Origin of the sequence: Duodenibacillus massiliensis, from assembly GCF_928721995.1 — a bacterium.
In the GTDB taxonomy this organism is placed as follows: Bacteria; Pseudomonadota; Gammaproteobacteria; order Burkholderiales; family Burkholderiaceae_F; genus Duodenibacillus; species Duodenibacillus massiliensis.
Genome location: NZ_OV788642.1, coordinates 1,089,377 through 1,201,413, shown reverse-complemented (window position 1 = coordinate 1,201,413; position 112,037 = coordinate 1,089,377). Strand labels below are relative to the sequence as shown.

Below are 112,037 nucleotides of genomic sequence, written 5' to 3'. Positions count from 1 at the left end.
GTCGTTGCAGATAAAGGCGACGGTATCCCCGGGCTTGATGATTTCGTTGATGGGCTTACAGCCGATCGGGTGGTAGATCGCGTCAAGGATGCCCTGCTTGACGTCGGTCATCGGCGGGAATTCTTCGGTGCGCACTTCTTTGAGAATGTGCGCGTCATCAATGGAAAACTGCTTGCGGCCGTGGCCGTAGGCGAAGTCAAAGGTCTTGACGGTCATGAAAACTCCCTCTCGATTGGTTTAAGGGCCCGGTTGGTTTCGGACGGGCTCCTTTGTGTTTTTTGTCCGGCGCGTTACGCAAAATCACGCATACCGGCTGCGGCGGAAATTATAGGGAGACGCGCTGGCGGCGCTCAGAAAAAACGCCTGCTGCCTGATGCAGGGCAGAGGCGTTGAGGGTGCTTTGCAAAAGGCAGAAACGTCAGGCGGCAGTAAAAGGATCAAAAAGCGGGAGGAGCTTGGTGGACTCTTCGGCGCTTAGCTGACCGGGCGCGGAGGCCTCGGTCCCCGCGACAAACGTTGCGTCGGCGCCGAAAAGGCGCCCTGCGGCGCGGGTAACCGCCCCCATCGGGCCCATGGCGATCGAAATGATGGGGAGCCCGTGCTTTTTGCGCGCGGCAAGTATCTCCTGCATTAAAAGAAGCACGTCTTCGGGCTTTTTGGGTATCACGGCGATTTTGAGGATATCCGCGCCCGCGGCCGCCATCTCGGCAAAAAGCTCACGGATTTCTTTCGCAGGGGGCGTTTTTTCAAAGTTGTGAAAACTCATGATGACGGGCATGCCCGCGTCGTGCGCAGCCTTAGCGGCAGCCTGGGCTTCCCCGCGGCGGATTTCGTAGTCCATGGCGTCCAAAAACTTGGTGCCCGCAAAAAAGACCGCAAGATCCCGGTAGTTTTCGTCCGAAATCTCGCAGGCGCCGCCTTCGTTTATCGTGCGCAGGGTCCCCAGAATCGGCTTATTGGCGTGCGCTCTCAGGGACATCGCCGCCGAAATAAGCGACTGCTTGGTGATCTGCTCGAAATGATCGAGCCGCCACTCGAGAATGTCGACGGGCAGTTCCCCGAGGGTGTGCTGCTCTTCAAGTAACCCGCTTTCAGTCGATGAGGTCAGACTCGCAAGGGTTCGCACCGGCCCGTTTCCCACGGTAACGTCGCCGATGACGGCGGGTTTGACCGGATACGGAGTAAATGTAGAGTCGCTCATGAGTGAAAGTGTTTCCGAAAAAAGGATGTGAGGCATTGTAGCGGGTTGCCGGTAACGGTCCGCGGTAATACCGGAAAGACGGGCTGAGTTTTTTGCAGATCAGTGCCGGAAGGACGCTGCCCGCGTTTTGCCTTAGTATCGCGTTCTGAAACGGTTTTTGAACGGAACGTGCGGCATGGCAGCAGAGTTGGAAAGTATTCGTATCGACAAATGGCTTTGGGCGGCGCGCTTTTTTAAAACACGGTCGATTGCGCAGGAAGCCGTGGAGCTCGGGCGCGTCAGGCTCAATGACCAGCGCTTGAAACCCTCCCGGGAAGTCAAACCCGGTGACCGTCTGACGGTGGAAAGAGGGGACGAGCGGTTCGACATCTTTGTGGAAAAGATTTCGGCTGTGCGGGGGCCTGCGCCGGTGGCACAGACCCTGTACCGCGAGACGGATGAGTCCAAAGAAAAACGCCTGCGGGTTAGCGAAATGCGAAAGATTGCGATGGAACCGGCGTCCACCATCGCCAAGGGCCGTCCCACCAAGCGCGATGCGCGTCTGATCCGGCGCGTAAAGGCAAGCTGGGGCTAAACCTGCGGACAACAAAATCCCGGCACGCAGCCGGGATTTTTGTGAGCGTCTGTGAGGCTTACTTTTCTTCAGCCGCGGCTTTGAGCTGCGCAAGCGCCGTCTTCACCGCGTCAACCGTTGCGCCTTCTGCGTAAGACGCCGTTTCAAGCACCGAGAGGTCGCCCTTTTTGAGGGCCCCGATTGCCATCCCGGCGCTCTTGCCGTCGTCAATCGCGGCGGAGGTGACAAGAAGCGTCCCGTCAGCTGCAGTGAGCTTAAAGTAGAACTTCCCGTCCTTTTCACGGTACTGCTTAAAGACCGGGAGCTGCGCCTTTTTGGCAGCCGCCTTCTTTTCCACCGGTTTAACGGCATGAAAGCGTCTGAGACCCACGGCTTCCCGTAAGTTTTCCATAAAGGGCGTTGAAATCCTGCGGGCCTTCGCAGCCCCCGCCTGCAGGATCTCCTCGAGGATATCGGGGTGGCTTGTGTAGTAGGCGTACTTCTCGCGCATCGGGCCGATTTCAGACTCAATGCGGTCGGCAACGTAATTTTTCGCGTCGCCCCAGCCCATGCCGGAGGTAAGAAGGTTGCGGAAGACTTCGCGCTCACCGGCGTCGGCAAAAGCGTCATAGATTTGGGTAAGCGCCGTGCCTGCCGGGTCCTTGGGTTCTCCGGGCATCTTGCTGTCGGTGACAACACGGCTTAACGCTTCACGCAACGCTTTTTCGCCGCCTTCAAAAAGCGGGATCACGTTGTTGTAGCTCTTACTCATCTTGCGGCCGTCAAGACCGGGCAGAACCGGAATGTCTTTTTCAACCTGCTCAAACGGCATCACAAAGAAGTCGTGCCCGAGCCCATAGAGGTTGTTAAAGCGTGTGGCGATATCGCGCGCCATCTCCAGGTGCTGAATCTGGTCTTTGCCGACGGGGACGCGGTTGGCGTTAAACATCAGGATGTCTGCGGCCATTAAAACGGGATAGCAGAAAAGGCCCATCGAGACACCGACGTCCGGGTCTTCCTGCTGGGCGCCATTAGCCTCCACCACGGCCTTATAGGCGTGCGCGCGGTTCATGAGACCCTTGGGGCAGACGCAGTTAAACATCCAGTTTAAAAGCGGAATTTCCGGGATATCGCTCTGGCGGTAGAAGGTGACCTTTTCGGGATCAAGACCCGCGGCAAGCCAGCTTGCCGCAATCTGCATGCGGCTTGTTTCGATACGGGAGGGATCCTGGCACTTGATGAGTGCGTGGAGGTCCGCCATAAAGAAAAAGCTCTCAACGCCCTCGGTGTGAGAAGCGCGGATACAGGGGCGGATGGCGCCGCAGTAGTTGCCGAGATGAAGCGTACCGGTCGTGTTGATGCCGGTTAAGACGCGGATGGTCATATATCCCGAACCTTTCTTTGTGAAGATAAAACGGAAAGGAAACACTCTAGCAAAGTTTTCGCGGCCTGCACGGTTGTTTGCCGGCCGCAGAAGTACTTAACCGAAGTGGCCGTTCACGTAGTCGCGGGTCTTTTCAAGTTTCGGGTGGTTAAAGATCGTATCGGTGGCGTCAAATTCAATCAACTGTCCCATAAAGAAGAACGCGGTCTTATCCGACACACGCGCCGCCTGCTGCATGTTGTGCGTCACGATGATGATAGAGAGCGACTCCTTGAGTTCAAGGATGCTTTCCTCAAGGCGCTGCGTTGCAATCGGATCCAGAGCACTGCAGGGCTCATCCATCAGAAGCACTTCGGGTTCAACCGCCAACGCACGTGCAATGCAGAGGCGCTGCTGCTGGCCGCCGGAAAGCCCCAGGGCACTGTCGTTAAGACGGTCTTTGACTTCTTCAAAAAGCGCGGCGCGCTTCAGACTTTCCTCCACCTTGTCGCGGATGAGGGTTTTGTTGGTGATGCCGGCAACTCTCAGACCATAAGCGACGTTTTCAAAAATGGATTTGGGAAAGGGCGTGGGCCTCTGAAAGACCATGCCGACACGCTGTCTGAGCGCCACCACGTCAAAGTCAGGCGCGTAGATGTCATCGCCGTCCAACGTGATTTTCCCTGTGATGTGGGTGTTGGGGATGAGTTCGTTCATGCGCGAAAGCGTTCTTAAAAACGTACTTTTGCCGCAGCCTGAAGGGCCGATCAGAGCCGTCACCTCGCGGTCACGGAAGTCAAGGTTGATGTCAAAAAGGGTCTGCTTTTTGCCGTAAAAGAAGTCCACGTGTTCGGCGTGGATCTTGATGTCGTTTTTTTCGTTTGTCTGAAAGTCGTTCATGAGTGTTTTGTCCGGTCGGCCGGGGGTTTGGCCGGCAATTTTTTTGTAAAGCGTCTTTTACGTGTGATCTGCGATCGTATGCCGCGTTTTTGTCGAAACTGTGCCGTTTTGGTGACAAAACGATGACAAAGAAAACGTCATCAACCCGTCACGAAAAAAGGGTTGATCCGTCACAAACGGCGCTCAAGATGCGCAATCGAAAAAAGAAAAAACGATGTGCCCGGAGAAATGGGGTTTCCGGGATTTCGGTTAACCGGTGCCGGACGGACAAACAGCAAAATCTGACGTGTCCGGTGCCATTGATGTCAGTAAGGACAAAACGAAATGATGATGAAGAAAGTGGTTGCGGTGCTCGCGGCCGGTCTGATCGGTACAACGGCTTTTGGTGCCGAACTCGTGATTAACGGCTCCACCACCGTGCTTCCCATTGTGCAGAAGGCGGCGGAAAGCTATTCGCATGAAGTCGGTGCCGCGGCGATTTCCCTTTCGGGGGGCGGGTCCGGCAACGGAATCAAGGCGCTGATTGACGGTCTTACGACGATCGCCATGAGCTCGCGTGACATTAAGGCAAGTGAAGTGAAGCTCGCCCAAGCCCGAGGCGTCAAACCGGTACGCACCGCTGTTGCCGTTGACGCCATCGTTCCGGTCGTCAACAACGCCAATCCTGTGAAGGACATTACGCTTGCCACGCTCAAGGCCATTTATGAAGGCAAGATCAGGAACTGGAAGGATGTGGGCGGCAAGGACGCTCCGATTGTTGTTGTGAGCCGCGACTCGAGCTCGGGTACCTTTGAAACCTGGGAAGAGCTCGTCATGAAAAAGGCCCGCGTGACGCCGAGAGCGCTGCTGCAGACTTCTAACGGCACGGTTGTCCAGACGGTTGCAAAGAACGTGAACGCCATCGGCTATATCGGCCTCGGATATGTTGACGGGCAGACAAAGAGCCTCACGATCGCGGGCACCAAGGCTACGGCTCAGAACGCCAAAACCAAGACCTGGCCTCTTTCCCGTGAACTCTATTTCTTCACCAACGGCACTCCTTCCGGTGCCGCCAAGAGTTTCACCGACTTTGTGCTTGATCCCGCCAAGGGCCAGAAGCTTGTGAAGGAAACCGGTTTCGTGCCGCTTCACGAGTAAATGAAACGCGGGGCGCTGCGGCTCTTGTGCATTGCCGTAAGCCCCCGTTTTTACAAGTAATTTACGAGTAAAACACCAGTAAAAAGGCCGGTCAGTGAGTACCGGCCATTCATGCAGACAGAGACGCGACAATGATCAATAAAAACCGACGGGAACGGATGGTCGAAATCGGGCTCACCGTCCTCGCGCTCACGTCGCTTGCGACACTTGCGGGCATCGTCTTTTATCTCTTTCGGGAGGGGCTGCCGGTCTTTTCCCAGGTCACTCCGCTCAAATTCATTTTCGGCACCGACTGGTATCCGGTGGGAGATGCCCCGGACTTTGAGATCGGCTCCCTGATTGCGGGGTCGCTTGCCGTTACGGTGCTCTCAAGCCTTATTGCGGTACCGCTGGGCCTGGTGACCGCAGCGTATCTTTCTGAAGTGGCGTCGGATAAAACCCGCCGAATCGTCAAACCCTTTATTGAACTTTTGGCGGCGCTTCCTTCGGTTGTGATCGGCTTTATCGGGATGGTGCTTGTGGCGCCGTGGCTGCAGAATGCCCTGGGGATCGCCACGGGACTCAATCTCTTTAACGCCTCACTGATGCTTGCCTTCATGGCCGTGCCCACGATCTGCTCGATTTCAGAAGATGCCCTGCATGCGGTACCGCAGGCTTTAAAGGACGCTTCGCTTGCCTTGGGCGCCACGCCCTGGGAGACTCTGAAACTTGTCACCTTCCCGTATGCGCTCTCGGGCGTCGGAACCGCCGTCATGCTCGGCATGAGCCGTGCTTTGGGTGAAACGATGGTGGTACTGATGGTCGCGGGCGGTGCCGCGATCGTGCCGGAATCCATTTTCGATCCCATCCGACCGATGCCCGCAAGCATCGCCGCGGAAATGGCCGAAGCGCCGTTTGGCAGTCCCCACTACCACGCGCTTTTTGCCACCGGCATCGCGCTTTTTCTCATGACCTTCATCTTTAATGCGGTCGCCTACAAGATGGCGCAGCGCTACAAGACGCCGGCTGTTTAAGGAGAACAAAATGGTGCAGAAAAGTCTTTGTGCCCGCGCGCAGGAAAAGTCCCGCCCGAAGCGGTTTGCCGAGCAGCTGATTGCCTTCGGGGGCTTGCGGATTGCGGCCTTTATTAACTGCGCGGCGCTTGTCACCGCCTGCGTCTTTCTTCTCATTAACGGGGCAGGGGCCCTTAACTGGGAGTTTGTGTTTGATGCGCCCCGCAAGATGATGACGGAGGGCGGTGTGTGGCCCTGCCTTGTGGGGACGTTTCTTCTTGCGGCGGGCGCCATCGCCATTGCGTTGCCCTTTGGTGTCGCGTGCGCCGTGTGGTTGAACGAATACAGTAAAGACGGCGCTTTTAAAAGCATCGTGCGTCTGTCGGTCGCAAACCTTGCGGGCGTTCCGTCGATTGTCTTCGGGCTTTTCGGGCTCGCGTTTTTCGTCACAGCCCTGGGCTTTAACGTGAGTCTTCTCTCGGGCATTCTGACGCTTGCGGTTTTGACGCTTCCTGTGATCATCAACACCACGGAAGAAGCGCTTAAGCAGGTGCCGGGCGCCTGGCGTGAGGCGAGTCTCGCTCTGGGGGCCACAAAGTCTCAGACCATCGGGCGCGTGGTGCTTCCCGCGGCGCTTCCCGGGATTTTGACGGGGGCGATTCTTGCCGTGGCGCGCGCCGCAGGCGAAACGAGTGCCGTGATGTTTACGGCGGCGGTGTTTTATACGCCGAAACTCCCCGAATCCGTCTTTAACAGCGTGATGGCGCTGCCCTACCACATGTACGTGCTCGCGACCGCGGGGACCGAAATCGAAAAGACACGGCCCCTGCAGTACAGCACGGGGCTTCTATTGGTTCTTTTGGTCTTTGCCATGAACCTTGCGGCTATTTTGATCCGCGACAGGATGCAGAAAAAACGTGTGGCGTAAGAAAGCCTCGGCCGCCATATCCTGGTATTTCCTTCGCACCTTCGTGGGCCTGCGGGAAGGAACGCTCGTTTCGGCGGTCTGTGTCGGGCTCTTTGTCAAAGCCATCGGGCGGCTCGTGCCCGAAAAAGCGGCGCAAGAACCGCACGAAATCGCGTTTAAGGAAAAGAGTAAAAACTAAGCGTAAACAATCCCCCGTCTGAAGACGGGGGCTTTATTGTAACCGCATCACACGGCCCAACATAAGGCTGGTTTACATCAGCCCCTGTGCTGACAGCTGTCGGCACAGACCCTGCAGGTTGCGGCTCGCATTCAAGTCGCTGTGCGCAAGGTGACCACATTGGCTGCATCGGAACCCGTGCTTATGGCGTTTGCCCGGTGCCCCGCACTGTGAGCATGTCTGGCTTGTATAGCGCGGATCCAGGAAAACACACCGGATTCCAGCGGCTGCCGCTTTGTAAACAATCATCTCCTGCAACTCACGGAAAGACCAGCGGTGCAGTCGGCTTCTGATGCGTTTCCCGGCCTTGATGTGATCCCGGATATGCGTCAGGTCTTCCAGGGCGATTAACTTGATCCCCCGCTTTGCGGCTTCCTGCACAATCTCTTTGCTTACAACGTTATTGACATGCGTCACATGGCGTCTTTCTCGGCCTGAGGCTTTTTTCAGGTGCTGTCTGGCACTCTGAGAGCCGTTGCGCTGAAGACGCTTTCTCTGACTCATATATCGGTCTCTTTTATCCTTTAATGCTCCTGCTTTCCAAATACGGCCCGTGCTGACGGCCGCAATATTGTTCTCGCCGACATCAATACCCATGATCTCGTCGGCTTTCAGATTCTTTAAATTCTCTTCGCCCGAACAACCTTGGGACTCCACAGCGATGTGAAGCTCCCAAAACGCTTCTTTCCGGCCTCTCCGGGGATGCAGAACAAGGTTGCACTCCTTACGCTTTCCCGAAGCCAGCAACTCTTTTTGAAAAGGGCCGGGGCACAGACGTGCCCGAATCCGACCGCTGATGGTTGAAATTGAAACAGTGCCGTCAGGGAAAAATGTCAGCGTGTTCTTGTCGACGTGAACCGAGGGGTGCCTGAACACCAGCGTCTTGAGCTTCTTGTCCTCACTTTTGAGCTGTGCCGGATGATTGGCAAGCTCCGTCTTGTAGGCTGCCGACACCGAGCGGATGACGTTACAGGCATACTGGCTGCCGAGATCCGGAAATTTTGCCTTGATCTTGTCATAAACTGCGTGATGCAGCGTGAAACGCTGCCAGAGCCTCTTCGTGCGGTCCGCCGCTACTGTCGGAACTACAAAGTTACACACCTGCGCATAGAGTCTCTGCGTCGCTGCGAGCTTTTCGTGTGCTGCCGGATCGAGTAGTTCCAGCCGAACGCAGGCTGTGCGGACACACTTGCCGCTCCCCTCAACGCGTCTAACGCCGTCCGCGGATGTGTTCAGTCCTTTCGATGTAGCTTTTGATCGTTTCTGCACTGACACTGCCTGCTGTTCCGACGTAGTAAGAAAGCGACCAAAGATGGCCTGCCCAAAGTTCATTTTTGAGTTCCGGATGCCGCATCAGCAGCATCCTTGCACTGGCACCCTTCAATACTCTCACCGCGTCGGCAATGCTGACGGACGGCGGAAAACTGACCAACAGGTGCAGGTGATCCGGCTGAATCTCCAAAGAAAGTATCTCATACTTTCTTTCAGCGCATATGCTTTCAAGCAACTCACGCAGAGACAGCGCAACACCACCCCTGAGAACGGATTTCCTGTACTGGGGGCACCATACCACATGGTAAGCTGTCTGATAGACGCAGTTTCTGCTGTAAACGACGTTTAGCATAGTGCGTATGGTACCAATTTTTTAAAATAAAAACAGCCGCGATTCCTCCCGCGTCTGAAGACGCGGGTTTCCTCGCGGAATTTCTATGAAAAAGGCCCGAAAGAAACGGAGTTCCTGCGGGCCTTTGGACCTTAAGCCGGAAGTTGCCTTCCGGCTAGGGATTTAAGCGCGGTCAGAGACCGGCGGCTTCCTTCAAAAGCATCGCCTTGTCGGTCTTTTCCCACGTAAATTCCGGCTCTTCGCGGCCGAAGTGACCGTAGGCGGCGGTCTTGGAGTAAATCGGACGGCGCAGATCGAGCATCTGAATGATGCCGCCCGGACGCAGATCGAAGAACTTACGCACGAGTTCCGCAATCTTTTCGTCGGCAATGACACCCGTGCCGTTGGTGAGCACCGTGATGTTCATGGGTTCCGCGACGCCGATCGCGTAGGAGACCTGAATCTGGCACTGACGCGCGAGGCCCGCGGCAACAATGTTCTTTGCCACATAGCGGCAGGCGTAGGCAGCGGAGCGGTCCACCTTCGTGGGATCCTTGCCGGAGAAGGCGCCGCCCCCGTGCGGGCAGGCGCCGCCGTAGGTGTCGACGATGATCTTGCGGCCCGTAAGCCCGCAGTCGCCCTGGGGACCGCCCACCACAAAGCGGCCGGTGGGGTTCACAAGGAACCGAGTGTTTTTAAGCCATTCCGCAGGCATCACCGGACGGATGATGTTTTCGACCACCGCTTCCACGAATTCGGGCTTCATATGGTCGCCCACAGACCATTCCGGGGAGTGCTGGGTCGAGAGAACAATCGTGTCCGCGGCAACGGGCTTACCGTCCACGTAGCGCAGCGTCACCTGGCTCTTGGCGTCCGGCCTCAGATAGGGCATCACGCCGTTACGGCGCACGATGGACTGCTGCTGCACGAGGCGGTGCGCGTAGTAAATCGCGGCGGGCATCAGTGTCGGGGTTTCGTCACAGGCAAAACCAAACATCAGGCCCTGGTCGCCTGCGCCCTGGGTGAGGGGATCGTGGTTTTTCTCGTCCACGCCCTGCTTGATGTCCTCGGACTGCTTGTCATAGCCCACGAGAACCGAGCAGCCCTTGTGGTCGATGCCGTATTCGGAATTGTCGTAGCCGATGCGCTTTAAGACGTCACGGGTGAGGTCAATGTAGTTGACCTGAGCGTCCGTGGTGATTTCACCGGCCAAAACAACGAGACCGGTCGAGCACATCGTTTCCGCGGCCACACGGCTCATCGGATCCTGCGCGAGGCAGGCGTCGAGTACGGCGTCGGAAATCTGGTCGGCCACCTTATCGGGATGACCTTCACTGACGGACTCGGAGGTAAAAAGAAAATCGCTGGCCATTGCCATGCTCCAATGGTACGTTGAAAACGTTGCAAACCAAGCGTCCAACGCAGTGAGCTGAGCAATGAAAACCAGCGACGTCGCGGCAGACGCTTTAGCGGTATTTGTTGATTCGCCCCGCAAGTTGTCTTTGTTAACTCGGCGAATTGTCGCGCATGATACTCGGTATTGCTTAAAAATGGATGACGGGCAAATCCGAAAAATAGTCCGGCTGCCGTACACAAAAAGACAGGCCTTTGCGCTGGTGTAGCATCCCGTTAACTGCAACTGCACCAGGACAACATACATGCCCGAACTTCCCGAGGTTGAGGTCTGCCGCAAGGCACTCGCGCCCGCTCTTACCGGTAAACGGGTGAGCGCCGTGCACGCGTATTGCACGAACTTAAGAAGTCCGGTGCCGCCGCTCATGAAACTGATCGGGGGCCTCAGACTCACAAGCCTCACGCGGCGCTCCAAGTACCTTATATGGCGCTTTGAAAATGAATCGACGGGGCAGGTGACGTGGCTTACGACGCACCTCGGAATGAGCGGCGCCTGGCGGCTCTGGAGGGCGGATGCCGCACCCGCGGCGGGCCCGCACGACCGTCTTGACATCATTTTTGATGATGAAACGCTTCTGCGCCTCACCGACCCCCGGAAGTTTTCCGACATTAAAGTCACGGACACCGATCCGAGGGAACTCGCGCCCCTAAACACCATCGGCGCCGAACCCTTTGACAAGACACTGACCCCCGAGGTCTTTTACAAAGCGCTTCGCGGCAAAACGTCCGCCATCAAGCAGGTATTGCTCTCAGGCAAGATCGTCTGCGGCTGCGGCAATATCTACGCCTGCGAAAGCCTTTTTGAGGCCCGTATCCGCCCCACGCGCAAAGCTTCTAAGGTCACGAAAAAGGAAGCCGAAAGGCTCCTCACTGCAATCCGCGATGTTTTGACGCGCTCCATTGCCGCGGGCGGCACGACGCTCAGAGACTTTCACGGCACCGACGGCGAAAGCGGCTGGTTTGCGCTCGAGTGCTCTGTTTACGGGCGTGAGGCTGAGCCCTGTCCCGTCTGCGGGAGTCTTATTAAACGCATTGTCCAGAACGGCCGCAGCTCTTTCTTTTGCCCGACATGTCAGAAGTAAAAGACGCACTCACAGAACCCGAAGTCTTTGCCGGGGCACTGGTCGCCTGGCAGAAGCGATGCGGGCGGCACGGTTTGCCGTGGATGGTTGCAGACGCCTACCGCCGCTGGGTCTCGGAGATCATGCTGCAGCAGACGCAGGTTGCGGTGGTAAAGGACTACTTTGCGCGCTTTATGGCGGCCTTTCCGACGGTTCAGATTCTTGCGGCCGCTGACGACGAAGCCGTGATGAAACTTTGGGCGGGCTTGGGGTACTACTCGCGGGCCCGCAATCTTTTGGCCTGCGCCCGGGTTGTCGTGCGTGACTTCGGGGGCGTTTTCCCTAAGGACGTTGAAACACTGGCAACGCTTCCGGGAATAGGCAAAAGCACCGCAAGCGCGGTGGCAAGTTTTTCTTACGGCACGGTCGCTCCTGTCGTTGACGGCAACGTCAAACGGGTGCTCACACGCCTTTTTACGGTAACGTCTCCCGTGGGGACGGCGGCCTGCGATCAGTTTCTCTGGGAGGCGGCTGAGAAACTCGTTTCAAAAACCCATCCCGGCGTTTTTAATCAGGCGATGATGGATATCGGCGCCACGGTCTGCACGCGCACGAAACCGGCCTGCATGATCTGCCCCTTATCCGCCTGGTGCAGGGCGTTTCATGAGGGCAGCCAGGAAAGTTTCCCTGTGCGTAAACCCAAAAAGGAGCGCCCGGTAAAGGACGCGGTCTTTACGGTGTACCTCTCTGACGGGTGTGTGTGGCTTATCGAACAAAACGAAAAAGGCGTATGGCGGGGGCTCTGGACACTGCCCGCCGCTTCCGAAGCGGGAGAAGACATCGGGTGTTTTACGCACGACTTTTCGCACTACCGGCTCAATGCCCGCGTGGAACTTGTGCTTCATAAGCCCTCAACTGAAAACGCCCGGGGCTTTACCCGCAAAGACGCTGAAGAAGGGGCCTTGCCTGCTCCCGTCAAGAAGTTTTTGCTTGCCTCTGAGGTTTTAGCCGGCCGCTTCTGACAGGCAAAAAACCGTCCTTCGCAAAGGTATTACCGGTTTTTCGCGGCAATACCGCAGAGGACGCTCAAAGTCCGAAAAAGCCGTGGTTTTGCTTCTGCACAACGTCCGCATCCGAGAGCGCTGCCTCTCACCGATTTTTTCCAATAAGGACCGGGCAAAACCATGACCTCACGTTTTTCCCGCATTGCGGGTTCTCTTATTTCCGCCGGCGTTCTCGCCTTTTCCGTGCTTTCAACAGCGGCAACGGCAGCGGATGTGCGGACCTTCATTGAAAAGACCTACAAGGGCGGCGTGATCCCGACCTTTTAATCAGGCGGTTTGGGCGGAGAGAGCGGATTGGGCCGCCTGCGCCGCCCGGATCTTGGCGACCTGCCGGTGCCGCACCACGGTGCCGGGAAAGTCCGCAAAGCGCTTGGCAAGGGTCTCCGCCACATAGACGCTTCGGTGCTGGCCGCCCGTGCAGCCCACCGCAATTGTTAGGTAATGACGGTTCTGGGCTTCGTAGGACGGCAGCCACCGGCGGATAAAGTGTTCGATATCGGCGATCATGTCGTTGACGTCCGCAATGCCTGACAGATAGTCTGCGACCGGCTTATCAAGGCCCGTCAGAGGCCGCAGTTTCGGATCGTAATAGGGGTTGGGGAGGTTGCGGACGTCAAAAACGAGGTCGGCTGCCACCGGGATCCCCCGCTTAAAGGCAAAGCTTTCAAAGGCAAGCGTCATCGTGGACTTCGGGGCCCCGGCAAACTGCCGCACCCAGTCTCTCAAGGTATTGGGCAGAAGCTTTGAGGTGTCGATCTCGTAGGAGTAGGGGGCAATGGGCGCCAAAAGCTCGCGCTCTTTTTCCACAGCTTCAGAAAGCGTGAGCCCCGTGCCGGACTCTTCTGCGGAAATCGTGAGCGGATGCCGCCTGCGGGTTTCGGAAAAGCGCGCAATGAGCGCAGGCGTTGAGGCCGTGAGAAAGAGGGGCCGCACGTCGCAGCCCGCGCGTTTGAGGGCGTTTACCTGCTCCTCAGCGCTCGCAAGATTTAAGCGGCTTCGGGCGTCAATCGCCATCGCGACCTTCTTGTGGCCGTGGTCTTTAAGGCCCAGGGCCACTTCCTTTAAAAAGTCCACGGGGAGGTTGTCCACGCAGTAGTAGCCGCAGTCTTCGAGTACCCGGATTGCAATCGACTTTCCCGAGCCCGAAAGGCCGGTGACGATAATAAGCTGCATGGTTTTGGTGTCCTCTGCCGTGTCCGTCATTGCATGTTCCTTTTGAAATCACTGTCCGGCCAACGCCTTCATCCGCCTTCGCACCGATTTGGCGCCAATGCCTTCCGCCTCACGGTATTTTGCAACCGTGCGGCGTGCCGCCACAATACCTTCATGAGCTAACAGTTGCGAAAGCGTGTCATCAGACAAGGGCTTGGCCGGGTCCTCTGCGTCAATCAGTTCACGGATGCGGTGCCGCACGCGGGCGCTGCTGACGCTTTCGCCGGATTCACCTGTCACGGCCGACGTGAAAAAGGCCTTAAGTTCAAGTGTACCGCGGGGCGTGAGAAGGTATTTCCCGGACACGGCGCGGCTCACCGTCGATTCGGCAATGCCTAAGTGTTCCGCGACGTCCCTGAGAACCATGGGTTTAAGGGCGGCCTTGCCGGCCTCAAAAAAGCCCGGCTGTCTGTCGACAATACACTGCGCCACGGAAACGATGGTGGAGGTGCGCTCCTCGACTGCATGGATAAACGCACGGGCTTCGTGCGCACGATCCCGCCAGGCGGTTTTGTCTTTCCCCTCAAGCTTGGCGGCGGTGAGCATTTCAAAGAGCGCATGGTTAAAGGTGAGCGCCGGCAAGAGAGCGTCGTTTATGCGCACGCGCCAGCCCGCTGCCGTTTTGACGGCAATCACGTCGGGGACGACCGCAGCGGCCGCAGTGCCCCCTGAAAACCCGGCCGCAGGCCGCGGATTCATCCCGGCAATCGCGCGCACGGCCGCGTGAAAGGTTTCCGGTGTGACGGCAAGCTTTTTGGCGGCCGCATCAGGCGTGAGTTTCCCGAGAAAAAGCGCGGTGTGGGAAAGAATCCTGCGGGCAAGCGTCAGTGTCGCCCGTTCTTCGGGATCCTCGGCTTCAAAAAGTGCCCGATCGGTCTGCAGAATAAGCGCTTCCGTACAGTTTCTGGCGCCGACCCCTGCGGGCTCGAGGCTTTGAAGGCGCTTTAGGGCGGTTGCCCAGACTTCAGGCTCAGCCGAAAACGGGGCGTTCGCGGTGAGCTCGGTGAGGGGGTCGGAGAGAAACCCGTTTTCGTCGAGATTTCCGATAAGCCAGAGGACGCACTCACGTTCCGTGTCGGTGAGGTTGAGACACCCCACCTCGCGCGTAAGCTCTTCGGTTAAGGTCACTTCTGCCGCAAGGTTTCCGAGGGGATCAGTGTCGTTTTCGTCCGTGCGGGCATGCACGGGCATGAGGTTTGACACTTCAAAGTCCGTGCCGGTCTCCGGCGTGTCGGCAGCGGATTCCTGCGTGCCTGCGTCATCTGTGCGCTCTACAAGCGGATTTTTGGCGAGCATCTCCTCAACGGCTGCCGCGGCTTCGAGACCGGGCATCTGCAGGAGGTTGAGCGCCTGCTTCAGGGCCGGCGTCACCGCCAGGCGCTGCGACTGGGTGAGTAAAACCGAAGCCGACAGTGACGCCATGATGGTTGTCTGGCTACATGCGGAAGTCTTTGCCGAGGTAGATGCGCCGCACGCTTTCGTCGACGATGATCTCCTCGGGTGAGCCGCTGGCGAGCACTTCGCCTTCGTTGATGATGTAGGCGTGGTCGCAGATGCCGAGCGTTTCGCGCACGTTATGGTCGGTGATTAAAACGCCGATGCCGCGGTCCTTTAAAAACCGCACGATGCGCTGAATTTCAATGACGGCAATGGGATCAACGCCCGCAAAGGGTTCATCGAGCAGAATAAAGCGCGGGTCGTTTGCAAGCGCCCGGGCAATTTCCGTGCGGCGCCTTTCGCCCCCGGAAAGCGACACCGCCATATTCGTGCGGATGTGCTCGATCTGAAGTTCTTCCAAAAGGGCGTTGAGCCGCTTTTCCACCTCGGCCTTCGTAAGGGGTTTGCCCTTTTCATCGGTCTGAAGTTCAAGGACTGAGCGGATGTTGTCTTCCACGGAAAGCCGCCTGAAGACGCTGGCTTCCTGGGGAAGGTAACTGACGCCTAAGCGCGCCCGGCGGAAAATCGGCAGGTGCGTGATGTCCATGCCGTTTAGGTGAATCGAGCCGCCGTTTGGAGGAACCAGGCCTACCACCATGTAAAAGGTCGTGGTCTTACCGGCACCGTTGGGGCCCAAAAGGCCCACGACCTCGCCGCTTTTGACGGAGAGCGACACGTTTCTCACCACCTTGCGGGTGCCGTAGCGCTTCATGAGCGCCGTCGCGGTGAGGGTCTGAACCTTGCCTTCGGCGGCAGTGCTTGTTTCGGGCGTCGTCAGTTCTGTCACTTGGCGTTACTCCGCAAGACGGCTTGAGCCCTGCATACGGGGCGCTTCAGAGGAACGGCGCTGTGTGGTCTTTGCGGCGTCCTTCTGGTTTCTCGGCGCAAGAACCGTCGTCACGCGGCTCTTTTTGCCGCTGACGACTTCCCCTTCCACGCGCGAGCGGGCGGTGAGGAGGTCATAGGTGATTTTGTTGCCGGCCGTGGAGTCCTTCACCAGGCCGTTTTCGCTGCGGGCCAGTTTGGCGTTATCCGTGAAGATAATGCGGTCGTGCCGCTCGTCGTAGACCGCGGTAAGCGCACTCGCATGCACCCACTCGTCGATCCCCTTTTTGTTGTCGCGCTTTTCGCGCATTTTCACGGGAGCCCCCGTGACCGTAATCGTGCGGTAGCCTTCAGGCGACACTTTAAGCGTGAGTTTGTCGCCCAGAATCTCAAGCGTTCCCTGATGCACTTCAACGGCCCCGGAATAGACCGCTGTCTGCGCCACTTCGTCGCCCGCAAAGTTCTGGGCGTTGATTTCGATGGGCTTGGTGCGGTCGGCCGATTCCGCCCACGCGGTCTGCGCGGCGAAAAGCGTGCTGCAAAGCAGGGTTGAAAGTGCAAGAGTTTTACCGAAAATCATGATTCTTTTTTCACAATTGGGTGTTTTTACGGCGCGATTTCCTGCGTTTCGGCAGCCTTCGGAAGCACAATCGTGCGCACGTCACTGAGAATATCAACGGTTCTTTCCACGTTGTCAAATGTCATGCCGCGCCCGGAGGTGACGTCCGTGCCGCTTTCAAGCCGCACAAAGGCATCGGTTTCCATGCGCTGCTCATCCGGGTAGACCGTAAGGTGGCTTGTGGTAAAGCGTAGCGGTGCGTTGTCGATGTCGCCCGCTCGCGTCACTTCCACGCGGCCCGAAAAGACCGCGGTCTTGCCGGCGTCAAGACTGATTCCGGTATCTGCGGACGCCTTCACCTGCGGGCGGTCTGCGTAAAGCGTTGCCATGCGCGGCTTGCGGGTCATCATGCGGCCGTCAGGAAAGTGCTCGGCATATTCGGCGTAGATGCGCCGCTCGGCCGTGCCGTCGCCGTCAAATTCGGTGAGCGCAATGTCGCGGGCAATAAAGTCGGGGACGTCCGAAGGCGCTTTCGTCTTGAGGTTTCCGATCTGGCCCATGAGGGCATAGTAGTAACTCACGAGCACGAGGACTGCGAGCACCACGGCGCCGGCCAAGGCCGCTAATTTATCCCGGAAGTGAAGCTTCATTGGCCTTTCTCCCGGACGTAGTGATCAAAAATGAGCGCGTCCCACTTGCCCTGGGCTTTGAGAATGAGTTCTGCAAGGCTTCGGACGGCGCCGTTGCCGCCAGTAAAGTCCGACACAAAGTGCGCAAGGGGACGCACTTCGGCTGAAGCGTCCGCCGGAATGGCCGAGAGCCCCGCGGCACGCAAAACCGGAATGTCAGGGACGTCGTCACCCATATAAGCCGTTTCTTCGGCGCTCACATTGTGTTTGGATAAAAGCGCCCGGAAGGCGTCGGTTTTAAAGCGTTTGCCCTGTGCTACCGACGTGATGCCGAGCTCCCTGCAGCGTGCGGCGGTTTGAGCGCTTACGCGCCCTGTGAGAATTGCCACGGGGATGCCTGCGGCCTGCAGCATTTTGATGCCGAGGCCGTCACGCGTGAAAAAGCGCTTCACGAGTTCCCCGTTTTCGCCCGTCCAAATCGAGCCGTCGGTGAGAACACCGTCCACGTCAAGAATCACAAGCCGGACGTTTCGGGCGCGTTGCGTGAGAGTGCGGTACGTCATCAGATTACCTTTGCCGTCATCAGGTCATGCAGGTGCAGGGCGCCTACGAGGTGCCCGGCCTTGTCCACCACGAGGAGCTGATTGACAAGCGTCTCTTCGAGGATTCTGGCAGCGGCCGCAGCCATTGCGTCCGCCTCAATCGTGCGCGGGGTTTTTGTCATGACTTCAGCAATCGGAATGGCACGGATGTCGCCGCGCTTTTCAATGAGGCGTCGGAGATCGCCTTCGGTGAAGATCCCGGTAACGACGTTATCAGCGTTCACAACCGCCGTCATGCCGATGTGTTTCTTCGTGATTTCTCGCACGGCATCCAAAACGCTGATATCTTCCTTGACGCAGGGGACCGCGTCGCCCGTACGCATGACGTCGCGCACATGCGTGAGAAGCCTTCTGCCTAAAGCGCCGCCCGGGTGGCTGCGGGCAAAATCTTCTTTGGTAAAGCCTTTGGCGTGCATGCAGGCGACGGCCAGGGCGTCGCCCATGGCAAGCGTTGCGGTTGTAGAGGACGTGGGCGCCAAGTTAAGAGGGCAGGCCTCTGCCGTCACGTGCACGTTTAAGTTCACGTCGGCGTTTTTGGCCAGCGAACTCTTGGGGTTCCCGGTAATAGTGATGAGGGCCGTGCCTTCGCGTTTTAACACCGGGATGACGGTTAAAAGCTCCCCGGTTTCCCCCGAGTAGGAGATGCCGATCACGACGTCATCCTTTGTGATCATTCCGAGATCACCGTGGGCAGCTTCGGCGGCATGCACGAAAAAGGCGGGTGTGCCGGTTGAGGCCAGAGTTGCCGCGAGTTTGCGGCCGATGTGACCGGACTTGCCCACGCCGCCTACAACAACGCGTCCTTTGCAGTTTAAAAGGAGCTCAACGGCCCGGGCGAAGTGCCCGGTGTCAAGCGTGTCCGCCAGATCAGTGACGGCCTTGGCTTCACGCAGAAGGACTTCGCGGCCCAGTTCAATGGCGCCTGCGGCATCAAAAGTTCGGATCATCGTCAAAACGCGCTTAAGTGTGCTGTAAACGTCTTATTTTAGCGGGCGCAGAGAGCGGAATTTCCTGCTTGTTGCAAAAAGAAAAGAGAAGGGGGACAAGTGTTTGTGAGTCGACTTTTTCTGATACGTAAGCAGCAACAGTTGCTTTAGCGAAAAGGAGATATACTTCCTTTTCGCTAAAGCTATTCGGAGTTATATTTCCTTTTCGCTAACTTTTGGTGGTTGCCGTATGCTGATCCAGCGTGAACTTTTGAACATTCTTCGCAAGCATGACTATTCCGATGGTAAAGCTGTAGTCATTTTTGGGGCCCGACGTGTCGGAAAGACCACAATATTGAGAAACATTGTCGGTGATGAAGACTGCACCTGGATTGACGGAGATGCTGAAGGTGAGGCGGCAATGTTCAGGTTTTCAACGACAGCCGACGCGCGGACTTTTTTACACAGAACTCCGAATATCGTCATTGATGAAGCTCAGCACATTCCTGACTTTGGACGAATGCTCAAGATTCTCGTCGATACCAATGAAATGTCAGACACTCCGGTGCGTATCTTTGTGACAGGTTCATCGGCGCTTGATTTGGCCGGCGGGGTGAATGAGTCAGCGGTGGGGCGATTTGAGGCTTTTCATCTTTGGCCCATTTCGCTTGCTGAACTGGGTGAGACCAAAGGAACTGTGAACGCCTTGAAAAATATTCCCCAGCATCTTGTCTTTGGAATGCTTCCGAACATAATCACAAAACCGGAAACCGCAGTAAAGACATTGAAGGGGTTTACTAATTCGATCCTTTTTAAAGATATTTTTTCATTAGTGGGAATCCGCAAACCGCAGTCTTTTATGCGGCTTGTAAAGTGCCTGGCAGACCGCATCGGATCGGAAGTTTCTTATGATGGATTGGCACGGGAAACAGGACTTTCCAAGCATACGGTCAGCGATTACATTGATCTGCTCGAGCAATGTTTCGTCATACGGCAGTGCACTTCTTTTTCCCGAAATGTTGTTAATGAAATCAAAAAAGGGAAGAAGATCTATTTCTGCGATCTGGGAATTCGAAACGCCATCCTGGACCGGTTCGCACCGCTTGATATGAGACCTGATGTTGGCGCTCTGTGGGAAAACTATTTCTACATGGAACGCGTTAAATGGCTTGAGGAACGGCGCCCGGGATCCAATCTATGGTTTTGGAGAACAAAACAACCCCAGGGGCAAGAAATTGATTTTGTGGAAGAGTATATGGGGGAGCGGACAACCTTTGAGTGCAAGTTCAAGGATGGGACAAAAGCAAAAATGCCTGCAGCTTTTGCTGAAGCATACGGAACATGTCCGTTTCATGTTGTGACCCCTGGGACAGTGTGGCCGTTTGTTTCAGGTGAAGGAAAAGGTGGAATGGTTTGGCGAAAAGGAAATGAATCTCCTTTTCGCTAACTTTTTGAGGCTGCAGACGAACAGCAAAAAGGCCCCGTTTCTCAGCGGAAACAGAGTCTTTCGCAACAGCAGAGACGTCAGGAATTAAACGTTAAAGAGGAATTCCATTACGTCGCCGTCCTTGACGACGTAGTCCTTGCCTTCAGCGCGCATCTTGCCCGCTTCCTGAGCACCCTTTTCACCCTTAAAGGCGATGTAGTCCTCGTAGGCAATGGTCTGCGCACGGATAAAGCCGCGTTCAAAGTCGGTGTGAATGACGCCTGCGGCCTTCGGAGCGGTATCGCCCTTGTGAATTGTCCAGGCGCGCACTTCCTTGACGCCGGCGGTGAAGTAGGTCTGAAGCCCCAACAGGTCGTAGCCCGCGCGGATCACGCGGTCAAGGCCGGGTTCTTTCATCCCCATGTCTTCAAGGAACATTTCCTTGTCGGCGTCGTCCAAATCCGCAATATCGGCTTCGGTCTTGGCGCACACCGCGACAACGGGGGCGTTTTCCGTGGCGGCACGGGCCTTGACGGCTTCCAGAAGCGGATTATTTTCAAAACCGTGATCGTCAACGTTGGCGACGTACATCACCGGCTTCATCGTGAGAAGGAAAAGGGGCTTGATGACTTCTTTTTCTTCGTCGGTGAGCTTGACGGAACGGGCGGGCTTGCCTTCGTTTAAGACGGGCTGGAGCTTTTCGAGCACCATCGTGATCTTTAAGGCTTCCTTGTCGCCGCCCTGACGGCCCTGCTTGGCGTAGCGGGCGATGCCTTTTTCAACGGACGCAAGGTCCGCAAGCGCGAGTTCCGTATTGATGACGTCAATGTCTTCCACGGGGTTGATGTGGCCGGCAACGTGCACGATGTTGTCGTCCTTGAAGCAGCGCACGATATGCGCAATGGCGTCGCACTCACGGATGTTGGCAAGGAACTGGTTGCCGAGGCCTTCGCCTTTACTGGCGCCGGCAACAAGCCCTGCGATATCCACGAACTCCACCACCGCGGGCACGATGCGCTCGGGCTTAACAATGTCGGCCAGAGCCTTTAAGCGCGGGTCGGGCACTTCCACGATGCCGACGTTGGGTTCAATCGTGCAGAAGGGATAGTTTTCCGCCGCAATGCCGGCTTTGGTAAGAGCGTTGAAGATGGTCGACTTGCCGACGTTGGGAAGGCCGACGATGCCGCATTTAAGACCCATTGCTTGGTTTCCTTATGAGTTCGGGGGAGCTGTGTGATGTGTCTGAAAAACAGGAGACACCGCAGCTCGAAAAGACAATCCTTTAATTATAGAAAGGTCATGTGGCCGAAGAGCTCTGAAGCAAGCTTTTTCTATGCTCCCGGGACATCCGGAAGCGCCATAACGACGGCGCGCAGTTCGCGGTAAAACCGAAGGTAAGATTCTTCGGTCATCGTGCCTTCGGTGGTGAGCACCACCAATGGATGCGCTTTGAATTCAGGGCGGTAAGGCGGATGGCGGTGTTCGTACGGGTTTTCGGTAAGCCCACAGTGCTTATAAAACCTCAGGTGCGCCGCGGAGACATAGTCCGTGACCGGATCGATTTCAAGCAGCACGCGCTTGGCGCTTGCCGCTGCGGGGCTGTCTGCAGCTCAAATGCCGGAAAGCTTTCCGCATACAGCGCGGCAAAGGGCGCAAAGTACGGGTGGTCAGAGGTTCGGATGCGGAGGGTTTCCATGGCGGACGAAAAGCAGAGCAAAAGAAGTGCCTCAATTCTGCCTAACCCGGCGTGCGGCAATGTCTCCTTTTTGCGCTCGGTGTTTACCCGCAGAAAAAACGGGTTTTTGCCGCATGATGGAACGGTCCGGACTTCGAAAAAACGAAAACCGCCTGAAAACAACTCAAACGTTTTACCTGAAAAGAATAATGAAAGTCCTGCGCAATCAAAGGACTTTTTGCTGTCTCGATACAATGAAAAGCTATCAGGGCCTTGCAAAACGGCCCGGTTGTCTTTTCTTGCAGGAATTTCTATGAAGATCCGACATCTTTTCGCGGCGGCCCTTTCCGCCGCTCTGCTTCAGCCCGCAATGGCCGCACCCATGTGGCTTAATCTGACGGTCCCGGTCAACGGCACGACCGCAGGTGACTACCTGGGCAAGGTCACGGTGGCAACGCCCGTCGAGGTTTTGCAGAAGAAAGGCTCTCAGGCCTTGATCCGCGTTTCGGGTTGGTCGCTCAAAGAATATCCGGCGCAGATCTTTAAGGAACCGGGTGTTCGCATTGAAAACGCCTCGTTTGATGAAGAAAAGGCCGTAAAACTTAATCCCAAGGCCGGCGAAAAGACGGTGCAGGGGAACGTTTGGGTCAAGTCTTCCGCTCAGGGTTGGGTGCCCGCCAAAGCGCTTACCGGTAACCTGCAGGGGCTTTGGGCCAAAGCCAAGGCCCGTAACGCGGAAGCCTGCGCCACCTGCCACGCCGCACAGCCCGCCAACCACTTTACGGCGAACCAGTGGGCAACGCTTCTGCCGGTACGAGGCGGCCGCGCCGGGCACACCCGTAAGGGCGCCAACGAACTGATGTTTAAGTGGCTTCAGGAACACGCCAAACACTAATGTCTGAGACACTGAGGAGAAATGTGAAATGACGAATCGCCGCGATTTATTTAAGGCCGCGGGCCTTGCCGGTGCCGCAGCCCTGGTGTCCGGACAGACGCTTGCCGCGCCCAAAAAAGGCGCAGCCCGTGTGTTAAAGGGTGGGGTGGAATACGGAGAACCTTTGTCGGGCGTTCCCGAAATGGGGCTTTCCAAAACCTTTGCCACGGGTAAGTCCGTTTTAAACGACGGCGTTGTGATGAACGCCTCGCACTGGGGTGTTTACAAGGTGCATGTCAAAGGCGGCAAGATCGAGCGGCTTGAGCCCTTTGCTAAAGACAAGGCTCCTTCCATGCAGCTTCAGGGGATTGCCCAGCAGCCCTACAACAACGCGCGTATCCGCTATCCGATGGTGCGCGAGTCCTATCTCAAAAAGGGCTGGAAAGCGGGCGGCAGAGGCCGCGGCTCCGAACCCTTCGTGCGCGTGACATGGGACGAAGTTTTTGACATTATCGCGAAGGAACTCAACCGCGTCCGCGACACTTACGGGCCTGCAGCCATTTACGGCGGCTCCTACGGCTGGATGAGCCCGGGGGCGCTGGGTTCAGCGCGCAACCTCATGCAGCGCGCCTTAAATCTCAACGGCGGTTTCACCGGCCACTACGGCGACTATTCGACCGGGTGCGCGCAGGTGATCCTGCCGTATGTAATTGGTTCAAACGGCGTCTATGAACAGGTCACCGGCTGGGACCTCATCTGCGACAAGACCGAACTTATCGTGCTTTGGGGCGCTGATCCCGCGGTTACAAACGATATCGACTGGTCCGCGACCTTCCACGAAAACGCCGAAGGTCTGCGGCGGGTGAAGGCCGCAGGAATTCCGGTGATTGCCGTGAACCCCTTAAAGCCTGATACCGCAGAATACTTTGGCGATAAGTGCGAATGGATTGCACCGAAACCCAACACCGACGTCGCGGTGATGCTTGCGATGATGTATGAACTCGAGACCACCAACCGTGTGGACCGTGAGTTCATCCGCAAGTACACAAAGGGCTACGACAAGTTTCTGCCGTATCTCTTGGGCAAAACGGACGGAACACCCAAGACCGCAGAATGGGCCGAGAAAATTTCGGGCGTTCCCGCGGCAACGATCCGGCGTCTGGCGCGCCTGATGCGCGAAAAGCGTTCGATGCTGATGGGCGGCTGGGGTATTCAGCGCGCGCAGTACGGCGAACAGGTGCACTGGGCGATGGTGGTGCTTGCCGCCATGTGCGGGCACATCGGTCTGCCCGGCGGAGGTTTCGGCTTTACGTACCATTATTCGAACGGCGGCGCCGCCACTTCGGAAGCACCGGCTCTGCCCGGCATTTCCGCCAACCCCAAGGGCAAAAATACCGGAATGGCCTGGGAAGGTCATTCGGTGGCAACCATTCCGCTCGCGCGCTTTACGGACTGCTTCTTAAATCCCGGCAAGACGATCGACTACAACGGCAAGAAAATCACCTATCCGGACATTCGTTTGGTCTTCTGGTCGGGCGGCAACCCCTTTGCCCAGCAGGAAGACACAAACCGCATCGTGAAGGCTTGGAAAAAGCCCGAAACGACGATCGTGTGCGACACGGTGTGGACGGCTTCGGCGCGGATGGCCGATATTGTTCTTCCGGCCTGCACGTCGTTGGAGCGCAACGACATCACTTCGATCGGCTCCTACTCCAACCTCGGGTACGTTGCCATGCAGCAGGCAATTGAACCGCAGTACGAGTCGCATTCGGATTACTGGATCTACTCGCACCTTGCGGAAAAACTCGGCCACGGCGCAGAGTTTACTGAGGGGCTCGATGAGATGGGGTGGATCAAGCGCTTCTACGAGCAGGCTGCGGGTGAAGCCAAGGCCGCGGGCCTGGCGATGCCCACGTTTGATGAGTTCTGGAAAGGCGGTTACGTTTTGTTCCCCGTGACCGGTGAAAGCCGCCGCTACAACTATATGGGCGACTTCCGCAAGAACCCGGTGGTGAATCCTCTGGGCACTGAGTCCGGTCTTATTGAGATCTACTCTGAAAAGATCGCCTCCTACCACTACGACGACTGCCCGGCGCATCCGACGTGGCTTGAGCCTACGGAATGGCTTGGCGCCGAAATGGCGAAGGACTATCCGTTTGCGCTTCTGACCTCTAAGAGCCGCTACCGTCTGCATTCGCAGCTTGACAGCACGGCTTCGAACCTCTTTGCTAACGTCGAAGAGCGTGAACCCTTGTGGATTCACCCGCAGGCCGCGGAAAAGCTGGGGCTTAAAAACGGCGACATCGCTCTTGTGGAAAGCCGCCGCGGTAAGGTCCTGGCGGGCGTGACGGTCACCGACCGCGTGCGTCCGGATACGGTCGTGGTGCACCACGGAGCTTGGTACTGCCCGGAAGAACCCGGGGAGGAAGGAAGCCTCGATGTGCACGGCTGCGACAACGTGCTGACAATTGACATTCCTTCGTCGAAACTTGCCTGCGGCAACGTGGCCAATACATCACTTGTGCGCATTGAAAAGTACGATGAGGAGGAACTGCCGCCCGTCTACGTGCATCATCAGCCCAAGACCGCTAAGCGCGATTAATCCCGCTTAACAGGGCCTGACAAACCGCCGGTACTTTTGTGTGAGTGCCGGCGGTTTGTTTTTGCAGGCACTTCGTCTTGAGCCGCAGCAGCCGTTAACGGAGATCAACGAATTAATGACCGGTACTTGGTCAGTCGTCCTGTACCAATCTTCTCGACCTTGCCGTCCCTGAGCAAAGCGTTGACGGCAGAGTTGGCCGATGTTCTTGAAATGTTCAATTTCTTCGCGACGTCAGCCATTGAAAGTACGTCGTGGCTTACGAATAAAGCAAAGCAACGCTCCTGAAGCGTCAGGGGCTCTTCGTCACGGATTCTGGGTAAAACAATGCGAAATATTCTGCGAGTTGCCTCCAGCTTGGGTTCCACGCCGGAGTTGGCGTATTCTTGCCAAATCATCGGAAAACCAGAGCCATAGTTTTCCATCCATCCCAAGCGCCTGAGAATGTCGGCTAAATGTTCATTACGACATTTGCTGACGCCCCGGATCGCAATATCGTCAACGCTGAGTCGGCCGGGGATGCATCCGTAGGACAAAAATTCGAATCGATTCGGAAAGATTGAAACTTTCGTGGGTTCGGGCTGAGAGTAATCGCGATGAACCGTGCAGTTGACAAGTGCCTCGCGCAGCGCTTTGGGAGGCCAGGCAAACTGCCGTTTGTTTGAGAGTTTCTCGGTTTTTTGTATCAGTTCAGGATTCATTGCGGCAAAGAGGTCGAAACCTTGATCAATTTGCCGCAGAAGCGATCCTGAGAATTCCCGGACGGAAAGCGATGCCTCGTCTTGGGAAAAAGTTCCGATTACGAGCTTTCTCTGGTTTTGGTCCGAAAGCAATTCTCCCAGTTGAGTGTAGTGACCGGCATCGTCAACCAGGCCCAGCCGAAGGTAGTGTGCAGGCGAAAAAGCGACGTGATATTTTCTGAAAATATCGGATGTTTCTCCGAATGTCAGATCTGCCTCACGGCTTAATCTGGATTCCCACGGCTCGGGGGCACTGTCGCGGATCATGTCGCGTATTTCTTCTTCATTCGCGGTGACTGACATAGAGCCGTCGCGGACATAAGCGCCGCCCGTATAACGTTTTCCTTTGAGTGCATAAGGGCGGTCTTCACCAGGTTCTACGGATACCCGCAACAGGTAGCTGCCGGTACCTGTGGTGATGACTTCTGTTGACACCAGGTCTGTCATGACCGGTTCTGTACCGGTTCGGCAAAATTGAAGGACCGAGCGGGAAATCATATCGACTTCTTTTTTGCTGAGTCCCTTTGCCGTTGCATCATCGGTCACACCGAAATACAGGTTTCCGCCAAGCGTGTTTGCAAACGCTATCAGCGTCTTTTTTGCTGTTTCGCTCCAGGTTTCCTTAAATTCGACCCGGACATCTTCTTGTTCCGGCAGCCTTTCTATCATTTTCTCTCCAAAAAACGATAAGTTTCTATCATACTATCAACTTTGGTGAGAGTATGACAGAAAGATGGACAGCGAGCGATATCGAAAGCAAACGGGCAAGACCGCCAAGAAGCGGATTTGCGTTGCAGGGCAACTGATGCGCTCTTCTGCGATGTCACCGGATTGCAGGACAGAGCGTTTTTCCCCGGAAAAGCCGGTTCTTCCGTTGTGTCAGTGCTTGGCGACCATAAGGCCCGCAAGCGCCTCAAGAAGCACCATGACGTCAAGGTACGGGTCGTCCTTGCGGGCTTCGGCGCGCACGGCCTTTACGACCGCCGGGATAAAGGCGGCCGGGTGCTTGGCAAAGAAGTCCCGCACTTTCTCGGTTTTATCTTTCAAAAGAAGGACAATCGAGAAACCGAGCATCGCGCCGAGGTGGTCTTCCGGGATGTTGTTGTCACCGGTGATCGAAAGCCCTTCGGCTTCGTAGAGCGTGCGGCATTCGTCCTGCGGCTTTTGACACAGAAGCGGCGTGTCGCCCGAAGTCCAGGCGCTCTCGCACAATGGAATCGTCACTTCGCCTGTTCCCAGAAACAGCCGCGCATAGGCTTTCTGCAGTTCAACGGGTTCAACGGTCGGTTTTTCCGCAATGGATGTGAGCGCTTCCTGCGAATCTTGCGGCAGCGTGTCTTTTCCGAGGATGAGAAGAGCTTCGGCGGCAAAGGGAATAGCCTGCACGGCGTTTTCAGCCTCGGGCTGCAGAAGAAGCATCGCGAGGCAGTCAAGCGCCCCCTGAAGTTCCGGCGTGTTGAGGTTTGTCATCGAAAAAATCCTTCTTTGTGGTCAGTGTTCCGGACGGCTTTTCTCGTCCGGGACATACGGTCTTTGGCGTTTGAGAAACGCTTCAACGCGCTTTTGTCCGGGGGTGCCGGTTACGCGCTTCTTGAGCGGAAAATCTTGGTCGTAGGCCAGCGCCTCAGCCTCTGTCACGGCATACACGCTGTCCTCGACGTAGCGTCCGGTGAGGCCCTTTAACGCATCGGGGAAAAGGGGAAAGACCTGCAGCGGTTCAAACCAGGTGTTTTCAGCTGTGCGGATTCCGAAGGTTTCGGCCGGCAAAAACCCAAGCCGGCGGTAAAAGAGGGGATCGCCGCATAGAAAAACCGCGCGAAAGCCGAGATTTCCGGCGTGCGTAAGGGCCTCACGGATAAGGCGGCTTGCGATGCCCCTTTTCTGATAAGCGGGCAAAACGCCCACGGGGCCGAGGGAGAGAACTTCTACCTTATGGCCGTCATCGCAAACGATGCTGGCTTTTTGAAACGCGACGGACGCCACAATCAGTCCCCCTGTCTCCGCAACGAGGTCAAGTTTCGGCACAAAGCCCGCAGACGCGCGCATGCGGTGGAGGATGAGGTGCTCGGAGGCGCCCGGCGCATAGCAGTTCCAAAACGCCTCCCGCAGAACATTTTCGGCTGCGGCGTAATCGGCCGGGGTTGCACGGCGGATGGTGACGTTGGCGGAAAAGAGTCTTTCTGAGAGCGTGTGAAGAGCGTTTTCGCTGTAAACCGCGACGCCGTTGCGGGTGAGAAGTTCGGCGGTGACGCCTTTGCCGGGTTTAAGTCGCCGGGTAAAGGTCCCGTCATAGACTTCAGCGCTTCCGCAGGAAGGACTTTTGGCTTTCAGAAGTGCCGTCTCAGCGCGGGTTTCAAGGGCCGCTTTGAGTGCGGCGTGAGCGCCCGTCACGTAAGCCGCTGTGACATCATCTACGGCTGCCGTGCGCACGCGCCCCATGCCGTCAAGAACGTCTGCCGCACTTTTTCCCGGCTCAATTTCAGCCGGAGGGCGGGGCGTGGGAAGCCCCCCGGCGCACTCCGGACACACGGGGATCAGTGCAATGTCTGCCTGCCTGCAGCGCGCAAAAAAGGTTTTCAGCGCTTCGGGTGCTGCCGGGCATTTTGCGTCGTAGCGGCAGCACTCACCCAAAAGGCAGGCGCTTACCAAAAGCGCATTACGCGGAGGCTTTGGCATCCGTTTTCGAGTCCGTTTCGGCAGCAGGCTTTTTCGGGGGATTGGCGTACTTTCTGAGCATCCGCTCCACGCGTGCTTCATCGCCCGCGGCCCAGAGTTCCACGGTTTTGAGAGCCGCTTCAAGGCACTCATGGATGGCTGCCTTGTGCTCCGGCGACGGCGTCCCCAAAACCCAGTCGTAGACCTGCTGCTGCGGGCAGAAAACACGGGGGTGCCCGATGCCGATCCTCAGGCGCCAGAAGTTGGGGGTGCCGAGTTTGGCGGTAATGTCCTTGAGACCGTTGTGGCCGGCGTTGCCGCCCCCGATCTTTTCCTTCATGCAGCCCGGCGGGATGTCGAGTTCATCGTGCACGACGAGGATCTCTTCGGGCTTAATCTTGAAGTAGGCCGCCAGGGGCTGCACCGCGGAGCCGGAACTGTTCATGTAGGTTGTGGGCTTTAAAAGCCACAGGTCACCGGCGTCGGTTGTGATGCGGGACGTGTCGCCGTTAAAGCGCGCTTCGGCGCTGAAACGCGCGCCGTACTTGGAGGCAAGTGCATCCAAAAACATAAAACCCATGTTGTGACGCGTCGTTTTGTATTCGTCACCGGGGTTACCCAGACCGACGATGAGCCGGATGGGATTATTTGCTGTCTGTGCCATAAAAACTACCCAATGTCATCGAAACGGGACTTTAAGGGTTCACGCTTTTCGCGCTTGTGCCGGGGATTGGGCTCTCTGTAGCCCGAAGCCCGTTTGGGTTGGTCCTTGCGCACCGTCACCGTGCGGCCTTTGATGGTGGTGCCTTTGAGTGCCGCAATCACGGCCTGCGCCACGGGGGCGTCGACTTCCACCAGGCAGAAGCGGTCGGAGATGTCGATCGCGCCGATGCGGCGGCTTGCAATGCCCGCTTCATTGGCAATCGCGCCCACGATGTCAGAGGGCCTCAGGCCCGCTTCGCGTCCTGCACCGATAAATAGCCGCGTCATGCCCTCTTCGGGCTTACGGTCGGAAAGCCGCTCGCGGCGGGAAGCGCCCTCAAACCCGCGTTCACCTCTGTCGCCGCGCTCACGCCGTCCCTTCTTTTCAAAGGGCGTGACCTCCGGAATTTCATCTTCGTCGTCGGGGCCGCCCGCGAGTTTATCGGCGTAGGCAATGGCGGCTGCCGCCACCTCAAAGGGATCGGCTTCTTCGCAGAGCTGCTCGGCAATCACGCGGTACTTTTCAAAGGCGCCCGAAAGGAGTTCTTCCTTCACTGCGCCGCGCGTGAGTTCCATGCGTTTGGCGCGCACGTCCGTGACCGAGGGCACGGAAAGGAGTTCAATCTTGGCCTTGGTGATGCTTTCAAGCGCGCGTAAGCGGCGGTGTTCACGGGGCTCAAGCACCGTGATCGCAAGGCCTGTGCGGCCGGCTCTGCCCGTGCGGCCGATGCGGTGCACGTAGGTTTCAAGCGAGGCAGGAATCCCGTAGTTAATGACGTGCGTGACGTTTTCGAGGTCAATGCCGCGTGCGGCAACGTCCGTGGCGACGATCACTTCAATCGCTCCCGCCTTGGCGCGCTTCATCACGCGGTCGCGGGAGTCCTGATCGAGCCCCCCGTGGAGCGCCTCAACGGCAAAGCCGCGGTTTCGCAAAGATTCCGTCACCTCATCGACTTCGTTGCGGGTGCGGGCAAAGACGATCGCCAATTCCGGGCTTTCAACGTCCAAAATGCGCCCGAGAGCCGCAAGTCTGTGGGCGCGTCCCACCATATAGGCTTTCTGCGGCACGCGCGGCGTCTCACCCTCGGCCGTTTTTTCGCGGGCAATGACGATGTGTTCGGGGTCGTTTAAGTGCGACTCGGCAATGCGGCGGATTCTCTCCGGGAGCGTTGCTGAAAAAAGCGCTGTCTGATGCTCCGGGGGCAATTCCTCAAGAATGGCTTCAAGCTCATCGGCAAAGCCCATGTCAAGCATCTCATCGGCTTCGTCAAGCACGAGGGCCTTGATCCCCGAGAGGTCAAGCGTGCCTTTGCGGATGTGATCCAACGCTCGGCCCGGCGTCGCAACAACCGCATGTACACCGCGGTTTAAAAGCCGGATCTGCCGCCCGTATTCCTGACCGCCGTAAATGGGGGCGACGGCAATACCGGCGTTTTTCCCGAACGCAAGAAAGCTCTCCGCAACCTGCAGGCACAGTTCCCGCGTGGGTGTCAGCACAAGAATTGCGGGGCACCCGGGCTTTTTGTTAAGAACAAAGCGCTCGATTAACGGCAGCCCGAAGGCAGCGGTCTTACCCGTGCCGGTTGCGGCCTGGCCGAGCACGTCGCGCCCGGAAATGAGCACCGGGATCGCGGCGGTCTGAATGGGGGTGGGTTCTTCAAACCCCATTTCACTTAAAGCGCTCACAAGGGCGTCGGAAAGGCCGAGTGCACTGAAGGCGTTGTCCATAAGAAAAAGTCCGGAAAAAAATCAGTCATAAAAAAACGCCGCGGGCCGTACAGAATGGCAAAGCACTCTGTCTGACGGCTGTCGCGGCGTATTTTGCCCGGGCACGTACCGCAGGGGTGCCGTGCCGCGGGCACGCGGCAGGTAAAGAATTACTTCTTTTCTGCTTCGCCGGCGGCGGGAGCAGCAGCCGGGGCGGCAGCCGCAGCGGGCGTAGCACCGTCGGCAGCCGGAGTCGCAGCCGCAGCAGCCGTGTCTTCGGTAATAACCGTAACCGTGGCGATCGGCAGATCCGGGGTGATGGCACGCACGCCTTCGGGGAGCTTGACGTCGGAAATACGAAGCGTCGTCTGGCTCGTCATGCCGGAGAGATCCACATCGATGAATTCCGGCAGGTTCTGAGGCATGGAGGCAACTTCCACAGCGCCCGCGAGGTGGCTGATGAAGCCCTTGTCGATCTTGACGGCCGGGCTGTTTTCGCCGCCGAAGAAGTGCAGCGGCACGCGCATCGTCACTTCGCTGTTCGGGTCAATGCGCTGGAAGTCGCAGTGCAGAACCTGGGGCTTGTAGGGGTGCATCTGGAAAGCACGCAGAACAACGAGCTCATCCTTACCGTCGAGCTGCATCGTGAGGATGGAAGCGTGGAACTTTTCCTTCTGCAGGTCGTAATAGATTTCGTTGTGATCGAGCGCGATAAGCGTAGCGTCAACGTTGTTGCCGTAGACAATGCCCGGCACTTTGTTTTCGCGACGCAGGCGGCGGCTCGCACTCGTTCCCTGCTCTTTACGCAAGACAGCGGTGAAATTCATTTGAGTTAACTCCGTTTGTAGGGGTTGAATAAAAGTGAAAAAAAAAGTCTGCCGCCGCGACCAGCGGCAGACACTCGGTCATTCCGAAACGTCTTACTCGTTAAAAAGTGCGCTTACGGAATCTTCCCGTGCAATACGGGAAATGGTTTCGCCCACCAGAGGCGCGCAGCTTAACTGGCGGATCTTGGGGCACTGTTCGGCTTCGGGGCGCAAAGGAATGGTGTCGGTGACGACCACTTCGTCAAGCGCGGAATTGGTGATGCGTTCAACGGCATTGCCGGAGAAGACGGGGTGAGCGGCGTAGGCAAGCACGCGCTTGGCACCGCGCTCCTTCAGGGCCCCCGCGGCGTTGCACAGCGTCCCCGCTGTATCAACGATGTCGTCGGTGATGACGCAGGTGCGGCCCTTGACTTCGCCGATGATGTTCATGATTTCGGCGACGTTGGCGCGCGGACGGCGCTTGTCGATGATCGCGAGATCAACGCCCAGTTCCTTAGCCATTGCGCGGGCACGCACGACGCCCCCGACGTCAGGCGAGACAACCATCAGATCCGGGTACTGGTGCGAGAGGATGTCGTTCAAAAGCACCGGGGTGGAGTAGATGTTGTCCACGGGCACGTCAAAAAAGCCCTGAATCTGGTCGGCGTGCAGGTCCATCGTGAGGACGCGGTCAACGCCCACGCTCTGAAGCATGTTCGCGACAACCTTCGCGGAAATTGCAACGCGTGCGGAACGCGGACGTCTGTCCTGGCGGGCGTAGCCGTAGTAGGGCATCACGGCCGTGATGCGGCGTGCGGAGGCGCGGCGCAGCGCGTCCACCATGATCATGAGTTCCATGAGGTTGTCGTTGGTGGGGGCGCAGGTACTCTGCAGCACGAAAACGTCGCTGCCGCGGACGTTTTCATTGATTTCCACCATCACTTCCCCGTCGGAGAAGCGGTTGACGGTCGCACGGCCGAGCGGAATGTTGAGGTACTGGGTTACCGCATGTGCCAGCTTGGGGTTGGCATTGCCTGAGAAAACCTTCAGGCTGTCAGGAACGACAGGAACCATGATCGTGAGCTCTTTTGGTTGATTTACCCGTCCGACGGATATGACGCGTCAGGCTTGCAAAGCGTTGTTATGGAAAAAAATCGGCCGGAAAGCAGCGGTGCCGTTCTCCGGAAAACGCAAGATTTTAACACCGAAGGCGTTTTGAATCAACGCTCAACACGCCGCAAAAAAACGGGAACAGCCGGTTTCGGAGGCGCAGAAAATCAAAAAACCCGCCAGGCGTCAATCGGCCTGCGGGTTTCACTCGCTTGCGCCCGCGTTAACGAATCGGGGCATCACCGCCTGCGTATGGGTTGTTATCCCGTCTGCGCAGGAACTCTCTTTCGATGACTTCAGCGACGACGCGAATGGTACGGAAATTTTCCGGCTTGTCAAGTCTTTTTGGAAAATTTCGAATTTGGCAGGGGGGATAGGATTCGAACCTACGATACACGGAATCAAAATCCGTTGCCTTACCACTTGGCTACCCCCCTGTCAGGAGTCGGCATTTTACAGGTTTTTTGCGGGAAACCTCAAAGCCAGTCATAAAGCGGGTGGCGCGCGAGAACCGAGGCGGTCCATCCGGCGTCGCCCGCTGTGAGGTTTTTGAGGTGCTTGAGAGCGGATTCTTCCGACACTTCCACGGCAAAAACAGCCGACCCCGATCCCGTCATGCGGGCTCCCGCACCCATGGCAGCGATGAGACGCCTGACGTCGGGGTTGCGCTTTACGACAACCGCGTCAAGGTCATTGTGCCCGAAAAGGCGGGGCCAGTGGGCTTGGATGTCGGAAGTGAGCGCCTCAACGGACACAGAGGGCGTATCGCGCTTGAGTTCCGGGTCACCGAAAATCCCGGCCGTGGCCGTGGGAACCGAAGGCATCGCAAGCGCAACACGCGCCGCGGGCGTCGTAACGGGCGTGAGAATTTCACCGATACCCCGGGCAAAGGCGGTTTGTCCGAACACAAAGAAGGGGACGTCAGCGCCGAGCGTTACGGCAATGGTTATGAGTTCATCGCGCGTGAGCCCCAGGGCAAAGAGGCGGTTAAGCGTGATAAGCGTTGAGGCCGCATCACTTGACCCCCCGCCCATTCCGGCGCCTGAGGGAATGCGCTTTGTGACGTGTATTTCAACGTCAAGGTTTTTTCCGGTCTTTTTTTCGAGGGCCCGGGCCGCACGCACACAGAGGTCGGCTTCCCCGGCTTCGGCCATGTCGCCGGTGCGCACCACACCGGAGGCGGCAGCAAGCCGCGTGAAACGCAGGGTGTCCGCAAGCGTTACAAGGCAGAAAAGGGATTCAAGCAGGTGATAGCCGTCAGCGCGCCTGCCGGTGACATGTAAAAAAAGATTGAGTTTGGCAGGCGCCGGAACCGTCACGGTTTCAACGTTGCCGGCCGGAAGAGGTACGGCCGCGAGGGTTTCCGGGCAGACGACAGGGGTGACGACCATGACTTAATTCTCTTTTTCAACGGTAAGCGCAATGAGAATCGCGCGGCCCGGATCGCTGCGGCGCATTCTTAAAACAGAGACCGCACTGCTTTCGCCCGCCGCAACGTACTGCAGGGTCCAGCCTGCCTGCGTAAAGCGCCCGAGCGTTTCTTTTTCGTGGGGCATACGGGGGCTCGCTTTCCCTTCAAGCCAGTCGGCAAGCACCGCAACCGGGAGCGAAAACCCGAAGGCTTCGCGCATGAGGATCTCTTCATTCGGGGCGGTGAGATCCTCCTGACCGTTACGTTCCACGCGGGCAGAAGTGGGCGTCACGTAAACGCGGCCCAAAACACCGGACAGAGGCGTCATGAGGTCAAGCTCATACGCATCGCCGGACTTCACGAGGCGGTATTTGCCCGCGGCCGTTTCGGTTTTTTTCTGTGTGGTGAGCTTTAAGGAAAAGCGCCCGGAATAAACGCGCGAGCCCGGCATCACAAGGCCCGCGCAGCCGGAAATCAAAAGCGGTGCCGCCGCGGCAGCGGCAATCACGGTGCGGCGGGAGTAAGTAACGGCGCTCATTGACGTTCTCCCTTTGCTTTGAGGGTCTGCATCAGGCGCTGCGCCGTGACGTTTTGAGGCGAGGCTTTTAAAACCGCCTCAAGATACTTTACGGCCTCCGTGTGGTTTCCGAGGCGCGCTAAGACTTCCGCAAGGTGCAACGCCACGTCCACGTCCGGATTCATCGAGAGGGCCTGCCTCAAGTACTGTTCGGCTTCCTTGAGTTTGCCCTGGCGGTACCTCAACCACCCCATGGAGTCGACGATGTAGCTGTCTTTGCCTTTGGATAATTCCATGGCTTTTTCAATAAGAGGCGCGGCATCCTTGGTTTTCACGCCGCGCTCAAGCCACATGTAGCCGAGGGCGTTGTAGCCGTTGGCGTCGCCCGGGGCGATTTCGATGTAGTGGGTTAAAAGCGCTTCGGCGCGGGCGCCCTCACCCGCGGCTTCCGCAAGCATCGCGGTGCGGTAGATGACATTGGGTTCGTGCGGCGCCGTTTTAAGGGCCTCATCCGCCGCCTGATAGGCGTCCTTGGTGCGGCCCGCCTTCATGTAAAGGTCGGAGCAGGCGAGGCGAAACTGTGCTTTCTTCCCGTTATCGGCCCGGATTTCCCGCAGCACCCGGCAGGCCTCGTCGGTGCGGTTCATGTCGGCAAGAATTTCGGCCTGCTTCATTTTAGAGGGCAGATATTTGTCGCCTTTTTCGACCTTGGCAAACCACTCGACGGCCTTCATTTTGTCGCCCTGCTGGAGTTTCACCATCGCCAGGCGCGTGTACGCGGCGTCCGGCAGATACCGCTCACCGTTTTCGGCCTTGGCAACCGCCACCAGGTACTTGTTGTAATAGAGCTCGGCGTCGGTGAAAAGCCCCGCTTCCTCGGCAATCGTGCCCAGCGCAAACATGGTCTGCGGGCTCGTGCCGTCCTTACGGTTGATGATGTCCAATTCGCGCTTGACGTCCTCAACCGTCCCCGTGCGGATGAGGGACTTCGCAAGCGCCGTTCTTACCGTAATGTCGTCGGGGTGGCGCTTTAAGAACTCCGTGAGGCGCCGCGTCGTGGCCGACGGATTGACGCGGTACTCAAAGTCCGCGCCGCTCATCAGAATCTGACTGTCGTCGGGAGCGTAGTCACTCGCCTTGACGGCGTGCTGCGCGGCCCTGCGCTTGTAGCCTGCGGCGTCCGCAGCAGCGGCGAGAAGCAGCTCAATGCGGGCGTTTTTCTTTACGTTGGCGGCAAGCCGCTCAAGGGTGGTGTAAAGCGTTTGGCGGTCAGCCTCGGGCCCCGCGGCATCGTAGATGCGCGCAAGCATCATCGTGGGCTGCTTTGTCTTTTTGAGTTCTGCCGTAAGGCGCTTTTCGGCCGCAGCACGCACGTCCGACTCTGTGCTTGCAAGGTCCTTGGAGGCAGTGAGAACCACCACGCGGCTGTTTTTGGGATCAAGCGTGTGCCAGAGTTCGAGCGCAATCTGCGCGTTTTCGGTGTTCCCGGCAGCACTCGCGGCGTCATAGGCGCGCCCGGCAAGTTCCGCGTTTTTGAGGCTTTGCGCCGCATTCATAAACTGCCGCCAGGCCTGGGGATAAAGCCCCCGCTGCAGCGCGATTTCAGCAGTGAGAACCGAGCGCAGGGCATCAGCCTCAATGTCGCCCGGTTTGTCCGCGGCCCAGGCGGCCGATGCCGCGGCAAGGGCGGTGCTCATTAGGACGGCGGCCACCCTTTTGCGCAGCCTGCGGGCTGCACGGCCGGAAAAGTAAGTAAGAGAAGAAGACATTGTGGACTCGGCGCTTTCCGGTATCGGTTGTCGGACTCGTGTCTTTTGAGTCCGGGCGCATGAGCGCCTCAGACTGTGTGAGGCGCTAACTATACCGCGCAGAGCCTGCGCGCCACCGCGTCTGTTGCAAAACCAAACGATCTCAGCGGCTAAAATGACGGGATTCCTTAGCCACTTTTGCGGAGTCTTCGTTTTGTCGATCACCGATCTGGCGGCCCGGTTCTGGATCGGTGCCGTCAAAAGCCTTGCTCATGTGCCGCTCGGGGCCCGAAAGGTCCTGGCGCGCGTCGTGGCGGCCGTGCTTTGGGTCGGTATTCCCAAACGGCGTCACGTGGCGATGACCAATCTCAGGGTCTGCTTTCCGGATAAGACGGAAGGGGAGCTTCGCGCCATTGCCAAAGCCAATTATGTGCATCTGGCGCGCGCAGCGCTTGACCACGGGGTGCTCTGGAACGGGTCGGCGCAAGCGGTCGGTAAGCTCGTCACCTTTGAAGGGCTTGAGCGGGTGACGGACAAAACCAACCGGCCGCTTATTATCGTGGCACCGCATTTTGTGGGGCTTGATGCCGTGGGCATTGCCTTTAACCTGCATGTGAGAGGCGTGTCGCTTTACCAAAAGCAGCGTAATGCCGCCTGGGATGAGGCGGCGCTCGCAGGCCGCCGGCGCTTTTCCGATCCGGTTTTAATTGCCAAGGGTGAGCACCGCAGGGGGGATCTTTTGGCTGTTGTGCGCGCCATGCGCCAGGGGCTTCCCTTTTACTATCTTCCGGACATGGATTTCGGCGCCCGCGATGCGGTCTTTGTGCCCTTTTTTGGGGAGCCGGCGGCAACGCTTGCGATGTGCGGAAGGCTCGCGCACGCCACAAAAGCCAAAGTCCTTTTCTGCGTGGCGGAGATGACGGAAACGGGCTACACGGCACACATCAGTGAGCCCTGGGAAAACTACCCCACCGGGGACGACGTGACCGACACGCGCCGCATCAACGCCGAACTCGAGCGCTGGATTCTCAAGCTCCCGGATCAGTACCTCTGGACGCACCGGCGCTTTAAAACGCGGCCCGAGGGCGCAAAGCCCCTCTATTAAATATTTTTCGAGACACACGCATGCGTCTTTCCTTTACCAAAATGCAGGGTGCGGGCAACGATTTCATCATGATCAATGCCTGGGATAAGCCCTTTCACGCTACGCCCGCACTCGTGCGCGCGCTCTGTGACCGCCACTTCGGCATCGGCTGCGACCAGATGCTGGTGGTTGAAAAGCCCGAGACAGCTCAGGCGGACTTTAAGTACCGGATCTTTAACTGTGACGGCGGCGAAGTCGAGATGTGCGGTAACGGCGCGCGCTGCTTTGCCGTGTACGTCCGGCATCTGGGTTTGACGGATAAAACCGAAATTGCCTGTGAAACCATGAAGGGCATCATCCGGCCGCGCGTTGAGGCCGACGGCCGCGTGACGGTTGATATGGGTGAGCCCGCGTTTGGGCCCGAGGCCGTGCACTTTAAGTCTGAGGGTCACTCGCACCTCACGCGCGATAAAGACACGCTCTGGCAGGTGAAAACCCCTGAAGGCGACGTCTGGCTTTCGCTCGTTTCGATGGGTAACCCCCACGCCGTGATGGTCTGCGGGGACACTGAAACCGCCTGCTTGGAAACGATCGGAGAAGCGCTTCAGAAGGACGAGGACTTCACGCAGAAAGTCAACGTCGGTTTTTTACAGGCCCTGTCGCGCTCTAAGGCGCGGTTGAGGGTCTACGAGCGCGGCGCCGGAGAAACCCTTGCCTGCGGCACCGGGGCGTGTGCGGCGGCTGTGACGGGGATGCGCCGCGGCATGTTTGATGAGGCCGTGGAAATCACGATGCACGGAGGAAAACTCCGGATTTCCTGGGCCGGTCCCGGGGATCACGTGTATCTCACGGGCCCGGCGGAAGTCGTTTTTGAAGGTACCGTGGAAACGGACAACCTGCCGGTGATGCCGGCCTGATTTTGCGTTGCGGAAAAAAAGAAAATGCTGGAAGTCTTTCTGAAAAAAGGGAAGGAAAAAAGCCTTCTGAGACGTCACCCCTGGGTCTACGACACAGCGGTGGGACGCGTGGCCGGCAAACCCGGCGTCGGCGAAACGGTGCGGGTGTTGGCCTCTGACGGCCGATTTCTGGGTTTTGGCGCCTATTCGCCGAGTTCAACCCTGCGCGTGCGCATGTGGGCGTTTGACGAAAAGGCCCCGGTTGAGTCGCCCGCCTTTTTTAAGGACAAACTCGCGGCGGCCGTCAGGGCCCGTGAGCCGCTTCTTGCGCGTACCACCGCGCGGCGCCTTGTTTTCGGTGAGGCCGACGGCATTCCGGGCCTTATCGTCGATCAGTACGGCGACTGGGTGGTGACGCAGTTTCAGAGCGCCGGGGCTGAGCTGCACTTAAGGGAAATCGCTGACGACCTGATGGACATCACGGGCGCCAAGGGGGTCTTTGACCGCTCGGACGCCGCCACCCGCAGGCGCGAGGGGCTCACGGTGAGAACCGGGGTTTTGGCAGGAGACGACCCCCCCGAAGTCATTGAAGTCGTTGAAGACGGCGTGAAGTACGGCGTGGACGTGAGAGTCGGGCACAAGACCGGGTTTTACGTCGATCAGCGCGAAAGCCGGCTTGCAGCACAAAAGCTTGCGGCCGCGTTTTTAAAGGAAACAGGCCGCCCGATGCGGGCCCTTAACTGCTTTTGCTACACCGGGGGCTTTTCGCTGGCGCTTGTCAAAGGCGGGGCCGCGCACGTTGTCAGTGTTGACAGCTCCGCCGAGGCCCTGGCCCAGGCCAAACGCAACGCCGAAATGAACGGGTTTAGCGACGACAGGTTAAGCTGGGTCGAAGACGACGTCTTTGAGGCGCTCCGGAAAATGCGCGACGCCGGTGAAACGTTTGATCTTGTGATTCTTGATCCCCCGAAATTTGCCTCAAGCCACTTTCACGTGGAGCGGGCGGCCCGCGCCTATAAGGACATCAACCTTAACGGCCTGAAGCTTTTAAACGCCGGGGGCCACCTCTTTACCTTCTCCTGCTCGGGCGCGATTGACCCGGATCTCTTTCAGAAGATTATTGCCGGAGCCGTCATTGATTCCGGCAAGGACGTCTGGGCGCTGGAGCGCTTTGCGGCCGGAGCCGATCACCCGCTTCTGATGACCTATCCCGAAGGGGAGTACTTAAAGGGGCTGCATCTTCTCGTGAGATAGCGGTTACAAAAAGGGCGTGCCGCGGCGCTTTACCCGCGGCATAATCCCAGGCAACTTTTTTTGGGGGAGAAGTTTTTCCCCGACGATTTTGACGAAGGACGCCAGCGGGTCATCGCGGCGTCTTTCGCGTCATGAGGACACAGTCATGCAGGAAGATAACCTCGGGCTCGCACCTGAACCTGAAATTCCGGTCACCATTCTGACGGGCTTTCTCGGGGCCGGTAAAACCACGCTTTTAAACCGGATTCTGAGTGAGGATCACAAGTACAAGATCGCCGTCATCGAAAATGAATTCGGTGAAGAGGGGATCGATAACGAGCTTCTCGTGCATAACGGCAAGGAGCAGATCGTTCAGATGAACAACGGCTGCATCTGCTGCACGATCCGCGGAGACCTCTCCCGGATTCTCACGGATCTGAGAATCCGCCGCGACAAGGGCGAAATTGACTTTAATTACGTTGTGATTGAAACAACGGGGGTCGCTAATCCCGGCCCTGTGTGCCAGACATTCTTTATGGACGATGCGGTCGCGTGCTTTTACCGCCTCGACGGCGTCGTGACGATCGTTGATGCCAAGCACGGCATGCAGACCTTGGACGAGCAGCCCGAAGCCAAGGATCAGGTGGGTTTTGCCGACCGCATCTTCATCAGCAAAACCGATCTGGTAAAGCCCGAAGACGTGGAAAAACTCAAGGAGCGCCTGATTGCGATCAATCCGCGCTGCCCCATTGAGCCGGTCAATATGGGAAACCTCCCGGTGGAGAAGGTTCTCAACATCTGCGGCTTTAACATGAATGACGTTTTGGATATTGATCCGACGTTTTTAACGGGCGTACATCACCATCACCACGATGACGTCTCCGCCTTTGTGTTTGAGTCCGACCGCCCCTTTGATGCACCGCGCTTTGATCAGTACATCCAGAGTCTGGTGGCCGTTTACGGGCAGAATATGCTCCGCTACAAGGGCGTGCTCTACTTCAAGCAGACCGACCGCCGCTGCGTGCTGCAGGGCGTTCATATGGTGTGCTCGGCGGACGTTTTGGGCACCTGGGGCGATAAAAAGCCCGCCAACAAGATCGTCATCATCGGCAAAAACCTGCCGCAGAAGGCGATTTTGGAGGGCTTTGCAACGTGTTTATCAGAGGAATAGATTAGTTTCTCTTTGATTTTTCGCTGAAAACGGCTGAAGTGTGCTATTGTCTGCACCCTTAAAGAAACGGGGAGTTTGGGTCGATCCACGAAAAGCCCTTGCGGGTACCGCGTTTCGAACCTGAAAAGGCTGTTTTCCGGCAGCCTGCAGTTCCCTTGTTTTTACTGAATGCGTCCCGTAGCCGCCGGCTGTGGGTTCCATTGTTTTTTCAAAGATACCGTCATGGCAACGAAGAAACTTTTGACCGAGCAGGAAGTCCTGGCAATGTCCGATAAGGACTACATGAACGACAAGATGCTGGAATTTTTCAAGCATCGGTTAAGCGTCATGGAAAAGGAACTTCAGCACAATGCCGACAAGACGACGGAAAACCTGCGTGCGACGACCGTTGTGCCCGATCCTGCCGACCGTGCCACGATCGAAGAGGAGCACGCGCTGGAACTCAGAACGCGTGACCGTGAACGGAAGCTGCTGAAAAAGGTACAGGCTGCCCTTAAGCGCATCGAAGACGGCGAATACGGCTGGTGCGAAGAAACCGGCGAACCCATCGGTGCGGCGCGGCTTTTGGCGCGTCCGACGGCCACTCTCTCGCTTGAAGCGCAGCAGCGGCGCGAAATCAAGCAGAAGATGTTCGGGGATTAATTGCCTGTTCGAACCGAATTCTGAGGCGCCCGTGCGGGTGCTAAGTTGCAAGGGAAGGTTGCGAGACCTTCCCTTTTTCTTTGAAGTTTCTTAATCTGCGGTGTTTAAAGCGGGCCGCACACTTTTTGACGGTGTCCGCTTCTGATTCACTGCGAACGAAAAAATAATGGAACAGTTTCACGGAACCACAATTCTGTGCGTGCGCCGCAACGGCGTCGCCGCGATGGCGGGCGACGGCCAGGTCACGCTCGGCAACATCGTCTTTAAGGGAACGGCCCGCAAGGTGCGCCGCGTCTATCATGACCGCATCATGGTGGGGTTTGCGGGCGCCACGGCCGACGCCTTTACGCTGGTGGAGCGCTTTGAGGGAAAACTTGAGAAGCACTCCGGGATTCTGATGCGCGCCGCGGTGGAACTGGCCAAGGAATGGCGCACCGACCGGGCCTTAAGGCACCTTGAAGCCATGATGATTGTCGCGGACAAGGACACGACCCTGATTTTGTCGGGTAACGGCGACGTGATTGAACCCGAGCACGGCATTGCCGCGATCGGCTCGGGCGGCGCCTACGCGCAGTCTGCGGCGCGGGCCCTTATGGAACACACCGAGATGAGCGCGGAAGCCATTGCGCGCGCGTCGCTTACGATTGCGGGCGACCTCTGTATCTACACCAATCACAACCTCACGGTGGAAACCGTAGGTGAGGCGCCTGAGGCCAAAAAGGCCTGAGTAAGACCATCCTCTGACGAACGAACAAAAAAACGAAAGATCTATGACCAATGCAATGATGACGCCGCGCGAAATCGTGAGCGAACTCGATAAGTACATCGTCGGACAAAATGATGCCAAGCGCGCTGTGGCGGTGGCCCTGAGAAACCGCTGGCGGCGTTCGCGTGTGGCCGAACCCCTGCACTCGGAAATCACGCCCAAAAACATTCTTATGATCGGGCCCACCGGTGTGGGTAAAACCGAGATTGCCCGGCGCCTTGCCAAACTCACCGATGCCCCGTTTGTAAAGACCGAAGCCACGAAATTTACGGAAGTGGGCTACGTCGGCCGCAACGTCGAATCCATCATCAAGGATCTGATGGAAGCGGGCATGAAACTCATGCGTGAGACGCAGAAGAAAAAAGTGCAGGTGCAGGCAAGAGAAGCGGCGGTTGAGCGGGTGCTTGATCTTCTCGTGCCGCCCGCAACGGCCGTGACCGATGAAAACGGCGCACCTGTGAAGCCCGCCGAGAGCGTGGCCCGCCGGCGTTTCCGCGAGCAGATCCGAAACGGTGAATTGGACGACAAGACCGTGGAAGCCGAGGTGCCTGCCGAGGGTCCCGTCTTTAACGTGCTTGCACCCGACGGAATGGACGACATGGAAAATCAGCTGCAGGGCTTTTTTGAAAAGATGCAGCAGCAAAACCGTGAAAAGCGCCGCATGAGCGTAAAGGAAGTGCTCGACATCTACACCGATGAAGAGTCGGCAAAACTGATTGACAAGGGCGAGACCACCCGCGACGCGATTGCCAATGTGGAAAATAACGGCATTGTCTTTATCGACGAAATCGACAAGATCGCCAAGGGCGCGGAAAACGTATCAGGCGCCGACGTCTCGCGCGAAGGCGTGCAGCGCGACCTCCTGCCTTTGATTGAAGGCACGACCGTGCGCACGAAGTACGGCTGGGTAAAGACTGACCATATTCTCTTTATTGCTTCGGGGGCCTTTCACCTCTCCAAGCCTTCGGATCTCGTGCCGGAACTTCAGGGGCGTCTTCCCGTCCGCGTGGAATTAAAGAGCCTGACGGCCGAAGACTTTGAAAAGATTCTCACGTCGACGGACTGCTCGCTTGTGAAGCAGTACCAGGCGCTTTTAAAGGCCGACGGCGCCGAAGTCACCTTTACCCCGGAAGCGATCCGCTCCATTGCGCGTTACGCCTATGAAGTGAACGAGCGCACCGAAAACATCGGTGCCCGCCGGCTTCACACGGTGATGGAAAAGCTTTTGGAAGACGTAAGCTACGAGGCAGGCAACACCGCCACGGTGACGCTAGAAGTCACCGAAGCCTACGTGGTGGAAAAACTCGGGGAACTCGCGGGCAACGAAGATTTGTCGCGCTACGTGCTTTAAGTTTTATTCGAAGCAGAAAAAGCGGCCGGTTGAGAAGACTCAGGTTTTCCCGGCCGCTTTTTTGTTGTCCGGACAAATCGGCAGACAATGGTCCAAAGCGGCAAAAGCTGAAATCCTTGTTTAAGGTGATTTTGCAGAATTTCTGCAAAATCAGGGGAATTTGTCATGTTGCTTTATTTTTCTGCCGCAAACGACAAGTCTTTCCGGGAGCCGTTTGTGTTTTCCATGGAACCCGCACCCAAACAGAAAGGACTTGACTACAGTGTGTTTTCGGAAAAAGCGGGAAAGGAAACGGTCCGCGGCCTGTGCTCGTCCGTGATTTACGGACCCAACGCCTCAGGTAAGACCAATATCATCGGGGCGCTTGACATTCACAGAATTTCCCGCAGGAAGCCCGGGGCTTGAGCCCCGGGAGGAATGCGGGCTTTCGAAATTTTTTAATCTTGTCCCAAACGCAGCCAAACCATGCACATAGTTTTCGCTTAAGGTATATTCAGCTGCTATGAAATCGCGCACACCGTCCTTTGTCATCGAGCTGGGCCTGAAAATCGGAGAGGATCAAGAAAGTGCACTGGAGACCTACTTCTCCGATGCACGCCAGCTCTTCAATGCTGTTCTTGGAACGGCAAAGAAACGCGTGCGTGCCATGAAAAGCACTGAAGCATGGAAGCTGACGGCCGCGATGCCCAAGGGCAAAGACCGTAACAAGCGGTTTAAGGAAATACAGAAGTCCGCTCGCCTTTCCGAGTATGCCCTGCATGATGTCGTGAAAGAGTACCGTGCCAAGGGCGGCTTTACAAAGCGCATCGGCATCAACGAAGCGCAGAAAATTGCCACACGTGTCTGGCAGGGCATTGAGCGCTGGCTGCTTCATCAGGGAGGTCAGCCGCGGTTTAAGAGTGCTAAACGGGGCTTGCACAGCGTTGAGGGAAAATCAAACAAAACAGGGTTGCGTTGGAAGGCTAAGACGTGGACGCTCGAGGTTCTGGATCTGGTGATAAAGGCTGAAGCGCCGGATGCCTGGCAGAAAGAAGCTCTTCTTTCAGCAACAGATCCGTCCGGCTTTAAGCGTGTCAAATACTGCCGTCTTGTCCGGCGGATGATCCGCGGCCGTATGCGCTACTTTGTTCAGCTCATTGTCGAAGGCGTACCGCCCGTCAAGCACGTTTATGCTCCCAAGGATCTCAAGGTGGCTGTTGACCCGGGCCCGAGGACCATGACGTTTTACAGCCCCGAGTGGCAGCAAAAGATTTTGGTGAGCGCGGGTACTGTCTCTCAGGAAAAGGAGATTGCGCGTCTTTTACGTGCCATGGACCGCTCCCGCAGAGACACGAATCGGGAGTGCTACAACGCGGACGGCACCGTTAAAGCCGCCGGAAAAAAGATTGTCTGGAAGGAATCCAAGACCTATAAGGCAACAAAGGCAAAACTTGCGGATCTGTACCGCCGCCAGGCGGAAACCCGCCGTTGCCTGCACGGCGAAGTGATTAACCAGGTGTTCGGCAGGGCCGGCACCGTCATTGTGGAGAAGAACTCATACAAAGCATTTCAGAGAGCCGGATACGGCAAGAGTTTAGGCAAAAGCGGTATTGCAGGATTGATAACCCGGATGACAAGTAAGGCTGAAAGCGCCGGCTGTTGTGTGGTGGAAGTCAGTCCCCGGAAACTGCGCCCGAGTCAGCACGATCCCGAAACGGGAACGTACCGTAAGAAGGCTCTTTGGGAGAGAAGTCATCAGTTGGGAGACACGGACTGGTACATGGACCGCGACCTTGCGGCCGCCATGAACCTGTATTTTGCGGATCCCGCCACTGACAGCTACGATCTGAAGGCTGAGCAATCAGCGCTTGCGAGGCTCAAACAAGTCTCAGGGAACGCCGGATCAGTAGTGCAGTACAAACCAGCGAATCGGCAAGACGAAGCAGTCCTTCGCCGGAACCGACGGATCGAGCTGATGAAGCCCGTACCCGTAGAGCGGTTGCGTTTTAAATGTTCCTGTGGTGCAGGGGACGCCCGGGCAGACAAGGCCTCAAAAACCTTGGCTGTTACGGGAAAGCCTGCACCGTGTCAGGAAACCCCGCGCTTTCAAGCGCGGGTTGTTTAGCGCAAGAAACTTTCGCTTCTTGAGAAGCGAAAGATGTTTTTAACTGAACTGAGAAAGGAGGGCCGCGATTCCTCCCGCGTCTGAAGACGCGGGTTTCCTCGCGGAATTTCTATGAAAGGGCGTTACGACGCTCTGCCCGGAGCTGACTTGAGCCAGGTGCTTCAGAAAGCAGTCGCAGAAGAACCGTAATACGGTGTGATGCCGGCATTTTTGTACGCAATGTTTGCACGGGCGCGGCGGCGCTCTGCTATACAATGCGGGCAATGCAGAAGACAGAGGATTTCGAATCTCGCGCGACCTGCAGTGTCAGTTTTTCCGATCCACCTGTTTTGTGGACACATCTGCGACATGATCCCGGTTGACGCATCTGCTCCGAATACTCAGCTTGTGCCTGCCTTTTTAAAGGCTGAGGTGCTTTCCGAAGCGCTTCCTTATATTCAGCGCTTTCACGGTAAAACCATCGTCATCAAGTACGGCGGCAACGCCATGACGGATCCCAAACTGCAGAAGGCTTTTGCCCGTGACGTGGTTCTTTTGAAGCTTGTCGGCATGAATCCCGTGATCGTGCACGGCGGCGGGCCCCAGATCAACAACGCCTTAAACCGCGTGGGTAAGGTGAGTCAGTTCGTGCAGGGTATGCGCGTTACCGACCCCGAAACGATGGAAGTCGTTGAGTGGGTGCTCTGCGGTCAGGTGCAGGGCGACCTCGTTCAGATGATCAACAGTTACGGCGGTCACGCCGTGGGCTTAAACGGCAAGGACGGGGGCATGATCACCGCGCGGCGTCTGAAGCTTCAGGACACCAACGACCCCAACGTCTACCACGACATCGGTCAGGTCGGGGAAATTCAGTCTGTGAACCCGTCCGTGGTGCAGGCGCTTGAACAGGATCACTTCATTCCCGTGATCAGCCCGATCGGCATGGGTGAGGACGGTCTTGCCTACAACATCAACGCCGACGTGGTGGCAGGGCGCATTGCCGAGACCCTTAAAGCCGAAAAGCTTGTGATGCTCACCAATACCCCGGGTGTCCTGGATCGCGACGGCAATCTTCTTTCCGGCCTTACCGCCTCCGGCATTGATGCGCTCTTTAAGGACGGCACGATCTCGGGCGGGATGCTTCCGAAACTTGCCTCAGCCCTTCAGGCCGCCAAAAACGGCGTGAGAAGCGTGCACATCATCGACGGGCGGGTGAATCACTGTCTGCTTCTTGAAATTCTCACGCCGCAGGGGGTGGGTACCATGATTAACGCGGACAAGTGATGACACCGGATCTGCTGCATTTTGAGGCCCGGCCCCTACCGCGCACGCCCAAGGTTTGGCTTTTTGACATGGACGACACGCTTTACTGCGCATCAGCCGGCATGTTTGACGCCATTCACTATGAGATGCGGCACTGGATTGCCAAAGCCCTCAGTATCCCGGTACCCGAAGCGCAGGCAAAGCAGGAAGCCTATTGGGCACAGTACGGTGCGACCTTTATCGGGCTGGCCCGTCACGAAGGCATTGATGCTGAAGCCTTTTTAAACGCCGTGCATCACTTTGACGTGGAGGCGCTTGCGAGAACCCGGGTGCCGGCGGCTTATCTGCGGCGCGTTCTTGTGCGCTTGCCCGGCAAAAAGTTTCTGCTCACCAACGGCCCGCGCGACTACGCGCACCGGGTGCTGCGGCACCTTGCGGTTGAGGATGTGTTTTCAGGCGAAATGACTTCAAGCGACATGCATGTGCTCGGACGCTGGCGCTGTAAGCCCGATAAGACATTGCTGGTGAGAGCGGCAGCCATGGCCGGGGTCAAGCCCCGCGACTGTGTGCTTGTTGAAGACAGTCTGAGAAACCTCAGGGCTGCCAAAAGCCTCGGGATGCTCACGGTCTGGTGCACGGGTAACGCCGGACGCAGCAGGGCGGTTCAAAAGCCGGTGTGGGTTGACAGCGTGATTTCGACTGCCAAGGACCTGCCGCGCCTGTGTCTGCATAAGCCTGTTGCTGAAGCGCATTTTCCCGTCATCGACGGGCGGTATCATTAATTATTCCGCAACAGCCTGCGTTTTCCGGAGTCTCTGGTCAACTACCCCTGACTGAAGTCAGAGACTTGGCAACAAGTCTTGGTTGACTAGCCTCAGTCCGTTTTCGGACGGACTCCGTTGGTTGGGAATCCGTTCCGTCGCAAGACGGGACGCAAACAGGCACCGCGGGATGTCGATCCTAGCCCCGCACTCTGCGGTCTGCGGTTAAAAGCTCTGAGAGGTAGGAGCGGTGCTTCAGACAACAAACCCCTTCCAACATTGGCGAAGGATCACCACCGACCGCAAGGTCGAGCAGACGGAGCCCGTGAGGTATCCGTCAATGGAGAACACTTTGAAAGTTTTTGTGTTGAATATGCGCGGGCAACCGCTCATGCCGTGCTCCCCGCCCAAGGCGCGTAAGCTGCTTCGGGCCGGGAAGGCCGTGCCTGTGCGCCGAACGCCCTTTGTGATTCAACTGACGGTGCCGACGGGCGAAACCAAGCAGCCGATCACCTTGGGTGTGGATGCGGGCTACAAGCACGTCGGCCTGAGCGCAACGACCGCCAAGGAAGAGTTGTTGGCTTCCGAGGTCGAACTGCGGCAGGACGTGACGGGCTTGCTCTCGGATCGCTTGGCACTTCGCCGCGCCCGACGCAACCGCAAGATGCGCTGCCGTGCGCCGCGTTTTGACAATCGCGTTCGATCAAAGCACAAGGATTGGCTTGTGCCGTCCGTTGAAAACCGCATCCGTGCCCATCTTTCGCGCATCGAGGCTGTTTTGCGTCTTCTGTCCGTCACCTCCGTTACCGTAGAAACGGCGGTGTTCGATATGCAGAAGATCAAAAACCCGGAGATTGAAGGCGAAGGCTATCAGCAGGGCGAGCAGCTTGGCTTTTGGAACGTGCGCGAGTACGTTCTTTTCCGCGACGGTCACGTTTGCCAAGCCTGCAAAGGCAGATCGAAAGATCTGATTCTCAACGTGCATCACATTGAGAGTCGGAAAACGGGAGGCGACGCGCCGGGCAACCTCATTACGCTCTGCGAGGCGTGCCACAAGGCGTATCACGCAGGCAAGTTGAAGCAGTTCAGTCCCCGGCGCGGCGCTTCTTTCAGGGCAGAGACTTTCATGGGCATCATGCGTTGGACGGTGCTCAACCGCCTGCGCGAGCGCCATCCCGAATTGCCTGTCACGAATACCTACGGGTATCTGACAAAACACAAGCGCATCGTCGCGGGCTTGCCGAAGACGCATTGCGCGGATGCTTTCTGCATTGCTGGCGTCCTCGACGCAAAACGTCGGGGCGAATACCTGTTTCAGAAACAGACGCGCCGCCACAATCGCCAGATCCACAAGCTGACGATTCTCAAAGGCGGTGTGCGCAAGAGCCATCAGGCTCCGTACCTAGTGCACGGCTTCAGGCTCTTTGACAAGGTGCTGTGCAAAGGGGAAGTCGGCTTTATTTTTGGCAGACGCTCCTCGGGTGCATTCGATGTGCGCCGTCTGGACGGTACAAAGATTTCTGCCGGTATTTCCTACAAGAAACTTTCGCTTCTTGAGAAGCGAAAGATGTTTTTAACTGAACTGAGAAAGGAGGGCCGCGATTCCTCCCGCGTCTGAAGACGCGGGTTTCCTCGCGGAATTTCTATGATCAGTATTCTCAAAGGCATCCTTCACGGGTGCTGGACGCTTCTGGACTTTACACGCCGGGCGTTCATGAACCTTATTTTCCTCATTGTTCTGGGCGTCGTGCTCGGCTGGATTGTGCTTGCGCTGCAGACGGAAAAAGCCGCACCCGGCACGGTACTGGTGATTCCGGTTGAGGGGGCGGTAGTGGATTCGCGTCAGTCGGCTTCGCGCGAGAGCCTTCTTGCGCGCCTGACTTCCGAGAGCCCCCGCGAGACGCTGCTGCGTGACGTGGTGGAGGCGCTCGATCTCGCGGCCGCGGACCCCGCTATTTCCGGCGTTTTGATGCGGCTCGATGATCTTTCCCGCATCGGCATGGCGTCGATTCACGAAATCGGCAACGCCATGGACCGCTTTAAGGGAACCGGCAAGCGCATCACCGTCTGGTCCGGCGGCTTTTCCCAGCGCCAGTACGCCATTGCCGCGCACGCAAGCGACGTCTATCTGCACCCGATGGGGCAGGTGATGCTCACCGGCGTGGCAAGCTCGCGCCTTTACTGGGGCGAGCTTCTTAAAAAAGCGGGCGTCACGGTACATGTCTTTAAGGCCGGGGCTTATAAGACGTTTCCGGAACCCTATGTGCTCTCGGCGCCTTCCAAAGAGTCTCTGGAAGCCGACCGCTACTGGATGACGGACGCATGGGCGCAGCTCGCTGACTCCATGCAGCGGGCAAGGGGTTTTATGCCCGGAACCATTTCCGAAATGATTGATACGCTTCCTGCGACGCTTAAGGAACTTGCGGGCGACATGAGCGCCGTGGCGCTTAAGGCCAATCTCGTTGACGGTCTGAAGACCCGCGATGAGGTGAACGACCTGCTGGTCGAGCGCCAGGGCGGCAAAAAGGGAAAAGACAGCTTAAGAACCATCGACTACCGCGATTATCTGGCAGGCAGCCCCGCCTCTGCCGCCAAGGGTAAATTCATCGCGGTTGTGACGCTTGAAGGTGAGATCCGCGACGGCAATTCCGGCTTCGGGGGCGTGGGCGACAGAACGGTTGCCGATCAGATCCGCGCCGTGCGCCTTGAACCGGATGCCGTAGCACTGGTGCTGCGGGTTGACAGCCCCGGGGGGAGTGCCGTGGCAAGCGAAATGATCCGCCGCGAGCTGGAGCTTGTCCGCAAAGACGGCAAACCCGTCGTTGTGAGCATGGGGGATACGGCCGCAAGCGGCGGCTACTGGGTGTCCCTGGCCTCTGACGTGATTGTTGCCGATCCCATGACGATTACCGGCAGCATCGGCGTTTTTGGCATGATGCCCACGTTTGAAAAGACCCTGGAAAAACTATTCGTCGGTACGGGCGGCGTCTCCACGACGTGGCTTGCGGACGCGCGGGATCTCTCGCAGGCGATGGATCCGCGGTTTGAAGCGGTGATGGGCCTGACGGTTGAAAGAACCTACCGGGACTTCATTTCTTTGGTTGCCAAGGCAAGAAAATTGCCGGTTGCCAAGGTCTCGGACCTTGCGCAGGGCCGTGTCTACACGGGGCGCCAGGCCGCTCAGCTCGGGCTTGTGGATAAGCTCGGGGGGCTTGAGACTGCCTTTGATGAAGCTAGACGCCTTGCTAAGCTTGATGCCGCTGTAAAGCCCCTGTGGGTGGAGCCGGAGACGTCCTTTATTGACTTCTGGATTGACAGGCTCACCGCGCAGGCCGCAGGTGTCTTTGATATCCGCGGCGCCGTGCGTGAGGCGGTCGGTATCGATCCCTCGGTCATCAAGCCCGTTGTGACGGATTTTTCAGGCCTCGTGCGCCTGCCACAGGAGCCTCTGGCGCACTGCATGTGCCAACCGAATCTGTAAGTTTTGGGAGAAAAAAGTGAAGAAGGTTCTTTTCGTTGTCGGCTCTCTGAGAAAAGATTCCTTTAACCGACAGCTCGCTCAGGAAGCCGCGGCGCATCTGGCAGGAAAAGCCCAAACCGCTTTTCTTGATATTGCGTCCGTGCCGCTTGTGAATCAGGACTGTGAAAACCCGGTACTGCCGGCAGTGGCTGAGCTGCGCCGCAAAGTGACCGAGGCCGATGCGCTCTGGATCATGACGCCCGAATACAACCACAGTTATCCCGGGTTGCTTAAAAACGCAGTTGACTGGCTCTCGCGCCCGAGCGATCCCTCCGACCCCGAACGCAAAACGGCGCTTGCCGGCAAGATTGTGGCAGTAAGCGGCGCCGCAGGCGGCAGCGCGGCCTCTTTTGTGCTTGCCAAACTGACGGAGCTTCTCATGTTTGTGCGCGCTGACGTCGTTGAACCGCAGTGCGGTGTAACGCTTGACCGTGAGGCCTTTACGACCAATAAGCTCACGCTCAAAGACAGCGAAAAGGCGACGCTTCAAGCCGAAGCCGACGCGTTGCTTGCAAAACTCGCCTGATACTCAAACGGCGGCCGTTTGCTGGCTGAGGTTGAGGCTAAGCCCGGATGTCTTCTGATGCCCGGGCTTTTTGTTGCCTTCCGTGAGCTGTGTGCTTCTGCATCGCTGTGCGGGCCTGACTGTCGTTCCATCCGTTCTTTGGCTTTCAAAAGACAGGCCGGGTTTTCAGCGGAAAAGAAAGGATCGGCTTTGAGCGGAAACGGCATACCGTTAGAGCGGACGGCCTGTTTAAGAAAAATCGTGACGGCGGTTGAAAGCGGCATGGCGATTTCGGCAAAGAGCATCTCGGCCTGCACCTTGAGGTTGTCGTCAATGCGGACGGACATCTGAGCCATGGCGGTTTTCTCCTTTGGTTATCCCGCGCATTGTGTCTGATGTGCCGGTCGTCTGCATGGTTTTGCACCAAAACCACCCGGAAAATAAAGCCCGGAAACCGTGAGGCCTCCAGGCTTTGTTGTCACAGCGGAAAGCGACAGGCTTTCCGCTTGTCAGGCATTAATAATGCCAGCCTTCCTTGAGCCAGCGGGCAACATCCAGAGCACAGTACGTGAGGATGCCGTCGGCACCGGCGCGCTTGCAGCAGATCATCGTTTCCATCGTGATGCGCTTTTCATCGATGGCACCGGCCTGAGCGGCAAACTTGATCATGGCGTATTCGCCGGAGACGTGGTAGACGAAGGTCGGGGCCATGAATTCGTCCTTGACGCGGCGAACCACATCAAGGTAGGGCATGCCGGGCTTGACCATCACCATGTCGGCGCCTTCTTCAAGGTCAAGACCCACTTCCCAGAGGGCTTCGTTACTGTTGGCCGGATCCTGCTGGTAGACGGACTTATTGGACTTGCCGAGGTTGGAGCTTGAACCCACGGCGTCGCGGAACGGGCCGTAGAAGGCGGAGGCGTACTTGGCGGAATAGGCCATGATGCGCGTGTGAATGATGCCTTCACGGTCAAAGGCGGCGCGGATTTTGCCGATGCGGCCGTCCATCATGTCTGAGGGCGCCACAACGTCGGTGCCGGCGCGGGCCTGCGCAAGCGACTGCTCGATGAGCATCTCAATTGTTTCGTCGTTGAGAATATAGCCCGTCTCATCGATGAGACCGTCCTGGCCGTGTGTGGTGTAGGGGTCAAGCGCAACGTCGCACATGACGCCTAAGTTCGGGCAGGCCGCCTTAATCGCGCGCACCGTGCGGGGAATCAAACCGTCGGGGTTGGCGGCTTCGCGGCCGTCAGGGGTTTTGAGGTTATCTTCAATGTGCGGGAAAAGGGCCACCATCGGAATGCCGAGGCTTTCCATTTCCTGGCACAGCGCCACCATCTCGTCGATCGTGTAGCGGTAGACGCCCGGCATCGTGGGGATGGGTTCACGGTCGTGCTCGCCTTCCTTTACAAAGACAGGAAGAATCAGGTCGTTGGGGGTGACCACGTTTTCACGCATCAGACGGCGCGAAAAATCATCGTGACGCATGCGGCGCATGCGCTTCATCGGATACTGACCTAAAGTCTGCATTTTGTGTGTCCTTCTAAAGTATCAGGAGAGGCGCCCTTCGGGATCAATCCACGAAAGAAGCGTCTCCTGAAGGGGTTCCACCCCTTCTTTTTTCAAACCGGAAAAAAGCTGTACGAAAATATGCGGTCCCGTTTCGCGGGCGCGCTTTTGCGCGGCGGCAAGAACCTTTGCGCGTTCGGCGCGGCTGATCTGGTCGCACTTGTTGATGAGCCAGAGCTGCCGCACGTGCGTCTTGTCGGAAAAAAAGTGAATGAGCCATTCATCGGCCGGCATAAAGGGGCGGCGGGCATCCATGACGATCACCACACCCACCAGACTCGGGCGTTCGGCAATGTAGCCGCCAACGAGCGACGTCCAGCTTGCCCGCATCTGGGGGCTCGCCTTGGCGTAACCGTAACCGGGCAGGTCCACGAGAAACGCGATGTCTTCGCGCCCGGCTTTTTTCCCTTCCCCGGTTTTGCGGGAGAGGTTAAAAAAGTTCACCAGCTGCGTGCGGCCCGGCGTTTTGGAGGCAAACGCAAGCCTCCCCTGTCGGGTGAGCACATTAATGGTGGTGGATTTGCCGGCGTTGCTGCGTCCGGCAAAGGCAATCTCGGGCAGTCCGGCCGGGGGCAGTTGATCGACCTGCGCGGCGGACGTCAGAAAACGGGCGGATTCAAACAGCGACACGATGAAACTTTCCTAAAACACGTCAGGCACAGACAATATCCTGTGCCATTAACCCTGTATGGTATCAGGACTTTCTAACACGAAAGTTAAGTTTTTTTGCTCAAAAAACCTTGTTAAAGCTGAGAAAAAGCCTGCCTTTCGGGCAATCATGCTTCAAAGGGCGCAACAGTATCGATAAAGCCTCCGCCGAGACACACATCTCCCGCGTAAAGCACGGCGCTTTGCCCCGGGGTTGCCGACCACTGCGGATCGGGAAACGTGAGGCTCATGGTGCCTCCAGCCGTATCTGCGGCGGCAATGACGCAGCTGCCGTCAGGCGCCCTGTAGCGGGTTTTCACCGTTACGGGGTCTCCGGGCAAAGGCGCTTTTCCCGACACCCAGCTGCAGTGCACGGCGGTCAGCGCCCTTGTGAGAAGCCTCGGATCATCGTGCCCCTGCACGACGATGAGCGTATTGGTCTTGAGATCCTTGCCGGCAACAAACCAGGGTTCGCCGTTACCGTCGCGGCTGCCGCCGATACCGAGGCCCTTGCGCTGCCCGAGCGTGTAAAAAGCGAGGCCCATGTGCCTGCCGACGGTGCGTCCGTCAGGCATCTTGATCGGGCCGGGTTCGGTCGGCAGGTAGCGGTTTAAAAATTCCCGGAAAGGGCGCTCGCCGATAAAGCAGATCCCGGTGGAATCCTTTTTCGCTGCTACCGGGAGCCCGATCTCGCGGGCAATGCGGCGTACGTCTTTTTTGTACATGGCGCCCACGGGGAAAACGGCCTTGGAGAGCTGCGACTGGTTGAGCCGGTGCAGAAAGTAGCTCTGATCCTTACCCGGATCGGTGCCTCTCAGTAGTTCAAAGCCGTTTTCCGTTTCACGCACCTGAGCGTAGTGGCCGGTCGCGATATGATCCGCCCCCATGCGCATGGCTTCGTCCAAAAACGCCTTGAATTTAATCTCGGCGTTACAGAGCACATCGGGGTTGGGGGTGCGGCCCGCGGAATATTCCCGCAAAAAGTCGGAAAAGACGCGCTCCTTGTACTCCTTGGCGAAATTGACCGCCTCGAGGTCAATGCCGATCACGTCAGCAGCGCTTGCGGCATCGATAAAGTCCTGGCGGCTTGAGCAGTATTCGCTGTCGTCATCGTCTTCCCAGTTTTTCATGAAAAGCCCGGTGACGTTGTAGCCCGCTTTTTTCAGAAGGTAGGCGGACACGGCGCTGTCAACGCCGCCGCTCATCCCGATAACCACATTACGCATTGTGCAGAGTGCCTGATTTTTCAAAGAAATTTGAGCCTCAAATTATAGAGGCCGAAAGGAGGCAAAAAAACGCAAAACGGCCCAAGGCCGGAGAGAAGGCCATCCTCCCCGGCTCCGGGCCGCTGCTGTCGGTCAGAGCGCTTAAAAAAGTTAATGCAGCGTTCCGACGAGGGGTTCCACCTCAGCCTGCGGTGCGTGGCAAAGCAGGCACTCGTAGCGCGAGGGATGCATCACTTTCTTGCCGTCCACGGTCGTCCAGTGGGTTTCGGGCATTGCAACGGGCTCACCCTTTACTTTCTTTGCGCCGATTTTCGCGGTATCAGCGTGGCACATCATGCAGGGGTTGGAGTTCTTTGTGATGTGGAAGTTCTTCACATCATGCGGAATCATTGCCGGCATCCCGTACTGCGTTTCGCGATAGAGGCCCCCGTTCATCGTAAAGGGCTTGGGCGAGGGCGTGGCAAAAGGCGAAGTCTTCTCAAGGCTCATGCTGTCGATGTCGACGGGCTGAGGGCTCGAGCAGGCACCGATCAAAGCAACGGCGGCCACGGCCGCGGCAAGGGTAAGAATACGTGCTTTCATCATTGTCTCCTGTTGGTTGAATTGTTTTCCGTGTCCGGGAGAACCGCAATCACTTTGCGGCCCAACGGACGCACGCCGAACGTGAGGGCTTTTTCCGGACATACCGCGACACAGCGGCCGCAGTTGGTGCATTCCATTCCGGTGATAAAGCCGCGTCCGGCAGCTTGGTTGAAGTTGATGACACCGGGTTCGGGGCAGACTTTCAGGCAGTCCCCGCACCGGGTGCAGAGTGAATCGTTGAAAACGGGTTTGATGACGCCCACCTTCCCGGCGCACGACCAGAAGGCTCCCAAAGGACAGAGGTGTCCGCACCAGCCGCGGCGGACAACCAGCAGGTCCAGCGCGAAAACACCCAAAACGGCACTCGCGCCCCCGAGGCCGAACCCCCAGATGACTTCGCGCCAGAGCCAGGCCTGAGGACTTATCCACTCAAAGGCAGCGGACCCGGTCACGGCGCTCGCAATAAGCGCGCCCAGCGCCACCGCATAGCGGGTTTTGCTGCTTAAGCGCACCCAGTCGGTTTTGATCCCGAGCTTAACGCGCACCCAGTCGGCAAAATCCGTCACGGAGTTCATGGGACAGACCCAGGCGCAGAAACTGCGGCCTCCGAGAAGGATGTAGCCCGCAAGAACAAGAAGGGCACCGACGATGAGCGTCACTTCCGGCATAAGCCCTGCGGCAAGCTTTTGGATGAGCGCAAAGGGATCCGAGAGGGGAATGGTCCCCAAAACGAGACTCGCGCTTAAGTCACCCGAGAGAATCGGGCGCCCCAAAAGCGTCCACCCCAGACGCGCCGTTCCTGCAAAGAGCGCAAGAACCGCAAGCTGCGCGATGCGCCTTGCAATCTCAAAGCGGTACCGCACAAACCAGCCCGACAACGACTTCGGGGGCTCGGCGTGACGCACGGCTTTTTTCTGTGTCATCACAGGCCCTCCTCAGAGTTGAGGTAGTCAAGACCCGCAGGGGCGACAGGCGCGGTTTGTGGTGCCGCGTCTTTGGCCGGAATATGCGGGTGATGCGGCTGGTTGGTTTTCCAGCTTAAGCGGTAATGTTCGCCGATGCGGCCCAAAAAGCTCTTACGCTCAAGAATGTTGATCGCAGAAACTTCCGTGGGGCAGCTCTTCGTGCACATGCCGCAGCCCGTGCAGTGATCCGGATCGATCGTGGGCACAAAAACGGCGTGCTTGGAGATCTGACGCGGATGCGGCACGAGCGTCAATGCCTTGTCGCGCACGGGGCAGACGCGCCAGCAGACTTCGCAGCGAAGGCCCTGCCAGGACAGGCACGAGACGGGATCAACCGCGGCAATGCCCATTTGCGCTTTTTTGATGTCCTTCATCCGGCGGTCAAGAGCCCCTGACGGGCACACTCTCACGCAGGGGATGTCTTCGCACATCTCGCAGGGCACGTCGCGCGGTACAAAGAAGGGGGTTCCAGCCGGGGCAGGATCCCCGATACCGGCGAGTTTGAGCGTCCCGAAGGGGCATGCCTTTACGCACAGCCCGCATTTGACGCACAAGTCCGTAAAGTGCGCGGTTGCTCCCGGCGGGGGCGGAGCCCACGCCGCGGACCGGGCCTGGCGCACAAGTGCGGTCATGCCGGCAGCGGCCGCAAGCGCCACACCTGCGGCCTCAAGCGTAACTCCCAGCGCTTCGCGTCGAGTGACTTTAAGCATTGTTACTGAACCTTAGGGGCGTAGGCGAAAGGGCGGGGCGTATTCCGCCCGAGTCCCTTTCTTTGGCGCATCCCGCAGACACTGTCCGCAGGATGCGCACGAACACCCGTTTTCCTCTTTACGCGCGCGTCACGTAAACCGCGGCCTTCTTGTAGTCGGGTTCGGCCGAGATCGGATCGGTGGCGTCGATGCAGAGCTTGTTGACCTGCACGGCTTCATCGAAGAACGCGAGCCACACCGTTCCCTTCGGGCACTTCCAGCGGCCCTGCGTTTCCACAAGCGCCTTAATCGAACCGCGGCGGCTTGTGATCTGCGCGAGGTCGTTGCGCTTTAAGTTACGGGCGGCGGCGTCAGAGGGGTTCATGTAAAGAACGGCTGAGGGCGCAGCGCGGTGCAGTTCCGGCACGCGGCGCGTCATCGAACCCGTGTGCCAGTGCTCAAGGATACGGCCCGTGCAGAGGTTGAGGTCGTACTTCGCATCGGGCACTTCCACCGGAGCCGCGTACGGACGGAAGAAGATCTTGGCGCGGCCCGGCAGCGGTTTCGGCGTCTTATCGGTGATGCCGTCGAGGTTACCCTGCGGAATCGCCTTCATGAGTTTGCCGTAGAACTCGAAGTCGCCGGTCTTCACAAACGGGTCGTACTTGGCGTTGAAGCGGTAAGCGGTTTCCTTGCCGTTAACAACAGGCCAGGTGAGACCGCGCACCTTCGGATCCATGTAGGTGTCAAAGTCCGCGAGGTCATGGCCGTCGCCCAGGGTGAACTGACGGTATTCGGCGAAAAGCGCTTTTTCCGGGAACCAGGTGACGCCCAAGGCTTCGGCGGTGCAGTTTCTCTCATTCGGGTACTTCGGATCAGGCCACGGGCAGTTCTTCACGGTCTTCATGCCGGCGTACAGCACGTCGTAGAGCGTGGCGTCCGGGCTGTACCCCATGGCCTTGGCGCCTTCGAGAACGTTCGGAAGCGTCTTCTTGCCCGCCTTTTGTTCCTTCCAGCATTCGCTGATTTTGAAGCGCTTGGCAAGCTCCATCATCATCCAGATGTCGCTTCGGGCTTCACCCGGCGGCAGTACCATCTGATGCCACCCCTGCGTGCGGCGTTCGGCGTTGCCGTAAAGGCCCCATTTTTCAAAGATCATCGCGACCGGCAGAATCAGGTCGGCGACCTTGGCAGAGAGGGTCGGATAGGCGTCTGCGACCACCACAAAGTTTTCGGGTTTGCGCGCGGCTTTGAGCCAGTGGTTCGAGTTCGGCGTGGACTGGAAGATATTGACGACCTGCGTCCACATAAAGTTGATCGAGCCGTCTTCAAGACCGCGCAGAAGGCCCATCACGGGTTTGCCCAAAACCGGGTTCAGGGTTCCTGCGGGCAGATTCCAGAGACCTTCGGTCTTCTTTTCATGCGCTTTGTTGCCGACGAGCATATCGGCAGGGAGCCGGTGCGAGAACGCACCCACTTCACGGGCCGAGCCGCAGGCAGAGGGCTGACCGGTGAGCGAAAATGCGCCGTTACCCGGGCGGGCCTGCTTGTTGGTGAGAAGATGCAGGGCGTAGATCTGTTCGTTTACCCACACACCGCGCACGTGCTGGTTCACACCCATGCACCAGAAGGAGAGGATGTCACGCTTCTTGTCGCAGAAGGTGTCGGCCAGATGCACGAGCTTTTTCTTGAAGGATTCGAGCGACTCGTCGGGATCGCCCTTGGCGAGTTTGGCGACGAAGTCCAAGGTATAGGGTTCAAGACCGCGCTTATATTCTTCAAAGGAGATGTGCCAGTGGCCGCCCGCGGGCTGCTTCTGCTCAACGACCTGACCGGCCTTGCGGCGCTGGCCGACGGCTTCTTCCGGGGTGAGCGTAATCTTGAGCTGCTTTGCCTGCGTGTCTTTTTCGGCTTCAAAGGCAAACTTCGAGGTGGGGCGCATGCCGTAGCCGATATCAACGGTACCCGTGGCAAAGACGCAGTGTTTCGTGATGAAGTCCTGGTCATAGGCCTTGCGGCGCACGATTTCGCGGGCAACGTAATTCAAAATCGCAAGATCGGTGTTGGGCTTAAAGACGATTTCGGTGTCGGCCATGTTCGAAGACATGTTCGACGCCGTCGTCAGATTGATGATGCGGGTGTCCTTGTGCGTGAGCTTGCGGTCCGTGACGCGGCTCCAGAGGACGGGGTGGGCTTCAGCCATGTTGTTGCCCCAGAGCACCATCGTGTCGCACTTTTCAATATCGGCGTAGATGTTGCTGGGTTCGTCAACGCCGAAGGTCTGATAAAAGCCCACAACGGCGGAAGCCATACAGAGGCGCGCATTCGGGTCAATGTTGTTGGAGCGGAACCCGGCCTTCATGAGTTTACTGGCGCAGTACGATTCCGGAATCGTGTACTGGCCGGAACCGACGATGGCGATGCCTTCCGGACCCTTTGCCTGGTAGGCGCGGCGCAGCTGTTTCTCCATTTCGTCGAGAGCCTCTTCCCAGCTCACCGGCTCAAAGCGCCCGTTCTTGTCGAATTTGCCGTTCTTCTTACGCATCAGGGGCTGCGTGAGGCGGTCCTTGCCGTAGAGAATCTTGGCGTTGAAGTAACCCTTAATGCAGTTAAGACCGCGGTTCACCGGGGCTTCGGGGTCACCCTTGGTGGCCACGACGCGGCCGTTGAGGGTGCCGACCTGCAGGCCGCAGCCCGTGCCGCAGAAGCGGCAGACGCCCTTTTGCCAGCGGATGCCGGCATCAGCCTCGGCCGCAGCCTGCGCGGCAACCGGCGTAATGGGAATACCGACGGTGGCGGCGGCACTGGCGGCAACACCCGCCTTCATAAGGTCTCGGCGGGATAAAGTCTGAGTATTCTCCTGCATAAGCTTCTCCTGAGGGGTAAATGGGATAAGGGCCGCATGTTGGGGCAGACGGCCCCTGCGTTAATCGAGTTCTTTGATGACCGCGGAGACGGGGAGCGCATCCTCGGCGCTCTCTTCATCGCTGCGGTGCACGATGAGACTCACGTCCGCAACACCCTCCATGGTGCGCAGACGCTGAAATTTGTCGGCTTCACCGTGCACACTGTCGTCTTCAATCACAACAACGATGCGGCCGGTGGCGGGGTCGGTCTGGTGTACTTCCGCTGTCTTTGAAGATTTGAGCGCGGCAAGTACGGCGTCCATGGCGCCCGGGGCGCATGTGACGACTAATCCGGAGTAGTAAGCCATTAGTAAGCCATAAGTATAGGGTCCTTTCACAAATCATAACCGCATAGCGTTATTACCTGTGTGAATAGTGAAGGTTTTTTGGCTGATATTTCGGGAAAATTTCGAATTTTGTGAGAGGTTGTTGTTTTTTCGTCAGACAACAAAAAACGGAGCCCGTAAGCTCCGTTTTTCGCCTCTTCCTGTTTCTGGCCGGGCATCTGTTTTAAAGAGCCCGGCCGGCGCGGAAAGCAGCGTCCTCTACCTTATTTTTTTATAGTTTTCTCTTAGATGTAGCCGTAGATCATACCCAGGACATAGCCCACAGCCGTGGCGGACAGAACGCCGATCAGGCCCGGGGCGATGAACGAGTGGTTGATCACGAACTTACCGATGTGGGTCGTACCGGAGCGGTCGAACGTCAGAGCGGCAAGGTCAGACGGATACGTCGGGAGAATGTAGTAGCCGTAGCAGGCGGAAGCCATGGCCACAATGATTCCCGGAGGCGTGCCGATGGCGATGGCAACCGGGGTCACCGTAGCAATAGCGGCAGCCTGAGAGTTCACGAGCTTGGAGACCAACAGCAGCACAGCGCCGTAAGCCCACGGATAAGCACGGACCCATTCAGTCAAACCGGCCTTCAACTGCGGCAGGTGGTTGGAGAACATCGTATCGGACATCCAGGCCACGCCGTAAACCGAGACGATGGCGACCATGCCGGCATTGAAGACGGAGGTCTTGCTGATCTTCTTGGCGTTGCAGAACATGACCATGAGGATACCGGCAAGAAGCATCATCATCTGAATGACAAGCGTCATCGACAGGCGCTTCTTACCAACCATCGGACGGAGTTCAGGCACAGAACCGAGGATAGCCACGACTGCCACGATGCCAAGGAAGATCCAGAGGCTCGCCCACTGCTTGCCGGTGAACTTGACACCGATCAGCGTGGTGGTTTCGCCGTAAACGTACTTCTTCTGTTCCGGATCAGCAATCAGAGCCTGGAACTTCTCATCCTTGTCCAGATCCTTGCCGCGGAACATCGAGAACGTACCCACGAGGAAAAGACCGACGATAGCCGACGGAATCACGACGGAGAAGAGCTGCACGAAGCCGAAGGGATGGCCGCCCACGGTCTGACCGTCGAGGAGAGCGATCAGCGAGACGGCAGCCACAGCGGCCGGCGAGCAGATCACGCCCATCTGAGCAGCAATCGTGGAAGCAGCCATCGGGCGTTCCGGACGAATGTTGTTCTTAATGGCAACGTCGTAAATAATCGGGAGCATCGTGTACACGACGTGGCCCGTACCGCAAAGAACGGTCAGGAACCAGCAGATGTACGGAGCGAGGTAGCACACGGCGCGCGGATGACGGCGCAGGGCTTTTTCTGCAATCTGCAGCAGGCAGTCAAGACCGCCCGCGGCCTGCAGGCAGGAGCTCGCGCACACCACGGCCATAATCGTGAGAATCACGTCGACCGGGGGCTTACCGGGTTTCAGACCGAAGCCGAAGACGAAGATCACCAGACCGATACCGCCCATCAGGCCGAGCGTCATACCGCCCTTCGGTGCTGCGTAGAACAAGCAGGCTAACAGAACAATCAGTTGTAGCCAGAAATCTAAGCCAATTTCCATTTTATTTCCTTTCCCCTAGGTAGTGAGGACAGTGTGCATTTTCGTCCATCTATGCCACGAAAGAGGTAAAACTTCCGAATTATTTGATCTGTGTCGAATTGTTAACTTTCTGTTTTAGGCAGAAGTGCGTAATTTTTCTTATGAGAAGGCTTGGCAGGGCGCTCTGACTGTGTCAGCCAGCCTTAATAAAGAGGTTTCGGATGTTACAAACGGGGACAGGAAAACCGGCGCCTGAATGTGGTGGCGGAAGGTGTAGGAGGGCTTAAAAAGGCGGAAAATCAGTGATCGGAAATGCCTCCTAAGAGGTATTCCCGAGAGTAAGGATTACCGTATGACTTCGTACGGCCAGTCAATGATGCCGCCGAAGTCGAGGATGTCCTTGTAGCCGTAGGAGGCAAGGGCGTCGGCCGCCTTGGCGCTTCTGACGCCGCTTCTGCAGTAGACGAAGTACTTCTTGTCCTTAGCGGCAAATTCAGCCGGGATTTTGCCCGCTTCAATCGCGTCAAGCGGAAGGTTTTTGGCGCCTGGAATATGGCCGCGGTCGTATTCCTCGGGCGTTCTCACGTCAAGGATTACGTAGTCTTTGGCCTCGGTCATCATCTGACGGGCGGTCTGAGCGGAAATAGTCTGAGGATTTTGAGGCATATCGGCAATACGCTGCGCAGAAGCAGGAGGCGAAATGAGCACGGAGAGCGCCAGGGCGCCCGCGGTGCAGAGTGTTTTAAGGGACATACGACTGAACCAAAAATAAGATGCCCCGCTCAAGGCGGGGCGGGACAGGCGGGCTTTCGCCCAGCACTGTAGGGCTCTCTCTTGCCGAAGGAAAAGCTCCCAAAATTACGCTCGCACGAAGCAGGGCTGTCATGCCGTCAATGTTATGTGAGACAGGTCAAAAAGAGAACGGGGAAGAATCGGTGTTTACCCGAAGCTCGGAATCCGATAGCTTTGGATCCGGAAAACAAAAAAGCACGCCGCAGAGGACGTGCTTTTTGGAATTTGTGGTGCCCCAAGTCTGACTCGAACAGACGACCTATCGCTTACAAGGCGATTGCTCTACCAACTGAGCTATTAGGGCGGGAGCGGGCGATTCTACCGAAAGTTCAGAGTTTGGTAAAGGTCGGAATGTCGTCGGTTTCGTCCTTGCGGAACTTGTCGGCGTTAAAGTCCTTGAGGCTTTCCACCGGGAAGTAACTTACGAGATCCGTGTTTTCTTTCGGATAGACCGCTGCGATGCGGTTCATCGGAATGCGGATGTTCTGCACCGACTCGCCGAAGCGCGCCTGAAAGGTCATCTCGTCACAGTCAATTCTCAGATTGTGGGTGGCCTCGGAGGAGACGCAGAAAACGATGGCGCCGTCGGAATTCACGAACTCCTTCGGACAGACCGTATCGTCGTCGACGTGCACGAGCATGTACGGGGTGTAACCCTCGTCTTCGTACCACTGCAGCAGGGCCTGAATCAGATAGCTCTTAAATTCAGAGTACTGAAGCGGGCGGATCAAAAGATCTTTGAGGTCCACGGTGCAATCTCCTCACTGAGGGCAGCCGGTTAACGGCGCATCACCTTTTCCGACGGCGTCATCGAATCGATGAAGGCCGGGCGGGCAAAAATGCTTTCGGCGTATTTCAGAAGCGGTGCCGCAGCCTTGGGCATTTCAATGCCGTAGTAGCCGAGGCGCCACAGCAGCGGAGCAAGCGTCACATCAAGCATTGTGAAGTCGTCGCCCATCAGGAACTTGTTCTTGGCGAGAACCGGAGAGAGCTGAATGAGCTGCTCCTTGATCTGGTTGCGGGCAATGCTCTTGCGTTTTTCCGTTTCATCGCGGTTTTCGAGCACTCGCACGAAGCTGAAGAGCTCGCGTTCAAACGTGTAGATGAAAAGGCGGGCGCGGGCACGCATGATCGGATCGGCGGGCATCAGTTGCGGATGCGGGAAGCGCTCGTCGATGTATTCATTAATGATGTTGGCCTGATAAAGCGTCAGGTCTCTTTCAACGAGAATCGGCACCTCACCGTACGGATTCATCGCATCGATTTCGGGCGGTTTGTTGTAGAGATCGACATCCTGAACTTCAAAGTCGCAGCCCTTTTCATAGAGAACGAAACGGCAGCGGTGAGAGAAGGGGCAGGTCGAGCCGGAAAAAAGAACCATCATCGGTGAAATACCTCGGATCGTTGAAAACTGACCGGACAAAGTTTATCGGGCCGGCATGCATTGGGCCGCCCGACAGATACGGCGAACTTTAAATTTTACCGAATTTGTAAAAATTCAGCTCAGAGTTTGCGCTAAATTTATGATTTTACGGGAAAACCAGTTCGTCAGATGGGGTTTTCAACGTCAATGAACCTGACGTCAAGGCCGCTTTCCTGCGACAAAATTTCACCCAGGGCGCGGATGCCGAAGCGCTCGGTGGCGTGGTGGCCGCAGGCAAAGTAGGTGATGCCTGCTTCCCGTGCGATGTGCGTGGTGCGCTCAGAGATTTCGCCTGAGATAAAGCAGTCGCAGCCCGCGTCAGCGGCCGCTTCAATCATGTCCTGTGCAGCCCCCGTGCACCAGGCAACGCGCCGGATGGTCTTATCCTGCGGTCCCACCACAAGCGGCGTGCGGGCAAGTTCCGCCGTGATTTTGACGGTAAGTTCAGGGACCGTGATGTCAGGGGTGGTGCCGAGCCGCCCGAGGTTGTCTTCCCCGAAGGAGCCCGTGCATTCAAATCCGAGGGCTTTGCCGATTAAGGCGTTGTTGCCGAAATTGGGCTGATCGTCCAGGGGCAGATGGTAGGCAACCAGATTGATGCCGCTTTCAATGAGGCGGCGCACGCGGGCGCCTTTGACGCCCACTATGCGGGGATCTTCCCGTTTCCAGAACCACCCGTGGTGCACGAGGATAGCCTGAGCGTTAAGTTCTGCCGCCCGGTCAATGAGTTCCAGGCAGGCCGTAACCCCGGTCACAACGCGTGTTACTTCCTCACTTCCCATGACCTGCAGGCCGTTGGGGGCGTAGTCATGGTAATTTTCAGGGTGTAAAAGCGCGTCGCACTGTCTGACGATGTCACGGATATGCATGGCGGAACTCTCACAAAACGGTCAAAAGATCGAGGTTAGAGGCGCGTGACGATGCGGTCAAGCGCAAGACGGGACTTCGGACGCTGGGCGTTACCGTCGTTGGGCGAGCGGTAGCCGAGCGTTACAACGGCAACGGAGCGCATGCCTTTTTCCCTGAGACCCAGAATTTCATCGAGCTTGGCAGTATCGAGTCCCTCAATGGGCGTGGAGTCAATGCCTTTTTCAGCAGCCGCAGCAAGCAGAAAACCCATCGCGATATAAGACTGGCGCGCGGTCCAGGCGTAGCTGCCGCCCGGGGCCTTGGCAAAAACCCCGGCAAAGTAGCGGCGGCCCTGATCCTGAACGGCCTTTGCCCCCGCGTTCGGGAATCGCCCGTCGGCTTCTTCCTTGGCAAGGACTTCCTCAAAGTCGGCATCGGTGATGGGGTCCTTTACCGCAAAGACGATCGTGTGGCTCGATTCGGTGACACGCGGACGGTTGAAGTCAAGAATCGCGGGCAGAATCTTTTCCTTGGCGGCGGCATTGTCCGCGACAAAGTAGCGCGTGGCCTGGGCGTTTACCGACGTGGGCGCAAGGCGCAGGACTTCGAGCAGGTCGGCAAAGTCGGCGTCAGAAACGCGCTTTGCGGGGTCGTAGTGCTTGGTGGTGTAACGGGTGCGTGCAACATCCAATAAAGACATGGTTTTCTCCCAATAAGAAATCATTTTGTCCGGAGAGTGTAGCGGGACGGTGATGACAATGCCGTCATCTTTGTTGCAGGCGGTATCAGCAGGAAAAGAGACCTTTCGTCACACGGTCGTTGCCGCCCAAATCCCTGACGGTAACAACAGCCGTGTAGCCGAGCGAAGCGAGGAGCTTTCGTGCGGCTTTTCCCTGATCGAACCCGTGCTCAAAAGCTAAAAGACCGCCGTCGGTGAGGTGGCGGCGTGCCTGATCCGCGATGACGCGGATGTCGTCCAATCCCTCGGGGCCTGAGGTTAAGGCGCCCGTCGGCTCAAAAGACAGGGCCGGCAGGTGGCTGTCGCCATCGGCAATGTACGGGGGATTTGAGGCGATGATGTCAAAGCGGGCTTCAGGCGCCACGGCGTCAAACCAGGAGCCTTCACGAAACGCAATACGCGCGCCAAGCCTTTGGGCGTTGCTGCGGGCCACAGTGAGGGCTTGGCTGCTGACGTCCGTTGCGGTGACGGTTAAAAGGGGATTTTCCAGTGCGAGCGTCACCGCAATGCAGCCGCTGCCGGTGCCGAGTTCCAAAACGGTTTTGGCCCGACCTTCGGCGGCATTTAAAACCGTTTCCACAAGCGTCTCGGTATCGGGCCTCGGAATCAGTACGGCGGGTGTTACCGTAAAGTCGCGTCCCCAGAAGGCCTGACGGCCCAGAATGTAGGGAATGGGTTTGCCGCGCGCAGCGTCGTCAAGCGCCGCCCTGTAACGTTCGCAGGCTTGCGCTTCGACCGTGCCGGCATTGTGCGCAATCAGGTATTCCACCGGCTTATGAAGGACGTGCGCCAATAAAAGCCGTGCCTCAGAGCGGGAGACTTTCCCGGCGGCGGCTCTTAAAAGTGCGTCAATCGTGCCCGGCATCTGTCAACCGCGGATTTAGTGTTCACCGAGCTGCGCAAGCTGCTCGGCCTGGTGTTCGGCGGTCAAAGCCGTAATGATTTCCTCAAGGTCACCGTCCATGATCGCATCGAGCTTATAAAGCGTGAGGTTGATGCGGTGGTCGGTCACGCGCCCCTGGGGATAGTTGTAGGTGCGGATGCGTTCGCTGCGGTCGCCGGACCCCACAAGACTCTTGCGGGTACTGGCCTGCTCAGCCTGCTGTTTGGCAACTTCCGCGGCGTACAGGCGCGACGCGAGCACGGCCATGGCGCGGTCTTTGTTCTGGCGCTGGCTACGTTCGTCCTGGCATTCCACGACTATGCCGGTGGGAAGGTGCGTGATACGCACGGCCGAGTCCGTTTTCTGCACGTGCTGGCCGCCCGCGCCCGAGGCGCGGTAGACGTCAATTCGAAGGTCGGCGGGATTGATTTCCACCTGCTGGACTTCGTCGAGCTCAGGGAGCACCGCAACCGTGCAGGCCGAGGTGTGAATGCGGCCCTGGGCTTCGGTGGCGGGCACGCGCTGCACGCGGTGGCCGCCGGACTCAAACTTAAGGCGGGAATAGGCGCCTTCGCCGATCACGCGGCAGATCACTTCCTTGTAGCCGCCCAAATCGCTTTCGTTTTTACTGACAATCTCAACCTGCCAGCCCTGACGTTCGGCGTAGCGCAGGTACATGCGCAGAAGGTCCCCGGCAAAAAGCGCGGATTCGTCACCACCGGTGCCCGCACGGATTTCCAGAAAGATGTTGCGGCTGTCGTTGGGGTCCTTGGGTAAGAGCAGCACTTCGAGGTCTTTTTCGAGGGCCTCGAGTTTTGCCTTGCAGGCCTTGATTTCTTCCTGCGCGGCATCGGAAAAAGACGGATCTTCGTTTGCCATTTCCTGCGCCGCCTCAATGTCGCCTTCGGTCTGCTCATAGGCGTGCATCTTGACCGTCACCGGTTCGATTTCGGCGCGTTCCTGCGAGAGCGCACGGAAGCGGTTCATGTCATCGGCGGCGTCGGGCGCAGCCAACATGGCGTCAATTTCTTCAAGGCGCCGGCACAGGCCGACGAGCTTGCTGCGCATGCTGTCTTTCATAATGGCCAAAAAATCCGATAAATCAGGGTGGAAAAAAGTGCAGCCCGCATTTTAAGCGGGCTGATCGGCAAAAGGCGGCAGCGGCTAAACCGTGCGCGGCCGGTAGAAGCGCCCGACGATGTTGGTGATGTGCTCTCGCTCAACGTCCGTGAGCCCTTCGGCGTTACGGATCAGAACCGTCGGATCGTGTATGAGCTTATGAGTGAGCGAGAGGGAAAGGTCGTCCAAAACCTTCGCGGTGTCTTTGCCGGCCGCAATTTCCTTAAGCGCCCGGTCAAGCTCCTGACGGCGGATAAAGTCCGCGCGTTCACGGATGCGGCTGATGGAAGGAACCACCGCGCGCATCGCAAGCCACCGGTTAAATTCTTCAACGGCCTTATTGATGTAGCTTTCGGCCTGAATAACGGCGGCCTGACGGCTTTCTTTGCCGGACTGCACCACGGCGCCCAATTCGTCCATCGTGTAGACGTAGACGTCGTCAAGGCGTGCGATCTCGGGTTCCACGTCGCGCGGTACCGCCAGATCAATGATGCAGATCGGACGGTGATTGCGTTTTTTCACGGCGCGCTCGATCATGCCGAGCCCGATGATGGGAAGCGCCGAGGCCGTGCACGACACAATGATGTCGTAGTCGGCGATCACCTCCGGCAGATCCTGCAGGCGCATGGCGGTGCCGTTATGGCGGGCGGCAAGCGCCTGGCCGCGCTCGATCGAGCGGTTGGCAACGGTGATCGCGGCGGGCTGTTGTGCGCCGAAGTGAGCGGCGCAGAGTTCAATCATTTCGCCTGCGCCCACGTAAAGGATGCGCTCCTTTTCAAGCGATCCGAAAAGGCGCATGGAAAGCCGGACGGCCGCTGCGGCAAGGCTCACCGAATTGGAGCCGATGGCGGTGTGCGAACGGACGTTTTTGGCGGTTGTGAATGCTTCCTGAAAGAGGTGATTGAGCATGAGCCCGAGGGTTTTGTTTTCCCGGGCGGCTGCAACGGCCTTTTTAAACTGTCCCACGATCTGGGTTTCACCGAGCACCATGGAGTCAATGCCGCAGACCACGCGGAAAATGTGGCGGGCGGCATCGCACTGCGTGTAGCGGTAAAGGTGCGGCTCAAGCTGCGCAAGCGACACCGCTTTGGTTTCGGCAATAAAGTGCGTGAGCGACTGAGCGGCCTTTTCTGCGTCTTCTGCAGCGCAGTAGATTTCGGTGCGGTTGCAGGTCGAAAGAATCATCGCTTCGGACAGAGCGCCCTCACCGCTGCCGGCGAGCCTGTCGCGCAGCGCATGAAGGCTGGGCCCGATTTCATCGGGGCCGAACGCAACGCGTTCACGCACCGTAAGCGGTGCTGTGGTGTGATTCAGGCCAAGACAAAGCAGCTGCATGAGTGTTCATCCGTGTTTTGTCTCCGCCGGCTGGGGTTCCGGCAGGCAAAACTTTATCGTTTTTTCCATGGAGCACGGATTATACGAGCGGAAACATTTGGAAAAACTTAAGAAATGCTCTGCGGATGTTAAGTTTTCGGATGCCATACGCAAAAGCCGAATCCCGAAGGCTTTCGGACCCTGTTCAAGAGAGCGGAGGCAAAAATGTTTTCTGCGGCACTTGCAAAACAGTTTAAGTCTCTGTATAGTTCCGAACTTCCTGAGGCGGCTAGGTAGCTCAGTCGGTAGAGCAGCGGACTGAAAATCCGCGTGTCGGCGGTTCGATTCCGTCCCTAGCCACCACGGATCTCTTTTTGAGACGTTGATGAGGCCTGCTGAAAAGCGGGCTTTTTTGTTATTCGGCTTCGGTAAGTTCCCGCCTCCCTCTTTTGGCCCAGCCTTTATGACCGACTCCCGCCGCTCCACAACATCAGCGCTTGCCCTGTGCACGCTTTTTCTGATGGCCTTTGCGATGCGGGGGCCCGTAACCTCCGTGGGGCCTGCGGCTGACGTTGTTTTGCGGGACTTCGGGCTTTCCTATCAGGCTTTCGGTGTCTTAAACGCCCTGCCGGTTCTCGCGTTCGGCCTTTTTTCGTTTCCCGCCGTGACGCTTTCTGAGCGCATCGGCATGCATAAGACGATTGCGGCGGCGTTGGGGCTGCTGCTTCTCGGCACGCTTTGCCGCGTCACCGAAAGCATGGCGCTTTTATTTGCGGGCACCGTGTTTGTGGGAGCCGGGATTGCCTTTTTAAACGTGCTTGTGCCGGTACTTTTAAAGGCGCAGGCGCCGGACAAGGCGGCGCGCGCGATGGGGCTTTACACCGTTGTGGTGGGGCTTTCAGGCACGATAGGCACGTGGACCTCGGCCCCTTTGGCGCACCTTGCGGATTCACACATTGCCGTGATGGCTGTGTGGCTGGCGTTCATTGTTCCGGCCCTTTGCCTGTGGCCGCGCGTCAAGACCGATGACGCCGCGAAAGCCGCGGCTGCCGACAAGGGCGGAATGGTAAGGCTCATTAAAACGGGTGCCGCCTGGGCCGTGATTCTCACGATGGGCATGCAGTCGCTTACCGTCTACACAACCTGCGCGTGGCTGCCGACGGCGCTCACCGAACGCGGTTTTACGACGTCGGCGGCGGGACTGGCGGTCGCCTTCTTTTTGTTCTGCAGTCTTCCGGGGAGCCTCTGGCTTGATGCGATTATCCGCAGGCTCGGGTCTTTAAAACGCACGGCGGTTTTAATGACCGTGATGTTTTTGGCCGGGATCGCCTGCTGGCAGGCCGGAGGCTGGTGGGTGTGGCCGGGCTGCTTTCTGGCCGGCATCCCCCAGGGCGGGATGTTTACCTTTGCGCTTATCGTGATGGCGATGAAAAGCCACGGCCCCGTGCAGATGGCGCAGATTTCTGCGGTGTCTCAGGGGGTGGGGTACCTCGCTGCCGGGCTCGGACCCTGGATTTTCAGTGTTCTTTACACGTATTCGGGCTTTTTTGCGGCCTCACTTTCGCTTGTTGCCGCGGTCCTTGTCTGGGGCATAGCGGCTCTGAGCGCTTCGGGACCGGCCCGCGTTTTCCGTTAAGCCTTTGCAGTATTACCGATGCGGCTTTGCGGGCGTGATGGCACAATCTCAGCCATCTTGTCCGGCCTTTTTCGTGCCGGACGCCCGATACACACAAAAATGGGAACCCGTAACATGAGCCGCATTAATCCTCCGTACCGTGCCGACGTGGTCGGCAGCTTCCTGCGAACCAACGCCGTCAAAAGAGCCCGCGCTGATTTTGCGGCCGGCGTCATCACCCGTGATGAACTCACGGCCGTGGAAGACCGTGAAATCGCCGATCTTGTGAGAAAAGAAAAGCAAAACGGTCTTGTGGCCGTCACCGACGGCGAGTTCCGCCGCTCCTTCTGGCACCTTGACTTCATTGCGGCTTTGTCCGGCATCAAGCACATCAAGGCCGAAGCTTGGTCCGTGCATTTTGAAGGAAAGCAGCCGAAGGCTGAGACCGTGGTGATTGACGGCCGCATCGGTTTTCCGGAAAATCATCCGTTTCTCGATGCCTTTGACCGCCTGAAGAAAATCGCCGGCACAACGCCCGTGAAGTACACGATTCCGTCGCCCTCGATGCTGCACCTGATCTGCTGCGTGCGTGCGACCGACTATCAGCCGATCGATATCTACCGGGACAACGAAGAGCGCCTGTTTGACGACATTGCGCAGGCCTGGACCGACGCGATGCTCGCTCTCTACGAGCGCGGCTGCCGGTATCTGCAGTTTGACGACACGAGCTGGGGGGAATTTTGCTCGGCTGAAAAGCGTAAGGCCTATGCCGACCGAGGCATCGACGTGGACCGCATCGGGCGCCTGTACGTGGCCTGCATCAATAAGATTCTCGACAAAAAGCCCGCGGATCTTACCGTCACGATGCACATCTGCCGCGGCAACTTCCGCTCGACCTGGTTCTCTTCCGGGGGCTACGAACCGGTGGCCGATATTCTCTTCTCGCACTGCCGTGTGGACGGCTTTTTCCTTGAATACGACACGGACCGCGCGGGGAGCTTTGAGCCGCTGCGCTTCATCAAGGACCAGACGGTGGTTCTGGGGCTTATCACCTCGAAGTTCCCGGTGCTTGAGGATAAGGAAGCCGTGAAGGCCCGCATTAAGGAAGCCACGAAGTACGTGCCCTTAAATCAGCTGGCGTTGTCGCCCCAGTGCGGCTTTTCTTCCACGGAAGAAGGCAACATCCTCACCGAGGAAGCCCAGTGGGCCAAGGTCCGCCTGGTGGTGGAAATTGCCAAAGAAGTTTGGCCTGATACGCTTTAAAGCAAAGGCGGCCGCAATGGCCGCCTGCAAGCTGCAGAGCCGGGTTTGCGCCCGGCTTTTTTGTGCGGTTTTTCGCTCAGTACTCACTGAAAAGCTCCGCCGCAACTTTGGCGTCGCGGCTCTCAAGGAGAATGAGCTGCAGCAGAATGCGAGCCTTTTGGGCTGAGAGCGTTCCCGCCGGAATAAATCCGGCCTTCTGCCACTTGGCAAGGCCTTCGGTGGTCATGCCGTCGCCGGTGCGGCTTGCCCGCACAATGAGAACCCCTTTTTCCGCGGCATCAAAAAGCCAGGGTTCGGAGGCTTCATGCACCGAGCCATTGCCGGTGCCGGCGTAAATAATGCCCCTGGCACCGGCTTCGACCGCGGCGCGGATTAAAACACCGTCGTCATCGGCGTGGCTTGTGAGGATATCCACGCGCGGCAGCGGTCCCGCAGGCACCGTAAAGTCGCTTCGCACGGTATGTTTTTTGACGGGCGTCTGCAGATATTCCACGTGGCTTCCGGCAATAAGGCCCAGGGCCCCGAAGTCGCCCCCGCCGAAGGCATCCGGATTGGTGGGGTGGCGTTTGGCGGCAAAGCGCGCGGAGTAGATGCGGTCGTTAAAGACGATTAAAACGCCTTTGCCGGCACTTTCCGGGGCTGCGGCCGCGCGCACGGCGTTATAGAGATTAAAGGGGCCGTCGGCACTCACGGCGGTGGCCGGGCGCATGGCGCCCGTAAAGACCACGGGCTTGGCGGTATGAAGCGTCAGATGCAGGAAAAACGCCGTCTCTTCCATCGTGTCCGTGCCGTGCGTGACGACAAAGCCGGCAACGTCGGGGTCAGAAGCGAGCGCCTCAATGCGTGAAGCCAGTTTGAGCCAGACGGCGGAGGTCATGGAACCCGAATCGATGTTGCTGATCTGTTCGGCTTCAATCCGGGCAATATCGGAAAGTGCCGGGACCGTTGCGAGGATATCGTCCACGCGGACTTTGTCGATACTGTAGCCCGTTACCTGTACGGCGGAGGCGCCGGAACTCACAATGGTGCCGCCGGTTGCAAGAACCACGATTTTGGGAAGTTGTCTGTCACTCACGGCACGCTCCTTTTGGGGTTTGAAGGAAAAAAGTCGGGTTATTCGTCGGAGGCTTGAGCGCCCTGAATAACGGGTTTGCGCTTCAGTTCAGAAGCCTTGTTGGCAAGGTTCACAAAGTGAATGAGCGGAAGCTTTTCGGCGCGCTCCTGGGGGTCCACGCCGGCCGCGCGGATTTCCTCTTCCGTTAAAAGGACTGAGAGCGCATTTCTGAGCGTTTTTCGGCGCTGTCCGAAGGCGTTGGCAACGACCGAAGAGAGCATGTCAAAGTCCACCGGGAGCACTTCTTCGGCTCTTCGCGGAATCATGCGCACGACGGAACTCACGACTTTGGGCGCGGGCGTAAAGGCGCCGGGCGGCACGTCAAAGAGCTTATGCATCTTGTAGCGCCACTGCAGCATTACCGAGAGTCTGCCGTAGGTTTTGGTGCCGGGAGCTGCCGTCATGCGGTCCACCACTTCGCGCTGCAGCATAAAGTGCTGGTCAATGACGCAGGAAGCCGCCTTCATGAGGTGAAAGAGCAGAGGCGAGGAGATGTTGTAGGGGAGGTTTCCGACAACGCGCATGCGCTTTTCGCCGGCTACGGCCGTCCAGTCAAGCGTGAGCGCATCGGCCTCAATGAGCGTGAGTTCACTTTCGGCAAACTGGGTTTTAAGCCAGGCAGCAAGGTCGCGGTCGATTTCCACGGCGTTCACATGTCCGGCGCCGCCCACGAGTTCACGGGTGAGCGCTGCCTGCCCCGGGCCGATTTCCACGATGAATTCCCCGGGCTGCGCGTCAACAGCGCGCGCAATTCTTGAAATCCAGTATTCGTCGTGCAGAAAATTCTGCCCGAAACGTTTGCGGGCGCGGTGTCCTTCCAGCATCTGCATGGCGTGTAACCTTTTAAAAAATCAAAACGAATAGTCGCCTGTGGCGTGGCGCACCATCTGACGCGCCAAATCGAGGGCCGCGGTCATGCTGCCGGTGTCGGCGATGTTTTTCCCGGCGATATCAAGGGCCGTTCCGTGATCGACCGAAGTGCGGATCCACGGCAGCCCCAGCGTCACGTTAATGCCGTGACCGAAGCCTTCGCGTTTCAGTACAGGCAGCCCCTGATCATGGTACATACAGAGAATTGCGTCGTAGTGTCTTTCGTGCTCGCGTACGAAAATGGTGTCCGCGGGCCAGGGCCCGGTGACGGAAAAACCTTTTTGCTGCGCGCGGCCGATGGCCGGGGAGATGACGTCAATCTCTTCGCGGCCCATGTGCCCGGATTCGCCTGCGTGGGGGTTTAATCCCGTCACCGCAATTTTGGGGCTGGAAATCCCGAAGCGCTCTCTGAGGTCGCGCACGAGAATGCCGATCACGTCGTCTAAAAGTTCCCCGGTGATGGCGGCAGGAACTTTTGCGAGCGGCAGGTGCGTTGTCGCAAGCGCTACGCGCAGGGCGTCCGCCTTTTCGCTTGACGTGAGCATCATCACAACGCGCTTGACGCGGCTTCTGCCGGCAAAAAACTCGGTGTGCCCGGTAAATTCAAGACCGGAATCGGAAATGATGCTTTTTTGCACGGGGCCGGTGGTGACCGCGCTGAAGGTCCCCGCTAACGCGCCGTCGCAGGCGCATTTCAGTGTCTCCACAACGTAGGGGGCATTGCGCACATCAAGCCTGCCCGGGACCACGGGGGCGGCAAGCGGGATATTGTGAAAACGGACGTTGGCGGGAAATGCTGAGGGAAGGCCGGCTTTTTCGGCCGTTTCCCTCAGAAACCGTTCGTCGCCGATCAGGGTGACGGGAAAGTCGGCGGCAAAAGCCGCCTTTACCGACACTTCCGGCCCGATGCCGGCGGGCTCTCCGGTGGTAACCGCAACGGGTGAAACCATAGGTCAGCCCTCCTTACGGCTTAAAGGTTGTCGCGGCGGATGTCAACGTAAGCCTTGTCGTGCAGCTCGCGCTGCCAGGTGGCAACGGCTTCGGCGAGTTTCTTTTCGCGCAGGGCCTGACGGGCAGCCAGACGTGAGCGCGTTGCGTCAGCAACCTGCGTGCGGCGTTCCACCACCTGGATGAGGTGGTAGCCGAAGGGCGAGCGAACCGGATCGGAAATCTCACCGGGCTTGAGGTTTTTCATCGCCGCTTCAAATTCCGGGACGGTGTCGCCGGGCAGGAGCCACCCGAGGTCACCGCCGCGCGTGGCGGAAGCATCCGCGGAATTTAAGCGGGCAAAGGTGGCGAAGTCAGCTTCACCCTTTTGCACGCGCTGCTTGATGTCGTTTAAGCGGCGCACCACCTGAGCTTCGGGCATCAGGTCCGAAGCAAACATCAGGATGTGACGCACGTGGGTCTGCTCAACCGGAGCACCCGCCAGTTTTGCCTTCACGCCGTCGCGTTCGCCGGCAAGCTTGATGATGTGAATGGAGCTGTCGCCTTCAATCAGTGTGCTGTAGCCGGTTTTTGCATTATTTTTGATGGCCTGCCAGAAAACGGAGGGCAGACGGGTGGAGTCGCGCCAGCCGAGGTCCCCGCCTTCCATCGCATCGGACGCCTTGGAATAGGCGGCAGCAAGCTTTGCAAAGTCCTCGCCCTTTTGCACGCGCTCAAGGATGTCTTCAGCAAGCGCCTTTACTTTGCGCCCTTCCTCGCTTTCAATGCCGTCGGCGGGCAGGGGCAGCAGGATATGCTCCACGCGGTATTCCATCGTGTCGCTGCCCGTAAAGCCCGCCTGTTCGGCGAGATACGCGTCCACTTCGCTTTCCGGAATGTTGATCTTGGAGTCAACTTCCCGCTCGCGCAGCCGCTGCTGCGTGATTTCATCGCGGATCTGGCTGCGGAAAGCAGACCAGGACACACCTTCGTCGCGCAGGCGGCTTCTGAGTTCGTCCGTGGTGAGCTTGTTGTTGCGGGCGATCTGTTCAATCGAAGCCGTCACCATCTGCTCGTCCACACGCACGCCGATTTCGCGCGCTCTCTGCTGCATGGCCTTTTCCGTGATGAGGCGGTCCAACACCTGCGCTCTGAGCTGCGGCATCGGCGGGAGCTCAATATTTTGGCGGCGCAGGTTGACGGCAACCTGACGCACGCGGTTTTGCAGTTCAAACTCGGTGATGACGTCGTTGTTGACCACCGCAACGATGCGGTCAAGCGGCCGGTAATTGGCGTCCGGATCGATCGTCACTTCCCCTGCGGTCACAGGTTCGGTCGTTTCGGTAATGGTCTGAGCCTGCAGGGCAAAGGTGCCCGTGAGGGCTGCGGCCACGGCCGCAAGGATCAGTTTACTGGTAATAGTCATAGGTTCCGACGGTTGAAGGAATAGGACTCTGCGTCTGGTAGCCGCGGATGCCGCGCGTGAGCGCTTCAAGCGGGCTGCTGCCGATGGAGCCTAAACCAGTCAGTTCGAGCTGTAAGTAAAAATTCGTTTCACGGGAGTCGTTGCTCGAGGTGTAGCGCTGTGCCACCGCGCGCACCGTCCAGCAGTCGGCGCGGTGTTCAAAGCCCACAAGGCTTTCGATGAACTTGCCGTGATCAAAGGAGTAGTTCTGGCGCGTGAGAATATACCAGCGCTCCGATAAGGGCCACTGCATCGAGAAATCGACCTGGCGGATGTACTTGTCCTCGTCGTACCCGTCATGGTTGTACTGAATGCGGTTGTAGCGGCCTGCGAGAAGGTCGTTGTAGCTTGCGCGGTTGTAGCGGTAGTAAAGCCCCATCACCGACATGGGTTTGGGCTGCCAGCGCACGCCCGCGTTGGCGCGTTCAAGCTTACTTCTGTCGTAGGAGTACTGCGCGTAGGCACTTGCATTGATGTTGCGCGTAAGGCGCGCTCCAACGGTTGCGAGAAGGTCGCCCTTACTGTCGTCCATTCGGATGCGCGTGCCGTCAATTGCGGTGCGCTGATCGTTAAAGTAGTAGCGCTGCCCGAGGCCCGCCTTAAACCACTCGAGACCTGTTTCCGAATCAATAAAGCGCGTTGTGACGGCGGCGGAGACCTGATTGGTTTCGCCCACACGGTCCCAGCCCGCATATTCGTTGGCGTTAAAAAGCTGGGCAAAGCCGGCGTCAATCACGTCCGTGTCAAAAAGCGGAATCTCGCTTTGGTCGCGCTCGGGAATGTAGGCGTAAAAGAGCCGGGGCTCCAGGGTCTGCACCGTGTCGCGTCCGAAAAGCGACATGTTCTTTTCAAAAATAAGGCCCGAATCCACCGAAAACACCGGAACCGTGCGCGAGATGCTGGTTTCGCCGAACTCGCGGCTGTAGGGCGTGTCAAGCGAATACCAGGTGCCGATGAGTTCGGCCTGCGGCTTAATGAACCAGCCGGCTCCATGCAGCGGATAGGCAATCTTCTGGCTTACCACAAGGCGGTCACCGTCGGAGAAGTGCTCCACATCGTTGTTGTTGTACCAGCGGTTGCCTAGAACATGCTTAAAACGCGTGGCGTCAAGGGTTGTCGTGAGTTCAAACCCGGCGGCGTCAGAAAGGTAGGCGTTCCATGTGAGCTGCGGGACGCGCTCGTAGGGGCGGTCGTAGGCGAGAATCTCAAGGGCCTGATGCTGATTGACTCTGAGTGCGGCGTTCCACCAGCTCCCCGAATAGGTGAGCCAATAGTCCTGCGCGAGAAGATCTTCGGTTGCGGAGCGGATGCCGCCCGCGAAGTCATCGGGATAGTCCTTGTCGCTCACACGGTTGTAGTTCACGCCGTAGGTAAAGCCCTGCCAGGCGCCGCGCACGTCGGCGGTGATGCCCCAGCGCTTTTCATCGCGCTCACGGTCCTGCGGCATGTATTCGCCCGCGAGGGTTCCTTCGACAAAGCGCTGTTTAAACCGCACCTCAGAACCCAGCCCCACGCCGCGCTTACTCATCACCCGCGGCGTGAGCGTGAGGTCGTAATTGGGCGCGATATTAAAGTAGTAGGGCAGTGAGAGGTCAAGCCCGCGGGAGGAACTCATGCCGAGCGTGGGCGTCAAAAGTCCGCTTTTGCGCTCCTGCGTCATGGGAAAGGAAAACCAGGGGGTGCCCAGAACCGGAATGCCCCCCAGGTGGAGCACGGCGCCCGTGCCGGTACCCTGCTGGGCATATTCATCCAGACTCACCTCGTTCATCGTGATCCACCAGCTGTCGTCGCCCTTGGGACAGGTGGTAAGAAGCACGTCCGTGAGTTCGGTGATGTCGTCGGTCTTAAGCCGGATGCAGCCGGCTTCGGCTCTTAAGCGCCTCGGGGCATATTCGTACTCGGCGTTTTGGGCTTCCCCGGTTTCGTTGTCGAGCTGATAGGTGAGTTTCGGGGCTTTGACGCTCGAACCCTTGCGGGCAACGAGCGCGTTACCTTCGGCCGCGACTTCACCGGTAGCCTGCGTGTAGGTGATGCGGTCGGCTTTGACGACACTGCCGGCGTGGCGCACCTCGGCGTTGCCGGACAAAACGAGCTCGGTCTGAGGCGACCCTTCAATCACTTCGGCCGAGACAATGCTTGCGCCTTTTTCTAAAAGCGCGGCGTCGTCATTGAGACGGCTTTCAGACTCAAGCGCGAGTTTCTCGCCGGAGACGTCCTGTGCGTAAAGGCAGGGTGCGGCAAGTGCGCACGAAACGGCGGCGGCAAGCGTCAGAAAACGCGGATGCGAAGTATTCCGGGGCATGAGGCTTTATAGTGTTGGATTCCAAAACCGATCCTGTGATTATAGGGGGGTCGGTCTTCTTTCTATCTGACAAAGTTGGGTTTATGAGCGATACGGCAAAGGGTGATGCGCGTCTGGCGTGCGCGGTTAAGTGGCTCAGGGGCCTTGATGCGGCCTACGGCATTGATACGGAATCGATTGCCCCGGCAAGCGTTGACGCGAGTTTCAGGCGCTACTTCCGAGTGAGCGGCAAAGACGGCAAAACGTTCATTGTGATGGACGCGCCGCCCGCTAAAGAACCCATTGCCCCCTTTGTCCGGATTGAAGGCCTGATGCAGGCCGCGGGCCTCAACGTCCCGCAGCTCTTTGAAACGGATGAAGCGCAGGGCTTTATTCTCATGAATGACCTCGGGCGCGAGACGTTTTTAAATGTGCTTGATGAGAAAAACGCGCCGGCGCTTTTTGATGCCGCAACCGACGCTCTGGTGCAGTGGCAGGCGGCAAGCCGCCCGGGTGTGCTGCCGGAATACGATAAGGCTGTTCTTTCCCGCGAAATCCATCTCTTTAACGAGTGGTACGTTGCCAAACACCGCAAGTTCACGATGAGCGAAAAGCAGACGGCGGTGATTGAGGCGGTCTTTGACAAAATCATTGCCAACAACCTTGCGGAAGCCCGCGTCTTCGTGCACCGCGACTTCATGCCGCGCAACCTCATGGTAAGTGACCCGCTTCCCGGCGTACTTGACTTTCAGGATGCGCTTTACGGGCACGTAAGTTACGACATCGCAAGTCTGATGCGTGACGCCTTTGTAAGCTGGGACGAAGAGTTTGTGCTCGATATCACGATCCGCTACTGGGAAAAGGCCCGTAAGGCAGGAATCCCTGTTCCGAAGGATTTCGGCAGCTTCTGGCACGACGTGGAGTGGGCCGGGATTCAGCGTCACTTAAAGGTTCTCGGGATTTTCGCGCGCACCAAGTACCGGGACGGACGGGAAAAGTACATCGCCGATACGCCGCGGTTTGTGCGCTATGTGCGGCAGACTGCGAACCGCTACGATGAATTAAAGCCCCTTAACTGGCTCTTGGACTGCTTTGAAGAAGAAAAACTTATTCAGGGGTACACATACTGAGATGCGGGCACTGATTTTTGCCGCGGGACGCGGCAGCCGCCTAAGGCCGCACACCGACTGGGTACCGAAGCCCTTGTTGCCCGTCGGAAAGTACCGGCTCTGGGACTGGCAGATTTCGGGGCTGAAAAAGGCGGGCATCACCGATCTCGTCGTGAATACCGCATACCTTGCCGACGCCTTTGAGCCGATGCCCGAAGCGTATGCCGCGCGCGGCATCACGATGAAAATCAGCCGCGAGGGCGATAAGGAAACGGACGCGCTTGAAACCCGCGGGGGGATTGCCAAAGCGCTTCCCCTGTTAACCGACGGCGTGACGCCTTTTGTCGCGGTCGCGGGTGACGTCGTGCACGACTACCCGATGGAAAGGCTCAATGCAAAAGCCGTTGAGATTGAGGCGGGCGACTACGACGCCTTTATGGTGGCGGTTCCCAATCCCGGGTTTCATGTCAGGGGTGACATGACGGTCGCCGCTGACGGCACGGTGCGTCCGGGCGCGGGGCCTCATACCTACGGCTGCATCATGGTGGTGTCGCCCAAAATTTTCGTTAACGTCAGACCCGTTGCCGCCAAACTTTTCCCCTGGATCTGGCAGAAGGCGCGCGTGCGCGCCGAGGTTTGGGACGGATTCTGGGGCAATATCGGGTCGGCCGCGCAGTACGAAGCGCTTTGTGAAGAAAACCGCACAACTCCTTTTCATCTTTTTGACGAATGACATTGCTTTTGACGCCTGAGACGGCACAGTTTCGTGAAACCTTCGGGGTGGCGCACGCCCTGATGAATGCGCCGATGGCTGATATTGCCGGGCCAGCGCTCGCGGCGGCGGTGAGTAACGCCGGGGGGCTCGGGATCCTGGCGGCTGACTTTATGACGCCTGAGGAAACGGCGGCGGCCGTTAAAGAACTGCGGGGCCTTACGGACCGGCCCTTTGCCGTCAATGTCCGCTCGCCCGCGCGCGGCGCGTTTGACGAAAAAGGAGTAGCGGAAACCGAAGAAGCGCTTGAGGCTTTAAAAGCTGATCTCGGCTGCGCAGGGGTTCGGTTTTCGCTTCCTGACTTTGAAAAGCAGCTTGACGTTTTGATTGCACTGAAGGTTCCTGCGGTGTCGGTTACCTTCGGGGGCTTACGCGAGGTCTATGCTGAAAAGCTCACAGCTGCCGGCATCCGCATGATTGCGGCCGCGACAACCTTAAGGGAAGTGAAGGTGATGCGCTCGGCTCAGGCTCACTGCATCGTGGTGCAGGGCATTGAAGCGGGCGGACCAAGGCTCAATTTTGAAGTGGCCGACACCGAAGCGCAGGTGGGGCTCATGAGCCTCATAGGCCCGGCGGCACGCGTGAGTAATGTTCCCGTTGCGGCTTCCGGCGGCATCATGACGGGCCGGCAGGCTGCGGCGGCGCTCATGCTCGGGGCCGGGGCCGTGCAGGCGGGCACGGTGTTTCTTGCGGCTCCCGAAAGCGGCGCACATCCCGCACACAAGCGGGCGCTTCAGTTTGCTTCCGACAGCACAACGAGGCTCACGCGCGTCACGTCGGGGAGACTGACCCGTGTGATCGCAAACGGCCTTATCGAAGCAGCCGAGGAGGCCCGGGCTGACCGTGCGGCTTATCCCGCGCAGCTCTCTGTCATGCGGCCCGTGGAAGTTGCGGCACGGCGGGAGAATCGGGATGATCTGATGGAATTTGCCTGCGGACAGGGAGCGTGTGAAGCGCGGGCGCTGCCTGCGGCGAAGATTGCCGAAAAACTCATCCGGGAATGCGCCGAAGCAGGGTTTGATCTCTGAGACAGCTGAACAAAAGGTGGAAAGAATGGCAAACGCACTCATTGTGGTCGATATTCAGAACGACTTTCTGCCGGGCGGAGCCTTGGCGGTTGCAGAGGGCGACGCGGTTGTGGCACCCGTAAACGCCCTGATGCCCCTTTTTGACACTGTGGTTTTAACTGCCGACTGGCATCCGGCAGATCACGCGAGTTTTGCTTCTGAGCACCCCGGAAAAGCCCCCTTTGAAACAATTGAAATGCCTTACGGCACGCAGGTACTGTGGCCGCAGCATTGTGTGGCGGGAAGCGAAGGTGCCGCCTTTGCCGCGGGGCTTAAGACGGCCCTTGCGGACGCCGTGATCCGCAAGGGCCGCGAAAAAGACTGCGACAGCTATTCAGGGTTTTTGGCTGCCGACCGTAAAACCGTTACGGGCCTTGCGGGCTACTTGCGGGAGCGCTGCGTGACCGACGTTTTTGTCTGCGGGCTTGCCACCGACTTCTGTGTCACGTGGACGGCGCTTGACGCGGCCGCGGCAGGCTTTAAGACGGCGCTTATTGAAGACGCTTCGCGCGCGATTGACACAAACGGGAGCCTTGCGGCGGCTTACACGGCACTCAGCAAGGCGGGCGTTTTGCGTACGACGGCAGCCGTTGTGACAAAAGCGCTTTCTTAACATGTGCCCGCCCGAAATTTCGTGCCTGATTTTTAGGCACGGCCAAGCACTATCCTTTACAATGAACAATCTTCTCTGACAGACGCTGACGGTTTTCGTTTTCCCATGCAGATCGGTACTTTTGTTGCTGATGTTCCGGTGGTTCTCGCTCCGATGGCGGGTGTCACCGATGCGGCGTTTCGCCGTATCTGCCGGGAGATGGGCGCGGGGCTTACGGTGGGGGAAATGGTCGCCAGTGAAGAGCGGCTCAGAGACACCCGCAAAAGCGCCGGGCGCTGGCGGGTTGATCCCGACGATCCCTTTCCCGTCATTCAGATTCTCGGGGCTGATCCCTCAGAAATGGCTGACGCCGCGCAGTACGCCGAAGCGGCGGGCGCGAAAGCCGTTGACATCAATTTCGGGTGTCCCGCGCGCATGGTCTGCGGCAAGGCCTGCGGATCGGCCCTTATGCAGTATCCGGAAACAGCAACCGCCATTGTCCGCGCGGTGGTGCAGGCAGTTGACATTCCCGTGACCGTCAAAATGCGCACCGGCTGGGACGAGGCGCACAAAAACGCTGTGGAACTGGCTGCGGCCTTTGAGGCAGAAGGCGCCCGGATGCTCACCGTGCACGGCAGAACCCGCGCGCAGCGCTTCACCGGCACGGCCGAATATGAGACCGTGCGGCGTGTTGTCCAAAGCGTGCGTATTCCCGTGATCGTCAACGGCGACGCCGACACACCGCAAAAAGTCCTTCATTTACTCAAAACCCTGCCTGTTGCAGGCGTCATGATCGGTCGGGCGGCCTTGGGTAACCCCTGGATTTTTGCCCGCACGAAAGCGCTTCTGGCGGGCGGTTCCGACCCCGGCGAGCCCGATGCAAAGGCTGTGGAGGACGTCCTTTTGCAGCACCTTGCGCTTCACACGGCGGGAGCAGCAGAAGACAACGCCCTTTTTGTTTTAAGGAGCTTCCGCAAGCACATCCCGCAGTACTTAAAGCGGCTGGCGGGCGGAGCTGAGGCCGCCCGTGCCTTTGTAAGAATCGATGATGCCGCGGAACTGACGCGCGCCGTTAAAACTTGGTTTGAAACAAATTTTTCGATATGCAGAGCCTGACAAACGAAAAAATCAACGACAATACGGGGCTGACGGCAGAAGAGGCGGAAGCCCGGCGCCTTGCGCAGCTGCGTGCGCGGCTTAATTCCCGGGAACTCGCCGAGGAATTTGCCCGCATGGTGGTGGCGCGCGTGGAAGCCTACGTTCGGGATCTGGAAGGCAACAAGGGGCTGCCGCTGCACGAAATGATTGTGACGGCTGCGGAGAGGCCGCTTTTGAAGTGGGCAATGGATAAGTGTGAGGGAAACCAGAAAAAAGCCGCGGTTTTACTCGGCATCAACCGCAATACGCTGCATAAAAAACTGGTTTTCCACGGATTTTTAAAAGATTCTTCGTTTTAGTTTTTTGTCATTTGACGCTTTTTATAAGGAAATGAAAGCATGACCAAACAGGCACTGATCAGTGTTTCGGATAAGGCCGGTGTCGCCGACTTTGCCCGCGGGCTCGTTGAGCTCGGGTATTCGATTCTCTCCACGGGCGGAACCGCAAAGCTTTTGCAGAAAGAAGGCATCCCCTGCCGTGAGGTTGCCGACTACACGGGGTTTCCCGAGATGCTTGACGGGCGCGTGAAGACGCTTGATCCGCACATTCACGCCGGGATTCTTGCACGCCGCTGCGTGCCCGAGCACATGAAGGCTCTCGCAGACCACAACATCGGTACGATCGACATCGTCTGCGTGAACCTCTATCCCTTTGAGCAGACGATTGCGCGTCCGGACTGCACGTTTGAGCTTGCTGTTGAAAACATCGATATCGGCGGCCCCACGATGATCCGCGCTGCCGCCAAGAACCACGAATCCGTCACCGTGATCGTTGATCCCACGGATTACGACAAGGTTTTAAACGCCATTAAAACGAAGGGTGAGGTCGACGCCGACATGCGTCTGGCGCTTGCGAAGAAAGTCTTTGCCCATACCGCCCGGTACGATGCAGCAATCACCAACTACCTCACAAGCCTCGATGAAAAGCGCGAAAAGACGAAGCAGTTCCCGGACGTCTTCACGCGTCAGTGGGTGAAGGTGCAGGATATGCGCTACGGCGAAAATCCGCATCAGATGGCGGCGTTTTACCGCGAATATTTCATTGCTCCGGGGCTTTTGGCCGGTTACAGCCAGCTCCAGGGCAAGGAACTCTCCTACAACAACATCGCCGACAGCGATGCGGCCTGGGAAGCGGTGCGAAGCTTCACGACGCCCGCGTGCGTGATCATCAAGCACGCCAACCCCTGCGGCGCCGCGATCGGCGTGGATGCCCATGAAGCCTATCTCAAGGCCTTTAAGACCGACCCCAAGAGTGCGTTCGGCGGCATCATCGCCTTTAACCGTGAAGTGGACGGCGCCACGGCCTCTGAAGTCGTAAAGCAGTTTGCCGAAGTCGTGATTGCCCCGAGCTTTACTGTTGAAGCCCGCGACACCTTCGCCGTGAAAAAGAACCTCCGGCTTCTCACGGTCGCCCCGGGGACGGCGCACAACGACTACGAATTTAAGCGTGTGGGCGGGGGCCTCTTGGTGCAGACCCCGGACAATCAGCTCTGCAGCGAGTCTGACCTCAAGGTTGTGACAAAGAAGCAGCCCACGTCCGCGCAGATCGCCGACATGATGTTTGCCTGGAATATCGCGCGCTTTGTGAAGTCCAACACCATTGTTTATGCGCATAACGGCATGACGCTCGGTGTGGGCGCGGGGCAGATGAGCCGCGTGGACTCCGCACGCATTGCGGCCATTAAGGCGCAGGAGTCAGGCCTTTCTCTGGCGGGGAGCGCCGCCGCGAGCGACGCCTTCTTCCCGTTCCGCGACGGACTCGATGTGATCGTTGATCAGGGCGCAACCTGCGTGATCCAGCCGGGCGGCTCGATCCGTGACGACGAAGTCATTGCCGCCGCCGATGAGCGCGGCATCGTGATGGTCTTTACCGGTGAACGTCACTTCCGTCACTAATAAGCCCGTTACGCAGGCAACCTTGTGCCGGAGCGCGCCTTTTTTGGCGGGCTTCGGCACACAAACGTAAGAACGGATTCGTTTTTGTAGCAAAAAAGGACGGATATGACTTTTCGCTTGGAGCGCCGCAGTCTTCTTTCGGCAGCCGCATCGGCCGCACTTTTAGGGCCCGCTGCCGCGGTAAACGCCCAGCTGCGCATTGAAATCACGGGCGTCGGCGCCAATCAGATTCCTCTGGCTTATGCACCCATGAACGGGGCGGCGGAAACCGGAATCGATCCGATGCGCGTGGTGGCGGCTGACTTAAGCCGCACGGGCGCCTTCCGGATTATTGTGGGTGAAGCAGAAGCCACGCTTGAAGAAAGCGTGCGCCCGAACCTGGAGTTCTGGCGGGGTAAGGAAGCCGCCATGCTCGCCACGGGCAGCATCATCCGACTTGCTGACGGCACCTGGGACATCCGTTACCGGCTTTTTGACACGGTGCAAAACGCCGAAGTCGACCGCGGGCAGTGGATTACCGACAACCGGCAGCTCAGAATGACCGCGCACCGCATTGCCGACCGGATCTACACAAAGCTCACCGGGCTCGGGGCCCTTTTTGCCTCGCGCCTGGCGTACGTGGCTGAGTACAGTAAAAAGAGTTTTGAACTCATTGTCGCCGACAGCGACGGCGCCAACGCCCTGCCGGCGCTGAAAAGCCGCGAGCCCATCATTTCTCCGGCGTGGAGCCCTGACGGCAAGCAGCTCGCGTACGTCTCCTTTGAAGCGCAAAAGCCCGTTGTCTACATCCATACGGTTGCCACCGGCCGCAGAAGGGTGCTTGCGAACTTCCGGGGCAACAATTCGGCCCCGGCCTTCAGCCCCGACGGCAAGAAGGTGGCGCTTGCGCTTTCGCGCGACGGCTTTACGCAGATTTTCATGATCAACACCGACGGCACCGGCGTGAGCCGTTTCTCGCACTCCTACGCGATTGACACGGAACCGGTGTTTTCTCCGGACGGCAAGTACATTTACTTTACGAGTGACCGCGGTGGCTCGGCGCAGATCTACCGCCAGGCCTTGGAGGGCGGCACGCCGGCTGAGCGGGTCACGTTCGGTGCTGATTACGCGGTAAGCCCCGCCTTAAATCCCGATGGGACGGTGCTTACTTACGTCACCCGTGTGGCGGGCCGGTTCCGCGTGACCGCCATGGATCTGGCAAGCGGCCAGGAAATGATCCTCACCAATAACGCAGCCGATGAAAGCCCGTGTTTTTCGCCCAACGGTCAGATGATCGTTTACGCCACGGAGCGCGCCAAACGCGGCGTTTTGGCAACGGTGAGCACCGACGGCGCCGTGCACGCGTGGCTTACGGGCCCCGCGGGCGACATCCGTGAGCCCACCTGGGGCCCTCTGATCGTTGATTAATAAGAATTTTGTAAAATCAGAAAATTGAGCAGGCGGCTTAGCCCGCATCAAACCAACCGCAAAAGGACGCATTATCGTGAATCGTATCGCTAAGACAATTTCAGCCGCAGCGGCTGCCGCGCTTTTACTGCTCACCGGCTGCTCCACCGTTGAGCTCGACGAGTCTCTGAAGGAAGGCACGACTCAGGCCGAAGCCAACGCCAAGGCCAATGCAGCCGATGCCGAAAGCACCCGCGCCACATCCGAGCACTCCGTTTACTTTGCCTTTGACAGCTACAGCGTCGAAGACAAGTACCTCCCCGTGATTGAACGCAATGCCCGGCGTCTTATCGCCAACCCGAGCCAGAACGTCACGATTGAGGGCAACACCGACAGCCGCGGCAGCCGCGAGTACAACCTCGCGTTGGGCCAGAAGCGCAGTGAGGCGGTCAAACAGCGCCTGCAGCTTCTGGGCGTTCCGTCTTCGCGGATTGAAGCCGTGAGTTTCGGCCGCGAAAAGCCCGTGGATCTCGGTGAAAACGAAGAAGCGTGGGCCAAGAACCGCCGCGCCGACGTGATCTACCGTTAACCGGACATTTGTCATGCAGATAAAGCAGAAATTTCTCACCGCCGCTTTCCTGGGCGCGGTTTTGACCGGCCTCTCAACCCCGTCATTTGCTCTTTTTGGCGACGATGAAGCCCGTAAGGCGATTCTGGAGCTGCGGGAAAAGGCGCAGACCATGCAAAACGCCCAGATGCAGCTCGTGCGTGAGATTGAGATGCTCAGAAGCCAGAATGCGGAACTCACCGGGCGCGTTGAAAAGCTCACCAATGACCTCGCGCAGCAGCAAAAGTCCGTGAGGGACCTTTTCGGCAACCTCGATAAGCGCACCGCCGCCTTTGAGTCGCAGCTGGAAAGCGTCGACGGCAAAAGTATCACGGTAACCCCGGAAGAGCGCCGCCGTTATGACCTGGCGCTGCAGCTTTTTTCCGACGGCTCCTACGCGCAGAGTCATAAGATTCTTGAAGGGCTCATTGACGACTACCCCAAGACCGGTTACATGCCCGCCGCCCTTTACTGGCTCGGTAACGCCATGTTTGCGCAGGGACAGTTTACGGATGCCGTTGAAGTACAGAAGCGCCTGATCGCCGCTTTCCCGCAGGACGCGCGCATTCCTGAGGCGAAACTCTCGCTTGCCGCGGCACTTGTGAACCTCGGCAAGAAAAAGGAAGCCACCGAAACGCTCAAGGGCGTGCAGAAGGACTATCCGGATACGGAAGCGGCAAAGCTTGCCGGTGAACGCTTAAAGGCGCTCACCGCAAAGCCCAGATCCGGGCGGAAATGAAATTAGAAGTGCTATAGGACGGGTTAGTCCGCAGTTATCGCTCAGAGTACAGCAAGCTCCGGGCGATAAAATCCCCTTACTTTTTTGCTGAGCCCCATGTCCGCAGGGAGTGGGCGCGGGCTCAGACCTCGGATACTCCCCACTGTTTGAAAAGAACTTTTTATGACGACAAATCAGGGAAATCAGCCCCGCGGTGTTGCCGTTTTGCGCAACCCGTGGCTTAACCGCGGTTCGGTGTTTACCGAAGAAGAACGTGACCGTCTGGGACTCAGAGGCCTTCTGCCTCCGCGCGTTTCAACCTTTGCCGATCAGGTGAGCCGCTTAAAGGAAGTGATCGACAGCGAAGCTGCGCCCATCAACAAGTACCTCACGCTTGAGAGCGTGCACGCAAGCGACGAAGCCCTGTACTTCCAGCTTGTGATGGAAAACGTTGAAGAGTACATGCCGCTCATTTACACCCCCACGGTCGGTGAAGCGTGCCAGAAGTTCAGCCACATCTTCCGTTATGCCCGCGGCCTCTACATTTCAAGCGAAGACCGCGGCCGCGTGCGCGAACTCGTCGCCAACGTCCCCAACCATGACGTTGACATCATCGTCGTGACCGACGGCCAGCGTATTCTGGGCTTGGGAGACCTCGGTGTGAACGGCATGGGGATCCCCGTCGGTAAGCTCGCCCTTTACACGGCCTGCGCGGGCGTCAATCCGCAGCGTGCGCTTCCGGTGACCCTCGACGTCGGCACCAACAACGAAGAGTTTTTGAAGGATCCGCTGTACATGGGGCTGCGTCAGCACCGTGTTACCGGTCCCGAATACATGGCGCTCGTTGAGGAATTCATCACCGCCGTGCGCGAACGCTGGCCCAACGTGCTGATTCAGTTTGAAGACTTCCAGAACACCAACGCCTTTGCGCTGCTTGATGCCTGGCGCGACCGCGTGACGTGCTTTAACGACGATATTCAGGGTACGGCCGCCGTTGTGGTGACCGGTCTTTACACCGCCGTTCGTGCCTTAAAGCAGAAGCTTTCCGATCAGCGCATTCTCTTCCTCGGCGCAGGCGCTGCCGCCACCGGTATCGCGCATCTGATCGCCGACGCCATGGCCGAAGACGGCATTGACCGCAATGAGGCCTTAAAGCGTATTGCGCTCTTTGATTCCAAGGGCCTTGTTTCCAGCACGCGCGGCGACAAGCTTGCCCCGAACAAGGTGCCGTTTGCTCAGGCCTACGAAAACACGACGGACTTTGCCCAGGCTATCCGCCAGCTTAAGCCCACCTGCATCATCGGCGTGAGCGCCCAGGGCGGCGCCTTCACCGAAGACGTTGTGAAGGCGATGTGTGAAGTGAACGCTCGGCCCATGATCTTTGCGCTTTCCAACCCCACCTCCAAGGCCGAATGTACCGCCAAGCAGGCCTACACGTGGTCTGAGGGCAAGTGCCTCTTTGCCTGCGGCTCGCCCTTTGCGCCGGTTGCCGTCGGCAACAAGACCTTCGTGCCGCGTCAGGGCAACAACAGCTACGTGTTCCCGGGCATCGGCTTCGGCTGCATCTTTGTGCGCGCAAAGACCATTCCGAACCAGATCTTCCTCACGGCCGCAAAGACCCTTGCAAACCTCGTGAGCGAAAGCGATCTCGCCAACGGCAGCCTCTATCCGCCGCTCTCGCAGGTGCGTGAGCTCTCGGCACATATTGCCGTGGCGGTGGCTGACTACTGCTTCAAGAACGGTCTTGCCCAGGTTGAGCGTCCCGCTGACCTTGATAAGGCTGTGCGCGAAGCCATGTGGCAGCCCACGGATCCGAAGTTCGTGTTTGAATAAAAACCGGACCGTCCTTGCGCCTGCGGGCGCAGAGACGGAAAGCGGCAGAGTACGCCCCTTGCAAAAGGACGGCGGCTCTGCCGTTTTTCTTTTGCGGGAGTTGTTGTGCCTCAGTCAACTGCCTGCCGTACGGTACCCGCCGTCCGGGTGTGTTTCTTTTGCGGCAGTTTCAGAGGCGCAAAGCCAGGCCATTGCTGCTGCTCTTTCCCGGTTGGGACAGTCGATTTCGGCATACCCGTCGGCCGTCACAGAATTTCTCGCATTCCTCCCGGGGCTTGAGCCCCGGGAGGAATGCGGGCTTTCGAAATTTTTTAATCTTGGAGCAAACGCAGCCAACCCATGCACATAGTTTTCGCTTAAGGTATATTCAGCCGCTATGAAATCGCGCACACGGTCCTTTGTCATCGAGCTGGGCCTGAAAACCGGAGAGGATCAGGAAAGTGCGCTGGAGACCTACTTCTCCGATGCATGCCAGCGCTTCAATGCTGTTCTTGGAACGGCAAAGAAACGCGTGCGCGCCATGAAAAGCACTGAAGCATGAAAGCTCACGGCCGCGATGCCCAAGGGCAAAGACCGCAACAAGCGGTTTAAGGAAATTCAGAAGTCCGCCCGCCTTTCCGAGTATGCCCTGCATGATGTCGTGAAAGAGCACCGTGCCAAGGGCGGCTTTACAAAGCGCATCGGCATCAACGAAGCGCAGAAAATTGCCACACGTGTCTGGCAGGGCATTGAGCGCTGGCTGTTTCATCAGGGCGGTCAGCCGCGGTTTAAGAGTGCTAAACGGGGCTTGCACAGCGTTGAGGGAAAATCAAACAAAACAGGGTTGCGTTGGAAGGCTAAGACGTGGACGCTCGAGGTTAAGGGAAGGACAGCGGGATTGCCTGCCGCTAAAATCCCGAGTGCTTTACGCGCCTTTCTCAAAAAATCGTTTCTCAACCGTGAAAACACTCGCGCCCGACACAATTGATCAGATGTTCCGCACGCCCGGCGAAGGGATGGACGGGGCGTTGGCGCATCTGTACGGTGAGCCGCTTTTTTCCGTGCCCGAGGGGCTTTACATCCCGCCCGACGCGCTCGAAGTGTTTTTGGAAAGCTTTGAAGGGCCGCTTGACCTCCTGCTTTACTTGATCCGCAAGCAGAAGTTTGACGTGATGGACATTCCCATGGCGCTTTTGACCGAGCAGTACATGGCCTACGTTGAACTCATCCGCAAGAGTAACCTGGAACTGGCCGCCGACTACCTTGTGATGGCCGCCAACCTCATGCACATCAAAAGCCAGCTGCTGCTGCCTGTGACGCGCATTGACACGGGCGAAGAGGTGGAGGACCCGCAGGCCGAGCTTGCCCGGCGGATCATCGAATACGAAAAGATGAAACTTGCGGCGCAGGACCTGGAGGCAATGCCGCGGTGCGGTCGCGACTTTCTGCGGGCTTTTGTGAAAATCGAGCAGGAGCAGTTTCAGCTCCTGCCGCAGGTTTCGCCCGACGATCTTGCCGCAGCCTGGGCCGGGGTTCTGGCGCGGGCCAAACTTAAGGTAAGCCACACCGTGCAGCGGCAGGAACTTTCGGTGCGGGAGTTCATGAGCGCCATTCTCAAAAAACTAGCCGCGCACGCCTTCATGGAATTTCATGAGCTCTTTGAAGAAGACGCGGGGATGGATGTGGCCATCGTCAATTACCTCGCGCTTCTGGAACTTGCGAAAGAAGGTCTGGTGCGCATCACGCAGGCTGCGCCCTTTGCACCCATTTATGTCACGGGGGCACTTACCGAGGCGAAGAGTCACCTTCTGGAAACCGTGCGCCCTGCCTTTGAACTCACGGCACCCATGGGCCGTACCACGCCGCAAGGAGAAGGAAATGGCCTGTAAGTACTGTGCTGACTATATTGCCCGGGGTCTAAAGGACGTTGAGAATTTTGAAAAGGCTTGTGAGGCCTTGAGGCTCGATCCCCATAAGCAGAGTGACTGGGAGGCCATTGTCCGCGCCATGGTGATGATCGGGCAGTTCGGCACGATCCGCCTGGCAAGACGGTTTCCTTTCGTGACTGATGAAAAGACCTTCCTGATGGTGGCGCGCACCGCGCTTAACTTTTACTGGATGACGCTTGACTTCTGGGAAGACAAGCTCGTCATTGAACGGCAAAAGCGCAAAGAGGCCGATGAAAAGGCGGCAGCCGACCTGCAGGCGCATATCGACGCCAAAATCAAAGAGCATGAAAAAGCCCGGGCAGCGTTTCTCGAGCAGTTCCGCATCAAGGGGTAAGTGCTCGCGCCTGCCGGGCCTTTGGCCGAGTTACTGCAGATTCTGAATCTGCTCGCGCATCTGTTCAATCAAAAGCTTGAGGTTGACGCTGGCGTCGGTCATTTCAATCGTGGCGGCCTTTGAGCCCAGGGTATTGGCTTCGCGGTTCATTTCCTGCATCAGAAAATCCAGGCGTTTGCCGACGGCGCCCCCCGCCTGAAGGACCCGGCGCACTTCGGCGGTATGGGTCTTTAACCGGTTGATTTCTTCGTCCACGTCGACTTTAAGCGCGTAAAGCGTCACTTCCTGGCGGATACGCTCACCGGCTTCTTCGCGGGTAAGCGCAGACTTGGCGGCTACGGGCCCGGCAAGGGCTTCCTCGAGGCGCTCGGTGAGCTTCGTTTTCAGAGCCGCGACAATCTCAGGCATTTTGACGCGCACGCCCTCGGCGATTGCATCAATCTTGTCGCAGTAGCCCGTGAGGACCACGGACAGGGCCGCACCTTCGCGCTCGCAGGTTGCACTGAAGGCTTTCAGCGCCTCGGCCACAAGCCCCGCAACGGCTTTACTTAACGCCTCGTTATCAACGGCTTCGGTTTTCACCACGCCGGGGTAGGCAAGGATTTCCGCCACTGACATGGGGCGCGCTTCAGGCAGAATCTCAACAACCGACTGCTGCAGCTTTTTAATGAGAGTCAGGGCCTCGGCCGACACAGAACTGCCGTTTTCGGTGAGTTCTGCGGTGAGGTTTGCGCGTACCTCAAACTTGCCGCGGGCGACAGACTGCGTTACAAGCGTTCTTACGGCCTGTTCCGCCGGGCGCAGTTCATCGGGAAAGCGCACCTGCAGATCGAGAAAGCGGGAATTAACGCTTCTGAGTTCAACGGTTACGTGTCCGAGCGCGCAGGGTCCCTGCGCGATGGCGTAACCGGTCATGGAACGAATGCCGGGCATGGTTGTCCTTTCGGAAAAGTATTGGAAATTGCCGCGAATTGTAAGGCCGGCGGCACGGGTGAAGGCATCGTTTTGCGGGCGTGTTAGCATGAGCGGCACTTCCAACCGGAGAAATCAATGTCGTCTCGTCATGACGGTCGGCGCGCCGATGAAATGCGCCCGCTTTCCTTTGAACGTCATTACACCTGTTACGCCGAGGGGAGTGTGCTGGTGAGTGTAGGCCGCACCAAAGTGCTTTGTAACGCCACGGTAACGCCGGGCGTGCCGCGCTTTATGAAGGACAGCGGCGAAGGCTGGGTGACGGCGGAATATTCGCTTCTGCCGCGATCGACCGCCACCCGTACGGACCGCGAGGCTGCCAAGGGTAAGCAAAGCGGCCGCACGATGGAGATTCAGCGCTTAATCGGCCGCAGCCTCAGAGGCATCGTTGACCGTAAAAAGTTGGGCGACTTCACGGTCACCGTGGACTGCGACGTGATTCAGGCCGACGGCGGCACGCGCTGCGCCTCGATTTCAGGAGCCTACGTGGCGTTGGCTGATGCCGTTAACGGCATGCTGAAGGCGGGCCTTATCAAGGAAAATCCCATCCGCGAGCAGGTTGCGGCGGTCAGTGTCGGAATCAGTAACGGCATGCCTGTGCTTGACTTTGACTATGTTGAAGACAGCACCAGCGGCACCGACATGAATGTGATCATGACCTCAGGCGGCGGATTCGTGGAAATCCAGGGCACGGCTGAAGGCATGCCCTTTACCCGCACGGAATTAAATAGTCTTCTGGACCTCGCGGAAAAAGGCTGCCGCGAGATTATGGCCAAACAGACTGAGGCGCTTGCCAAAGCGTAAGGAGCAGCAGCGATGAATGAACTTGTACTTGCGTCCGGCAACAAAGGAAAACTGCGTGAATTTAACGCCCTTTTCGGTCACAGAAGCATTAAGGTGCTCTCTCAGGCCGAGCTTGGCGTCAAGGCAGCCGAAGAGCCCTTTAATACGTTTGTGGAAAATGCGCTTGCCAAGGCCCGCAATGCGGCGCGCCAGACGGGTCTTCCGGCCATGGCGGACGACTCCGGCATCACCGCGGAGGCACTTAACGGTGCGCCGGGCGTACACAGTGCCCGTTATGCCGGGGATGCTGCGGACGACACCGCCAACAACCGTAAGCTTGTTGCCGCGCTGGCAGGAAAGACCGACCGCCGCGCGCACTACACCTGCGTGCTTGTGGCGGTTAAAAACGCGGATGACCCGGAACCGGTGATCGTTGACGCACGCTGGGACGGGGAAATTATTGATACGCCGAAAGGCACCGGGGGCTTCGGCTACGACCCGTATTTTTACCTTCCTGACTTCGGGCGCACGGCTGCGGAACTTACGGCCGAGGAGAAAAACGACGTAAGCCACCGCGGGCGCGCCATGCGGCTCATGCTTGAAGAATTGTCGGACAGGTGGGGATGGTAGCCGCGGGTGTTGAAAAGGAGCCTGCGGCACTTTACGTGCACTGGCCCTGGTGCGTGCGCAAATGCCCGTACTGTGACTTTAATTCCTTTGCCTGTGCGGGGAAGATCCCCGAAGGGGCGTACATTGATGCGCTTTTAAAGGACCTCACGCATGCGGTAAAAGACCTTGCCGGCCGGCCCGTAGCCACCGTTTTTTTCGGGGGCGGCACGCCAAGCCTGATGTCGGCCGCGGGCTTTACGCTTCTCATGGATGGAATCAGAAACCGCGTCACGCTCCTGCCAGATGCGGAAGTGACGCTTGAAGCCAATCCCGGTACGGTGGAAGCCGCGCGCTTTGAGGCCTACGCCAAGGCGGGCGTGAACCGCTTCTCCATCGGTATTCAGAGCTTTAACGACACGTATCTTGCAAAGCTCGGGCGCATTCACACGGGGGCAGAGGCTCTTCACGCCGTCAAAGCGGCGCGCGATGTGGTGGAAAATATCAATCTTGACGTGATGTTTGCCCTGCCTGGGCAGACCGTCGATGAACTCAAGGCGGATCTTGAGACAGCGCTCTCGCAAAACACCACGCACCTGAGTTTTTACGAACTCACGATCGAAGAGGGAACCGCTTTCGGAAAGAGACCTCCCGCGGGGCTGCCCGACGGAGACCGTGCCGCCGATATGGGGCAGCTCGTGCACGAGACGCTCACGGGCGCCGGCTTTTCGCACTATGAGATTTCGGGGTACGCCAGACCAGGGCGCCGATGCCGGCACAATCTCACGTACTGGACGTTCGGGGACTATCTCGGCATAGGCGCGGGCGCACACGGCAAAGTGACGCGGGAGGGCGCAGTGATCCGCACCGTCAGAGAAAGTAATCCCCTTTTGTACATTCAAAGCGTCCTTGAGGGGAGGTCCGAAAAAGAGCGTCGTACGGTGGCACGAGAAGACCTGCCTTTCGAATTTATGTTAAATGCGCTCAGGCTCACCGACGGCGTCCCCGCGCTGCGGTGGACGCAGACAACGGGGCGACCTTTGACGGACATTGCTGCGACGCTTACGGCACTTCGAAAGGAAATGGTTCTCACGGACGATATCGGCCGGATTGCTGCGACCGAGCTCGGACGGCGTTTTTTAAGTGACGTACAGGAACGGTTTTTGGAAGAATAGGTTTATGCAGGCTCTTCTACAGCGTATCGGTTTTGCGGCCGCAGCGTGCGCCGCGCTTTTCATTGCCGGGTGTTCCACGGCGCCCAAGGGCCCTCTGGGGCCCGACGGCAATGCGTTGCCTGAAAACGTCGTGACAACGGCAGCCGCGTACTTTATGCCGGCGGACTTTAATGCGCTTCCTGCGGTGCGGCCTGCGGACTGGACCAATGCGCTCACGGCCTTCCGCGCCTCCTGCACGGTGATGGGGCAGGAGAGTCTTTGGACGAAAGCGTGCGCAAACGCACAGTTTGCAACGGACGAAACGGCCGAGAGCTTTTTCAGTACCTATTTTGAGGCCTATGAGGTGATTTCCCGCGAAAAGGCGGCTTCGCCCACGGACACGGGTCTTATGACCGGCTACTACGAACCGATGCTCCGGGGCAGCCGCCGTGCGCACGGCCCCTACCGCTATCCGCTCTACGGGGTACCCGAAGATCTCATCACCGTGGATCTCACATCACTGCACCCGCAGTTAAAGGGCCTGCGGCTTAAAGGGAAGGTGGTCGGTAACCGGCTTGTACCCTACGACACGCGAAGAGAAATCACTGCCAAAAAGGACGTGAAGGCCCCGGTGCTTTGCTGGGTGGACGATCCGGTGGATGCGTTTTTTCTGCAGATTCAGGGGTCAGGCCGTGTGCTTCTAGATGACGGCACCTGGATGCGTGTGGGCTACGCCGATCAAAACGGGCATCCTTACCGCGCAATCGGAGGGTGGCTTATCGAAAACGCAGGGCTCACCCGCGACGAGATGAGCATGCAGCGTATCCGCCGCTGGGTGCGGGAAAACCCAAAGCGCATGCGCGAACTCTTAAACACCAATCCGAACTTTGTGTTTTTTGAGGAACGTGTCGGCATGGGCGAGGCGGACGGCCCCCTGGGGGCTCAGGCCGTGCCGCTCACGCCCGGGGCGTCTGTGGCGGTGGACCGCCGCTACTGGAAGCTGGGGGTGCCCTTTGTGACGGAAGTGACGCAGGACAATCCCGCGATGGCTTTTGCGCGCCCCGTGATTGCGCAGGATACCGGGGGCGCGATCCGCGGCGTGATCCGCTTTGACTACTTCTGGGGCTTCGGGGATATTGCGGGCGCTCAGGCCGGGCGGCAAAAGAGCCGGGCGCATGCCTGGGTGCTCGTGCCCCGCGGCATGAAGCCTTCTGACATTATGATGGCCCGTTAAGGCGGAATAACCCGAAGGAAATGAGGGTTATGGCTCTTTATAATCTGCGCACCTGAAATTTTTCGGCCTGCCGGCATTGAAGTCCGCGGGCTCCGTGGAGACAAAACACTATGTCTGAAAACGCAACCCAGACCCGGGCGCAGACGGCCCCCGCAGCCCCCGAAGCGGCGCCTGATCCCATCAAGTTCACCGACGCCTGCGTCGCCAAGGTAAAGGAACTCCTCGCTGAAGACGGCAATGCCGGCATGATGCTGCGCGTCTTTGTGCAGGGCGGCGGCTGTCAGGGCTTTCAGTACGGTTTTCAGTTTGAGGAAAAGCCCGGTGAAGACGACACCGAGATCGTGCGTGACGGTGTGACGTTCCTCGTTGATTCCCTGTCTTTCCAGTACCTCGTGGGCGCTGAAATCGACTACAAGGACGACCTTGAAGGTTCTCAGTTTGTGATCCGCAATCCCAATGCCGTGACGACCTGCTCCTGCGGCTCGTCTTTCTCGGCCTAAAGAGCCTTTTTCGGGCGGGTTTTGTCCCGACCCAGTGCAAACCCGTGCGGTTTTCCTGCGTCGGCGCAAGAAAGCAACACGGGTTTTTCTTTTTCGGATCGGCTCTGTAATAAAAAGTTTCAATCCGTGTAGAATGGTTCGCGTTGGATGTTTACCTTAGGTCTTATCCCAACATTTTCTGTGTCGACTTAGGGTAAACAACAGGCCGGGACCCGCGTGGATAAGCTTCCGTACGATTTTCGGCCGGCAGAAGCAGGTGTTTTCCTCGCTTGTTTCTGACGCAAAAAATGAAAACACTATCGGAGGAACTATGACCTTAACCGCTTGGATTGCCATAGCAGTCATTCTGGTGACGGTTTGGGCGCTCATTAAGCGCTTTGAAACGCGACTTACGCTGATTGCCGCCGGCCTGTTTCTGTGCGTGATCAGCCTTGACCCGATGATGGGTCTGAATCAGTTCGCAAAGTCCATGACGAATAATTCCCTCGTGATGGCAATCTGCGGCTCGATGGGCTTTGCGTTTACCGCCAGTTACGCTCAGTGCGACCGCTCGCTCGTGCATTACCTCTCCGCCCCCGTGCGCGGCCTCGGTATCTTCCTGATTCCGGTCTGCACCGTGATCACGTTCTTCGTAAACATTGCCATTCCCTCGGCCGCAGGCTGCGCCGCTGCCGTCGGTTCCACGCTCATCCCCGTGATGTTGCGCGCCGGCATTAAACCGGCTGCCGCCGCTGCCGCTGTTTTGGCCGGTACCATCGGCTCCTACCTCTCGCCCGGTACGTCGCACAACCCGTACGTGGCGAAGATGGCCAACATGGACGTGATGGACTTCATCGGTTTCCATTCCTACTATTCTCTGATGTGCGGTGTGATCGTCACCGTGGGTGTCCTGATTGTCTGCCTCGTGCTGCGTGACAACAAGGGCGACACCAACGCTCAGGTTGACGAATCCAAACTTCAGAAGGGCGACTTCAAACCGAACCCCCTCAAGGCTCTCGTCATGCTTGTTCCGATCACGATCCTCGTTGTCGGCAACATGTGGGTTCCCGCCATCAAGATGGGTGTGGCACAGGCTATGTTGATCGGCGCGATCGCCGCGCTTGTGGTTTCCCTGTCCAATCCGCAGCAGTTCTCCAAGGAGTTCTTCAACGGTATGGGTAAGGGCTACGCCGACGTGATGGGCATCATCATCGCGGCAGGCGTGTTTGCCGCCGGTCTGCGAGCTTCCGGTCTTATCGACGTGTGCGTTGACGCTCTGAAGCATTCCAACGAATTCGCCCGCTGGGGCGGCGCTCTCGGTCCGTGGATCATGGGCGTTCTCACCGGTTCCGGCGACGCTGCAACGCTTGCCTTTAACGAAGCCGTGACGCCGCATGCGCCTGAATTCGGTATGAGCATTCACGGTCTGGGCGCCCTGGCGTTCCTGACCGGTGCTCTCGGCCGCACGATGTCTCCGCTTGCCGGTGTGACGATTCTGGTTTCCGGTATCGCCATGGTAAGCCCCGTTGAAGTCATCAAACGTACGGCGATCCCCTGCACGATTGCAGTGCTCGCGTGCGCCATCCTGATGGTCTAAACGCAAAAGACATAACCGGGCCTTCACGGGCCCGGCATCAAAACGCCGGACGCTCTCTTTGCGGGACGTCCGGTTTTTTAGTGCCCGCAAAAAAGCCCGAAGGCTTTTTGAAACCTTCGGGCTTAAGTCCTTAACGGATCTGTGTCTTAATGAAGCCGCATACCGGGCTTGGCGCCGGGGAAGGGCTCAATGAGGTAGACGCCGCTCTTTTTGTCAGAAGCGTCGCTTGCTGCAAGCACCATGCCTTCGCTCACGCCGAAACGCATCTTGCGGGGTGCGAGGTTGGCAATCATCACAACAAGCTTACCCACGAGGTCTTCGGGCTTATAAAAGGCCTTAATGCCGGAAAAGACCTGGCGCAGACGTCCTTCGCCCACGTCAAGTTTCAGACACAAAAGCTTGTCGCTGCCTTCAACCGTTGTGCATTCGACAACCTTGGCAACACGCAGATCGGTCTTCACAAAGTCATCAATCGAGCAGGTAGCGGCAATGGCTTCACCGCCCGGGAGCACGGCTTCGGCCTTTTCTTCAACTTTGGCTTCCCCCGGAACGAGGGCATCGAGGTGCTTTTTCATGTCAACGCGGCCCATGAGGTGCTCAAACTTCGAGATGGGATGCGCGGATGTGAGCGGCGTATCGACTGCGGCCCAGGTGAGTTCCCCGCAGTTAAGGAACTTCTCCACGCGCTCAGCGGTCGCGGGAAGAATGGGCTTGAGGTAGAGCGTGAGCAGCCGGAAGGCTTCCAGGGCAATGGAGGCGGTGCGCTGCAGGGCCGGGGCTTGGGCGGGATCCTTGGCCTGTTCCCAGGGCTTTTCGCTGTCCACAAATTCGTTGACGCGGTCGGCAAGTTCCATCACGCGGCGCACCGCAGCGGCGTATTCGCGGTTTTCAAAGTCTTCGAGGATTTCAGGGGCGGCGGCGCGGATTTTGACAAGCAAGTCGTCTGCCATCGCGGCGTCGGAGACTTTGCCTTCAAAGCGCGAGAAGATAAAGCCAGCGGCGCGGCTTGCGATATTGACGTACTTGCCGATCAGCTCGGAATTAACGCGCGTTGCAAAGTCAGCCTTCGTAAAGTCCACGTCTTCGACGCGGCTTGTGAGTTTGGCGGCGAGGTAGTAGCGCAGCCACTCGGCGTTCATGCCGAGACGAATGTATTCAAGGGGGCTGATCCCCGTACCGCGGGACTTACTCATCTTGCGGCCATCCACGGTCACAAAGCCGTGCACGTTGATGTGGTCCGGCACACGGTAGGGTTTGCCGGCAAAGTGCAGCATCGCCGGCCAAAAGAGCGTGTGAAAGTAAATGATGTCCTTGCCGATGAAGTGAATCTGTTCGGTCGCAGGGTTCTCAAGTTCCTGCGTGAAGTCAAGGCCGGCTTTCTTGCAGTAGGCCTTAAAGCTTGCAAGATACCCCACCGGAGCGTCAAGCCAGACGTAGAAGTACTTGCCCGGAGCGTCCGGAATTTCAATGCCGAAGTAAGGCGCGTCGCGGGAAATATCCCAGTCGGCAAGGCCTGATTCGGTACCGAGCCACTCTTCGTCCTTGGCAAGAACCTCAGCCTGCACACGGGGCTTGCCGTCAGCGCCGTTGCCGGTTGTCCACTCGCGCAGGAATTCAACGGCACGGGGGTCGGAGAGCTTAAAGAAGTAGTGCGTGGAGGACTTGATCACAGGGGTGGTGCCGGAAAGCGCACTTTTCGGATCCACAAGGTCCGTGGGCGAATAAACCGATCCGCAGACTTCGCAGCTGTCACCGTACTGGTCCTTGGCGCCGCACTTCGGACACGTGCCCTTGATGTAGCGGTCGGCGAGGAACATCCCTTTTTCGGTGTCGTAGAACTGTTCGATGTCCTTGGTGTAGATAAGGCCGGCGGCCTTGAGTCTGCGGTAGATGTCCTGGCTTAATTCCGTGTTTTCGGGGCTGTCGGTGCAGTGCCAGTGATCAAACTTAATGAAGAAGTTGTCGAGGTACTCTTTGCGGCCCGCGGCAATTTCCGCAACGAACTGCTGCGGCGTCACGCCTTTTTTCTGCGCGGCGATCATGATCGGAGCTCCGTGGGCGTCGTCCGCCCCCACAAAGTGCACCGTATTGCCGCACATTCGCTCATGACGCACCCAGATGTCGGCCTGGATGTACTCCATGATGTGGCCGATGTGGAAGGGGCCGTTTGCGTAGGGCAGAGCGGTCGTCACAAAAAGATGGCGTTTCTTGTCAGTCATGATCACTTAAGCTAATGAGACGAAAGTACGGCTGGTAGCCCGCCGCTGTATAAGCGGGTGCAGGCGTAAGCCGTTAAACTATGCATTTTAATGCCGCAGGCGCTGTAGCGTCTGCTCCTATTGTTTTCTCTGAAGCCGTGCCTTGCGGCGCGGTTTCTTCTGATCTGGTTTTTGGTATGCATCCCGACGAACTCCGTAAGATTCTTGAGGCGGTCGCCGACCCCGTGTGCGGCCGGCCCTTTTCTGAACTTAAGGCCGTAAAGGCTGTGGAAGAAAAAGACGGCCTTCTCTGTGTGACCGTCAATCCGGGCTACCCCGTGAAGTCAACGGCCGCCAAGATTGAAAAGCTCGTGAAGGACAATTTGGCCGCCGCAGGCGTTGCCGAAGACAAAATCCGCGTCACGGTGACCGGCAACATCATCGCGCACCGCGTGCAGCGCACGTTAAAGACGCTCGCCAACGTCAAAAACATCATTGCCGTGAGTTCCGGCAAGGGCGGTGTGGGTAAGTCCACGGTTGCCGCAAACCTCGCCCTTGCGCTTAAAGCCGAAGGCGCTAAGGTCGGCATGCTGGACGCCGACATTTACGGGCCCTCCCAGCCCACGATGCTTGCCGCAAGCGGGCAACCTGAAAGCCTTGACGGCGTCAATATGGAACCCATTGTGAGTTACGGTATTGAAATCAATTCCGTGGGCTTCATGATCGATCCGGGCGAACCCATGATCTGGCGCGGTCCCTTGGTTGCCCAGGCGCTCACGCAGCTTTTGAACCAGACGGCCTGGCATGACCTCGATTACCTTGTGATTGACATGCCCCCGGGAACCGGTGACATTCAGCTGACGCTCTCCCAGTCGGTTCCTGTGACCGGTGCCGTCGTCGTTACGACGCCTCAGGACATTGCGCTTCTTGACGCCAAAAAGGGCCTGCGCATGTTTGAGAAGGTCAACGTCCCGGTGTTGGGGATTGTTGAAAACATGGCGCTTTACGTCTGCCCGGAATGCGGCCACATGGAACACATCTTCGGTAAGGGCGGCGCCGAACGCATGAGTAAGCAGTACAACGTGCCGGTTTTAGGGCAGCTGCCGCTTGAAGCCGATATCCGAGAGGACGCTGACCGCGGTATGCCCACGGTGGTCGCCAAGCCCGACAGTAAGACCGCGGAAATTTACCGCGAGATTGCGCTGAAGGCCGCTGCCTATGTGGCGCTGGCGGCCCGCGACACGAGCCGCATCATGCCGGGCGTGAAGGTCGTAAACGACTAAGCGTTTCTGTCGGTTAAGAAAAAGGCGGGCCTTGCGGTCCGCTTTTTTCGCAGAAAACGGACGGAAAAATCTCTTTTAGATTCCCAGGACTCTGGCAGTCAGTTGCGGGCGGTGTATGGTTTAAAAAACCGACAAACTTTTCGAAAAGCGCTTTTTGTCGGTTGTATCCGACAAATTTTCAAAAATCGGAAGTTTGTCGGATAGAAAAGAGCTTACTTTTCAGCCGCCGCAAGCATTTCTGCTGCGGCACTGCGGGTGGCCTCGGTGATGACGGTGCCGCCTGCCATACGGGCGATCTCGTCGACGCGCTCTGCGGGCGTGAGGTCGGTAAGGTGCGAGACGGTCTCCCCGTGCTCAGTTTTCTTCATCACCTTCCACTGATTGTTGCCGCAGGCAGCGACCTGCGGCAGATGCGTGACGCAGAGCACCTGCCTTGAGGTTCCGAGGCGTCTTAAAAGGCGTCCTACCACTTCGGCAACGGCCCCGCCGATACCGCTGTCGACTTCGTCAAAAATCAGGGTCGGCACGGGCGTAATCTGTGCGGTAATGACGGCAATCGCAAGCGAGATGCGGGCAAGTTCGCCACCCGAAGCGACCTTGGTGAGCGCGCGGGGTGTGGCGCCCGCGTGGCCGCTTACCAAAAACTCACAGCGCTCAACGCCCCCGGCCCAGGGTTCGCACGCAGGCAGCGCGACCTCAAGCCGGCCGCCCGCCATCGAAAGCGTCTGCATTTCCGCGGTGACCGCCTTGGAAAGTTTGGCGGCGCCGGCTTTTCTCAGAGCCGTCAATTCCGCGGCCTTGGCGAGAAATACCTTTTTGTCGGCGGCTTCCTTAAGCCGCAGGCCGTCCAGGTCCGCGCTTTCTTCGATTTCCGAGAGCCTTTTTTTGGTTTCTTCCCAGAGAGTAAAGAGTTCGTCGGGTGCCCGGTGAAATTTTCGGGAGATCCGCCAGTAGGCGTTAAGCCGTTCGTCCACTTCTTCAAAGCGGCCTTCGTCTAAGTCACAGTGATCCAGATGCCGGCCGATATCGCGCGAGCAGTCATCAATGATGGTGCAGGCCTGCTGAATGCTTTCGGCATATTCAGCATAGGTTTCATCGTACTTTGAAGCACTCACAAGCTCATTGTGGGCGCGTGTCAGAAGGTCGCAAGCGCTGTCCGAGCCGTCCGTGAGGTTTTCAAGCGCTCCCCGGACATTGGTGAGAATGTCGGCGGCGTTGGAGAGCATCGAGTGTTCGTCGCTTACCTTATCCCACTCGCCTTCCCGGGGATTGAGTTCCGCGAGGATCTCATTCATCCAGGACAGTTTTTCGCTTTCGGCCTGCAGCCGCTCGCGGTCTTCGGTGGCTTGTTTGAGTAGGAGCGCCGTCTTCTGCCAGGCGTCCCACGCGGCCTTGACGGCCAGAAGCTGCGGTTTGACGTTGGAAAAGCCGTCCACGAGCTGCAGCTGATGCGAGGGCTTTAAAAGCGACTGATGCGCGTGCTGCCCGTGGATGTCCACGAGCCGCTCGCCCAGTTCCTTCATCTGCGCCACAGTGACCGGAGTGCCGTTGATCCAGCAGCGCGAACGCCCCTTGACGTCCACCGTGCGGCGCAGAAGTAGTACGCCGTCTTCGCTTGTGAGTTCCGCGGCTTCAAGCCAGGCAGAGGCTCGGGGCGTTGCGCTGAATTCCGCGGTCACCTCCGTGCGCTCGGCTCCTTCACGGATCACGCCCGTGTCGCTTCGCGCCCCGAGAACGAGTTCCAGGGCATCAATGAGAATCGATTTGCCCGCGCCCGTTTCACCGGTCAGGCAGGTAAGTCCCGCCTTGGCTTCAATCGTGAGCGTGCGGACGATCACAAAGTCTTTCAGTGACAGGAGTGTGAGCATGGTGTGTGTCTCGTCGGGCGGCGTTACGGCAGAAACGGATCGGCTTTTGGAGTGTCATCGTTCTCGGCGTCAGGCTCCCGGCCGGTGATTTCCTTCACGTGAATCGGTTTTTCCGCCTGCGGCAGGTAGTTCCATTTGAGTTTGCGGCGCAGAAGGTCAAAGTGGTTGTAGCCGATGGGATGCAGCATCGTAAAGGTGTTCGGAGACACCGACACGCGCACGATGTCGCCCACGGCGACGTCAAAGAGCACCTGGGCATCGAAACTGGCGACCGCACTGCGGGTTTCGTTGATTTCGATATCCACGACGGAGGTGGAGGAAAGCACCACGGGGCGGTTGGAAAGCGTATGCGGGGCAATCGGCACGAGAAGCATGGAAAGCACATGCGGGTGCATGATGGGGCCGCCCGCGGCCATCGCGTAGGCGGTGCTGCCCGTGGAAGAACTCACCAAAACGCCGTCGGCGCGCTGCACGGCCATCTGCTGGCCGTCAACGTAAACCGTGTATTCGACCATGCCGAGGGCGCGGCCGTGGCTGATGCCGATGTCGTTGACGGCAACGCTTGAAAAGATTTCTTCGCCGCCACGGAAAATGCGTCCGAAAAGAAGGTGCCGCCGGTCGGTCTGACAGTGGCCTGCGAGCATCATCGGAAGAATCCGGGGCATGTCCTCAAGCACAATGTCCGTGATAAAGCCGAGGCGCCCGGCATTAATCCCGATGATGGGAATGTCGTGGGGCCAGAGGCGCCGCGCCGCGCTTAACATTGTGCCGTCGCCGCCCAAAACCACGGCAACGTCAGCGCGTGAGGCGAGCTCCTCGTCAGAGAGTACCGGCCAAGGCGCCTCGCCCTCAGCAAAGTACGACCCCGTCTGCTTATCCAGAAGCGGCTCCAGGCCCGATTTCAAAATGAGCTTGATCAACGCTTCAATATAGGGCCTCATGGGCCCTGCGGGCTTGGAGAAAACGGCGGCGCGTGAAAAGTGAGGCATAGAGGAAAATTCCAGTGGCCAAAACCCAAAAAGACGCGAAACAACACAAATGGGCTGTTTCGCGTCCGTCGGATGATGCCGGTGTCAGAGTCCCGGATTAATCATCGAGATCCGGCGTTTCCACGCCCAGCACCTTATGCAGTTTCGGGCTTGTGGTCGTGTACTGCAGGAAAACCTTCTTTTCCGGGAAGACGTAGTGCGAGGCGCCGAAGGCGGCCAAAGCACACTCATGAAAGCCCGAAAGAATGAGCTTTTTCTTGCCGGGATAGGTGTTGATGTCACCCACGGCGAAAATGCCCGGAATTGAGCTTTCAAACTTCTCGGTGTCAACGACGATCTGCTTGCGCTCAAGCTGAAGTCCCCAATCGGCAATCGGGCCGATCTTGGGCTGAAGACCGAAAAAGACCAGGAGGTGGTCAAGCGGCATGCGGCGCGTGACGCCGTCGGCGCCGGTGACGCGGATTTCAGTCATGCGGCCGTCTTTTTCTTCAAAACCGGTGACCTGGCCCACTTCAAACTGCATTTCCCAGTTTTCGCAGAGTTCCTTCATCTTGGCAACGGACGCAGTCTGCGCGCGGAACCCGTCGCGGCGGTGAATGAGAACGACGCTCTCGGCCTTGCCCACGAGGTTGAGGGTCCAGTCAAGGGCAGAGTCGCCCCCGCCGCAGATCACGATATTTTTGCCCTTAAAGAGTTCGGGGTCGCGCACACGGTAGTGAAGCTGCGTGCCTTCAAACTTTTCAATGCCGGGAACGCGCAAGGGCCGGGCCTGGAAGGAACCCACGCCCGCGGCGATAATGACGACCTTGCAGAGGAACCGTGTCCCCTTGTCGGTTTCAACGTCAAAACGCCCGTCTTCGCGTTTTTTAACGACCGTCACTTCTTCGCCGAGGTGAAACTGAGCGCCGAAGGGGTGAATCTGCTTTAAGAGGTTTTCGGTGAGTTCGTACGAGGAATACACCGGCACCGCGGGGATGTCGTAAATGGGCTTGGTGGGGTAGAGCTCCATGCACTGGCCGCCGACATTTTTCAGCGAGTCGACAACGTGGGCCTTGATTTCAAGAAGTCCCAGCTCAAAGACCTGGAAAAGCCCGACGGGACCGGCGCCCACAATAACGGCATCGGTTTCAATCACATCGTCGGTGTGCGGTGCAATGGTCAGATAATCTTCAATTGCCATGGTAACGGTAGGCCTGAAAAGGCCTTTCTGATCGAATTGAGTAAAGCCCGAAGGCGGGCGCGGGATCCTGCTTGTTCAAGCACGCCGCAACGCCCGCTCGGAGTCGCAAAACTTCGTCGGGTGACAGTTAAGGGCATTTTCGCATATTTCAGGGCGCGTGAAATCATCCGTTCGTGGGCTTTTTTGCATGCAAAAAAGGCGCACGGCTTACTTCTGCCGGTCTTTTTCTTCATCGAGCACAATACGGCGCTGCTCACGTAATTTCGCGTCGATTTCGCTCATCGTGTAGAAGTCGCCGTCGTTGGCCTGCTGCGCCTTGTCAAACTGATAGACCGCGGCGCGGGCGTTACCCATGAGGGCGTACATGTCCCCGGTGGCGGCAAACGCAAGAGAGCGCTGCCCTGTGGCCTCATAGCTTCTGGCAAGCATCGCAAAGTAATCCGGGTCTTCGTGCGAAAGTGCCGTCTGGTTTCGGAGAAACTTCAGCACTTCCGTGTTTTTGCCGGCCTGCCAGAGAAGTTCGGCATAACTTTGCGCGGCCATCGCTGAGTCCGGATAGCGCTCGTAGGTCTTTCGGGAGAGCTTTAAGGCGGCATCTTTTTCGGATGCGGTTTTTGCAAGCGCATAGCTCATCTCGGCAAGGTTTTTGTCAAGAATAATGCTGTCGTCCCTCACACTTTGCGCGGCAAGCCGGGCTTCCGAGAGGGCCTCGGCTTTCTTATTCATGCGCGAAAGGGCGATACTCAACCCGTAGTGCGCCGCCGCGAGTTCCTTCCCCTTAGCCTTTGCCAGGGCGTCCCGGAAGTAGCGGCTTACCTTGAGCCACCCGTCGTAGCCTGTTTCCTGCAGCACGCGGCAGCGCGCCTGAATGAGGTAAAAGTCAAGACTGCTCGGGTAAACCGCATGCTTGATTCCCTTGGTGCGGTTTTCCATGTCGCTTAAGCGTTCATTGGTAAGCGGATGGGTGGACAAAAAGGCCGTGGCGTTGTTTTCGTAGTAGCGGTTGCTTTTTTGCAGCCGGGCAAAGAAGTTTTCCATGCCGTGGGGGTCAAATCCGGCGTTGACGAGCGTCTGAAAGCCGATGCGGTCGGCTTCGCGTTCGGCGTCCCGGGAAAATTTAAGCTGATTCTGAATCAGAGCCCCTTGTGTTCCGAGGGCAATCGCCATGGCGGCGTCACCCCCGGAGGAGCCGCCCGCCTTGGCGGCCAAAAGCGCGAGAAGAATTGAACCGAGGGTGATCGCAAGCGAGTCTTTTCCGCCCGCAATCATGCGGGCAATGTGGCGCTGCGTGACGTGCCCGACTTCGTGCCCGATGACGCCCGCGAGTTCACTCTCGTTTTTGGCGGCGACGATGAGCCCTGTGTGCACCGCAACAAAGCCCCCGGGCATGGCAAAGGCGTTGAGGCTTGCGTCACGCAGCGGGAAAAAGACGAAACTGAAGGGCTGCGAGCGGCCGGCCGCAACAAGCCGCCAGCCGAGGCGGTTTAAGTAGTCCGCAATTTCTTCGTCGGGAAGATACGTTTTGTCGGCGCGCACCTGGCGCATGAGGGTTTCACCCAAGGCCCGTTCGTCCGCAAGCGACAGATCGGCCCCTGCCACCGTGCCGAGGCTCGGGAGGTTTAAGTCGGGGAGAGGCTGCCCGGCGGCAAAGGCGCCTGCCGCGGGCGTGAGCGCCAAAGAGGCGCAGACAGCGGCGATGACGGAGTGTTTGAAAAAAGCGGTTTTCACAATGCGGCCGGTATGAGTTGGTAATACTGCAGAAGACGGGCTTTTCCATAAAGTCCGCTGACAGTGTTCCCGCTATCATAGCGGCCCGATGCAGGCCCTTTTCAGGCAGGCAACAAATTTGTACGAACTCTTTTCGTGTGGTTACAGAAATGGCAGAACTGACGCATTTTGATGCCGCGGGCAACGCGCATATGGTGGATGTGGGTGCAAAGGACGAAACAAAGCGCCTTGCGCGCGCCGTGGGAAAAATCCGCATGAAGCCCGAGACCTTTGCGCTCGTTGCTTCCGGTACTGCAAAAAAAGGTGACGTGATCGGCGTGGCGCGGATTGCCGCGATCATGGCAAGTAAAAAGACCTCTGAACTCATCCCCTTGTGCCATCCGATTGCGCTTACGCACGTCACGGTTGACTTTGAGCTTTGCCCCGAAACAAGTGAAGTCCTCTGCACCGCCGTCTGCGAAACCAAGGGGCAGACGGGCGTTGAGATGGAAGCGCTCACGGCGGTGGAAGTGGGACTTCTCACGGTCTACGATATGTTGAAAGCCGTGGACCGCTTTATGGAAATCGGCGGCATTCACCTCGAAGAAAAGGCGGGCGGCAAGTCCGGCCACTGGGTGGCTGCCGACACCAAGGCAACGTTTGAGGACTGAGCGCGTCATGCCGGAAGTGAGAGAAGGCAGCGCATTTGCCGCTGCCTTTAAGGATTCCATCCCCGTTTTTATGGGGTACGTGCCCCTGGGGATCGTTTTCGGTTTTCTTTTTGTGCAGGCGGGCGGCAGCTGGGAGATGGCGGCCTTGGCAAGCCTCATCGTTTACGGCGGTGCCTCGCAGTACATGATGATTCCGATGCTTGTGGCCTCAATGCCCGTGGCGGCGATTGCCCTTGCGACACTCGTCATCAACCTGCGGCACGTCTTTTACGGGATTTCGCTTCTCACGAAAATCCCGCAGCACGGCTGGAAGCGCTGGTACATCGTTTTTGCTCTCACGGACGAAACCTTTTCGCTTTTGACGATTCTGCCGGAAGGTACGCATGCGGCTCGGGTGGTGTGGCTCGCGTTTTTAAACCATATGTGGTGGCTTTTGGGCACTGTGATCGGTGCCGCAATCGGCGCTCAGGCCCAGACTGACCTCGTCGGCATTGACTTCGTGCTCACCGCGCTTTTTGCAATGCTTGCTGCCGAGCAGTGGCGGGCGCGCGTTTCGGCCTGGCCCCTTGTGGCGGCGCTCGTTTCCTTTGCTTTGGCGCGCTGGCTCTGGCCTGATTATGCGCTTGCCGTTTCCATGGCCTTTTGCGTGGCAGCGGGCTTTGTCTGGGCCGTCAAGCGCCGCAAAGACGCCTGTGTGAGAGGTGATGCCGCGGGAGGCGCACAATGAACGATACGCTTTACGTCATCACGGTGTTTCTCGCGATGGGCGCCGTGACTTTTGCCGAAAGAGCGCTTCCCTTCGTCGCAAGCCGCTGGCTTAAAAACCAGGCCTGGGTAAGAGATGTCGGCAGTTTCCTGCCGCTTGCCGTCATGGTGCTTTTGGTTTTAAGCTCCGGTGCCGGCTTTGCCGCGGGACACACGGGGCTGCCGTGGCAGGAAACCGTGAGTGTGCTTCTCACGGTTCTTGTGCAGTGGTTTTTCAGAAGTTCACTTGTGAGTATCTTCGCCGGAACGGCGCTTTACGTGGTGTTGCGCAATAATCTGCTTGCGGGAATTTTCTGAGTACGGAGTCTGCGATGCTAAACAACCCGCGCTTGAAAGCGCGGGGTTTGCTGACACGGTGCAGGCTTTCCCGTAACAGCCAAGGTTTTTGAGGCCTTGTCTGCCCGGGCGTCCCCTGCACCACAGGAACATTTAAAACGCAACCGCTCTACGGGTACGGGCTTCATCAGCTCGATCCGTCGGTTCCGGCGAAGGACTGCTTCGTCTTGCCGATTCGCTGGTTTGTACTGTTGCTGAAAGATGAGCTTCTTTCTGCCAGGCATCCGGGGCTTCAGTCTTTATCACCAGATCCAGAGCCTCGAGCGTCCACGTCTTGGCCTTCCAACGAACCCTGTTTTGTTTGATTTTCCCTCAACGCTGTGCAAGCCGCAGCCGGTCTGCGGCGTTAAAGATTCCCGGTTCTGAAGCGGGTTGGCGTCAAAGGACGAAACTCAAGGCATTTTTGCCGGGAAAACCGCTGTTTTGCTGTTTTGAAGCCGCGCCTTTTCCATTAAAATGGAAAAATTACGCCGCGCAAAAGGCGCTGCAGTCCTTTTGCCGGAAACAACACGCAATCATGACCATGACCGATACGGAAAAGAAAACCGAAGGTGCCGAAGGCGCCGTGAAAACGACCAATTTCCTGCGCAACATCATCGAGGCCGATCTTGCCGAGGGCAACAATCTGCCGCGTTTCTGGTGCGGACATCCCGCGCCCTACACGGAGCAACAGGAAAAGGGGGCGCCTGACGTTGCAAAAATCCGCACGCGTTTCCCGCCGGAACCCAACGGCTACCTCCACATCGGTCACGCCAAGAGTATCTGCCTGAACTTTGGGCTGGCGCGTGACTACGGCGGCTACTGCCACATGCGCTTTGACGACACCAATCCGGTGAAGGAAGACCAGGAGTACGTTGACGCGATCAAGGAAAGCGTCAACTGGCTCGGCTTTGACTGGAAGCACGGCAAAGAGGTCGACCTCTACTACGCATCCAACTACTTTGACTGGATGTATGAGTTTGCCGAGCACCTCATTAAGACCGGCTACGCCTACGTTGACGAACAAAGCGCCGACGAGATGCGCGAAAACCGCGGCACGCTCACCGAGCCCGGCAAGAATTCCCCCTTCCGTGATAGAACGCCCGAGGAAAACCTCAGAATCTTCCGCGAAATGCGCGACGGCAAGCACGCCGAAGGCTCCATGGTTCTGAGAGCCAAGATTGATATGGCTTCGCCCAACATCAATCTGCGCGATCCCGCGATCTACCGTATCCGCTTTGCCGAACACCAAGCAACCGGCAACAAGTGGTGCATCTACCCGATGTACACCTTTGCGCATCCGATTGAAGATACGCTTGAAAACATCACGCACTCGATCTGCACGCTCGAATTTGAAGACCAGCGCGCCTTCTATGACTGGGCGCTGGAGCGTGTGGTGCCGGCACTGCGCGCACCGCAGTTTGCTGAAGCAAAGAAAATTTTGGCTGACATGGAAGCCGGGCGCGACGAGCGGGCGCTTGCCTTTGCGCGAGCTGCCTTTAATGCCCGCGAAAAGCTCGGGCAGAGTGCACCGGAAGCCGCTATGGCCGAACTCTTTGACCACTGGAGCGCGACGGGCGGCCCGGAGACTCTTACAAGCACCGAAGGAAAGACCTTCTTTGCGCTTTTGACGCAGCACGCGGAAAACTTCACGCCGCTCTTACAAGCCGCGCTCTCGGTGGTCCGGAAGAACTTCTTCCTTTTGTCGCATCAGTACGAATTTAACCGCCTCAACCTCACCTATGTCGTTTTGAGCAAACGTAAGCTCATCCGCATGGTCACCGAAAAGCTCGTGGACGGCTGGGATGATCCCCGCATGCCCACGATCGTCGGC

The 112,037-nt window shown here is 58.0% G+C and carries 108 protein-coding genes, 3 tRNA genes and 1 pseudogene (2 of these 112 running past the window's edge); 54 read left to right on the top strand and 58 right to left on the bottom strand.

The annotated features are described in order from the left end of the window. Both larA and aroD read right to left on the bottom strand, forming a co-directional pair. Nucleotides 1-216: the 5' end (the start) of a nickel-dependent lactate racemase gene (larA, locus tag NXF97_RS05490; protein ID WP_274955397.1), read on the bottom strand. It extends 1,065 nt beyond the left edge of the window; only the first 216 of its 1,281 coding nucleotides appear in the window; its start codon is at nt 214-216; the stop codon falls past the left edge of the window. A gap of 202 nt (nt 217-418) precedes the next feature. Continuing rightward, a complete protein-coding gene (gene aroD, locus NXF97_RS05485; protein ID WP_274955396.1) occupies nt 419-1,201 on the bottom strand; it encodes a type I 3-dehydroquinate dehydratase in 783 nt (260 codons plus the stop codon). 175 nt (nt 1,202-1,376) lie between these two features. Between aroD and NXF97_RS05480 the strand changes: the two genes are divergently transcribed. Further along, nucleotides 1,377-1,775: an RNA-binding S4 domain-containing protein gene (locus NXF97_RS05480; RefSeq protein WP_204207012.1), complete on the top strand. Its 399-nt coding sequence runs from the start codon at nt 1,377-1,379 to the stop codon at nt 1,773-1,775. A 58-nt stretch (nt 1,776-1,833) separates the two neighbouring features. Here the strand turns inward: NXF97_RS05480 and NXF97_RS05475 are convergent, their stop codons facing one another. Together NXF97_RS05475 and pstB are read right to left on the bottom strand one after the other, a co-directional pair. Then, nucleotides 1,834-3,138: a tryptophan--tRNA ligase gene (locus NXF97_RS05475; protein ID WP_274955395.1), complete on the bottom strand. Its 1,305-nt coding sequence runs from the start codon at nt 3,136-3,138 to the stop codon at nt 1,834-1,836. 96 nt (nt 3,139-3,234) lie between these two features. Further along, nucleotides 3,235-4,017: a phosphate ABC transporter ATP-binding protein PstB gene (pstB, locus tag NXF97_RS05470; RefSeq protein WP_274955394.1), complete on the bottom strand. Its 783-nt coding sequence runs from the start codon at nt 4,015-4,017 to the stop codon at nt 3,235-3,237. 324 nt (nt 4,018-4,341) lie between these two features. Here pstB and NXF97_RS05465 point away from each other — a divergent pair, with 324 nt between their 5' ends. From NXF97_RS05465 to NXF97_RS05450, 4 genes are all read left to right on the top strand, one after another. Continuing rightward, on the top strand, nt 4,342-5,154 hold the full coding sequence (locus NXF97_RS05465; protein ID WP_274955393.1) for a phosphate ABC transporter substrate-binding protein: 813 nt from the start codon (nt 4,342-4,344) through the stop codon (nt 5,152-5,154). 131 nt (nt 5,155-5,285) lie between these two features. Next, nucleotides 5,286-6,167, top strand: a complete 882-nt coding sequence (gene pstC / locus NXF97_RS05460; protein WP_274955392.1) for a phosphate ABC transporter permease subunit PstC — start codon at nt 5,286-5,288, stop codon at nt 6,165-6,167. A 10-nt stretch (nt 6,168-6,177) separates the two neighbouring features. Beyond that, nucleotides 6,178-7,074: a phosphate ABC transporter permease PstA gene (pstA, locus tag NXF97_RS05455; RefSeq protein WP_022372686.1), complete on the top strand. Its 897-nt coding sequence runs from the start codon at nt 6,178-6,180 to the stop codon at nt 7,072-7,074. Further along, nucleotides 7,064-7,252, top strand: a complete 189-nt coding sequence (locus tag NXF97_RS05450) for a hypothetical protein (RefSeq protein WP_022372685.1) — start codon at nt 7,064-7,066, stop codon at nt 7,250-7,252. Before pstA ends, NXF97_RS05450 begins: the two co-directional genes overlap by 11 nt. A gap of 72 nt (nt 7,253-7,324) precedes the next feature. Here NXF97_RS05450 and NXF97_RS05445 read toward each other — a convergent pair whose 3' ends face one another. The 3 genes from NXF97_RS05445 to metK form a co-directional block, all read right to left on the bottom strand. Continuing rightward, nucleotides 7,325-8,392 (bottom strand): RNA-guided endonuclease InsQ/TnpB family protein, encoded by a 1,068-nt coding sequence (locus NXF97_RS05445; RefSeq protein WP_274955391.1) that lies wholly within the window; start codon nt 8,390-8,392, stop codon nt 7,325-7,327. A gap of 109 nt (nt 8,393-8,501) precedes the next feature. Further along, nucleotides 8,502-8,915: an IS200/IS605 family transposase gene (gene tnpA / locus NXF97_RS05440; protein ID WP_274955390.1), complete on the bottom strand. Its 414-nt coding sequence runs from the start codon at nt 8,913-8,915 to the stop codon at nt 8,502-8,504. Between the two features lie 172 nt (nt 8,916-9,087). After that, complete coding sequence (metK, locus tag NXF97_RS05435) at nt 9,088-10,266, bottom strand: methionine adenosyltransferase (protein WP_022373516.1); 1,179 nt, start codon at nt 10,264-10,266, stop codon at nt 9,088-9,090. A gap of 286 nt (nt 10,267-10,552) precedes the next feature. Between metK and mutM the strand changes: the two genes are divergently transcribed. The 3 genes from mutM to NXF97_RS05420 all read left to right on the top strand — a co-directional run bounded on the left by mutM (nt 10,553) and on the right by NXF97_RS05420 (nt 12,699). Beyond that, a complete protein-coding gene (mutM, locus tag NXF97_RS05430; protein ID WP_274955389.1) occupies nt 10,553-11,389 on the top strand; it encodes a bifunctional DNA-formamidopyrimidine glycosylase/DNA-(apurinic or apyrimidinic site) lyase in 837 nt (278 codons plus the stop codon). Continuing rightward, a complete protein-coding gene (gene mutY, locus NXF97_RS05425) occupies nt 11,377-12,390 on the top strand; it encodes an A/G-specific adenine glycosylase (protein ID WP_022373514.1) in 1,014 nt (337 codons plus the stop codon). The genes mutM and mutY overlap by 13 nt, the downstream gene beginning before the upstream one ends. A gap of 162 nt (nt 12,391-12,552) precedes the next feature. Continuing rightward, a complete protein-coding gene (locus NXF97_RS05420; protein WP_022373513.1) occupies nt 12,553-12,699 on the top strand; it encodes a hypothetical protein in 147 nt (48 codons plus the stop codon). Here NXF97_RS05420 and rapZ read toward each other — a convergent pair whose 3' ends face one another. Genes rapZ through NXF97_RS05385 form a run of 7 tightly spaced genes read right to left on the bottom strand, consistent with a single transcriptional unit; the run spans nt 12,700 to nt 18,643 of the window. Beyond that, nucleotides 12,700-13,605, bottom strand: coding sequence for an RNase adapter RapZ (gene rapZ, locus NXF97_RS05415; RefSeq protein WP_074010092.1), 906 nt, complete (start codon nt 13,603-13,605; stop codon nt 12,700-12,702). 48 nt (nt 13,606-13,653) lie between these two features. Then, nucleotides 13,654-15,066, bottom strand: a complete 1,413-nt coding sequence (rpoN, locus tag NXF97_RS05410; RefSeq protein WP_274955388.1) for an RNA polymerase factor sigma-54 — start codon at nt 15,064-15,066, stop codon at nt 13,654-13,656. Between the two features lie 13 nt (nt 15,067-15,079). Further along, on the bottom strand, nt 15,080-15,859 hold the full coding sequence (gene lptB, locus NXF97_RS05405) for an LPS export ABC transporter ATP-binding protein (RefSeq protein WP_074010093.1): 780 nt from the start codon (nt 15,857-15,859) through the stop codon (nt 15,080-15,082). 15 nt (nt 15,860-15,874) lie between these two features. Then, complete coding sequence (lptA, locus tag NXF97_RS05400) at nt 15,875-16,486, bottom strand: lipopolysaccharide transport periplasmic protein LptA (protein WP_274955387.1); 612 nt, start codon at nt 16,484-16,486, stop codon at nt 15,875-15,877. Between the two features lie 26 nt (nt 16,487-16,512). Beyond that, the gene (gene lptC, locus NXF97_RS05395) at nt 16,513-17,115 is read right to left on the bottom strand and encodes an LPS export ABC transporter periplasmic protein LptC (RefSeq protein ID WP_274955386.1); all 603 of its coding nucleotides are present in this window, start codon (nt 17,113-17,115) and stop codon (nt 16,513-16,515) included. Next, nucleotides 17,112-17,657: a KdsC family phosphatase gene (locus NXF97_RS05390; protein ID WP_274955385.1), complete on the bottom strand. Its 546-nt coding sequence runs from the start codon at nt 17,655-17,657 to the stop codon at nt 17,112-17,114. The genes lptC and NXF97_RS05390 overlap by 4 nt, the downstream gene beginning before the upstream one ends. Further along, nucleotides 17,657-18,643, bottom strand: coding sequence for a KpsF/GutQ family sugar-phosphate isomerase (locus NXF97_RS05385; RefSeq protein WP_274955384.1), 987 nt, complete (start codon nt 18,641-18,643; stop codon nt 17,657-17,659). The genes NXF97_RS05390 and NXF97_RS05385 overlap by 1 nt, the downstream gene beginning before the upstream one ends. A 229-nt stretch (nt 18,644-18,872) precedes the next feature. On the opposite strand from NXF97_RS05385, the gene NXF97_RS05380 reads away from it, so the two are divergent. Further along, nucleotides 18,873-20,069: an ATP-binding protein gene (locus tag NXF97_RS05380; protein WP_274955383.1), complete on the top strand. Its 1,197-nt coding sequence runs from the start codon at nt 18,873-18,875 to the stop codon at nt 20,067-20,069. Nucleotides 20,070-20,153: 84 nt separating this feature from the next. On the opposite strand, the gene ychF is transcribed toward NXF97_RS05380, so the two are convergent. Together ychF and NXF97_RS05370 are read right to left on the bottom strand one after the other, a co-directional pair. Next, on the bottom strand, nt 20,154-21,248 hold the full coding sequence (gene ychF / locus NXF97_RS05375) for a redox-regulated ATPase YchF (RefSeq protein ID WP_022373505.1): 1,095 nt from the start codon (nt 21,246-21,248) through the stop codon (nt 20,154-20,156). Nucleotides 21,249-21,379: 131 nt separating this feature from the next. Continuing rightward, nucleotides 21,380-21,622 (bottom strand): hypothetical protein, encoded by a 243-nt coding sequence (locus tag NXF97_RS05370; RefSeq protein WP_022373504.1) that lies wholly within the window; start codon nt 21,620-21,622, stop codon nt 21,380-21,382. A gap of 414 nt (nt 21,623-22,036) precedes the next feature. Between NXF97_RS05370 and NXF97_RS05365 the strand changes: the two genes are divergently transcribed. Next, nucleotides 22,037-22,618 carry a hypothetical protein gene (locus tag NXF97_RS05365; protein ID WP_074009656.1) on the top strand — a complete coding sequence of 194 codons (582 nt, stop codon included), beginning with the start codon at nt 22,037-22,039 and terminating at the stop codon, nt 22,616-22,618. Nucleotides 22,619-22,646: 28 nt separating this feature from the next. Next, the gene (locus NXF97_RS05360; protein ID WP_074009657.1) at nt 22,647-25,199 is read left to right on the top strand and encodes a molybdopterin guanine dinucleotide-containing S/N-oxide reductase; all 2,553 of its coding nucleotides are present in this window, start codon (nt 22,647-22,649) and stop codon (nt 25,197-25,199) included. 104 nt (nt 25,200-25,303) lie between these two features. On the opposite strand, the gene NXF97_RS05355 is transcribed toward NXF97_RS05360, so the two are convergent. The 11 genes from NXF97_RS05355 to NXF97_RS05305 form a co-directional block, all read right to left on the bottom strand. Beyond that, entirely contained in the window at nt 25,304-26,605 is a 1,302-nt protein-coding gene (locus tag NXF97_RS05355; protein WP_274955382.1) for an RNA-binding domain-containing protein, read from the bottom strand. Between the two features lie 210 nt (nt 26,606-26,815). Continuing rightward, nucleotides 26,816-27,406, bottom strand: a complete 591-nt coding sequence (locus tag NXF97_RS05350) for a TorD/DmsD family molecular chaperone (RefSeq protein ID WP_274955381.1) — start codon at nt 27,404-27,406, stop codon at nt 26,816-26,818. A gap of 21 nt (nt 27,407-27,427) precedes the next feature. Next, on the bottom strand, nt 27,428-28,612 hold the full coding sequence (locus NXF97_RS05345; RefSeq protein ID WP_274955380.1) for a GNAT family N-acetyltransferase: 1,185 nt from the start codon (nt 28,610-28,612) through the stop codon (nt 27,428-27,430). Next, nucleotides 28,593-29,255, bottom strand: coding sequence for an aminoacyl-tRNA hydrolase (gene pth / locus NXF97_RS05340; RefSeq protein ID WP_274955379.1), 663 nt, complete (start codon nt 29,253-29,255; stop codon nt 28,593-28,595). Before pth ends, NXF97_RS05345 begins: the two co-directional genes overlap by 20 nt. A gap of 5 nt (nt 29,256-29,260) precedes the next feature. Beyond that, a complete protein-coding gene (locus NXF97_RS05335) occupies nt 29,261-31,021 on the bottom strand; it encodes a DEAD/DEAH box helicase (RefSeq protein ID WP_274955378.1) in 1,761 nt (586 codons plus the stop codon). Nucleotides 31,022-31,170: 149 nt separating this feature from the next. Continuing rightward, nucleotides 31,171-31,827, bottom strand: a complete 657-nt coding sequence (locus NXF97_RS05330) for a 50S ribosomal protein L25/general stress protein Ctc (protein WP_274955377.1) — start codon at nt 31,825-31,827, stop codon at nt 31,171-31,173. 93 nt (nt 31,828-31,920) lie between these two features. Then, entirely contained in the window at nt 31,921-32,880 is a 960-nt protein-coding gene (locus NXF97_RS05325) for a ribose-phosphate pyrophosphokinase (protein WP_022372371.1), read from the bottom strand. Between the two features lie 398 nt (nt 32,881-33,278). Next, nucleotides 33,279-33,353: transfer RNA gene (locus NXF97_RS05320), tRNA-Gln, on the bottom strand. Nucleotides 33,354-33,392: 39 nt separating this feature from the next. Next, entirely contained in the window at nt 33,393-34,307 is a 915-nt protein-coding gene (gene ispE / locus NXF97_RS05315; protein ID WP_274955376.1) for a 4-(cytidine 5'-diphospho)-2-C-methyl-D-erythritol kinase, read from the bottom strand. 3 nt (nt 34,308-34,310) lie between these two features. Continuing rightward, on the bottom strand, nt 34,311-34,865 hold the full coding sequence (locus NXF97_RS05310) for an outer membrane lipoprotein LolB (protein WP_074009663.1): 555 nt from the start codon (nt 34,863-34,865) through the stop codon (nt 34,311-34,313). Next, entirely contained in the window at nt 34,862-36,541 is a 1,680-nt protein-coding gene (locus NXF97_RS05305; protein ID WP_274955375.1) for a tetratricopeptide repeat protein, read from the bottom strand. The genes NXF97_RS05310 and NXF97_RS05305 overlap by 4 nt, the downstream gene beginning before the upstream one ends. Nucleotides 36,542-36,806: 265 nt before the next feature. On the opposite strand from NXF97_RS05305, the gene NXF97_RS05300 reads away from it, so the two are divergent. The 14 genes from NXF97_RS05300 to NXF97_RS05235 all read left to right on the top strand — a co-directional run bounded on the left by NXF97_RS05300 (nt 36,807) and on the right by NXF97_RS05235 (nt 51,888). Beyond that, nucleotides 36,807-37,697, top strand: coding sequence for a lysophospholipid acyltransferase family protein (locus NXF97_RS05300; RefSeq protein ID WP_022372375.1), 891 nt, complete (start codon nt 36,807-36,809; stop codon nt 37,695-37,697). A gap of 20 nt (nt 37,698-37,717) precedes the next feature. Continuing rightward, the gene (dapF, locus tag NXF97_RS05295; protein WP_274956707.1) at nt 37,718-38,593 is read left to right on the top strand and encodes a diaminopimelate epimerase; all 876 of its coding nucleotides are present in this window, start codon (nt 37,718-37,720) and stop codon (nt 38,591-38,593) included. 24 nt (nt 38,594-38,617) lie between these two features. Further along, nucleotides 38,618-39,826: a class I SAM-dependent rRNA methyltransferase gene (locus NXF97_RS05290; RefSeq protein ID WP_274956706.1), complete on the top strand. Its 1,209-nt coding sequence runs from the start codon at nt 38,618-38,620 to the stop codon at nt 39,824-39,826. 145 nt (nt 39,827-39,971) lie between these two features. Further along, nucleotides 39,972-40,976, top strand: a complete 1,005-nt coding sequence (locus tag NXF97_RS05285) for a CobW family GTP-binding protein (RefSeq protein ID WP_074010097.1) — start codon at nt 39,972-39,974, stop codon at nt 40,974-40,976. Between the two features lie 222 nt (nt 40,977-41,198). Next, nucleotides 41,199-41,618 carry an RNA polymerase-binding protein DksA gene (dksA, locus tag NXF97_RS05280; RefSeq protein WP_022372379.1) on the top strand — a complete coding sequence of 140 codons (420 nt, stop codon included), beginning with the start codon at nt 41,199-41,201 and terminating at the stop codon, nt 41,616-41,618. Between the two features lie 166 nt (nt 41,619-41,784). After that, nucleotides 41,785-42,345, top strand: coding sequence for an ATP-dependent protease subunit HslV (hslV, locus tag NXF97_RS05275; protein WP_022372380.1), 561 nt, complete (start codon nt 41,785-41,787; stop codon nt 42,343-42,345). 43 nt (nt 42,346-42,388) lie between these two features. Continuing rightward, on the top strand, nt 42,389-43,735 hold the full coding sequence (gene hslU / locus NXF97_RS05270) for an ATP-dependent protease ATPase subunit HslU (RefSeq protein ID WP_074009668.1): 1,347 nt from the start codon (nt 42,389-42,391) through the stop codon (nt 43,733-43,735). Between the two features lie 165 nt (nt 43,736-43,900). Beyond that, nucleotides 43,901-44,140 carry an ATP-binding protein gene (locus NXF97_RS05265; protein ID WP_074009669.1) on the top strand — a complete coding sequence of 80 codons (240 nt, stop codon included), beginning with the start codon at nt 43,901-43,903 and terminating at the stop codon, nt 44,138-44,140. 97 nt (nt 44,141-44,237) lie between these two features. After that, nucleotides 44,238-45,839, top strand: a complete 1,602-nt coding sequence (locus NXF97_RS05260) for a transposase (protein ID WP_274956705.1) — start codon at nt 44,238-44,240, stop codon at nt 45,837-45,839. Nucleotides 45,840-46,187: 348 nt separating this feature from the next. Then, nucleotides 46,188-47,102, top strand: a complete 915-nt coding sequence (argB, locus tag NXF97_RS05255) for an acetylglutamate kinase (protein ID WP_022372383.1) — start codon at nt 46,188-46,190, stop codon at nt 47,100-47,102. Continuing rightward, nucleotides 47,102-47,863 carry a pyrimidine 5'-nucleotidase gene (locus NXF97_RS05250; protein ID WP_274956704.1) on the top strand — a complete coding sequence of 254 codons (762 nt, stop codon included), beginning with the start codon at nt 47,102-47,104 and terminating at the stop codon, nt 47,861-47,863. Before argB ends, NXF97_RS05250 begins: the two co-directional genes overlap by 1 nt. A 319-nt stretch (nt 47,864-48,182) precedes the next feature. Continuing rightward, nucleotides 48,183-49,460, top strand: a complete 1,278-nt coding sequence (iscB, locus tag NXF97_RS05245; protein ID WP_274956703.1) for an RNA-guided endonuclease IscB — start codon at nt 48,183-48,185, stop codon at nt 49,458-49,460. Between the two features lie 27 nt (nt 49,461-49,487). Then, a complete protein-coding gene (gene sppA / locus NXF97_RS05240) occupies nt 49,488-51,323 on the top strand; it encodes a signal peptide peptidase SppA (RefSeq protein ID WP_274956702.1) in 1,836 nt (611 codons plus the stop codon). Nucleotides 51,324-51,339: 16 nt separating this feature from the next. Continuing rightward, entirely contained in the window at nt 51,340-51,888 is a 549-nt protein-coding gene (locus NXF97_RS05235) for an NADPH-dependent FMN reductase (RefSeq protein WP_274956701.1), read from the top strand. Here NXF97_RS05235 and NXF97_RS05230 read toward each other — a convergent pair. The 19 genes from NXF97_RS05230 to hemA form a co-directional block, all read right to left on the bottom strand. Then, nucleotides 51,849-52,223 carry a type II toxin-antitoxin system RelB/DinJ family antitoxin gene (locus NXF97_RS05230; protein ID WP_274956700.1) on the bottom strand — a complete coding sequence of 125 codons (375 nt, stop codon included), beginning with the start codon at nt 52,221-52,223 and terminating at the stop codon, nt 51,849-51,851. The genes NXF97_RS05235 and NXF97_RS05230 overlap by 40 nt on opposite strands. Before the next feature lie 160 nt (nt 52,224-52,383). Further along, nucleotides 52,384-53,397: a porphobilinogen synthase gene (hemB, locus tag NXF97_RS05225; RefSeq protein ID WP_274956699.1), complete on the bottom strand. Its 1,014-nt coding sequence runs from the start codon at nt 53,395-53,397 to the stop codon at nt 52,384-52,386. A gap of 21 nt (nt 53,398-53,418) precedes the next feature. Next, nucleotides 53,419-54,066: a ribosome biogenesis GTP-binding protein YihA/YsxC gene (gene yihA, locus NXF97_RS05220; RefSeq protein ID WP_274956698.1), complete on the bottom strand. Its 648-nt coding sequence runs from the start codon at nt 54,064-54,066 to the stop codon at nt 53,419-53,421. Nucleotides 54,067-54,212: 146 nt separating this feature from the next. Continuing rightward, nucleotides 54,213-55,310 (bottom strand): tRNA 2-thiouridine(34) synthase MnmA, encoded by a 1,098-nt coding sequence (gene mnmA, locus NXF97_RS05215; protein WP_274956697.1) that lies wholly within the window; start codon nt 55,308-55,310, stop codon nt 54,213-54,215. Nucleotides 55,311-55,460: 150 nt separating this feature from the next. Then, on the bottom strand, nt 55,461-55,892 hold the full coding sequence (locus tag NXF97_RS05210) for a nitrate reductase cytochrome c-type subunit (protein ID WP_274956696.1): 432 nt from the start codon (nt 55,890-55,892) through the stop codon (nt 55,461-55,463). Continuing rightward, nucleotides 55,892-56,815: a quinol dehydrogenase ferredoxin subunit NapH gene (gene napH, locus NXF97_RS05205; protein WP_274956695.1), complete on the bottom strand. Its 924-nt coding sequence runs from the start codon at nt 56,813-56,815 to the stop codon at nt 55,892-55,894. Before napH ends, NXF97_RS05210 begins: the two co-directional genes overlap by 1 nt. Then, nucleotides 56,815-57,567 carry a ferredoxin-type protein NapG gene (gene napG / locus NXF97_RS05200; protein WP_274956694.1) on the bottom strand — a complete coding sequence of 251 codons (753 nt, stop codon included), beginning with the start codon at nt 57,565-57,567 and terminating at the stop codon, nt 56,815-56,817. Before napG ends, napH begins: the two co-directional genes overlap by 1 nt. Before the next feature lie 118 nt (nt 57,568-57,685). Further along, nucleotides 57,686-60,412 (bottom strand): nitrate reductase catalytic subunit NapA, encoded by a 2,727-nt coding sequence (gene napA, locus NXF97_RS05195; protein ID WP_274956693.1) that lies wholly within the window; start codon nt 60,410-60,412, stop codon nt 57,686-57,688. Nucleotides 60,413-60,472: 60 nt separating this feature from the next. Continuing rightward, nucleotides 60,473-60,760: a chaperone NapD gene (locus tag NXF97_RS05190; protein ID WP_074009680.1), complete on the bottom strand. Its 288-nt coding sequence runs from the start codon at nt 60,758-60,760 to the stop codon at nt 60,473-60,475. Between the two features lie 263 nt (nt 60,761-61,023). After that, complete coding sequence (locus tag NXF97_RS05185) at nt 61,024-62,370, bottom strand: anaerobic C4-dicarboxylate transporter (RefSeq protein WP_274956692.1); 1,347 nt, start codon at nt 62,368-62,370, stop codon at nt 61,024-61,026. A 324-nt stretch (nt 62,371-62,694) separates the two neighbouring features. After that, nucleotides 62,695-63,102 (bottom strand): rhodanese-like domain-containing protein, encoded by a 408-nt coding sequence (locus tag NXF97_RS05180; protein ID WP_274956691.1) that lies wholly within the window; start codon nt 63,100-63,102, stop codon nt 62,695-62,697. 267 nt (nt 63,103-63,369) lie between these two features. Beyond that, nucleotides 63,370-63,445: transfer RNA gene (locus NXF97_RS05175), tRNA-Thr, on the bottom strand. A gap of 25 nt (nt 63,446-63,470) precedes the next feature. Continuing rightward, the gene (locus tag NXF97_RS05170) at nt 63,471-63,890 is read right to left on the bottom strand and encodes a stringent starvation protein B (RefSeq protein ID WP_274956690.1); all 420 of its coding nucleotides are present in this window, start codon (nt 63,888-63,890) and stop codon (nt 63,471-63,473) included. 29 nt (nt 63,891-63,919) lie between these two features. Continuing rightward, nucleotides 63,920-64,525, bottom strand: a complete 606-nt coding sequence (locus NXF97_RS05165; RefSeq protein ID WP_022372914.1) for a glutathione S-transferase N-terminal domain-containing protein — start codon at nt 64,523-64,525, stop codon at nt 63,920-63,922. Nucleotides 64,526-64,689: 164 nt separating this feature from the next. After that, nucleotides 64,690-65,433 (bottom strand): Nif3-like dinuclear metal center hexameric protein, encoded by a 744-nt coding sequence (locus NXF97_RS05160; RefSeq protein ID WP_274956689.1) that lies wholly within the window; start codon nt 65,431-65,433, stop codon nt 64,690-64,692. A gap of 35 nt (nt 65,434-65,468) precedes the next feature. Continuing rightward, nucleotides 65,469-66,113, bottom strand: coding sequence for a nitroreductase family protein (locus tag NXF97_RS05155; protein ID WP_022372912.1), 645 nt, complete (start codon nt 66,111-66,113; stop codon nt 65,469-65,471). Nucleotides 66,114-66,198: 85 nt separating this feature from the next. Beyond that, nucleotides 66,199-67,017, bottom strand: a complete 819-nt coding sequence (gene prmC / locus NXF97_RS05150; RefSeq protein ID WP_274956688.1) for a peptide chain release factor N(5)-glutamine methyltransferase — start codon at nt 67,015-67,017, stop codon at nt 66,199-66,201. A 15-nt stretch (nt 67,018-67,032) separates the two neighbouring features. Beyond that, nucleotides 67,033-68,115, bottom strand: a complete 1,083-nt coding sequence (gene prfA, locus NXF97_RS05145; protein WP_274956687.1) for a peptide chain release factor 1 — start codon at nt 68,113-68,115, stop codon at nt 67,033-67,035. Between the two features lie 84 nt (nt 68,116-68,199). After that, on the bottom strand, nt 68,200-69,489 hold the full coding sequence (gene hemA, locus NXF97_RS05140; RefSeq protein WP_274956686.1) for a glutamyl-tRNA reductase: 1,290 nt from the start codon (nt 69,487-69,489) through the stop codon (nt 68,200-68,202). 266 nt (nt 69,490-69,755) lie between these two features. On the opposite strand from hemA, the gene NXF97_RS05135 reads away from it, so the two are divergent. The 3 genes from NXF97_RS05135 to NXF97_RS05125 all read left to right on the top strand — a co-directional run bounded on the left by NXF97_RS05135 (nt 69,756) and on the right by NXF97_RS05125 (nt 72,346). Beyond that, nucleotides 69,756-69,831, top strand: a tRNA-Phe gene (locus NXF97_RS05135). A gap of 100 nt (nt 69,832-69,931) precedes the next feature. Beyond that, nucleotides 69,932-71,104 carry a CynX/NimT family MFS transporter gene (locus tag NXF97_RS05130; protein WP_274956685.1) on the top strand — a complete coding sequence of 391 codons (1,173 nt, stop codon included), beginning with the start codon at nt 69,932-69,934 and terminating at the stop codon, nt 71,102-71,104. A 99-nt stretch (nt 71,105-71,203) separates the two neighbouring features. Beyond that, on the top strand, nt 71,204-72,346 hold the full coding sequence (locus NXF97_RS05125) for a 5-methyltetrahydropteroyltriglutamate--homocysteine S-methyltransferase (RefSeq protein WP_274956684.1): 1,143 nt from the start codon (nt 71,204-71,206) through the stop codon (nt 72,344-72,346). A gap of 76 nt (nt 72,347-72,422) precedes the next feature. Here the strand turns inward: NXF97_RS05125 and NXF97_RS05120 are convergent, their stop codons facing one another. The 5 genes from NXF97_RS05120 to NXF97_RS05100 are packed head-to-tail and all read right to left on the bottom strand — an operon-like array spanning nt 72,423 to nt 79,024. After that, complete coding sequence (locus NXF97_RS05120) at nt 72,423-73,421, bottom strand: asparaginase (protein ID WP_274956683.1); 999 nt, start codon at nt 73,419-73,421, stop codon at nt 72,423-72,425. Between the two features lie 38 nt (nt 73,422-73,459). Next, nucleotides 73,460-74,290, bottom strand: a complete 831-nt coding sequence (gene rsmA / locus NXF97_RS05115; protein WP_074009688.1) for a 16S rRNA (adenine(1518)-N(6)/adenine(1519)-N(6))-dimethyltransferase RsmA — start codon at nt 74,288-74,290, stop codon at nt 73,460-73,462. Nucleotides 74,291-74,311: 21 nt separating this feature from the next. Continuing rightward, a complete protein-coding gene (gene pdxA / locus NXF97_RS05110; protein WP_274956682.1) occupies nt 74,312-75,280 on the bottom strand; it encodes a 4-hydroxythreonine-4-phosphate dehydrogenase PdxA in 969 nt (322 codons plus the stop codon). Nucleotides 75,281-75,300: 20 nt separating this feature from the next. After that, complete coding sequence (locus tag NXF97_RS05105) at nt 75,301-76,683, bottom strand: peptidylprolyl isomerase (RefSeq protein WP_274956681.1); 1,383 nt, start codon at nt 76,681-76,683, stop codon at nt 75,301-75,303. Next, a complete protein-coding gene (locus NXF97_RS05100; protein WP_274956680.1) occupies nt 76,667-79,024 on the bottom strand; it encodes an LPS-assembly protein LptD in 2,358 nt (785 codons plus the stop codon). The genes NXF97_RS05105 and NXF97_RS05100 overlap by 17 nt, the downstream gene beginning before the upstream one ends. 83 nt (nt 79,025-79,107) lie before the next feature. On the opposite strand from NXF97_RS05100, the gene NXF97_RS05095 reads away from it, so the two are divergent. From NXF97_RS05095 to NXF97_RS05025, 15 genes and pseudogenes are all read left to right on the top strand, one after another. Next, the gene (locus NXF97_RS05095) at nt 79,108-80,133 is read left to right on the top strand and encodes an aminoglycoside phosphotransferase family protein (protein ID WP_274956679.1); all 1,026 of its coding nucleotides are present in this window, start codon (nt 79,108-79,110) and stop codon (nt 80,131-80,133) included. Between the two features lies 1 nt (nt 80,134). Next, the gene (locus NXF97_RS05090) at nt 80,135-80,845 is read left to right on the top strand and encodes a sugar phosphate nucleotidyltransferase (protein WP_274956678.1); all 711 of its coding nucleotides are present in this window, start codon (nt 80,135-80,137) and stop codon (nt 80,843-80,845) included. Between the two features lie 8 nt (nt 80,846-80,853). Next, entirely contained in the window at nt 80,854-81,912 is a 1,059-nt protein-coding gene (locus tag NXF97_RS05085) for an NAD(P)H-dependent flavin oxidoreductase (protein WP_274956677.1), read from the top strand. Nucleotides 81,913-81,928: 16 nt separating this feature from the next. After that, entirely contained in the window at nt 81,929-82,564 is a 636-nt protein-coding gene (gene pncA / locus NXF97_RS05080) for a bifunctional nicotinamidase/pyrazinamidase (protein ID WP_274956724.1), read from the top strand. Nucleotides 82,565-82,669: 105 nt separating this feature from the next. Next, the gene (gene dusB, locus NXF97_RS05075; protein WP_274956676.1) at nt 82,670-83,659 is read left to right on the top strand and encodes a tRNA dihydrouridine synthase DusB; all 990 of its coding nucleotides are present in this window, start codon (nt 82,670-82,672) and stop codon (nt 83,657-83,659) included. Next, nucleotides 83,647-84,000, top strand: a complete 354-nt coding sequence (locus NXF97_RS05070) for a helix-turn-helix domain-containing protein (protein WP_022372897.1) — start codon at nt 83,647-83,649, stop codon at nt 83,998-84,000. Before dusB ends, NXF97_RS05070 begins: the two co-directional genes overlap by 13 nt. A 39-nt stretch (nt 84,001-84,039) precedes the next feature. Then, on the top strand, nt 84,040-85,596 hold the full coding sequence (gene purH / locus NXF97_RS05065) for a bifunctional phosphoribosylaminoimidazolecarboxamide formyltransferase/IMP cyclohydrolase (RefSeq protein ID WP_022372896.1): 1,557 nt from the start codon (nt 84,040-84,042) through the stop codon (nt 85,594-85,596). Between the two features lie 105 nt (nt 85,597-85,701). Continuing rightward, nucleotides 85,702-87,003, top strand: a complete 1,302-nt coding sequence (gene tolB / locus NXF97_RS05060) for a Tol-Pal system beta propeller repeat protein TolB (RefSeq protein WP_022372895.1) — start codon at nt 85,702-85,704, stop codon at nt 87,001-87,003. A 76-nt stretch (nt 87,004-87,079) separates the two neighbouring features. Beyond that, on the top strand, nt 87,080-87,571 hold the full coding sequence (gene pal, locus NXF97_RS05055; protein ID WP_274956675.1) for a peptidoglycan-associated lipoprotein Pal: 492 nt from the start codon (nt 87,080-87,082) through the stop codon (nt 87,569-87,571). A gap of 13 nt (nt 87,572-87,584) precedes the next feature. After that, a complete protein-coding gene (ybgF, locus tag NXF97_RS05050; RefSeq protein WP_274956674.1) occupies nt 87,585-88,328 on the top strand; it encodes a tol-pal system protein YbgF in 744 nt (247 codons plus the stop codon). Nucleotides 88,329-88,490: 162 nt separating this feature from the next. Continuing rightward, nucleotides 88,491-90,140, top strand: coding sequence for an NAD-dependent malic enzyme (locus NXF97_RS05045; protein ID WP_022372893.1), 1,650 nt, complete (start codon nt 88,491-88,493; stop codon nt 90,138-90,140). Between the two features lie 376 nt (nt 90,141-90,516). Beyond that, nucleotides 90,517-90,681, top strand: coding sequence for a hypothetical protein (locus tag NXF97_RS05040; RefSeq protein ID WP_274956673.1), 165 nt, complete (start codon nt 90,517-90,519; stop codon nt 90,679-90,681). Nucleotides 90,682-90,696: 15 nt separating this feature from the next. Continuing rightward, on the top strand, nt 90,697-91,107 hold the full coding sequence (locus tag NXF97_RS05035; RefSeq protein ID WP_274956672.1) for a hypothetical protein: 411 nt from the start codon (nt 90,697-90,699) through the stop codon (nt 91,105-91,107). A gap of 4 nt (nt 91,108-91,111) precedes the next feature. Then, nucleotides 91,112-91,894: pseudogene (locus NXF97_RS05030) on the top strand (segregation and condensation protein A); the annotation flags it as partial. Nucleotides 91,895-91,997: 103 nt separating this feature from the next. Continuing rightward, entirely contained in the window at nt 91,998-92,402 is a 405-nt protein-coding gene (locus NXF97_RS05025) for a hypothetical protein (protein ID WP_022372891.1), read from the top strand. A gap of 30 nt (nt 92,403-92,432) precedes the next feature. On the opposite strand, the gene NXF97_RS05020 is transcribed toward NXF97_RS05025, so the two are convergent. Further along, nucleotides 92,433-93,335, bottom strand: a complete 903-nt coding sequence (locus NXF97_RS05020) for a YicC/YloC family endoribonuclease (protein WP_274956671.1) — start codon at nt 93,333-93,335, stop codon at nt 92,433-92,435. A 117-nt stretch (nt 93,336-93,452) separates the two neighbouring features. Between NXF97_RS05020 and rph the strand changes: the two genes are divergently transcribed. The 6 genes from rph (at nt 93,453) to dcuC (ending at nt 99,227) form a co-directional block, all read left to right on the top strand. Then, entirely contained in the window at nt 93,453-94,178 is a 726-nt protein-coding gene (rph, locus tag NXF97_RS05015) for a ribonuclease PH (RefSeq protein ID WP_274956670.1), read from the top strand. A 12-nt stretch (nt 94,179-94,190) separates the two neighbouring features. Beyond that, nucleotides 94,191-94,787 carry an RdgB/HAM1 family non-canonical purine NTP pyrophosphatase gene (rdgB, locus tag NXF97_RS05010; RefSeq protein WP_022372888.1) on the top strand — a complete coding sequence of 199 codons (597 nt, stop codon included), beginning with the start codon at nt 94,191-94,193 and terminating at the stop codon, nt 94,785-94,787. After that, on the top strand, nt 94,781-95,938 hold the full coding sequence (hemW, locus tag NXF97_RS05005; protein WP_274956669.1) for a radical SAM family heme chaperone HemW: 1,158 nt from the start codon (nt 94,781-94,783) through the stop codon (nt 95,936-95,938). Before rdgB ends, hemW begins: the two co-directional genes overlap by 7 nt. A 4-nt stretch (nt 95,939-95,942) precedes the next feature. Next, a complete protein-coding gene (locus NXF97_RS05000; protein WP_274956668.1) occupies nt 95,943-97,151 on the top strand; it encodes a murein transglycosylase A in 1,209 nt (402 codons plus the stop codon). 110 nt (nt 97,152-97,261) lie between these two features. Next, nucleotides 97,262-97,651 carry an iron-sulfur cluster insertion protein ErpA gene (gene erpA / locus NXF97_RS04995; protein WP_274956667.1) on the top strand — a complete coding sequence of 130 codons (390 nt, stop codon included), beginning with the start codon at nt 97,262-97,264 and terminating at the stop codon, nt 97,649-97,651. A gap of 310 nt (nt 97,652-97,961) precedes the next feature. Continuing rightward, on the top strand, nt 97,962-99,227 hold the full coding sequence (dcuC, locus tag NXF97_RS04990; protein ID WP_274956666.1) for a C4-dicarboxylate transporter DcuC: 1,266 nt from the start codon (nt 97,962-97,964) through the stop codon (nt 99,225-99,227). Between the two features lie 146 nt (nt 99,228-99,373). Here the strand turns inward: dcuC and metG are convergent, their stop codons facing one another. Then, nucleotides 99,374-101,446, bottom strand: a complete 2,073-nt coding sequence (gene metG / locus NXF97_RS04985; RefSeq protein WP_274956665.1) for a methionine--tRNA ligase — start codon at nt 101,444-101,446, stop codon at nt 99,374-99,376. Nucleotides 101,447-101,622: 176 nt separating this feature from the next. Here metG and apbC point away from each other — a divergent pair, with 176 nt between their 5' ends. Then, entirely contained in the window at nt 101,623-102,708 is a 1,086-nt protein-coding gene (gene apbC, locus NXF97_RS04980; RefSeq protein WP_022372882.1) for an iron-sulfur cluster carrier protein ApbC, read from the top strand. A 212-nt stretch (nt 102,709-102,920) separates the two neighbouring features. Here the strand turns inward: apbC and recN are convergent, their stop codons facing one another. From recN to NXF97_RS04960, 4 genes are all read right to left on the bottom strand, one after another. After that, nucleotides 102,921-104,576, bottom strand: a complete 1,656-nt coding sequence (gene recN / locus NXF97_RS04975) for a DNA repair protein RecN (RefSeq protein ID WP_274956664.1) — start codon at nt 104,574-104,576, stop codon at nt 102,921-102,923. A gap of 23 nt (nt 104,577-104,599) precedes the next feature. Then, nucleotides 104,600-105,565, bottom strand: coding sequence for an NAD(+)/NADH kinase (locus tag NXF97_RS04970; RefSeq protein WP_022372880.1), 966 nt, complete (start codon nt 105,563-105,565; stop codon nt 104,600-104,602). 97 nt (nt 105,566-105,662) lie between these two features. Continuing rightward, nucleotides 105,663-106,745: an NAD(P)/FAD-dependent oxidoreductase gene (locus tag NXF97_RS04965; protein ID WP_022372879.1), complete on the bottom strand. Its 1,083-nt coding sequence runs from the start codon at nt 106,743-106,745 to the stop codon at nt 105,663-105,665. A 207-nt stretch (nt 106,746-106,952) separates the two neighbouring features. Beyond that, nucleotides 106,953-108,473: a M48 family metalloprotease gene (locus NXF97_RS04960; protein ID WP_274956663.1), complete on the bottom strand. Its 1,521-nt coding sequence runs from the start codon at nt 108,471-108,473 to the stop codon at nt 106,953-106,955. A gap of 149 nt (nt 108,474-108,622) precedes the next feature. Between NXF97_RS04960 and moaC the strand changes: the two genes are divergently transcribed. The 3 genes from moaC to NXF97_RS04945 are packed head-to-tail and all read left to right on the top strand — an operon-like array spanning nt 108,623 to nt 110,185. Beyond that, a complete protein-coding gene (moaC, locus tag NXF97_RS04955; RefSeq protein ID WP_274956662.1) occupies nt 108,623-109,123 on the top strand; it encodes a cyclic pyranopterin monophosphate synthase MoaC in 501 nt (166 codons plus the stop codon). Nucleotides 109,124-109,130: 7 nt separating this feature from the next. Next, nucleotides 109,131-109,850 carry an AzlC family ABC transporter permease gene (locus NXF97_RS04950; protein ID WP_022372876.1) on the top strand — a complete coding sequence of 240 codons (720 nt, stop codon included), beginning with the start codon at nt 109,131-109,133 and terminating at the stop codon, nt 109,848-109,850. Further along, nucleotides 109,847-110,185, top strand: coding sequence for a branched-chain amino acid transporter permease (locus NXF97_RS04945; protein ID WP_274956661.1), 339 nt, complete (start codon nt 109,847-109,849; stop codon nt 110,183-110,185). Before NXF97_RS04950 ends, NXF97_RS04945 begins: the two co-directional genes overlap by 4 nt. A 17-nt stretch (nt 110,186-110,202) precedes the next feature. Here the strand turns inward: NXF97_RS04945 and NXF97_RS04940 are convergent, their stop codons facing one another. After that, nucleotides 110,203-110,448 carry a hypothetical protein gene (locus NXF97_RS04940; protein ID WP_274956660.1) on the bottom strand — a complete coding sequence of 82 codons (246 nt, stop codon included), beginning with the start codon at nt 110,446-110,448 and terminating at the stop codon, nt 110,203-110,205. Nucleotides 110,449-110,741: 293 nt separating this feature from the next. Here NXF97_RS04940 and NXF97_RS04935 point away from each other — a divergent pair, with 293 nt between their 5' ends. Next, nucleotides 110,742-112,037 carry the 5' portion of a glutamine--tRNA ligase gene (locus NXF97_RS04935; protein WP_084765846.1) on the top strand. 804 nt of this gene lie beyond the right edge of the window, so only the first 1,296 of its 2,100 coding nucleotides appear in the window; it begins with the start codon at nt 110,742-110,744; its stop codon lies off the right edge, out of view.

What these genes read in the sequence shown, in the direction of transcription:
- pstC (WP_274955392.1), top strand. Translation starts at nt 5,286, where the DNA reads ATGATCAATAAAAACCGACGGGAACGGATGGTCGAAATCGGGCTCACC.
- NXF97_RS05160 (WP_274956689.1), bottom strand. Translation starts at nt 65,433, where the DNA reads ATGCATATCCGTGACATCGTCAGACAGTGCGACGCGCTTTTACACCCT.
- NXF97_RS05040 (WP_274956673.1), top strand. Translation starts at nt 90,517, where the DNA reads ATGAAATCGCGCACACGGTCCTTTGTCATCGAGCTGGGCCTGAAAACC.
- NXF97_RS05310 (WP_074009663.1), bottom strand. Translation starts at nt 34,865, where the DNA reads ATGAGCGCCGTTACTTACTCCCGCCGCACCGTGATTGCCGCTGCCGCG.
- prmC (WP_274956688.1), bottom strand. Translation starts at nt 67,017, where the DNA reads ATGCCGGGCACGATTGACGCACTTTTAAGAGCCGCCGCCGGGAAAGTC.
- NXF97_RS05330 (WP_274955377.1), bottom strand. Translation starts at nt 31,827, where the DNA reads ATGAATTTCACCGCTGTCTTGCGTAAAGAGCAGGGAACGAGTGCGAGC.
- NXF97_RS05070 (WP_022372897.1), top strand. Translation starts at nt 83,647, where the DNA reads ATGCAGAGCCTGACAAACGAAAAAATCAACGACAATACGGGGCTGACG.
- rsmA (WP_074009688.1), bottom strand. Translation starts at nt 74,290, where the DNA reads ATGCAGATGCTGGAAGGACACCGCGCCCGCAAACGTTTCGGGCAGAAT.
- pstB (WP_274955394.1), bottom strand. Translation starts at nt 4,017, where the DNA reads ATGAACGACTTTCAGACAAACGAAAAAAACGACATCAAGATCCACGCC.
- NXF97_RS05260 (WP_274956705.1), top strand. Translation starts at nt 44,238, where the DNA reads ATGAAATCGCGCACACCGTCCTTTGTCATCGAGCTGGGCCTGAAAATC.
- rph (WP_274956670.1), top strand. Translation starts at nt 93,453, where the DNA reads ATGTCGTCTCGTCATGACGGTCGGCGCGCCGATGAAATGCGCCCGCTT.
- NXF97_RS04940 (WP_274956660.1), bottom strand. Translation starts at nt 110,448, where the DNA reads ATGCCTGGCAGAAAGAAGCTCATCTTTCAGCAACAGTACAAACCAGCG.
- NXF97_RS05335 (WP_274955378.1), bottom strand. Translation starts at nt 31,021, where the DNA reads ATGGACAACGCCTTCAGTGCACTCGGCCTTTCCGACGCCCTTGTGAGC.
- pdxA (WP_274956682.1), bottom strand. Translation starts at nt 75,280, where the DNA reads ATGGTTTCACCCGTTGCGGTTACCACCGGAGAGCCCGCCGGCATCGGG.
- mutY (WP_022373514.1), top strand. Translation starts at nt 11,377, where the DNA reads ATGTCAGAAGTAAAAGACGCACTCACAGAACCCGAAGTCTTTGCCGGG.
- ybgF (WP_274956674.1), top strand. Translation starts at nt 87,585, where the DNA reads ATGCAGATAAAGCAGAAATTTCTCACCGCCGCTTTCCTGGGCGCGGTT.
- NXF97_RS05350 (WP_274955381.1), bottom strand. Translation starts at nt 27,406, where the DNA reads ATGACAAACCTCAACACGCCGGAACTTCAGGGGGCGCTTGACTGCCTC.
- rpoN (WP_274955388.1), bottom strand. Translation starts at nt 15,066, where the DNA reads ATGGCGTCACTGTCGGCTTCGGTTTTACTCACCCAGTCGCAGCGCCTG.
- NXF97_RS05000 (WP_274956668.1), top strand. Translation starts at nt 95,943, where the DNA reads ATGCAGGCTCTTCTACAGCGTATCGGTTTTGCGGCCGCAGCGTGCGCC.
- NXF97_RS05345 (WP_274955380.1), bottom strand. Translation starts at nt 28,612, where the DNA reads ATGCCAAAGCCTCCGCGTAATGCGCTTTTGGTAAGCGCCTGCCTTTTG.
- NXF97_RS05025 (WP_022372891.1), top strand. Translation starts at nt 91,998, where the DNA reads ATGGCCTGTAAGTACTGTGCTGACTATATTGCCCGGGGTCTAAAGGAC.
- NXF97_RS05355 (WP_274955382.1), bottom strand. Translation starts at nt 26,605, where the DNA reads ATGATAGAAAGGCTGCCGGAACAAGAAGATGTCCGGGTCGAATTTAAG.
- hslV (WP_022372380.1), top strand. Translation starts at nt 41,785, where the DNA reads ATGGAACAGTTTCACGGAACCACAATTCTGTGCGTGCGCCGCAACGGC.
- rdgB (WP_022372888.1), top strand. Translation starts at nt 94,191, where the DNA reads ATGAATGAACTTGTACTTGCGTCCGGCAACAAAGGAAAACTGCGTGAA.
- NXF97_RS04970 (WP_022372880.1), bottom strand. Translation starts at nt 105,565, where the DNA reads ATGCCTCACTTTTCACGCGCCGCCGTTTTCTCCAAGCCCGCAGGGCCC.
- lptC (WP_274955386.1), bottom strand. Translation starts at nt 17,115, where the DNA reads ATGAAGCTTCACTTCCGGGATAAATTAGCGGCCTTGGCCGGCGCCGTG.
- sppA (WP_274956702.1), top strand. Translation starts at nt 49,488, where the DNA reads ATGATCAGTATTCTCAAAGGCATCCTTCACGGGTGCTGGACGCTTCTG.
- moaC (WP_274956662.1), top strand. Translation starts at nt 108,623, where the DNA reads ATGGCAGAACTGACGCATTTTGATGCCGCGGGCAACGCGCATATGGTG.
- NXF97_RS05480 (WP_204207012.1), top strand. Translation starts at nt 1,377, where the DNA reads ATGGCAGCAGAGTTGGAAAGTATTCGTATCGACAAATGGCTTTGGGCG.
- NXF97_RS04965 (WP_022372879.1), bottom strand. Translation starts at nt 106,745, where the DNA reads ATGGCAATTGAAGATTATCTGACCATTGCACCGCACACCGACGATGTG.
- NXF97_RS05230 (WP_274956700.1), bottom strand. Translation starts at nt 52,223, where the DNA reads ATGGCTCAGATGTCCGTCCGCATTGACGACAACCTCAAGGTGCAGGCC.
- rapZ (WP_074010092.1), bottom strand. Translation starts at nt 13,605, where the DNA reads ATGCAGCTTATTATCGTCACCGGCCTTTCGGGCTCGGGAAAGTCGATT.
- hemB (WP_274956699.1), bottom strand. Translation starts at nt 53,397, where the DNA reads ATGCAGACTTTAGGTCAGTATCCGATGAAGCGCATGCGCCGCATGCGT.
- NXF97_RS05180 (WP_274956691.1), bottom strand. Translation starts at nt 63,102, where the DNA reads ATGTCCCTTAAAACACTCTGCACCGCGGGCGCCCTGGCGCTCTCCGTG.
- NXF97_RS05165 (WP_022372914.1), bottom strand. Translation starts at nt 64,525, where the DNA reads ATGATGGTTCTTTTTTCCGGCTCGACCTGCCCCTTCTCTCACCGCTGC.
- lptA (WP_274955387.1), bottom strand. Translation starts at nt 16,486, where the DNA reads ATGATTTTCGGTAAAACTCTTGCACTTTCAACCCTGCTTTGCAGCACG.
- pth (WP_274955379.1), bottom strand. Translation starts at nt 29,255, where the DNA reads ATGGCACAGACAGCAAATAATCCCATCCGGCTCATCGTCGGTCTGGGT.
- dksA (WP_022372379.1), top strand. Translation starts at nt 41,199, where the DNA reads ATGGCAACGAAGAAACTTTTGACCGAGCAGGAAGTCCTGGCAATGTCC.
- mutM (WP_274955389.1), top strand. Translation starts at nt 10,553, where the DNA reads ATGCCCGAACTTCCCGAGGTTGAGGTCTGCCGCAAGGCACTCGCGCCC.
- NXF97_RS05465 (WP_274955393.1), top strand. Translation starts at nt 4,342, where the DNA reads ATGATGATGAAGAAAGTGGTTGCGGTGCTCGCGGCCGGTCTGATCGGT.
- iscB (WP_274956703.1), top strand. Translation starts at nt 48,183, where the DNA reads ATGGAGAACACTTTGAAAGTTTTTGTGTTGAATATGCGCGGGCAACCG.
- napG (WP_274956694.1), bottom strand. Translation starts at nt 57,567, where the DNA reads ATGCTTAAAGTCACTCGACGCGAAGCGCTGGGAGTTACGCTTGAGGCC.
- NXF97_RS05105 (WP_274956681.1), bottom strand. Translation starts at nt 76,683, where the DNA reads ATGACTATTACCAGTAAACTGATCCTTGCGGCCGTGGCCGCAGCCCTC.
- NXF97_RS05365 (WP_074009656.1), top strand. Translation starts at nt 22,037, where the DNA reads ATGAAGATCCGACATCTTTTCGCGGCGGCCCTTTCCGCCGCTCTGCTT.
- argB (WP_022372383.1), top strand. Translation starts at nt 46,188, where the DNA reads ATGATCCCGGTTGACGCATCTGCTCCGAATACTCAGCTTGTGCCTGCC.
- dapF (WP_274956707.1), top strand. Translation starts at nt 37,718, where the DNA reads ATGCGTCTTTCCTTTACCAAAATGCAGGGTGCGGGCAACGATTTCATC.
- recN (WP_274956664.1), bottom strand. Translation starts at nt 104,576, where the DNA reads ATGCTCACACTCCTGTCACTGAAAGACTTTGTGATCGTCCGCACGCTC.
- tolB (WP_022372895.1), top strand. Translation starts at nt 85,702, where the DNA reads ATGACTTTTCGCTTGGAGCGCCGCAGTCTTCTTTCGGCAGCCGCATCG.
- NXF97_RS05210 (WP_274956696.1), bottom strand. Translation starts at nt 55,892, where the DNA reads ATGAAAGCACGTATTCTTACCCTTGCCGCGGCCGTGGCCGCCGTTGCT.
- NXF97_RS05035 (WP_274956672.1), top strand. Translation starts at nt 90,697, where the DNA reads ATGCCCAAGGGCAAAGACCGCAACAAGCGGTTTAAGGAAATTCAGAAG.
- NXF97_RS05250 (WP_274956704.1), top strand. Translation starts at nt 47,102, where the DNA reads ATGACACCGGATCTGCTGCATTTTGAGGCCCGGCCCCTACCGCGCACG.
- hemA (WP_274956686.1), bottom strand. Translation starts at nt 69,489, where the DNA reads ATGCAGCTGCTTTGTCTTGGCCTGAATCACACCACAGCACCGCTTACG.
- prfA (WP_274956687.1), bottom strand. Translation starts at nt 68,115, where the DNA reads ATGAAAGACAGCATGCGCAGCAAGCTCGTCGGCCTGTGCCGGCGCCTT.
- NXF97_RS05185 (WP_274956692.1), bottom strand. Translation starts at nt 62,370, where the DNA reads ATGGAAATTGGCTTAGATTTCTGGCTACAACTGATTGTTCTGTTAGCC.
- purH (WP_022372896.1), top strand. Translation starts at nt 84,040, where the DNA reads ATGACCAAACAGGCACTGATCAGTGTTTCGGATAAGGCCGGTGTCGCC.
- NXF97_RS05095 (WP_274956679.1), top strand. Translation starts at nt 79,108, where the DNA reads ATGAGCGATACGGCAAAGGGTGATGCGCGTCTGGCGTGCGCGGTTAAG.
- dcuC (WP_274956666.1), top strand. Translation starts at nt 97,962, where the DNA reads ATGACCTTAACCGCTTGGATTGCCATAGCAGTCATTCTGGTGACGGTT.
- NXF97_RS05325 (WP_022372371.1), bottom strand. Translation starts at nt 32,880, where the DNA reads ATGGTTCCTGTCGTTCCTGACAGCCTGAAGGTTTTCTCAGGCAATGCC.
- apbC (WP_022372882.1), top strand. Translation starts at nt 101,623, where the DNA reads ATGCATCCCGACGAACTCCGTAAGATTCTTGAGGCGGTCGCCGACCCC.
- napH (WP_274956695.1), bottom strand. Translation starts at nt 56,815, where the DNA reads ATGACACAGAAAAAAGCCGTGCGTCACGCCGAGCCCCCGAAGTCGTTG.
- hslU (WP_074009668.1), top strand. Translation starts at nt 42,389, where the DNA reads ATGACCAATGCAATGATGACGCCGCGCGAAATCGTGAGCGAACTCGAT.
- metK (WP_022373516.1), bottom strand. Translation starts at nt 10,266, where the DNA reads ATGGCCAGCGATTTTCTTTTTACCTCCGAGTCCGTCAGTGAAGGTCAT.
- NXF97_RS04950 (WP_022372876.1), top strand. Translation starts at nt 109,131, where the DNA reads ATGCCGGAAGTGAGAGAAGGCAGCGCATTTGCCGCTGCCTTTAAGGAT.
- dusB (WP_274956676.1), top strand. Translation starts at nt 82,670, where the DNA reads ATGCAGATCGGTACTTTTGTTGCTGATGTTCCGGTGGTTCTCGCTCCG.
- NXF97_RS04945 (WP_274956661.1), top strand. Translation starts at nt 109,847, where the DNA reads ATGAACGATACGCTTTACGTCATCACGGTGTTTCTCGCGATGGGCGCC.
- NXF97_RS05305 (WP_274955375.1), bottom strand. Translation starts at nt 36,541, where the DNA reads ATGAGCACCGCCCTTGCCGCGGCATCGGCCGCCTGGGCCGCGGACAAA.
- napA (WP_274956693.1), bottom strand. Translation starts at nt 60,412, where the DNA reads ATGCAGGAGAATACTCAGACTTTATCCCGCCGAGACCTTATGAAGGCG.
- NXF97_RS05100 (WP_274956680.1), bottom strand. Translation starts at nt 79,024, where the DNA reads ATGCCCCGGAATACTTCGCATCCGCGTTTTCTGACGCTTGCCGCCGCC.
- NXF97_RS05125 (WP_274956684.1), top strand. Translation starts at nt 71,204, where the DNA reads ATGGGAACCCGTAACATGAGCCGCATTAATCCTCCGTACCGTGCCGAC.
- NXF97_RS05360 (WP_074009657.1), top strand. Translation starts at nt 22,647, where the DNA reads ATGACGAATCGCCGCGATTTATTTAAGGCCGCGGGCCTTGCCGGTGCC.
- hemW (WP_274956669.1), top strand. Translation starts at nt 94,781, where the DNA reads ATGGTAGCCGCGGGTGTTGAAAAGGAGCCTGCGGCACTTTACGTGCAC.
- NXF97_RS05130 (WP_274956685.1), top strand. Translation starts at nt 69,932, where the DNA reads ATGACCGACTCCCGCCGCTCCACAACATCAGCGCTTGCCCTGTGCACG.
- NXF97_RS05265 (WP_074009669.1), top strand. Translation starts at nt 43,901, where the DNA reads ATGTTGCTTTATTTTTCTGCCGCAAACGACAAGTCTTTCCGGGAGCCG.
- metG (WP_274956665.1), bottom strand. Translation starts at nt 101,446, where the DNA reads ATGACTGACAAGAAACGCCATCTTTTTGTGACGACCGCTCTGCCCTAC.
- NXF97_RS05420 (WP_022373513.1), top strand. Translation starts at nt 12,553, where the DNA reads ATGACCTCACGTTTTTCCCGCATTGCGGGTTCTCTTATTTCCGCCGGC.
- NXF97_RS05390 (WP_274955385.1), bottom strand. Translation starts at nt 17,657, where the DNA reads ATGACGTACCGCACTCTCACGCAACGCGCCCGAAACGTCCGGCTTGTG.
- NXF97_RS05290 (WP_274956706.1), top strand. Translation starts at nt 38,618, where the DNA reads ATGCTGGAAGTCTTTCTGAAAAAAGGGAAGGAAAAAAGCCTTCTGAGA.
- NXF97_RS05385 (WP_274955384.1), bottom strand. Translation starts at nt 18,643, where the DNA reads ATGATCCGAACTTTTGATGCCGCAGGCGCCATTGAACTGGGCCGCGAA.
- NXF97_RS05475 (WP_274955395.1), bottom strand. Translation starts at nt 3,138, where the DNA reads ATGACCATCCGCGTCTTAACCGGCATCAACACGACCGGTACGCTTCAT.
- NXF97_RS05190 (WP_074009680.1), bottom strand. Translation starts at nt 60,760, where the DNA reads ATGGCTTACTACTCCGGATTAGTCGTCACATGCGCCCCGGGCGCCATG.
- NXF97_RS05020 (WP_274956671.1), bottom strand. Translation starts at nt 93,335, where the DNA reads ATGCCCGGCATTCGTTCCATGACCGGTTACGCCATCGCGCAGGGACCC.
- NXF97_RS05045 (WP_022372893.1), top strand. Translation starts at nt 88,491, where the DNA reads ATGACGACAAATCAGGGAAATCAGCCCCGCGGTGTTGCCGTTTTGCGC.
- pstA (WP_022372686.1), top strand. Translation starts at nt 6,178, where the DNA reads ATGGTGCAGAAAAGTCTTTGTGCCCGCGCGCAGGAAAAGTCCCGCCCG.
- NXF97_RS05380 (WP_274955383.1), top strand. Translation starts at nt 18,873, where the DNA reads ATGCTGATCCAGCGTGAACTTTTGAACATTCTTCGCAAGCATGACTAT.
- aroD (WP_274955396.1), bottom strand. Translation starts at nt 1,201, where the DNA reads ATGAGCGACTCTACATTTACTCCGTATCCGGTCAAACCCGCCGTCATC.
- erpA (WP_274956667.1), top strand. Translation starts at nt 97,262, where the DNA reads ATGTCTGAAAACGCAACCCAGACCCGGGCGCAGACGGCCCCCGCAGCC.
- tnpA (WP_274955390.1), bottom strand. Translation starts at nt 8,915, where the DNA reads ATGCTAAACGTCGTTTACAGCAGAAACTGCGTCTATCAGACAGCTTAC.
- NXF97_RS05155 (WP_022372912.1), bottom strand. Translation starts at nt 66,113, where the DNA reads ATGTCTTTATTGGATGTTGCACGCACCCGTTACACCACCAAGCACTAC.
- NXF97_RS05285 (WP_074010097.1), top strand. Translation starts at nt 39,972, where the DNA reads ATGCAGGAAGATAACCTCGGGCTCGCACCTGAACCTGAAATTCCGGTC.
- mnmA (WP_274956697.1), bottom strand. Translation starts at nt 55,310, where the DNA reads ATGCGTAATGTGGTTATCGGGATGAGCGGCGGCGTTGACAGCGCCGTG.
- ychF (WP_022373505.1), bottom strand. Translation starts at nt 21,248, where the DNA reads ATGGGTCTTAAATGCGGCATCGTCGGCCTTCCCAACGTCGGCAAGTCG.
- NXF97_RS05090 (WP_274956678.1), top strand. Translation starts at nt 80,135, where the DNA reads ATGCGGGCACTGATTTTTGCCGCGGGACGCGGCAGCCGCCTAAGGCCG.
- ispE (WP_274955376.1), bottom strand. Translation starts at nt 34,307, where the DNA reads ATGGTCGTCACCCCTGTCGTCTGCCCGGAAACCCTCGCGGCCGTACCT.